Here is a 115343-nt window from a genome sequence, read left to right as displayed (position 1 = left end):
GCAGATAACCAGAACCCGCCAGCGCATCGTTGCTGTTATCTTCACGCATATCCGCGTGCAGCGCATCGGCGGAGCGCAATAGCGCGGTTACGTGACGTTCGATAACCCGGTCTGGCGCAGGCACCATCACCACATCATCAATCGGTTTTGGCCAGGTCAGTAGCAAACCCGGTTCTGCAATGCGTTGCTGGGCACCGAAATGCAGCACCACCGCCCGGCTGTCTGCGGGGATTTGGCGGACGTTAGAGAACAGCCATGTCGCAGCTGCCAGCAACGTCAGCCCATAGAGCGCATAAAACGCCAGGCCTATTGATTGCGTCCATGGGCCAGCAGACTTTTTTGTCCGATTATCACTCATGGTTTTTATCCAGCTTTGGCCCTTCCACTAACAGGCGGAAAGGGGCGGCGTCGGTGCGTAACACTAAGCGAGTGCTGGAGTTCACCACGCCACTGAGCGCATCAAGCTGGCGCAACAGGCTATAGAGTTGTGGCGAACTGGCGTACGCCTTGCCATAAATTTCTGCCGCCTGTGCTTGAGACTGCGCTTCAATATCAGCCGCCTGAACCTGCGCCTGCGCTTCAACAATACGAGCATCTCGTTGCGCTGCGGAGCGAATTTCTGCGGCAGCGCGTTTGCCTTCAGCGGTGCGTTCTGTGGCGATGGTTTCGCGCTCGGCACGCATTCTGTCAACGGTGGCATTGAGCGTTACAGCCGGTAGTGTCAGGCGTTCGGTTCCGACTTGCACTAGCCGGATACCATAGCTTTCCAGCAGTGGCTGGCTGATTTGCGCCTGTAAATGCGATTCAAACTGGTTGAGTTGCACCTGTTTGCTGTCGGTATTTACCAGTTGAGAGAGCGTGAAACCGCTGGCGGTGGTTTCCAGCGCCGAGCCCAGATACGCACGGATTTGCCGCGCCGCTTCATCAGGCTGGTTTTGCACTGCGCGCATAAAGCGTTGCACATGCTCCGGCGTGTTATCGACCTGCCAGACGGCAAACGACTGGACAATAATTCGCAGGCCATCGCGCGTGCCAACATCCTGCAAGCCGCTCGACGTAGTACGCAGGCGCAAATCAACGGCGGTCGACATTTCAAAAGGTGCGGGCAATCGCCAGGCAAGACCTGGATTAAGCAACACACGCACCGGATTACCAAAGCGGGTAATGATTAGCGATTCGCCCGAGCGCACCTGAACCAGACTTGCAGCCGCCGCCAGAATAATAACCAGCAATCCCGCGCCCGTAATGCGTTTCCAGACCTTCGTTTTCGCGGCCTTAGAGGCAGAATGATGGCTGTGATGGCAACCGCTGCTGCAACCATGATGATGGGAATGGCTCAACGGGAAGACTCCTGTGTAGATTTAGAAGGCGCATCGCGCCGTGCTGCTTCGTTCAATGAGGGAAACTCGCGCAGGTCGATAGTCGGCGGCGAATCCGCACCAATGCGATGGTCAATAATTAATAACGGGCTGTGGCCCAACGTTTGACGTAATTGGCTAAACCATAATTCATCGACAAACACCTGCCCCGACTGCGCGACTGCCTGTTTCTGCGCGGCAAAACGCACGGCGGTTGATTGCGCTATGCTGGTCACATCGGTGGCATTCATCTGGGCCTGATTCTGGCGAGTGGTAGCGGTAGTTTGTGCGCTGGCTGCCAGTTCTGCCGCATGGCCCCGCTCGCGGGAAATCAGGGCCTGCGCAGAAATTTGTGCCGCCTGCACACCATGGAATGCATCAGCCGCACCTGCTGGTGGATGGATAGCTTCGACGACGGTCGAAAGCAGTTCTACACCGCTGTGAAGATCGTCGAGTTTTTGCTGCACTGCCCGGTTAATCTGCAGCGCTAAATCGTTGCGCTGCTCACCCAGCAATTGCTCAAGTGTCAGTGAGGAAAACTGATGTACCAACACCTGATTCGCGGTGCTGCGAATCAGTTCCGGGAGGTTAATGCTGTGATACGTTGCCGCCAGTGCTGCGCCGTCGGTTAAGCCAATGCGCCACATAAATCGCACATCGCTGTTAATGATTTGCAGGCTTTGTTGGCTGCCGCTTTGGCTGGCAATAATCTGTGCTTTATCAAAACTATGGATGGCGTCCCATAGGCGGTCTGCACTTGCGGGTGCCTTACCTTCGGCACTGGTCAGCGGTTCAGGCGTGGTATCGGATTCTTCTCCGGCGGCTAACTCATGCACTTGGCCATTTTCCGTCAGCATGACTTGCCCGAAAGGCCACGGCAGCCCGTAATGCAGTCCGGAAGACAATACGGCTACCGGATTGCCAAAACGCTCATAAATGCCCCGTTGGGTAGCAGAAATTTGCTGCATTCCAGTCAGTAACCAACCACAAAGCATCATTACCGCCAGCACCGGCAAGAATGCGCGGCGCAGCACCGTGAAAGCCCAAAGCTGGCGCAAATCAATACCAAAGTGGTGATGCAGTTCATGCTGCAAGAAAAGCAGGGGGCGCGGAGGCCAAACAAGCTGTGCCGCCAACTGGCTTTGTGCGAGAAACGCGGGTTCATCACCTTCTTCACGAGGTGGTGTGAATAATGAAAACAGCCCGCGCAACAAGAATTCAATCGCCACCAGCACGACAAGAATGGCTGGGAGATTGACCAGCAGTGACATGTTCGCGCCAGGAAAAATCAGCGGCGGTAACGTGAGGAGTTGGACGGCGAGGGTCAGGCGCACTATGGGGGCAAGGTATTTCGCTTCCGGCCAGGCTTCGTTCACTGTTGCGGCTAAGTGGCGTTCGGCAACCAATGTGACAAACATCGCCGCTGCAATACAGCCCACGGCAAACCAGCGCAGATTTCCTTCATCCAGGGGAAGATAATGTTCACCCCAACTCACCAGTGTGACAAACAACACAAATACCGACATCGAGCCCAGCCATATGCCATCACTCTTGAGCAACGTATTGATGCGTTTAAAGTTGATGGGAATGAGTGCTGCCAGCCGCTGATATACCGTCGGCAATGGTTCGGCTTCATCAGCTGGAATTTCGATTTTTTGCGATGGTGAGTAAACCTCTGCCCGCCATTGGCAAATTCGCTGCGCATTATAGAAAGAGATAGCCAGCAAAATGAGCACTGCTGCATTACTGCTTAATAGAGTAGTCCAGCGCGATGATGACTCGAACATGCTGACAATCAATGCCACAACAATCATCAGAAAAATTGATGCGCTTAACCCGAAGACTAATCTTGCGGTCAGCATGGCCTGGGTTTTGGCCAAAGAGTAACGAGCATGAGAGGTTAGCGGTGAAGGTTGCGCAGGTTCAGAAATTTGGGAGGGCTGCATGGAGTCATTACTTTCAGGCGCACGACGTCTGCGTCATTGAGGTTTAATTGTTACCATATAACATATCATGAACGCGAATTGCCCGTAAACGCAGCGCGGGTAACTGTTTGTACAGTTTCTGAAAAGGGGGAGATTTTAAAACAAAAAAGCGGACGGAAAAAAGACCAATCCGCTTGTTAAATCAAAAGGTTAGTTTTGTGGTGGCAAACAAACGCCAATCCCACCGATGCCGCAATATCCATACGGATTTTTATGCAGATACTGCTGGTGGTCATCCTCGGCATAATAGAACGGGCCAGCATTGGCGATTTCGGTAGTGACTTTTCGGTCATCTCCGGCGAGCGTCATAGCATCCTGGAAGCGTTCAAAACTGGCGCGTGCGGAGGTGTCTTGCTCTGGTGTCAGCGGGTAAATGGCAGAGCGATATTGTGTACCGACATCTCCACCCTGGCGCATACCTTGGGCCGGATCGTGATTTTCCCAGAACACTTGCAGCAATTGTTCGTAACTCACTACTTGTGGGTCGTAAACCACGCGTACGGCTTCGGTGTGTCCTGTCATTCCACTACAGACTTCACGGTAGGTTGGGTTGGGCGTAAAACCACCCGCATAACCTGCGGCGGTGCTGTAAACCCCTGGTAATTGCCAAAATATTCGTTCAACGCCCCAGAAACAGCCCATCGCAAAATAAGCGATTTCCATGCCATCTGGTACATTTGTCATTGAATGCTCGTTAACTGCGTGCAAAGTGGCGACTGGCATCGGGGTGTTGCGGCCGGGCAACGCTTCAGACTGTGTCACGGGGTGGGTTTTCTCAAATAATTTCATCAGTCATGCTCTCCCGATGTAGGCAAAATTTAACAACAACCGTCACGCGGTTGTAACCAAGCGTGTAATTGCAGACAATAACCACGCTTTTATGAGACTACAGTACATATAAGAATTATTTGGGTTATTGTGCAGTTTTCAACCCCAGTTGTTGGGGTTTTGTTAAGCCGAAGGGCGGTTATAACGTTTCCTTCCAGGGGTGGGAACAAGGATATTCAGGAGAAAACGTGCCACGAATTCGTACTTTTTGCGCGGCTAGTCTGTGCCTGGTCAGTACGTGGGCTAACGCGGCCAACGTACGTTTACAAGTTGAAGGCTTAACGGGCGAATTGCAAAAAAATGTCCGCGCCCAGCTTTCAACTATCCAAAGTGATGAAGTAACACCTGACAGGCGTTTCCGCGCGCGCGTGGATGACGCTATCCGTAATGGCTTGAAAGCACTCGGCTATTACGAACCAACTATTGATTTCGACCTGCGGCCACCACCAGCCAAAGGACGCCAGGTCTTGATTGCCAAAGTCGATCCCGGCCCGCCTGTGTTAATCGGCGGAACCGAAGTGATTCTGCGTGGCGGCGCGCGTGACGATAAAGATTACATCACGTTATTGGGCGAACGCCCGAAGATTGGCACTGTTCTCAATCATCAGGATTACGAAAGTTTCAAGAAGGATCTTTCCAGCATTGCGCTACGTAAAGGGTATTTCGACAGTGAATTCCTTAAAAGCCAGTTGGGTGTTTCACTGGAGCGCCGCCAGGCATTCTGGGATATCGATTACAACAGCGGTGAGCGCTACCGTTTTGGTGCCGTCACGTTTGAAGGCTCACAAATTCGTGAAGAATATCTGCAAAATCTGGTGCCGTTTAAGCAGGGCGATTATTACCAGTCGAACGACCTGGCGGAATTAAACCGCCGCCTTTCAGCGACAGGCTGGTTTAATTCCGTGGTTGTCGCACCTGAGTTTGATAAATCTCGTAAAACCAAAGTGCTGCCGTTACACGGTGTGGTTTCGCCGCGTACTGAAAACACAATTGAAACCGGTGTGGGTTATTCCACCGATGTGGGACCGCGCGTAAAAGCGGCGTGGAATAAGCCATGGATGAACTCCTACGGCCACAGCTTGACCAGCAGCGTTAGCCTTTCTGCCCCCGAACAAATTCTTGATTTCAGCTACAAAGTGCCACTGCTGAAAAATCCGCTGGAACAATATTATCTGATGCAAGGCGGTTTTAAACGAACCGACCTTAACGATACCAAGTCAGATTCCAGCACGCTTGCTGTCTCACGTTACTGGGATTTATCCAGCGGTTGGCAGCATGCGATTAACTTGCGCTGGAGCCTCGATCACTTTACCCAGGCAGACGTTACTAACACCACGATGCTGCTTTATCCAGGTTTGAGCCTCAACCGCACCCGTTCACGCGGCGGTTTGATGCCTACGTGGGGCGATTCACAGCGCTATTCCATTGACTGGTCTGATACCACCTGGGGTTCTGATGTCGACTTTGGCGTGTTCCAGGCGCAACAAGTTTGGATCCGTACTTTGCAGGAAAAACACCGCTTTGTGGTTCGCGGTAATCTCGGCTGGATTGAAACCAATGACTTCGAAAAAGTGCCGCCAGATTTGCGCTTCTTTGCCGGTGGTGACCGTAGTATTCGCGGCTATTCCTATAAATCTATTTCGCCTGAAAATGATGACGGCAAGCTGACTGGTGCCTCAAAATTGGTTACCGGTTCGCTTGAGTATCAGTACAACGTCAGTGGGAAATGGTGGGGTGCGGTGTTCGTCGACTCCGGCGAAGCCGTCAATGATATCAAACAGAGCAACTTCAAGACTGGCGCAGGTTTCGGTGTGCGCTGGCAGTCACCGGTTGGGCCAATTAAGCTCGATCTTGCCGTTCCGGTGGGTGATAAAGATGAGCACGGTTTACAGTTTTACATCGGTTTGGGGCCTGAGCTATGAGTCTTTGGAAGAAAATAAGCCTCGCAGTGTTGATCTTTGTGGTGGTGCTGATTGGCGCAGTGGGCTTCCTGGTGGGGACAACGACCGGGCTGCACGTACTCTTTAACGCAGCTAACCGCTGGGTGCCAGGGCTTGATATCACAAGCGTAACCGGTGGTTGGCGCAATCTGACCATCAAAGGTTTGCGCTACCAACAGCCGGGCGTGGACGTCAATGCCGGTGAAATTAACCTTGCGGTAAAACTTGGCTGCCTACGCGACAGCAGCCTGTGCGTGAATAATCTCTCGCTCAAAGATATCGACGTGGTGATTGATAGTAAAAAAATGCCACCGTCAGCGCCTGTTCAGGAAGAAGACACCGGCCCGCTGAACCTCACCACGCCATACCCAATTACGCTTAGCCGGGTGGCGCTCAATAACGTCAATATCAAGATTGATAACACGACGGTTTCGGTGATGGAGTTTACCTCTGGCCTGAATTGGCAAGACCGTAACCTGACTGTCACGCCAACCAACCTTGAAGGTTTGCTGATTGCTTTGCCGAAAGTCGCCAAAGTTGCTCAGGAAGAGGTTGTCGAACCGAAGATTCAAAATCCAAAACCGGAAGAGTTACCGTTAGGCGAAACGCTCAAACAGCTGTTTGAAAAGCCTGTTTTGCCAGAAATGACCGACGTGCATTTGCCACTGAACCTGAATATTCAGGAATTTCGTGGTTCACAGCTGCGCTTGACGGGGGATACCGATCTACTGGTCAGCAGCCTGTTGCTGAAAGTCAGCAGTATCGACGGCTCTCTTAAGCTCGATGCGCTGGATGTCGATTCCTCACAGGGCCTGGTCAACGCCACCGGTAGTGCTGAGCTTCGCGACAAATGGCCGGTCGATTTAACTTTAAACACCCGGCTTAACATCGACCCTATTAAAGGCGAAAAGGTGAAGATGAAGATCGGTGGGGAACTGCGGGATGTGCTTAAAGTCGGCATAAATCTTTCAGGCCCGGTCGATATGGAACTCACCGCGCAGACTCAGCTTGCCGAGGCTGGTTTACCGCTCAATCTGGAAGTGGTCAGCAAGCAGCTTTATTGGCCGTTTACCGGGAAAAAAGAGTATCAGGCCGATAACCTCAAATTGAAATTTAGCGGCAAAATGACGGACTACAAACTGTCATTACGCGGCGACGTGAAAGGGGAACAAATCCCGCCAGCTACCATTACGCTTGATGCTAAAGGCAATGAGCAACAGCTCAATCTCGATAAGCTGCGCGTTGCTGCGTTGCAGGGCAATACCGATCTGAAAGCGGTGCTTGACTGGAGCAAAGCCATTAGTTGGCGCGCAGAGCTGAAGCTCGACGGCATCAATACGGCGAAGCAATTCCCTGATTGGCCTGCGAAACTCGACGGCCTGGTGAAAACTAGCGGCAGTTTATATGGCGGGAGCTGGCAGGTAGATGTGTCCGAGCTAAAACTTGCGGGCAACGTTAAAAATAACAAAGTGAATGTGGCCGGGAAGCTCAACGGCAACAGTTATATGCAGTGGAAAATCCCAGGCCTACACCTCGAGCTGGGGCGCAACAGCGCTGATGTAAAAGGTGAACTGGGCCAGAAAGATTTGGCGTTAGATGCCACCATCGACGCACCTGGACTCGACAATGCCTTGCCAGGTCTTGGCGGCACGGCGAAAGGCACGATTAAGGTGCGTGGCGATGTGAAAGCTCCGCAGTTGTTAGCAGATGTCACCGCGAATAATTTGCGCTGGCAGGAGCTGTCTATTGCGCGGGTGCTGCTGAAAGGGGATGTGAAATCCAGCGATCAGATTGCCGGAAATCTGGATCTGCGCGTCGAGCGTATTTCTCAACCAGGTGTGGATATCAACCTTGTTACACTGGCAGCAAAAGGTTCAGAAAAGCAGCACCAGTTACAACTGCGTATTCAGGGTAAGCCGGTATCCGGACAGCTCGATTTGAGCGGTAGTTTTGATCGTGCAGAAGAACGCTGGCGTGGAAGCCTCAGCAACACGCGCTTTGAAACGCCAGTTGGCCCATGGTCGCTAAATCGTAACCTGGCGCTGGATTACCGCAATAAAGAACAGAAAATCAATATTGGTGCGCATTGCTGGACGAACCCGAATGCCGAGCTTTGTGTGCCACAACCGATTGATGCCGGTAAGAAAGGGCGTGCGGTCGTTAACTTGAATCGCTTTGATTTGGCGATGCTAAAACCGTTTATGCCGGAAGACACACAAGCAGTAGGCACATTCAGTGGTCGTGCGGATGTTAGCTGGGATAGTGAATCTAAAGGCTTGCCGCAGGGTTCAGTCACACTGCAAGGGAGTGGCGTGAAAGTCACCCAGATAGTCAACGACGGCCCGTTGCCGGTGGCATTCGACACGCTAAATCTGAATGCGGAGCTTAAAAATAATCAGGCGCAGATTGGCTGGCTGATTCGTGTTGCTAAGAACGGCCAGCTCGACGGTCAGATTCAAATTACCGATCCTCAAGGCCGCCGGAATCTTGGCGGTAACGTGAATATGCGTAACTTTGATTTGGCTATCGCTAACTCCATTTTCTCGCGCGGGGAAAAAGCTGCCGGGAAACTCAACGCTAACTTACGTCTTGCGGGAAATGCGGAGCGGCCACAGTTGTTCGGCCAATTGCAGCTAAACGGCGTGGATATCGACGGCAACTTTATGCCGTTTGATATGCAGCCAAGTCAGGTGGCGATGAACTTCAACGGGATGAACTCGACGCTTGCCGGTACTGTGCGCACCAAACAGGGAGATATTGCTCTGAGTGGTGATGCGGATTGGACGCAAATCGACAACTGGCGTGCGCGTGTGGCGGCGAAAGGCAATAAGGTGCGCATTACGGTGCCGCCGATGGTGCGTCTGGACGTTTCGCCAGATGTCGAGTTTGTCGCAACACCGAGCCTATTTACGCTTGATGGTAGTGTTGATATTCCGTGGGCGCGTATCGTGGTGCATGACGTTCCGGAAAGCTCTGTGGGTGTTTCCAGCGACGAAGTGATGCTGGATCAAAATCTGAAGCCGATTAAACCGCAATCGGCGGGTATTCCGATCAACAGCAACCTTGTGATTCACGTCGGAAATAACGTGCGTCTGGATGCGTTTGGTTTGAAAGCGCGTTTGAACGGCGATCTGAAAATGGTGCAGGACCGCCAGGGTCTTGGTCTGAACGGGCAGATCAATATTCCGGAAGGACGCTTCCATGCATACGGACAGGATCTGATCGTGCGCAAAGGTGTGCTGCTATTTTCCGGTCCACCGGATCAACCTTTGCTAAATATCGAAGCGATTCGTAACCCGGAATCGACGGAAAACGACGTAATTGCCGGTGTTCGCGTCACAGGATCGGCCGATGAGCCAAAAGCTGAAATATTTTCTGATCCGGCTATGTCACAGCAAGAAGCCTTGTCCTACCTGCTTCGCGGGCAAGGTTTAGATAATTCTGGCGACGATGGTAACGCCATGACATCAATGCTTGTTGGCTTGGGGGTTGCACAAAGTGGTCAGGTTGTGGGTAAAATCGGCGAGACGTTTGGCGTAAGCAATCTGGCGCTTGATACCGCAGGGGTGGGGGATTCCTCACAAGTGGTGGTCAGTGGCTATGTTCTGCCTGGTCTCCAGGTGAAATATGGAGTGGGTATTTTTGACTCATTGGCGACACTAACACTGCGTTATCGCCTGATGCCCAAGCTGTATCTGGAAGCGGTGTCTGGTATCGATCAGGCACTTGATCTGCTTTATCAGTTTGAGTTTTAGCAATGCGAATATTTGTTTACGGCAGTTTAAGACGCAAGCAAGGTAACAGCCACTGGATGACTAACGCCCAGTGGCTTGGGGATCATGATGTTGAAAATTATGATCTCTACAGTCTCGGCCATTATCCGGGGGCAGTGCCGGGTGAAGGGAAAGTGGTGGGTGAAGTGTATCGTATTGATGCTTCTACACTCTCTGAGCTCGACGCTTTGCGCACCAAAGGTGGCGAATATAAGCGCCAGCTTATTCAGACCCCGTACGGCGGTGCATGGATGTATGTTTATCAAAGGCCGGTCGATGGGTTGACCCGTATCGACAGCGGAAACTGGCTGGATAAAGAAAAGTACTAGACCATTCCCAAAACGGCCACTCGAATGAGTGGCCGTTTCTCTTGCGAACATAAAAAAACACCGCCAATGGGCGGTGTTTTTACAAGCATCTTCCAAGGCGAGAATTACTTCTTAGCGCGCTCGAATGAAGCAATGATTTCAGCTTTAGCCGCAGCAGCATCTGCCCAGCCTTCAACTTTAACCCATTTGCCTTTTTCGAGAGCTTTGTACTGCTCGAAGAAGTGGGAGATCTGCGCTTTCAGCAGTTCTGGCAGGTCGTTCACATCTTTGATGTGATCGTATTCTTTGCTCAGTTTGGTGTGTGGAACTGCAACCAGCTTGGCATCTTCGCCCGCTTCGTCAGTCATTTTCAGCACGCCAACTGGACGGCAACGAATTACAGAACCTGGTTGCAGTGGGTACGGAGTTGGAACCAGAACGTCAACCGGGTCACCGTCTAAAGACAGGGTGTGGTTGATGTAACCGTAGTTGCAAGGGTAGAACATTGCAGTAGACATGAAACGGTCAACGAACAGCGCGCCGGTGTCTTTATCAATTTCATATTTGATAGGATCAGCGTTAGCTGGGATTTCGATAACAACATAGATGTCTTCTGGCAGATCTTTGCCCGCAGGGACGTTGAGTAAGCTCATGTCTTTTTCCTTTAAACTGGTGTCATTCAAGTGCCCGGTATTATAGCCAACTGGCTTTAAATGTCTTGACCTGTTTTTCTCCCCGCTCGGCACCTGGTTTCTTTTTCAGAGCCCTCCGATAACGCGAAAATCCATAAACATAGCCGTATTCTTTATAAAATTGTGTAAGCGGTTACAAGCATGCATACGACTTGTTTGAATTGTGATGTAACTCATTCTGTTACACCACACGTCGTCTATAGTTTTTTCGATACCCAGCTTTTAACCAACAATAACCCTACGAGGATGTACCTATGTGGAAGCGCTTACTTTTGGTCTCTGCTGTCTCCGCAGCCATGTCGTTTATGGCGATAGCTGCTCCGTTAACCGTCGGATTTTCGCAGGTGGGTTCTGAATCCGGCTGGCGTGCAGCAGAAACGTCGGTGGCGAAGAGCGAAGCTCAGAAGCGTGGAATCACGCTGAAGATCGCTGATGGCCAACAAAAACAAGAAAACCAGATTAAAGCCGTACGTTCATTTATCGCCCAGGGCGTTGACGCTATCTTCATCGCGCCAATCGTCGCCACTGGTTGGGAGCCTGTATTACAAGAAGCAAAAGAGGCAAAAATCCCGGTATTCCTGCTTGATCGTAATATCGATGTAAAAGACAAATCGCTATATATGACTGTAGTTACCGCCAACAACGTGCTGGAAGGCCAGTTAATTGGTGAGTGGCTGCTTAAAGAGTTGAATGGCAAGCAATGTAATGTGGTTGAGTTGCAAGGCACTGTGGGTGCGAGCGTGGCAATCGATCGTAAGAAAGGGTTTGCCGATGCCATTTCCAAAGCGTCTAACGTGAAAATTATTCGTTCTCAGTCTGGCGACTTTACCCGCAGCAAGGGTAAAGAAGTGATGGAGAGTTTTATCAAAGCTGAGAACAATGGCAAAAACATCTGCATGGTCTTCGCGCATAACGACGACATGGTGATTGGTGCGATTCAGGCAATCAAAGAAGCAGGCCTGAAACCTGGCAAAGACATTCTAACCGGTTCTATTGATGGCGTGCCTGACATCTACAAAGCGATGATGGAGGGCGAAGCGAATGCAAGCGTTGAGCTAACACCAAACATGGCGGGCCCAGCATTCGACGCGCTCGAGAAATTCAAAAAAGATGGCACCATGCCGGAAAAAGTCACTATTACCAAGTCCACTTTATACCTCCCGGATACGGCAAAAGAAGAGCTCGAGAAGAAGAAATCAATGGGTTATTGATTTTTTCCCTCACCCCGGTTTTATGTAGGGCGGATAAGCGTAGCGCCATCCGCCATTCAAAGCGCAGCCCACTGTGAATGGCGAAAGGTGGATGACGCTGTTGCTTATCCCCCTACAGATTTACGTTGGCAGGAGCTCGCAGATGAACACAAACAATCAGGAAATTCTGCGCACGGAAGGCTTATCGAAACATTTCCCAGGGGTCAAAGCGCTCGATAAAGTCGACTTCAGCCTGAATCGCGGCGAAATCATGGCGCTGCTTGGTGAAAACGGCGCGGGAAAATCAACGCTTATCAAAGCACTTACCGGCGTCTATCAACGCGACAGCGGGAATATTTACCTCGAAGGTGAGCTTATTTCACCGAAAAACACCGCGCATGCCCAACAGCTTGGCATCGGTACGGTGTATCAGGAAGTGAACCTACTGCCGAATATGTCGGTGGCCGATAACCTGTTTATTGGCCGTGAACCACGCCGCTTTGGTTTTTTACAACGCAAAGAAATGGAAAGGCGCGCCACCAGATTGATGGAATCCTATGGATTTTCGCTGGATGTTGCCGAACCGCTCAACCGCTATTCCGTGGCGATGCAGCAGATCGTGGCGATTTGCCGGGCCATTGATCTCTCAGCCAAAGTGTTGATCCTCGATGAACCTACCGCCAGCCTTGATACCAAAGAAGTCGAGATGCTTTTCACCCTGATGCGCCAGCTCAGCTCCCAGGGCGTTAGCCTGATCTTTGTCACTCACTTCCTCGATCAAGTTTATGAAGTCACAGACAGGATAACTGTGCTGCGTAACGGTGCATTTGTTGGCACGCGCAACACGAAAGATCTCCCGCAGATCGAACTGGTAAAAATGATGCTGGGACGCGAACTCGAAACAAACGCCCTGAACCGTGCGGGCCGAACATTATTGAGCGATAAACCCATCGCCGCATTTAAAGAGTTCGGCAAGAAAGGGGTGATCAACCCGTTCGATCTTGAAGTCCGCCCAGGTGAGATCGTCGGCCTGGCGGGTTTGCTTGGATCCGGACGTACCGAAACCGCCGAAGTTATTTTTGGGATCAAACCGTCAGATAGCGGTAATGCGTGGATCAAAGGCAAACAGCAGTCACTGCGCTCGCCGCATAAAGCCTCGTCGCTCGGTATTGGTTTCTGCCCGGAAGACAGGAAAACAGACGGGATCGTTGCTGCCGCCTCGGTGCGTGAAAATATTATCCTCGCTTTGCAGGCCCAGCGTGGTTGGCTAAGACCGATTCCGAAGCGCGAGCAATATCAGATAGCTGAACGGTTTATCCGCCAGTTAGGGATCCGCACGCCCAGCCCGGATCAGCCGATTGAATTTCTCTCTGGCGGCAATCAGCAAAAAGTTCTGCTTTCACGCTGGCTACTGACCAAACCACAATTCTTGATCCTCGATGAACCCACGCGTGGGATCGACGTTGGCGCGCACGCCGAAATTATCCGCTTGATCGAAACGCTCTGCGCCGATGGCCTGGCGCTGCTGGTTATCTCATCTGAACTTGAGGAGTTGGTGGGTTACGCAGATCGCGTGATCATCATGCGCGACAGGCAGCAGGTGGCGGAGATCCCGCTCGCTGAGCTTTCCGTATCGGCAATTATGAATGCCATAGCGGCATAAGGAGTTAAACGTGATGCCTCGTTCATTGCCACAGACGGACGCCGAAAAGCCAAAACACAGTTTTCGCTGGCCGCCGGGCATACCGCAGCTGGTCGCATTAGTGCTGGTGCTGCTGGTCGACAGCCTGGTCGCCAGCCACTTCTTTGACATCGTTGTGCAGAATGGGCGTTTTTTTGGCAGCCCGATAGACATTCTTAACCGTGCAGCGCCGGTCGCATTATTGGCGATTGGTATGACGCTGGTGATTGCCACTGGTGGTATCGATCTTTCTGTTGGCGCAGTGATGGCGATTGCCGGAGCCACGGCGGCAACCTTAACCGTTGACGGGCACAGCCTGGCGGTGGTGATCCTGGCTTCGCTTGGCGTGGGGATTCTGGCGGGTTTGTGGAACGGTGTGCTGGTAGCAATCCTGAAAATTCAGCCATTTGTTGCAACGCTTATTCTGATGGTTGCCGGGCGCGGGGTGGCTCAGCTGATTACCGCCGGGCAAATCGTGACATTTGATTCACCTAAGCTTTCTTATCTTGGTAGCGGCTCGCTGTTCTTCTTCCCGACGCCAGTGATTATTGTGCTGGCAACGCTGCTAATCTTCTGGCTGTTCACCCGCAAAACGGCGCTTGGTCTGTTTATCGAATCGGTGGGGATTAATATTCGAGCGGCGAAGAATGCTGGAGTGAATACCCGCACCGTCGTGATGCTCACTTATGTGCTGAGCGGCCTGTGTGCCTCCATCGCCGGGATTATCGTCACCGCCGATATCCGTGGTGCTGATGCCAATAACGCCGGATTGTGGCTAGAATTGGACGCCATTCTGGCGGTTGTTATTGGCGGTGGCTCGCTGATGGGCGGGCGTTTTAACATCGCGCTTTCGATCATTGGCGCGCTAATTATCCAGGGAATGAACACCGGTATCCTGCTTTCCGGCTTCCCACCAGAACTTAACCAGGTGGTGAAAGCGGTGGTGGTGATGTGCGTGCTGATTGTTCAGTCTCCGCGTTTTATTGCTTTGCTCAAAGGACTCCGTCGCCATGATCAAACGTAACTTACCGTTGATGATTACCCTGGCGGTGTTTGTGCTGGGTTATCTGTACTGCCTGACGCAATTCCCTGGTTTTGCGTCAACGCGAGTGATTTGCAATATTCTGACTGATAACGCTTTTCTTGGGATTATCGCCGTCGGCATGACCTTTGTGATCCTTTCCGGTGGTATTGATCTTTCAGTCGGCTCAGTGATCGCATTTACTGGCGTATTTCTCGCTAAAGCGATTGGCTTTTGGGGATTATCGCCGCTTGTCGCTTTCCCGCTAGTCCTGGTAATGGGCTGTGCATTCGGGGCGTTTATGGGATTGCTTATCGACGCGCTAAAAATCCCTGCTTTTATCATCACGCTTGCTGGGATGTTCTTCCTGCGTGGGGTTAGCTATCTGGTTTCAGAAGAGTCTATTCCTATTGATCACCCGATTTACGACACGCTTTCAAACCTGGCCTGGCGAATTCCTGGCGGTGGGCGTTTAAGCGCGATGGGCTTGCTGATGTTAGCCGTCGTCGTTATCGGTATATTTCTGGCGCATCGAACGCGTTTTGGCAACCAGGTTTACGCAATTGGTGGCAACGCCATCTCGGCAAACCTGATGGGGATTTCAACGCGCAGCACCACCATCCGCATTTATATGCTTTCTACTGGGCTTGCCACACTCGCTGGAATTGTCTTTTCACTTTATACCTCAGCGGGTTATGCGTTGGCCGGAATGGGTGTTGAGTTAGACGCCATTGCCTCAGTGGTGATTGGCGGTACTCTGTTAAGTGGCGGCGTAGGAACCGTATTAGGTACGCTGTTTGGCGTGGCAATTCAGGGGCTTATCCAGACGTATATCAACTTTGACGGCACGCTCAGTTCCTGGTGGACGAAAATCGCCATCGGCATTTTGCTGTTTATCTTTATTGCCCTACAACGCGGCCTGACGGTGCTGTGGGAAAACCGCCAAAGCTCACCTGTGAAGCGGATTAGCGTAAGCAGCCCGTATCCAAAATAATTCGAGTTGCATTGAGGCGGTAAGAGAACGAGTCCCAATGAGCTGACTAAAGTAAGTGATTTGGGCGAGTGAACGTAGCCAACAAAGATGCGGCTCGAAGTATGAAGGATATAAATTTTTTCCGGTGGTGGCCGATAACTGATCCATCGTTCTGCCACCGGGAAAAGAGCATGTTGAGAAATTTGTCTATTCGCACGGGGCTGCTGACGTTATTAGCAGTCATGACCTTTCTGTTGTTATTTGTCAGCGGCATGGGCATTTACGCTCTGCAACAAAGCTCTACTTCACTCCAGAAAATCAACCGATTACAGGGCGAGCAGATGGTGCGCTTGTCTGATGGTTATGTTTCATTATTGCGCGCGCGTAACGGAGCAGGGCAGGCAGTTCGGCAGATGGAAATCGGCATGTTGGAAGACGCGGCAAAATCCGCCGATTACGTAGCCAGTGACGTCACTTCAGCGCAGCAGCAGCTCAAAGATTTTATCGACAGCGGCGTAGGTGATGAAGAGGGCAACCGACTCATTCAGAACTTATCGCAAAGCTATGCGGAATACCTCGCAAAAGGTATTAACCCGATGCTGGTCGCACTCACCAAACAAAGCCCCGATGATTATTACGATTTGCTTGAGCATGTGCTGATCCCACAGGCGCAGAAGTTTGATACTGATGTAGATATTATCAAACAGTGGGGCGAACAGCGCGGCAACAACGAAGTTGAAGCGGTGCAAAGACACAAAACTATCGTCCTGACTCTTATCATTATTGCAGCCTTGCTCACCGCAGGGATTATCGTGTTGGTGTGGCTGGCGCTGCGTCATTTATTGCTCAAACCGCTTAATCAGTCGATTGAACAACTGGAGTTTGTCGCCAAAGGTGATTTAACCCAGCCATTGCCACCTGCGGGCAATAACGAGTTTGGTCGCCTGGCCGCGGCAATTACCGTGATGCGTGATTCCCTGATGGAATCTGTGAGCCGCGTGCGTGATGCCAGCTCGCAAATTGACACTGGCAGCCGTGAACTGGCGGCGGGTAACCAGAATCTGGCGCAACGTACCGAATCGACCGCGACGTCGCTCGAACAAACTGCAGCCAGCATGGAACAGATTACTGCGACGGTAAAACAGAATGCCGATAACGCCGAACAGGCGCACAAATTAGCGAAAGACGTTTCTGATACTGCCGACCGTGGCAGCGAAATGGTGTGCTATGTAATTGAAAAAATGCGTGATATTTCCAGCAGTTCTGACCGCATTGCAGACATTCTTAGCGTTATCGACGGTATTGCCTTCCAAACCAATATTCTGGCGCTCAACGCCTCGGTAGAAGCGGCTCGTGCCGGTGAGCAAGGACGTGGGTTTGCTGTCGTTGCGGGTGAAGTTCGCACATTGGCCAGTCGCAGTGCAGATGCGGCAAAAGAGATCCGCACGCTGATTTCAGATTCGCAAAATCACGTTGGTGAAGGCCGGGAACTCGCGCAGCAAGCCGGTGAGACGATGGATGAAATCGCAGAAGAAGTCATGCGTATGACGCGTCTGGTGCGTGAAATCGCCAGCGCTTCAAATGAACAGAGTCACGGTATTGAGCAGGTGAATATTGCTGTTAGTCAGATGGACGAAGCCGCTCAGCAAAATGCGGCGTTGGTTCAAGAATCTACAGCGGCGACCCGTTCGCTCGAAGATCAGTCGCAACAACTCGTGGCGGCAATGGCAACGTTTCGCTGCTAGCCGTATAGCCTCTCCTTTTAAGGAGAGGCTATTTTAAAGTCTTAGGCGTCCGGATACTCACGGATAAAGCGTTCTACATCCTCAACCATATGTTCGTTACCGACAAAGAACGGACGGCGCTGGTGCAGGGTTTCTGGGATGATATCCAGAATACGTTCTTTACCGTCGCTGGCTTTGCCGCCTGCTTGTTCAGCCAGGAACGCCATCGGGTTACCTTCATACAGCAAACGCAGTTTCCCTTGCGGGTGGCTGGCAGTGCTTGGATAGAGATAAATGCCGCCTTTCAGCAGGTTGCGGTGGAAATCTGCAACCAGAGAGCCAATGTAGCGCGAAGTGTAAGGGCGCTGAGTGTTGGCATCTTCTTCCTGACAGAACTTAATGTACTTTTTCACACCGGTCGGGAAGCGGATGTAATTCCCTTCGTTGATGGAATAGGTATTGCCTTTTTCCGGGAAGCGCATACGTTCCTGGCACAGGCAGAATACACCAAGAGAGGGATCGTAGGTGAATGCATGCACGCCACAACCGGTGGTATAAACCAGCATGGTCGAAGAGCCGTAAACCACATAACCTGCTGCGACCTGACGGTTGCCAGGCTGAAGGAAATCAGCTTCGGTTACTGGCGTGCCTACCGGCGTAATACGACGGTAGATAGAGAAAATCGTACCCACTGACACGTTAACGTCGATGTTTGATGAGCCATCAAGCGGGTCCATCAGCACCACATACTTGGCATGTTCCGCGCCGTCGAAAATAACAATGTCATCTTCTTCTTCGGAAGCCACACCCGCCACAATCCCTCGGGCTTTCAGTGCTGCTTTCAGTTTTTCGTTTGCGAACAGGTCGAGCTTTTGCTGCACTTCGCCCTGAATGTTTTCAGCTCCGCTGGCACCTAAAATATCAACCAGACCTGCTTTGTTGATATCGCGGTGGATGATTTTTGCGCCGAGCTTTATTGCCGACAGCAATGCAGTCAGTTCACCGGTTGCGTGCGAGAACTCGTGCTGCTTTTCGACAATAAATTCACCTAACGTTTTCATAACACTTTCCCTGCAGTCAGTCAGTTGAGTAAAACGATTGCAACAATCCTAACAAAGATTCAAATAGTAGCGTACAGGTGAATCGCGCCAGCAAAATGCAGAATTAACTTAAATGCGATTTGCCAGCCTCCAACATACGGTTAGAATGTGCGCCAAATAATGAAAGGATAGTTTTATGCGCATTCATATTCTGGGTATTTGCGGCACCTTTATGGGCGGCCTGGCAATGCTGGCACGTTCACTCGGCCATGAAGTGACAGGCTCGGATGCCAACGTGTATCCACCAATGAGTACTCTGTTAGAAGAGCAGGGTATTGAGTTAATTCAAGGTTACGACCCAAGCCAGCTCGATTCTCAACCGGATCTGGTAATCATCGGTAACGCGATGACGCGTGGGAACCCATGTGTTGAAGCGGTGCTGGAGAAAAGCATCCCTTATATGTCTGGGCCGCAATGGCTGCATGATTTCGTACTGCGTGACCGTTGGGTGATTGCTGTGGCGGGGACGCATGGCAAAACCACCACTGCGGGTATGGCAACCTGGATTCTGGAAGCTTGCGGTTACAAGCCTGGTTTTGTGATCGGCGGTGTACCGGGTAACTTCGACGTTTCTGCGCGTTTGGGTGATAGCCCATTCTTCGTGATTGAAGCCGATGAATACGATTGTGCGTTCTTCGATAAGCGTTCCAAATTCGTGCATTACTGCCCGCGCACGCTGGTCCTCAATAACCTTGAGTTCGACCACGCGGATATTTTTGACGATCTGAAAGCGATTCAGAAACAGTTCCACCATCTGGTGCGCATCGTACCAGGGCAGGGGAAAATTATCTGGCCTGAAAACGACGCCAACATTAAACAAACTCTGGCGATGGGTTGCTGGAGTGAGCAAGAGCTGGTGGGTGAACAAGGCCACTGGCAGGCGAAGAAACTTAATCCGGATGCGTCCAACTGGGAAGTGTATCTGGATGGCGAGCGCGTGGGTGTTGTGCACTGGCAACTGGTTGGCGAACACAACATGCATAATGGCTTGATGGCAATTGCCGCCGCACGCCATGTAGGTGTGACACCTGCTGATGCAGCAAAATCACTGGATAGCTTTGTTAATGCTCGCCGTCGCCTTGAGCTGCGTGGCGAAGCGAATGGCGTGACGGTGTATGACGATTTTGCTCACCATCCAACGGCGATTCTGGCAACGCTTGCCGCATTGCGTGGCAAAGTTGGCGGTACAGCACGCATTCTTGCGGTACTTGAGCCACGCTCAAACACCATGAAAATGGGTCTGAGCAAAGATGACCTCGCGCCATCTTTAGGCCGAGCAGATGAAGTCTTCCTGCTTCAGCCTCCGCACATTCCATGGCAAGTAGTAGAAGTGGCAGAAGCGTGTATCCAGCCTGCGCACTGGAGTGCGGATGTCGATACGCTGGTTGATATGGTGGTAAAAACCGCACAACCAGGCGACCACATTCTGGTGATGAGCAACGGTGGTTTCGGTGGTATTCATCAGAAATTGCTGGATGCGTTGGAAAAGAAAGCTGCAAATCAGTAATCGGCTTTAAATCATTTTCACGCGGTAGGCACCAATAAAAATGCCCGCAGATTTGCGGGCATTTTTTTAGACCTGGTTTTCAGCCAGTTCGCGCAGATACGAGAATATCAGGCGATAAGATTTTGGCGGCTTGTTAGTCGCTTTTTCTTTTTGTGCATTGCGGATCAACACGCGTAACTGCTGACGATCGGCCTCAGGGTAAAGTCTTAACACTTCACTCATCGCATCATCACCTTCTTCAACCAAACGATCGCGCAGCGCTTCCAGTTTATGGAACAGTGCAACCTGCTGGTTGTGACGGTTTTTCAGTTTGTCGAGCGCCTGGCGGATAGGGTCCATGTCGCGCGAACGCATCATTTTGCCAATCAACTGCACCTGACGGCGGCGACCTTCTTTCTTGATCTTCTGCGCCAGATCGATTGCTGCACGCAAATCTTCATCAAGCGGGATTTTGTCGAGCGCGTTCTTGCCCAACTCCATCAGCTCCATACCCAGGCGTTTTAATTCCTCGGCATCACGCTTAATTTCGCTTTTACTGACCCAGATAATCTCATCATCTTCGTCTTCATTTTCGTTATCTGGTACGTCGTCGAGCCAGTCATCGGGCTGCTTAGTCATATTAGGCTCCTTAAAAAAAGTGGCTAATTCTACCAGTAAAGCCTGTTCACTGCGAAATTGTTCTGATCCTGTTAGACTTAAATCACTCACCTTACATTATGGCAGTAGCGATGAAAGTAAACACGCAAGTAGCACAACAACGTCAGGTTCTGGAACAAGCGGTATCTCAGGCGCTGGAATTAGCTTCCGCTCAGTCAGACGGCGCAGAAGTTGCCGTCAGTAAAACCACTGGTATCAGCGTAAGCACGCGATACGGTGAGGTGGAAAACGTCGAATTTAACAGCGATGGTGCACTAGGCATCACCGTCTATCATCAAAACCGTAAAGGTAGTGCATCCACGACCGATCTCAGCCCGGACGCCGTTGCGCGTACCGTTCAGGCTGCGCTGGATATTGCCCGTTACACATCCCCAGACCCGTTTGCCGGTGTGGCAGATAAAGAGTTGCTGGCCTTCGAAGCACCAGATTTGGATCTTTTCCACCCGACTGAAATGGACGCCGATCGCGCTATTGAGCTGGCCGCTCGCGCTGAAAATGCGTCGTTGAATGTGGATAAGCGCATCAACAATACCGAAGGTGGCAGCTTTAACAGCCACTACGGTATTAAAGTTTTCGGTAACAGCAATGGCATGCTGCAAAGCTATTGTTCAACGCGCCACTCGCTTTCAAGCTGCGTGATTGCAGAAGTGAACGGTGAAATGGAGCGTGATTACGCGTACACCATTGGCCGCGCGATGGAAGACCTGGATAGCCCGGAGTCTGTGGGTATCGAGTGTGCACGCCGCACGCTTGCACGCCTGTCGCCACGTAAACTTTCTACTATGAAAGCGCCGGTTATCTTTGCAGCCGAAGCGGCAACTGGCCTGTTCGGGCACTTGGTTGGCGCGATTGCGGGTGGTTCTGTTTACCGTAAATCGACTTTCCTGCTCGATTCTCTGGGCACGCAAATTTTACCTGAATGGCTAACAATTGAAGAACATCCGCATTTACTCAAAGGGTTAGCTTCTACACCATTTGATAGCGAAGGTGTGCGTACAGAACGCCGTGACATTATTAAAGATGGCATCTTGCAACAATGGCTGCTGACTAACTATTCAGCACGCAAACTGGGCCTGAAAAGCACCGGTCATGCGGGCGGTATCCACAATTGGCGCATCGAAGGGCGCGGTCTGGACTTCGACGGCATGCTTAAAGAGATGGGCACCGGTCTGGTTGTGACAGAGCTGATGGGGCAAGGCGTGAGCGGCATTACGGGCGATTATTCACGCGGTGCATCTGGCTTCTGGGTTGAGAACGGTGAAATTCAGTATCCGGTGAGTGAAATCACCATCGCCGGTAACTTAAAAGATATGTGGCGTGAAATTGTCACAGTGGGCAGTGATATTGAGAAGCGTAGTAATATTCAGTGTGGTTCAGTGCTGTTACCGGAGATGAAGATCGCCGGTCAGTAGAACGGTAATGGGCGCGTCCTGCAGCGCCCTTCTTCGACATAATAAAAAGGTGATGTAATGCGTAAGCAACTAATTGCAATGTTGGCAGTATCATCTGTGTTATTCACAGGTGCTGTAATGGCAAAAGAAGTTGGCGATGATATGGATACCATCGCTGAGAATTACAAAACCGTGTTAAGTACTGACAACGCGGCTGAGTTAAAAACCTCGCTAAACAACATGCGCACCGCAGCACTGGACGCGCAAAAAGGCGCTCCAGCTAAGCTTGAAAACGAAGCAGCAGACAGCGCAAAAATGAAAGATTATCGCCACGGCCTTGAGTTGCTGGTAGGGCAAATTGACGGTGCGCTGAAACTTGCCAATGAAGGTAAAGTAAAAGAAGCACAGGCGGCGGCAGAAGAGTTTAAAACCACTCGCAATGCCTACCATAAAAAATACCGCTAAGCTGATACTAGCTCTGCCTTCAGGGCTTGTGTATTTTCATTTAATTTATAAGGACATCTGATTTATGAAACCAATTCATACGATTATCAAAAGTGCCGCTACCGTTTCGCTGCTTGCGTTCAGTGTTTTTGCCGCAAACGCCGCGCTGCTGCCAATTTCCGGTGATTTTCAGGCCGATCACTTTTCCGCAAAAGTGGTTTCAGTTGATCAAAAAAACCATGTTGTGGTGCTGGAAGGAACTGAAGGGAATAAAGTGTCACTCAACGTTCCTGAAGACGCTGGTACGCTGACCAATTTGAAAGCGGGTGATATTGTCGACACCACTGTTACGCGCTCCGTAGCCGTTGCTCTTGATACGAATATTGATAAATCCGCACCGACTGCATCGTCTACCAAAGGTATCGAGAAAGCCACTCCAGCAGACCGCGAGCATGAAGCTTTCCGCCAGGTAAACGTTCAGCTCAAAATCAAACACATTGATCTGAAAAATAACGAAATTACGTTTGAAGGCCCTAAAGGCCAGCAGAAGACAATCACTGTTGTTGACCCGGATGTTCAGGCTCGTTTGAAAGATCTGAAAGTAAACCAAAGTGTACGTGTGACTTATACCGATTCTATTCAAATCAAGGCTAACGCCGCTAAGTAATCCCTTCCAATGCTTTTCCCCCTTTCTGCTCTGCGGGAAAGGGGGAATTCGTTCCAAACCTGTCACTGGGCTTTGTATCCGCTTTTATATTTGCTGCAGTTTAAAATTAACACCGCATGCACGAGCGTAACGCATGAGAGTTTCATACTTCATTTCCTCCAGTCGGCGAAAGGCTAAATCTACCTCACCTCTGCACGATTGCCATAAAGCACTCTAAAATTGCAATGTCATCACGGCTTGTGAGTTTTCCTTTCTAATAAACCTGTCAGAAATTGTAAGTTTTCTATCCAGGATTTTCTGTAATTTGAGATCTCAATTACAAAGTGAATCAAAATTTCTTATTAATTAAAATAATGTTTCATTTTTAATTCATTCAGTGAGTAAATGCATCAAAACGTACTAGTGCCACACAGAGATTATGGATAAGGGAGTCATAAGGATGCTGCATTTGAAACAGGTTTTGCCAAAAATTTCGCTGGTTGCTAACGCTGTTGCGGCAACGATTTTACTGAGCGGATGTGGCGATGACGAAGCTCCAACAGGGGCTGTAACGCTGAAAACAGCGTTTAACCAATCTGAAAATAACCCACAATACAAAGCATTAGTCTCATTCAGCGATAAGCTGGAATCAGCGACAGATGGCCGCTACAAATTAGAAATCCATCCTAACGAGCTGTTGGGTGACCAGCGTGCATCGCTGGAACTGGTTCAGTCCGGTGCAATTCAAATGGCGGTTGTCGCAAACCCATTGGTTGAAAACTTTAATAAGAACTTCTCTGTGCTGGCAATGCCGTATGTGTACGACAACCCAGAGCACCAGCGCAAAGTGTTTACTTCCGGTGTGCTGGACAGTTTGTTTGCTTCTACTAAAGGCACCGGTTTTGAAGTCGTCACCGCGTATACAGCCGGTGCGCGCAGCATTTACACCAAAGGTGCCGCTGTCACCAGCCCAGAAAATATGAAGGGCAAGAAAATTCGTGTCATGCAGTCCGACACCATGATTAAAATGTTGGATTGCATGGGGGGAACCGGTGTCCCAATGGGGCAAGGTGAGGTCTATTCCGCAATTCAGCAGGGCGTTCTGGACGGCGCTGAAAACAACGAAATTACCTACGCTGACCTCAAGCAATACGAAGTTGCACCTTACTTCTCTACAACCCGCCACGTGATGGTAGCGGACCTGTTAGTGGCTAACGAAAGTTTCCTCGCCAAAATGACGGATAGCGACCGAGACCTGTTCCGTAAACTGGCCAAAGAGAGCACCCAAACCCAGTTTGAACTGTGGGATCAGGCGCTTGATGGTGCACGCAAGGTTGCAAAAGATAACGGTGCAGTCTTCACGGATGTGGATATCAAACCTTTCCAGGAACGTTGCAAGCCGCTGCAATCTGCCATGTTAACCACACCTGAACAAAAAACGTTGTACGAAAAAATTCGTGAGTTGGCCGAGTAATACGGCTTAGAAGTCAGGGGGCTTTCTGGCCCCCAGTGGAGATTTTATGAAAAGTTCTCAGTCTGTCCCCTCCGCCGCCGTGTCCAAATCTGATTTTTATTCGTACATCACACGAGTAAAACAGGCCGTCGATAAAGTTGCGTCTTTGCTATGTATTCTGCTTGTGGGTTTAATGACTTTGCTGGTCACCTGGCAGGTTGCTTCCCGTTATTTGTTTAATAGCCCAAGTGCGGTCAGTGAAGTGCTGGCGCGTTATTTATTTATCTGGCTGGTACTTATTGGCGGGGCTTATGTCTTCGGCCTACGCGAGCATATGGCTATTACGTTTATGCGCGATAAGTTGCCGCGAAAAATATGCCTGTCGCTTGAGATAGTCGGCGAACTTGCCACCTCAATATTTGCATTACTGGTACTGACCTTCGGGGGTTATATCGGTATGAGCCGCCAGATGGCGCAGCTTGATTCTGCATTACAAATTCCAATCGGCATTATCTACATTGCTATTCCATTGAGCGGTGCAATGACGCTGTTCTATTGCCTGTATAACCAATATGGGCTGTTCAGAAAATTTTCTTCGAAACAAGATTGATTAGGTGTCGACATGGATATTGCGATTATTGTTGCCTTAGTAATGTTTAGCGGAGTTCTGTTCCTGTTATTGGCCGGAGCGCCAATCAGTATCAGCATCGGGATTTCGTCTTTCGCTGCAATGTTACTTATTTTACCGTTTGATAGTGCGATATTAACTTCCGCACAGCGCGTTTTTGTCGGCCTTGATTCCTTTGCGTTACTCGCCATTCCTTTCTTTATTCTGGCGGGGAATTTAATGAATAATGGTGGAATAGCCATTCGTTTAATTAACTGCGCGAAGATGGTCAGTAATTTCCTGCCAGGTCCATTGGCCCAGACTAACGTGGTTGCCAATATGCTGTTTGGCTCCATCAGTGGTTCAGGCGTGGCTTCTGCTGCCGCTGTCGGCGGGATTATGTCGCCAATTCAGAAAAAAGAGCAGTACGACCCGGCGTTTAGCGCAGCGGTTAACATTGCTTCGGCACCTACGGGTATGCTGATTCCACCGAGCAACTCACTGATTGTTTACGCAACCGTAGCAGGCAGCGTTTCTATCTCTGCGCTGTTTATGGCGGGTTACGTTCCCGGTATTTTGTGGGGTCTGGGCGTTATGCTGGTGGCCGGTTTTATTGCTAAACGTCGCGGTTATGTTTCTGACCGCTCAGCCAATAAAGGCCAGACCTTACGTATTCTGTTTGATGCGATTCCAAGCTTGATGATGATTGTCGTGGTTATTGGCGGCATTCTGGGTGGGATATTCACAGCAACAGAAGCATCGGCAATCGCGGTGGTTTATTCCCTGGTGCTCGGCATTATTTATCGCAATATCAAAGCAGAAGATATTCCGAAAATCTTCCTGGCAACCGCCAAAATGACGGCCATTGTTATTTTCATGCTAGCCGCTTCGTCCATCATGTCCTGGGTAATGGCATTCACCAAAATACCTGCGCTGATTGCTTCTGGCTTACTTTCCGCGACAGATAACTTCATTGTTATTTTGCTGATTATGAACCTGGTGTTGTTGTTGGTCGGAACGTTTATGGACCCCACTCCAGCGGTATTAATATTCACCCCAATCTTCCTGCCAATTTGCATGCAGTTTGGTATGGACCCGGTGCATTTCGGTATCATGATGGTGTTTAACTTGTCGCTGGGGACGATTACGCCACCGGTTGGCCCTATCTTATTTACCGGCTGTAAAGTCGGCGATATTAAGATAGAACGGGTAATAAAACCGCTGTTGCCCTTCTTTGCGGTGATTGCGATTGTTTTGATGTTGGTGACTTACTTACCTGCAGTCTCTATGGCGCTGCCACAAAGCATGGGGCTGGTGAAATAAGACAGACTGATTTGAAGGTCACCTTTTTTCTGTATTGTGTCGGGTTGCGCGATGCTTACCCGACCTACAAAAGCCGAACTGATTTGTAGGGTGGATTAGCGCAAGCGACATCCACCATAGCCCTCACCTTGAAGACCGTTTTCGTAACCCCACCATAAGCCTTTCCAATATTTCCCCCAAAACATTCCTCAAATCACACTTTCGATCAAAAACTATCACTGTAGTTAATGATTTCGGCCTCCTTAATCCGTGACAGTAATCACATTAAACTAGCGAATTATCATGATTCAGCCCTTTTTTGTGGTGCATATCACTCTTGCCTCTGGGATTTCCGCTTCAAAGTGGAAAACAACTCGCTACAAACCTTCATCCCCTCCCGATACCTTAAAAGCCTGACAGCGAAGAGGTACGTAGTGTGAATAACGGAGCGGTAATGGTTAATGAAGCCGGGAGTACCGAGGCTGCACAGCTCACAGAACGAGTGCTGGCGTTTATCAATGCGCTGCTAAAGACCAGAAACATCACGCCGAATGCGGTGCAAGAACAGATGCTGACTTCCCACGTTCGCGCCATGGCTCATCGGTCACTGACCGGTGAACCGTTGCCAGAAGTTGAAGAGAGTCTGTTCGAGGAAATCTCTGATGATTCTCTGGAGATGGCAAAAGAAGTCGTGGAGCAGTTTGGCAATTTGCCGGTTGAAGAGGCGTGGTTGTTATCAGTGCATTTTGAAGTCGCGAAAGACAATCTTTAAATAATCAGGAGATTCAGATGGAACAAATTACCGTAGTTATTGGCGACCGTTTGGGTAAAGGCCAGAAAGTGGCCGCAGGGATTGAAAAAGCGGGTGGTCGCGCCGTGGTTATTGCAGGCGTTGCCGCTGATATGAAACTGGGCGATGTGATGAAAGCAGAAAATGCCACCTTTGGTATTTCTTTCTGCGGAAGCGGCGGTGCGGGTGCCATTACTGCACAAACCAAACACGGCTATAAAGCCAAGTACGGCATGCGTTCAGTGGAAGAAGGTGTTACTGCAATTAACGAAGGTAACAATGTTCTGGGCTTCGGCTTTATGGACAAAGAAGAGCTGGGCGAGCGTCTGGTGCAGGCCTGGGCCAAGAAGTACGGAAAGTGAGTATGAAAGAACACTTCTCAGAAACGGTGAGAGTGAAGGGGCGTGGCGATACCAAAGCCAAAGCATTTTCTGACGCCCTGAATCATGTTCAGGGCTCGGTTCTGAAATCTTCTCCCCACATTTTACTGCGTATCGAGCCACAGGATGTGCAGGTCATTCAGGCTCGAGTCCAGGTAAAGAAAGAGGCATTTTTGTTCTTCTTTCTGAAGCGCGAAAAGCGAATGTTCAGCGTAGAGCTGGATGTTAGCGTCAACGTTACAGCCATCAATATGGACAAAATAGACTTCATCGCATCTTAAAAATCACACAGAAAGGACAGACAGATGTTCTTAATTATACTAATAAAATCGCTAATAATCGGGGGGCTCGTCGGTGTAGGTGTTGGCGCCGGGGCTGCACGTATGTTTCACGCGCCAACCACTCAAGGGATGGGCGCTTTCCGTACACTGGGTGAGCTGAACTCCTGCGAAGGGGATCCTGCTTCACACTTCTCCTTTGGACTTGGTTTCTTCTTCAACGCCTGGGCCTCCTCGGTTGCAGCGGGTGCTTTTACCCAGGACGTTGACCACCGCATTATCCCAAACTGGGGTGCTGCCGCGTTGATGGTGAAAAACCGTAATGTGGCTGAAACCCTGCATGACCCAAGAAAGATGGCCATCGCTTGTGGTGTCATCGGCATGATTGTTGTTGCCTTCCTTAACTCCACTGCTTCCGCTGTTCCGGCAGCATTACAGGTTACCGCGGTAAAAGTTCTGGTTCCTGCCGCTAACTTGCTGGTTAACACAGTGATGCCGGTTATTTTCTGGCTGGCGGCGATTGATGCCGGTAAGAAATCAGGCTTCTGGGCCACGATTTTCGGTGGCTGCGCACAACTGATTATGGGTAACGCAGTACCTGGTTTGGTGCTCGGTATCCTGATTGGTAAAGGTGTGGAAGAAAGTGGCTGGAACCGTGTCACGAAAGTGATGATGGCCGCCATTATCGCGCTGTTTGTGCTGAGCGCCTTCTTCCGTGGCTTCGATATGAAAATGATCGAATCCTTCCATCTGACCGTGCCGAATTGGCTGGATCTGATTCATAACTCGCTGAGCGGAAAATAACGGAGCCTGTGATGGAAGAGAATAAAGGTTTTTGGTACGCCGACTGGTCATTCCCGATTTTTGTTGGCCTGCTTTCTTCCGGCGTATTCGCTGGGACACACATGTACTACCTGTACGGCATTGGTGCGTTTAACGAAGTGGCTTTTGTTTCCATGTTGCGTGCCGGGATGGATACCGGAGTTTACGGGGCAGTCGCGGCGTTTGGTGCCAGCTTCCTGTTTGCGCGCATCATTGAAGGCTCGCTGGTCGGGATTCTGGATATCGGTGGTGCGATTCAAACCGGCGTAGGGCTTGGTGTTCCGGCGCTGCTGCTGGGTGCTGGCTATGTCTTCCCGGTGGCGAACTTTGCAGCTTCCTTGGCTACCGGCCTGGTGATTGGCGTGGCGATTGGCTACCTGATAATCCTGGCGCGTAAATTCACCATCAACCAGAGCGACTCCACTTACGGTGCAGACGTAATGATGGGCGCGGGTAACGCATCGGGCCGGTTCCTTGGGCCGTTGATTATCCTGAGCGCCATGACCGCTTCCATTCCGATTGGTATCGGCTCGCTGATTGGTTCGCTGCTGTTTTACCTGTGGAACAAACCGATTACTGGTGGCGCAATTCTTGGCGCAATGATCTTTGGGGCATTCTTCCCGATTGCTCTGTAGCACGGATGGGTGGAAAGCTTCGCGCTTCTCCACCCTCTGTCCCTGAAGGAGAAAAACATGTTCGACTTAATCCTGCGCAACGCATGTCTGGTGGACGAAACGGTTATCGATATCGCGCTGAAAGACGGAAAAATTGCCGCGTTGGGTGAAGTAACCGGCGAGGCAAAAGAAGAACGCCAGCTTAATGGCGAATACTATGTAAGCGCAGGCTGGATTGATTCTCACGTTCACTGTTACCAAAAATCCCCGATTTATCATGATGAGCCTGACAGCATCGGCATCAATACGGGCGTGACAACCGTGGTGGATGCCGGAAGCACTGGCGCTGACGACATTGACGAGTTTTACGAGATAACTCGCAAAGCCAGAACAGATGTTTACGCGTTACTGAACATCTCTCGCGTTGGGCTGATTGCACAGAATGAACTGTCTGATATGGCAAATATCGACAAAGCCGCGGTGTCCGGCGCTATAAAGCGCCACCCAGGCTTTATCGTCGGCATTAAAGCGCGTATGAGCAGCAGCGTTGTAGGTGCCAACGGTATTAAACCGCTGGAAAGTGCCAAAGAAATCCAGCGTGAAAACGGTGAGTTACCGCTGATGGTTCACATCGGCAACAACCCGCCTGACCTTGACGAGATTGCCGATTTACTGACGAGCGGCGACATTATTACCCACTGCTATAACGGTAAACCGAACCGCATTCTTACGCCAGGCGGTGAATTACGAGCGTCGATTTCCAATGCTATTGCTCGTGGCGTGCGTCTTGATGTCGGCCACGGTAGCGCTAGTTTCAGTTTTGACGTGGCGAAAGTCGCTATCAGTCAGGGTATTTTACCTCACACCATCAGCTCCGATATTTATTGCCGTAACCGCATAAATGGCCCGGTTCACAGTCTTGGTGCGGTGATGTCCAAATTCCTGTCGATTGGCATGTCTATGCCACAAGTGATTGATTGCGTTACTGAGCAAGCAGCCGATGGCTTGCGTCTGGCAAATAAAGGACGTTTGTCCGTTGGCCTTGACGGTGACCTGACCATTTTTGCTTTGCGCCAACAGCCGACAGTATTTACCGATTCAGAACTTCAGACGCTCACGGGTGAGCAGTTGCTGGTCGCGCTCGCCGCGGTTCGTGCCGGGAAGTGGTTTACAACCGAACAAGGGAAAGAAGAACATGCCTTCGATTTATGAAAAATACAATTTAAAACAAGTGATTAACGCTTCTGGTCGCATGACGGCGCTTGGTGTTTCTACCCCCCGCCCGGAAGTGGTTGAAGCCGTGACGACCGGAATGAATCATTACTTTGAAATGAAAGACCTGGTGAACAAAACCGGGGAATACATTGCAAAACTGCTGGACGTTGAAGCGGCGACTGTAGTGTCTTGTGCATCTTCTGGCATCGCACAATCGGTGGCTGCGGTGCTGGTAAAAGATAACGCCTGGCTGATTGAAAACCTTCACGCCGCCCCGCTTGAGAACAACGAAATCGTGTTGCCGAAAGGCCATAACGTGAACTTTGGCGCGCCGGTTGGCACCATGGTGAATCTCGGTGGCGGTAAAGTCGTGGAAGCCGGTTACGCCAACGAATGTTCAGCAGACCAATTGGCTGCGGCGATTTCCCCACGTACCGCCGCCATTTTGTATATCAAATCGCACCACTCGGTACAGAAAAGCATGCTCAGTGTCGAGCAGGCTGTAGTGGTCGCGCGGAAACATAATTTACCGCTGATTGTGGATGCTGCGGCTGAAGAAGATTTGCAGTGCTACTACCGTGCAGGCGCGGAACTGGTGATTTACAGTGGCGCAAAAGCCATTGAAGGGCCAACCAGCGGGCTGGTAATAGGTAAAGAGCAGTACGTCGAGTGGGTGAAACTACAAACCGGCGGCATTGGCCGTGCGATGAAAGTGGGTAAAGAGGGCATTCTTGGGCTGACTTGTGCTATCGAACACTACCTTACTGCGGCGAAAGAAAGCGGTGCTCAGATGGCCGAAAAAATGGCACCGTTTATCACCAGCCTGAACACGCTTGATGGCGTGAGCGCCCGTGTAGTGTGGGATGCCGCAGGTCGTGACATCGCCCGTAGTGAAATCAAATTCGACGAAGCGATTATTGGTATCAGCACGGGCGAGTTGGTCAGCGCCCTAAAACAAGGCGAATACGCAATTTACTTCCGTGGCTATAAGGCCAACGAAGGGATTATCGAAGCCGATGTGCGCAGTGTAAGCCCAGAACAACTCGACATTATTTACCGCTGCATTAAAGCAAACACCTGCAAGGAGCAACAGGCATGAAACTGACCCCCAATTTTTACCGTGACCGTGTGTGCCTGAATGTGCTGGCGGGCTCCAAACAGAATGCCAAAGAGATTTATGAAGCAGCGGAAGGCCATGTGCTGGTTGGTGTGCTGTCAAAAAACTATCCCGATGTTGCCAGCGCGGTGGCGGATATGCGCGAGTATGCCGCGTTAATTGATAACGCGCTGTCTGTGGGTTTGGGGGCGGGCGATCCGAACCAGTCAGCGATGGTTAGCGAAATCTCGGCCCAGGTGCAGCCACAGCATGTAAATCAGGTATTTACGGGTGTTGGCACAAGCCGCGCGTTACTTGGGCAAAAAGATACAGTGGTGAATGGCCTCGTTTCCCCTACAGGGATGGTGGGGATGGTGAAAATCTCTACCGGGCCATTGAGTTCTGGCGCACCAGATGGCATCGTGCCGGTCGAAACTGCGGTCAAGTTGCTGAAAGATATGGGCGGTAGCTCAATCAAATACTTCCCGATGGGCGGCTTGAAATGCCAGGACGAATTCCGTGCGGTCGCACTTGCTTGCGCGAAACACGATTTCTGGCTTGAACCAACCGGCGGGATCGACCTGGAAAACTACGAAGACATTCTGAAGATCGCTCTGGACGCTGGAGTAAGCAAAGTCATTCCGCACATTTATAGCTCGATTATTGATCCAGCGAGCGGCAATACGCGTCCGGAAGATGTGCGTATTTTGCTGGATATGACGAAGAAGTTGGTTGGTTGAAATAACCCTCACCCCGATCTTCTCCTGGATAGAGGGGTTGGGTGAGGGCGACAAATCATATAAACGATGAGGATCTCCGATGCCTGCAACACGTAATCTTCTTATCGCTTCACTTGCTCTGCTTGCCGGTTCAGCTGCGGCACAAACGCAATTCGCTTGGGTTGGCACCTATAATCCCAACGGTGAAGGGGTGTACCGTTTTCAGGTTGATACAAAAACGGGCGCACTGAGCAATAAAACGTTAGTCAGTGCATTGCCAAATGCAGCTCAGTTGACGGCATCGAAAGATGGCAAAACGCTGTATGTGGCAAGTGAAGTAGAAAAAGGCGTTATTGCTGCCTTGCGTGTAGAGGATGATGGGAGCCTGAAAGAACTAAACCAGGTTTCATCGAGCGGTGCAGGGCCGGTTTATTTGTCGCTTACGCCAAACGAACGTCATTTGCTGGTGGCTAATTACATTAGCGGTTCCGTTGCGGTATTACCGGTGAAAGAGGACGGCAGCCTTGGTGAAGCTACCGATACTCGACAAGATTCTGGACCTGCGGGTGCAGCAAAACCTGAAGCTGCCGTGGAAGGCAGTTTTGCGGCAAGTGATCATAATGGCCCGCATGCGCATATGATCGCCGCCGATCCGAGTGGGAAGTTTGTTTTCACCACCGATCTTGGCCTGGACAGGATCTACCAATATCGTTTCGATGATGCCACTGGCAAACTCACGCCGAACGATCCTCCCTTTATTGATGCCTCATCGAAAGGTGCCGGTCCACGCCACTTTATTTTCACGCCAAAAGGCGATGGTTTATGGTTAATCAACGAAGAGGCTTCTACGCTTACCCACTATCAGCTTGATGTTAGTAAAGGGACGTTAACTGAAGGCGAGAGTATTTCTTCGCTCCCGAAAGGCTTCAGGGGAACCAACTTTGCTGCGGGTCTGGTGCAAAGCCTGGACGGGAAACAGCTGTATGTTGCTAACCGTTTGCATAACAGCATTGGGCACTTTAGCGTTACAGCGAACGGCAAACTGACTCATCAGGACGATATCTGGACGCGTGGTGATTACCCGCGCAGTGTAACTCTTGGAAATAATGGTAAGTACCTGTATGTCATGAATCAGCGCAGCGACAACATTACTCGTTTTAGTGTGGCACCTGAGAGTGGAAAACTGACTTTTGTTGAGGATTACAGTGCGGCAGGAAGCCCGTCACAGATGATCTTCACACCTGCTAAGTAGTTGTTGTGCCGGGCGCTTTCTGCGCCCGTTTAACGAAAGGAAATGTCAGTGAGATTACCCAACCTTCGGCTGGCCCAGTTGTTTGAGATGCTACAAAACGAGACGCTGCCCCAGGATGAACTGGCGCGGCGTTTATCCGTTTCTACCCGCACGGTGCGCACGGATATTACTGCTTTAAATGCGTTGATGGCTGGGCATGGTGCGCAATTTATTCTTAGTCGCGGCGCGGGTTATCAGCTCAATATTGAGGATCCCGCTCTTTACCAGGCTCTTGTGCAGCAACCTTCACGCCAGCTGCGCATCCCACGGAACTCCCCGGAACGTGTGCATTATCTGGTCGTGCGCTTTCTGACATCTGCTTTCTCTATAAAACTCGAAGATCTGGCGGAAGAGTGGTTTGTTAGCCGTGCGACATTGCAAAGTGATATGGCCGAAGTGCGCGACTGGCTTGCTCGATATAACCTGACAATTGAAACCCGTCCCCGTCACGGTATGAAGCTATTCGGCAGCGAAATGTCCGTTCGTGCCTGCCTGACTGAATTGCTTTGGCAATTGACACAAGAAGACAGCGAAAACCCGTTATTGACCGAAGAAGTGCTTAACGCAGGCGTGCCGGAACAACTGGCGGCTGAACTGCATAACTGTTTCACTCGTTGCCGAATCCGCCTGACTGACGAGGGGGAACAGTTCATCCGTTTGTACTGTGCCGTCGCGGTTCGCCGTATTAGCGAGGGCTATCCACTGCCGGAGTTTAGCGCCGACAATGTTGACGAGGCGGTGCGCGAAGCCGCACGGCAAATAGCGGTGTTATTGCAGATACTGGCCGGAAAACCGCTATCTGAAGCGGAAGAACAGTGGCTGCAAGTTCATATCGCGTCACGCCAGGTACAACAGGTAGCCGCAAGCGCTATTAGCGCCGACGATGACGAGGCGTTGGTGAACTACATTCTGAGTTTTATCAACAGCAACTATAACTATAACTTGCTGACAGATAAGCAGTTGCATGCGGATTTGCTTACGCATATCAAAACCATGATCACCCGCGTGCGTTATCAGATAAATATCCCCAATCCTTTGCTCAACAATATCAAACAGCACTATCCAATGGCTTATGACATGACGCTGGCAGCGGTGTCGAGCTGGGGGAAATACACGCCTTATGTCATCAGCGAAAACGAAATTGGTTTCCTGGTGCTGCATATTGGTGTCGGGTTGGAACGGCATTACAACATCGGCTACCAACGCCATCCGCGCGTGCTGCTGGTGTGCGATACCGGTAATTCAACTGTACGTATGATTCAGGCCATGCTGCTGCGCAAGTACCCACAAATTGAGGTCACGCGCATTATCTCGCTGCGTGACTATGAACAGTTAGACTGCGTGGATGAAGATTTTGTTATCTCCACGGCTCGCGTCAGCGATAAACAAAAACCGACAGTGGTGGTCGCACCCTTCCCAACGGAGTATCAACTCGAACAGCTAGGGAAGCTGGTATTGGTGGATAGAACACGCCCGTACATGCTGGAAAAATTCTTTGATGCCAGCCATTTCCGGGTAATTGATAAACCGATGACACAGCAGGAATTGTTCAGTGCGCTCTGCCAGCAGCTTGAGCAGGAAGGGTATGTTGGTGCGGATTTTTATCCATCAGTGGTTGAGCGTGAGGCAATTGTCGGCACCGTGTTGGGCGAGGGCATTGCGCTGCCTCACTCATTGGGGTTAATGGCGAATAAAACCGTGGTATACACCGTTCTTGCACCGCAGGGGATAAGTTGGGGTGATGAAACGGCGCATGTCATCTTCTTGCTGGCAATCAGCAAAAGCGAGTACGAAGAAGCGATGGCAATTTACGATTTGTTTGTCACTTTCCTGCGCGAAAGGGCGATGCCACGTTTACGCGACAGCCAGAGCTTCGAGGAGTTTAAAATGGTGGCAATGGATTGTTTGAGTCGGTTTTAAGGGGCGAGCCCTCTCCAGAAGAGAGGGATATTTCGAAATTACTTCAGAAGCGTAAACGCTGTGGTCACATGCTTCACGCCACTGACCCGGCTGGTAATATCTGCCGCTGCTTTGGCTTCTCTGTCTGTCACTAAACCTAACAAGAATACTTCGCTATTCTCGGTCGTGACTTTCACACTGGTCGATTTCACCTGATCGCTTGCCAGCAATTGCGAACGCACTTTGGTGGTTATCCAGGTGTCTGATGACGCCGTGCCCAGACCAATGGGTGCCATGATACGGATTTCGTTGTACACCTCGGTGGTGCCCTCAACGCCCAACGCGATTTGTTTGGCCCTGGATGCAAGCTCGGTGTTAGGCGCCTGGCCTACCAGCAGTACTTTACCCTGATATGCGCTGACGTTAATACGCGCTTCTTTCTTGATTTGTTCGTCTTTATTCAATGCGCTATTTACGCGTAATTCCAGAGTACCATCATCAACCTGAGTACCGACGGAACGTGGGTCTGTCGCGGTTTTGGTGGCGACAGCCGCGGTACCCACTACTGCGGCAGCAACACAACCTTGTAGCAGTAACGCAGTAATAAGGACTGCAAGTGGCTTATATGCCTTCATCTGTACTCCTTAATTGTCCTGGTGAGGGAATAACGTATTATCAATCAGATCGCATAAGCAGTTTACCGTCAGCATATGCATTTCCTGAATGCGCGCGCTGCGGTGAGAAGGAATGCGGATTTCAACATCCTGCGGCCCTAATAATCCAGCCAATTCCCCGCCATCATAGCCAGTCAGTGCAACGATAGTCATGTCACGTGTCACGGCAGCTTCTACCGCTTTGACAATATCACGACTGTTGCCACGGGTCGAAATGGCGAGCAACACATCACCGGCATGACCTAGCGCACGTACTTGTTTGGCATACACTTCTTCGTGTAAACGATCGTTTGCGATCGCGGTTAAGACGACATTGTCAGCATTAAGTGCAATGGCAGGTAAACTCGGGCGCTCAGTTTCAAAGCGGTTGATCATACTGGCGGCAAAATGCTGGGCGTTAGCGGCAGAGGTGCCATTACCACAGCAAAGAATTTTATTGCCGTTAAGCAGCGACTGAACCAGTGTCATTGCTGCACGGGAGATAGCATCTGGCAGGGCTTCAGCTGCAGCAATCTGGGTTTGAATACTTTCCGTGAAGCAGACTTTGATTCTTTCGAGCACGTTTATTTACCTGGTTACTTTAAACATCTGCGGTGAACGCGTTGGTTAACCACTCTATTTCATTGCCGGTGAAGGCTAACACATCGAAACGGCAATCCACAGTATCAAAACTTCCTGATGTGCGGGCTAACCAATACGAAGCCGCATGTAACAATTTTTGTTGCTTGCGGCGTGTGACGCTGGCGGCAGCATCACCGAAGTGATTGGTGCGTCGATATCGAACTTCTACAAAGACGATAACCTTCGCATGTTTCATGATGAGGTCGATTTCGCCACCGCGGGAATGGACGTTGGCAGCAATAAAGCGCAGTCCTTTGCGCTCAAGAAAGCGGCGCGCTTCTAACTCATAATGCGCGCCGGCTTGTTGACGGGTCAGGACACTGGAACGATTTGACCCTGACTGAATTGCAGCCAATTTAACTTCCTGTTAATGACGCAATCTTGGGTTGCAGAGAGCGTGCCGGTGTTGCCATTCACCTGATAACCAGGCACCTGGCGGATTTGGGAGAAGTGATTTGCCAGTGACCAGGCATCCACGCCCATTGCGTACAAACGTGCCAACGAGTAGTCGTTACGCACATTGCTTAACGCTTGCTGCATCAGCGACGGGTTGTTGCCTGCAAGCATCGGAATTTCGCTGAACTGCAAACCTTCCATTTCCAGACGGAAATCTGGGCCATTCACACCCTGAGAGCTGCGCGAGCTGGCGTACAGTTGTGCTGGGCTGCGGCTACCGGTACGCATCGCGATCATCGGTTTAATCAACGCAACTTCGTCCGGGGTTGCCACAATGTACGCTGCGTCAACGCCACCGGAAGTCCCTGCGGTAATTTGTGCATCAGTTGGCGGTGCTGGAATCGTTAGGCCACCAATGGTTACGCCTGCCGGTTGAGCTGATGCAGCGTTAACCGGGGTGCCGCTTAGCGCGATACCCGAACCGCTGTTAATCCCTTGTTTCAGTTCAGCTGTTGTTCCAAATTTCTGTTGCAGTACTGTTCCGCCACCTAATTTCACCCACTCATCGGCAAAGGCTTTGGTGACACGATCGCCCAGTGCGCTACGTGGAACCAATAACAGCGGCGCGCGGTGCCCTTGCTGCCAGATATGGCCTGCTGCATCACGGGCTTCATCTTCAGGAGAGAGCGCGAAATAACAGATATTTGCACGGTTCTGCACGTTTTCTGGCTGGTTGAGCGCCAGAATGTTCAGAGGAGAAGTGCTGCTCGCCAGCTCATCGACATTATTTTTAAGCAGTGGCCCCACGACTAACGTTGCACCATCTTGCTGTGCTTGTGCCAGTATTTGCGCCAGTGGCTGCGTGGTTGTGTCGTAGACTTTAATTTCTGCTGATGGATTAGCTGGAGCTGCTGCTTGCGGAGCTGCCGGCTGTGTTTGCGATGTTGGCGCCTGCTCCGCAGGCGCAGGTGCAGCAACTGGCTGCTGCGTTAAATCTTCAACGGATGCCGCTGCAGGGCTTGCCACCGCATTTGGATCTACTGGCTGTGGCAGTGCCGCTTGCGTGGTATCACCAGGTTGTGCGGTCGCATCAGGTGCTTGGGCAGATGCAGTGGTTTGCGCCACTGGTGCAGAACCCATATTCTTCGCGGCTTCAAAACCTTGTTGGATAGTACGGCCGAACACCGCAGCCTGGCCGCTTAATGGCAGCAGCAGCGCGATTTTCTCAGTCGAGGCAGGTTTATAATTCTGCATATTACTTAACTGAGTCGGCAGTGTTTTCGCACCAGGATTTTGCGGATAACGCGTTTGCCAGTCTTTGATCCCGGCTTTCAGCATTTCTGGATCGTTACGGTTATCGTTCCAGACACGTTGCAGATCCAGCCAGCCTTGCAGTGTATTTTCATCTGCATTAATGACTAACGAATTCATTTGCGCGGCTGTCATCTGAGATAAAGCCTGCCATGTACCGTCGATATTCTTCTGATGCGCAGGGCCTGTCAGCATTGGTTCTTGTGCGATATAGGCACGCAGCAATTCAAGCGATGGGCGGTTCTGGTTGGCGTCGATAACCGCCTGGTAATAGCGACTCTGCTGATTTTTGTTAAGCGCGGAAGGATCGATTTTGCCCAGACGCGTACTGGCATCGGCATAATCTTTCTGGGCGACTTTCACTTCGGCTGCCAGCAGGGCCTGTTCGCGACGCTGAGTATCGTCCATCTCTTTTGGCAGCTGATTGTAGAGATCAACAGCTTGCTGAGTTTTGCCTTCTTTTAACAGCGCATGAATGGCGAGTAATTGCCAGGTGGTCTTGCTATCATCACCGCTTTGCTGCATCTGTTGCAGGTAATACGCGGAATCGGCAGTGGCCTCGCCCTGCATATGCGCAGTCGACTGATCTGGTGCTTTAGTGGTACAGCCAGCGAAGAAAAGCGCGGCCAGCACAACAGGCAGACAGCGCCCGGCTTTAGAACGAATAATTTTAGACGGTACCATTCTGTATCCAGTGTAATTTTTATCTCAGTGTTCAATATTAAATCGGCAATACGGATGAAACAATGAAACAACTCGAAACGGCGGCTATTTCTGCCAGCACGCTCTACATCGTTCCGACCCCCATCGGTAACTTGGGCGATATCACACAGCGGGCGTTATCCGTGTTGCAAAGCGTTGACCTGATTGCCGCCGAAGATACTCGCCATACCGGTTTGCTGCTGCAACATTTTGCCATTAATGCGCGAATGTTCGCATTGCACGATCATAACGAGCAACAAAAATCAGAAACCTTGCTGGCTAAGCTTAAAGAAGGGCAAAGTATCGCGTTAGTTTCTGATGCAGGAACGCCATTAATTAACGATCCTGGTTACCATTTGGTGCGCACGTGTCGCGAAGCCGGTATTCGTGTCGTACCGCTGCCGGGCCCTTGCGCTGCTATTGCTGCATTAAGTGCCGCCGGTTTACCTTCCGATCGCTTCTGCTACGAAGGTTTTTTGCCTGCCAAATCTAAAGGCCGCCGCGACGCGCTCAAGGCAATCGAGCAAGAACCGCGTACGCTCATATTTTACGAGTCTACGCATCGCCTGCTCGATAGTTTAGACGATATATGCGCAGTGCTGGGTGAATCACGTTATGTGGTGCTGGCGCGTGAGCTGACTAAAACCTGGGAATCGATTCACGGCGCACCCATTGGTGAATTGGCAGCATGGGTGAAAGAAGACGAAAACCGTCGTAAAGGTGAGATGGTACTGATTGTCGAAGGCTTTAAAGCACCTGCCGATGACGCGCTTCCCGCCGATGCATTGCGCACTCTGGCGCTGCTGCAAACGGAACTGCCATTGAAAAAAGCGGCTGCACTGGCTGCCGAAATCCATGGTGTGAAGAAAAATGCGCTGTATAAATATGCTCTGGAAAACAGTGAGAAATAACGTTTTTCGAGCGATAGGACTCTGTCTGTGTTTATCTTACAAAAACCCGCTTTCGCGGGTTTTTGTTTATGTATCAATGAAAACGGGATTATTTTTTGCCAGTACCCGGCGTTGCTTCAATAACCAGTGTTTCCAACGGCTTCAAGGTAACAATCACAGGCTTGCTGTAGCCACCTGGCAGCGTCGTATTCGTGCCATAGATGGATTTCAGTGTAAAGCTTGTCGCTTCGCCATCCGGGATTTCAAAGCTCTTGGTTAAATCCAGATAGTAGCTTTGTTCTTTGTCTGACGGGTTACGTAAACCAAAGATGGCTTTATCTTTACTCCAGGAGGCCCAGCCATACACTTCCAGCGCTGTCGGATCACCGCCAATCCAGTGGGTATCGACCAGCACCGTACTATTTGCGCGTGACCATTTCGCAGCATCAGCCAGTGTGTCCCATTTGGCGCTATTCAACATGGATGGCGTGATGTACAACTCTTGTAGCTGAGTTCCAGTCGCAAAATAACTCCAGACCTGGTCGGCAAAATCGCTATCGGTTTGCACTTTCTCAAGTCCGAAATAGGCATGTTCAGCGCTAACAATTCCGTGATACATAAGCGAGTTTATCGGGAACAGCGGGCCTTTACGCACAATAGAACGATAGGTTTCGGCATCGCGGTAGGTCATCCATTGCTGAACTGGTGAGCCTTTGCCATACACATTAATATCATCGCCCTGGCGCCAAATAGAATCGGCGTAAAATAGCCAGGAAGGGCTGGCGTCAGTACCGGTGGTGAGGTTAATAAACAAGTCTTTATTTGCCTCACGCATGTTCTTGATAAGCTCAATCGATGCATCAAAGTCGGATGCAAACTGGCTACCTTTAATCCAGCTGTTGGCATTTCCCATGCCATCAAGTTTGAACGAGGTAATATGTTCATTCTTGATTAATTTAATTATCTGCTCGTTAAAGTTACGGAAGTAATTTGGACCGGAAAGAGCAAGTTTCCCATCAACGGTTTCAAAGCCATTTTCTTTCGCATGAGAAACACGAATATCGCGTGGTTTGTTATAGCCACCCCATGGTGACAACCACAAACCAACGGAAGTATGCAGGCTGTCAGCTTTCTCTTTCACGACACCAAAGCCATTACTGAACGCCGGGCCAAATAGCCATTTTCCTGTGCGGTCATCCCAGCCGTCATCCAGCAGGAAACCGTCGAGCTTGACGCCGCGCTTTTTAATTAGCTCATTGGCATAGCTATCCATCCGGTTCAGTACATCTTTTTCGGTATAGGTGGTGAAGAAGCCAATATCCATCCAGCTGTTGTAATGCAGATATGGCTGATAAGGACGTGGGCGCATTGCATTAATGAATTGGTTAAAGTTACGGCGCAGCTGATTAGTTGCTTCAAAGGTGCCGAAATAGGTCGTAAAGGTAACCGGTGCATCTGTTTTAATCGGGGTTTTTAGCTCGACATTTAGATTGGTTGTCGTTTCATATGCATAAGTATTAACGATAGGTTTTTCCGGCAGAATAAAGAAGCTGTCGGCAATAATCGGCGAGCTATTAATCGCGCCGTCAACGTAAGGCGCTTGCGATTGTCCCTTAGTGGGGAAGAAGGTTATTTTCGCAACTTCCCGCGCTTTATCTTTCGCTTTAATCGTGTAGTCGATGCTGGCGTATTTGCCTTTGAGGACATTCAATACCACGGTGACAGCGAAATCTTTATGGTCGTAATCGATATGAATAGCGTCATCTTTTTGGCTGACGTTTTTAATTTTAAAGTCAGCCGCGTGAATAACATCTTCATTCGGTAGCGTCAGAAAGAACAATTCTTTGGGGGCGAGTTTGCTCTGAGAAAGTTTATCCTTCACCACTACAGCAGAATTAGTATCGTCAAATGAAATAGAGATATTGTTGTTATTCAGTAGATATTCGGAAGCGAAAGCGCCATTGCTAACCAGAAGTAATAATACCGAGCTCTTTATGATTTTCTTCATCGTTTGTCCTTGTGATTCGAGATTTTCGGGTCAAGATTCAAACTGACAGCGTTACCCGGTTTTCCAGGTAACGCTGTAAAACATGAGATTTATAGCGAGGTTTCAGTTTCAGGAATTAATTTATTGGCAGAACCGCAAACGGTGACTTTACTGCGCACCACTTCTTTCATCGCATCCATCCCGACACGCATGTAATAGCGCGGGTCGTTGCCTTCCGGATTATCGGCAAACCATTTTTTAACTGCGTCGGCGAACGCGATTTTTAATTCGGTAGCGACATTCACCTTACACACTCCCAGCCCAATGGCACGTCTTACGTACTCATCCGGTACGTCGCTCGCACCATGCAGAACCAGTGGGATATCTACAACTTCGCGGATTTCACCCAAGCGTTGGAAATCAATTTTCGGGCGTTTAGTGTAGAGCCCGTGCGCGGTGCCAATCGCAACGGCAAGACTGTCGATACCGGTGAGTTCTACGAAACGGCGTGCTTCTTGCGGATCGGTAAGGAAAGCGCTTTCTTCGTCAACGTCCATATCGTCTTCCACGCCACCCAGTCGACCTAATTCGGCTTCCACGCTGCAATCATGACGGTGGCAAAAATCGACTACGGATTTCACCAGACGCGCGTTTTCGGCAAGCGGGAAGTGGCTGCCGTCGATCATCGCGCTGCGCACACCTGCATTCACTTTACGGTTGATGTCTGCCAGTGATTCATGGTGATCAAGATGTAGCGCAAGCGGCATGCCGTAGCTTTCAGAATAGGCTTCACACAGGGCGTAAATCTCTTCAAACGCGATGTGTTTAAAAGTGCCTGGCGTACCTGCAAGGATAACTGGCGACTGCATTTCTTTGCAGACTTCCAGAATCGCCTGGATGGTTTCTGCATTGTGAATATTAAATGCAGGGACGGCGTAGCCGCGGGTTTGCGCATCCTGAAGAAGATATTTGGTGGAAATAATACTCATATTGTAATCCTCTCAGCCTTTCCACGGATGAATAATCACACCTTTCACAACACGGTTCACCGTGCCGCTGGCAGAAGGCGTATCAGGGGTGATGCCTGCTTTGATTGATTCGGTTAGCGCGAAAATCTGTGCATACATCAGGAAGCAGAAAGCTTGCTCAACGTCGATAAATTCACGGGAAGGTGGCAACCAGATATGCGGCCCTGTTTCGACTTCCGGGCAGGGTGACGCACAGATAGCCACGACGCGCAGGGCCTGTTGGTCACGACGCAATTCAGCCAGTAAATCAAGGTCATACTGACGGGTGTATGGGTGGTTTGAAACCATGACCACGATTAACGTTTCGTTGTTGACCAACGATTTCGGGCCGTGGCGGAATCCGGTTGGCGAGTCATAAAACGCAGCCAGTTTTCCGGCGGTTAGCTCCAACACTTTCAGTGCAGATTCACGTGCAACTCCCTGCAACCCGCCGCTGCCAAGATAGACAACACGCCTGAATGGCAAATCGCCAAACACGCTTTCGTTGAACCCTCTCTGTGAGGCAATGATTTGTTCGCAGCGATTGGCTACGTCCTGGAAAGTGGTGCTGTTGATAACATCAGGGGCAAATACGGCAAGGCAGCTTGCCATCATGGTGGTGATGCTGCTGGTCATGGCAAAGCCGCGATCGTGCGTTTCTGGCGGCATGAGTAGCGCCAGAGAATTACTGCTTGTTGCCGCGTTCTGATACAGGCAACCGGCTTCGTTACACGTAATTATCAGATGGTAGCAGTGTTCCATAACCTGATTGACCAAATCGACTGCTGCAACGCTTTCAGGGCTATTGCCAGAGCGTGCAAAAGAAACCAGTAACGTTGGTTCCTGCGGGGATAAGTAATCCAGTGGGTTGGTGACCAGGTCGGTGGTTGGTACTGCAACAAAGTTTTTCCCGGTGTGGCGTGACAGCCACGGCGTAATAATATCGCCAATAAAAGCAGAGGTTCCTGCACCCGTCAGGATAATTTTTAGAGAGGTGTTTTGCAGCAAAGGCTCGAGAAACGCATCGATGCTGCTACGTTGGTTACTGATGTTTTTTAACGATCGGATCCAGCTTTCCGGCTGTTGGCGGATCTCTTTTTCGGTCCAGGTGGATGTGCCGGAAAGACAGGCAGATTGGGTTTCGCTCATTACTCAGTCCTTAGCAGTGCAAGATCATCGGAAGTAGCACAAAGCAGAACAGGACAATCTTTCGTTTTGTTTCATTTACTCAACTTCATGCTTAAATAAAATCTATAGAAAAGAAAACGAAAGGTCAATGTAAGAAAAGTAATAAAACGAAAAATGTGATCAAGTGAATAGTTACATTCATTCAACATATTGATTTAATTTAATTTTATTAATAAGTGGATTACTGGTACGAAGTTAATCGAAAGGAAAGGAAAGGTCTGCCGCAGGCGGGCGACAGACAAAAGTGAAGTGTAACGAAAGAACTACAACGGGGGGGGCTGGCCATTAACCCAGATGTTTTGAAGCAGTAACTGTGAGTTTAGCGCAATCAAGTTGGCACGTTTTCCCACGGCTAACGAGCCTAACTCTTTGTCTAACCCAAGCATTTTTGCCGGATGTAGTGATGCCATATGGATGGCATCTTCCGCGCAGACTCCAACGTGATTCACCATATTTCGCACTGCTGCATCAAGCGTTAGGGTACTTCCGGCAAGCCCACCGCTTTCCGTTCGTACGATCCCGTTGTGCATTGTTACCTGATATCCGCAAATCGAATAGTCGCCGTCAGGCATTCCCGCAGCACTCATGGCATCAGTTATCAGCAGAGTCCGGGACTTAGCGCAGCTACAACAAATATTCATGACAGCAGGATGAACGTGGTGCTCATCGGCAATCAGCTCAAGCCAGGCGCGTTTGTCGGTTAAACCCGCTCCGACCATACCCGGATTGCGGTGGTGTAGGCCCGTCATCCCGTTAAAGCAATGCACCAGACCGTCTGCTCCGGCATCAATTGCCTGAAGTGTTTGTTCGAAGCTTGCCGCGCTATGGCCGAGCATCACGCGTACATCGCGGTTTTTCAGATGCTTAATGGTTTCCAGCGCTGCAGGTTTTTCAGGCGCCAGGGCCACAACTCGTAAAGTGTTTTGCGATATCTCTATCAGCCTGTCTAGCTCGGCAATATTCAGCTCGCGGAACAACTCGGGCGGATGAGCACCTTTGTTTTGAGACGTGAAATACGGCCCTTCAAGGTAGCTTCCCAGCACGCGGGCACCCGACCCGCCGTGATAATAACGTTGGGCGATACGCCGCAATGCCTGCTCAATGTTGGCAAGTGGTGCGGTGACGGTTGTAGGCAACCAACCACCTACACCTTCACGAGCTTTGTGCAGAGCGAGTCTGTCGAGGACGCCGGGATCGTCGTCCATCACGTCAACCCCGTCGCCACCATGAACATGAATATCAATGTAAGCCGGGCTTAACAGCTCGGCATCTCGCGCCATTATTCCCACAGGAATAGGTTCGATGGCGACAATCGTTTCGTTATCAATGCGTAACTGATGGTCGTCTAACCAGCCGTGTTCGGTGAGCACACGCCTGGCTCGTAACAGAGTAGTCATATTCCTTCCTCGACTGCCTCAGTTTCACGATAGCGCCCCATTTCATCGACCAGGCTGGTTAACCCACGATGGCCACATTCCAGTGCCTGGAGGCGAAACTCTTGACTGCTTAACCCGTCGCGCTCCAGCACCATCTCCAGCAATAGTTGCAGGTTAATGCCGGTGATAACTTCGCGGCCAGGCTGCTGCAATGCCATGGTTGATGCCACGCGGAACGGTGTGCCACCGAGTAAATCGGTTAAAAACACTAGCCCTTCATTTTCATCTAATGCGCCGATTGCTTCTTCAAACTGTTGGGTGAGAAGTGCTGTTGAAGACGTTTCGGGGAAATCAATGGCGATAAGTTGCTCTTGCTCACCAAGAATCTGCTTCATCGCTTTTTCCAGCCCGGTGGCAAAGCCACCGTGACCGCTAAGAATAATACTTAACATATTGTTTTCTCTCGCTTACAGGAAGTGGGCAAACTTCCCGACAACACCCAGCACAACCGTGATACCGATAAGACGCAGAGGGCTCCAGCCACGGCGCACCAGTGCGTACATGCACAGGGTATAAACCAGGGGTAAAAATGCTGGCATCAGCTTGTCGATAACATCGGTTTGTAGTTTCACTACCGCATCACCCGCGGTGATTTCCAGCGTGGTAGAAAGGCGAACATAAGTCGCAACCAGCGCACCAATTACCGTCATCCCCACAATAGACGCGGCATGGCCCACTTTGCGAGTGTTGGCTTTAATAAGCGGGATAGCCGCCACACCCATGCGATAAGCGTAATGAGCAAGGCCGAAGCGCAAACCGAGATGCACTACGTTGAACAGTACAATAAAAATCACCGCACCGAGAATTGATCCCTGAAGTGCCAGACTTGCCCCGATACCGCCGCAAATAGGTAGCAAGGTCAGCCAGAACATGGCGTCACCAATCCCACCCAGCGGTGCACCCACAGCAATTTTAGTGCTCTGGATGCTGTTCACATCCTGCTTTGAACGCTCCATCGCCAGAATAATGCCGATGACAAAAGTCACGAGGAAAGGGTGAGTGTTGAAGAACCCCATGTGGCCTTTCATGGCTCGTGCCAAATCATTTTTGTTGGTGTGGATCTTTTTCAGTGCGGGCAGTAAGCCATAGAGCCAGCCAGATGCCTGCATACGCTCATAGTTGAATGACGCTTGTAACAACATGGAACGCCAGGCTACCCGGTTAATATCTTGTTTGGTCAGTTCCGCACCAATACTTTGATCTTCATAAATATTGTCATTCTTATCGGCTGTATCGGTGTCCGTTACATTGACGGATTGCAGAGTCTGTTCGTTAGATACCATCTTCAAATTCCTCTTGCTTCACGTGTGTAGGTTGTTGTGGTGCCGGGTCTTTGCGTAAGAAATCAATCAGCGCCATTGCTAACGCGGCAGCGGCAATCGCCAGCACCGGTAGTTTCAGCCAGGCGGCAGCCACAAAGCCGAGAATGAAATAAGGGATGTAGACATTCTTCATCATGATTTTCAGCAGCACGGCAAAACCAATTGCTGGCATGATTCCGCCTGCGACACCCAGACCGTCAATCAGACGAGCAGGTAGCATATCGATGGCGGTTTTCGCATGTTCTGCACCAAAATAGATGGGCAGGAATGCGCACAGGAAATAGAAGATGCCGAGCGCCAGTAATGCCAGATAATTCACACGCTCAATGCCATCGGTATCTGCGTTGGCCGCCATGCGGTCGCAGCGGGCCATCACACCTGACATAATGGAGAACAGGAAAGTAATCCCCATTTGCACGGCGACAGCAAACGGCACAGCAACGCCGACGGCAACTTCAGGTTTTACCCCGGTAGTGATAGCGAAAGTGGTGCCAACAATGGTGCCGATGATGACGTTAGGTGGCTGTGCACCAGCAAGAGGCGCAAGCCCCATCCAGACTAACTCCAGCGTACCGCCCGTCAGAATCCCAGTGTGAAGATCGCCAAGAATGAAACCAACCAGTGGCCCAAGCACGACCGGACGGTGCATATGCGTCAGGCCGTTGAACATATCCAGGCCCGCAATAAAGGCCAGAAGACCCAACGCTAATGCCTGTAATAAGCTAATTTCCATAGAAAATTCCTCAGAGGAGTTTATAGAGATCCTGAGCGGATTCCGTCGGCACACCCTGAACAAAACATTCCACTCCGGCCTTTTGTAGGCCATTAAAAGCGGCAATATCCTGGTCATTTACAGAGACGGTTTTCGCTATTTGTTGTTTGCCTTCTGCGTAGTGCATGTTGCCGACGTTAATTCGCGTTACAGGCACTTCCCCTTTCACCAGCGTCAGAAAATCATCCGGGTTTTTGCAAACCAGCAGGATTTTCTGGCGGTCGGCTGCGCGGTGAATATTGTCGATAACTTTTTGCAGCGACCAGAAACGGACGGCGATCCCTTCAGCCAGAACCATCTCCATCAGATTTTGCTGTACCGGATCTTCTGCAACTTCATCGTTGGCAACCAACACGAGATTTGCTCCGGCAAAACCGACCCATTGAACGCCAACCTGGCCGTGGATCAATCGCTCATCAATGCGGCTTAATACAATATTTGGCATTTTTTCCCCGATTATCATTATGTTAGTTATTTGAGTCATAGCTCTGACAGGCTGCGTGGTACTGACGCAACACATCCTGGATATGGTCGATGATCAGTTCATGCGGCATTGCCGCGATTTTTCCTTCACGGACCTTAGCGTATTGAAGTGGCAGATACTGGCTAATCAACGGCAAAGGAATAGATTCATCAGCCAGATTGCTAACAAGTTTGGAATACGCCTCGTCAATATCTTGATCCGGCCAGTAGTAACGAACTCGGTCTGAATAGCTGTATCCGCGAGCCAGACGACGGTCGCTGTCACTGCCGTGGTAGTGATGTTTCCAGTAGTCAGGATGTTCAAGCATCACGCTCTCCAGAACTTCCCGCAGTCCTGAGCATTTATGTGCCGGGCGTAATTCGCGTTCGATAGCAGCCAGTGAAAACAGCGTTTCGCGTAATGCAAAGGTGAGTGCTGGGCCAACTTTTAGAATTGCGAAGTGGTTTGCAACCAATTGCTGCAATGCTTGCGGGGTTTGGTAGTCAGTGGAGTGCGCCTCAAACACCATGGTGTCAAACGCTTCAATCATCTGGCTGAGGAATAGCGCTTTCTCAGGTTGGTAATCAATAACGTGAGTGTGGTCGAACTCAACACCGGGCTGGACAACCAGCCCGATAATACGTGGCCACAGCTCGCTTAAACCCTGTAATTCAAAGGCATGGCGATGGGCTTCAAGCGTTGCTTTTGCAGCCAGTGGCGTGGTGACCGCAAGTTCTGAGAGCGTTTCATGTGCGCCGCCTGGGACGGGCACTTCGGTACCAATAATGTAAACCAAATCGGATTCACCGAACTTCTCAATAGCAGTTTGCTCGGCAATTTTCGCAAGCCTTGCCGCACGCATGGCAACAATGGCATCGGTTAGAGGAACGGGGTCATCAGCACAAGACATGCTGCAATCAAGGTGGATTTTTTTAAAACCAGCGGCGACATAGCAACGAATCAGTTCTTCAGCATTGCACATGGCTTCTTCAGCGGGCAGCGCTTGCCAACGGTTTGGGCCAAGGTGGTCGCCACCCAAAATCAACTGGTTGCGCGGGAAGTGGTGTTTATCAGCCATCTGCTCGGCAAAACCGCGGAAATCTTCCGGTGTCATTCCGGTGTAGCCGCCGTGCTGGTCAACCTGGTTGGATGTCGCTTCTATTAATAAGAGTGATTTAGCATCCCGGGCATGGCGCATTGCCGCTTCGAGAACCAACGGGTGAGCAGAACAAACGGCAAAAATGCCACATCGTGAATCCTGTTTATGGTCTGCCACAAACGCGGTTAAGTGTTTCACTTTCCTCTCCGTATGGGTTGGTTATGTTTTTATCTTTCGATTTGTTTCATTTGATAGTGGTGTATAGTGTTATAAAAACAAAACGAAAGATAATAGAATTGAGATCTGTTTCGCAAAAGAAACATAATGAAAGGCTATTTGACACGGTTGCAGTGAATGCAGTACGCGATGCAAAGGCTTGCTTTTCGTGAAAGGAAAGGTGTTAATAGGCGAAGTGAAATGAAACGAAAGGCTTTGTGAAAGGATCATTTATGAATAATACCGACGCAGCAACGGATAAGCGTATAACGGGTACAAGTGAAAGGCGCGAGCAGATCATTCAGCGCCTTCGTCAACAAGGAAGCGTACAGGTTAATGATCTCTCATCATTTTTTGGTGTTTCGACGGTGACTATTCGTAACGATCTGGCTTTTCTGGAAAAGCAGGGTGTTGCGGTGCGTGCTTACGGCGGGGCATTAGTTTGTGATTCAGGTATGGCGGCGGTTGAACCGACGGTCGAGGATAAAAGCTCGCTTAATACGTCGTTGAAACGCAGCATTGCACGTGCGGCGGCCGACCTGATTAAGCCCGGTCACCGTGTGATTCTGGACTCCGGCACCACCACCTACGAAATTGCTCGCCATCTGCGCAACCATAAAGAAGTGATTGCGATGACCAACGGCTTGAACGTAGCGAATGCACTGCTCGAGGCGGAAGGTGTGGAGGTGCTGATGACCGGTGGGCATTTGCGACGTCAATCGCTTTCGTTCTATGGCGACCAGGCTGATCAATCGTTACAAAATTACCACTTTGACATGCTGTTTCTTGGCGTAGACGCCATCGATCTTGAACGTGGTGTTAGCACCCACAATGAAGATGAAGCACGCCTTAACCGCCGGATGTGTGAAGTCGCAGAACGTATTATTGTCGTGACTGATTCCAGCAAGTTTAACCGGTCCAGCCTGCATAAAATTATTGATACCCAACGGATTCATATGGTTATAACCGATGCAGGCATTCCAGCTGAAAGCCTCAATGGGTTGCGTAAAGGTGGGATTGAAGTGGTGCTGGTTGATGAGTAACTGATTTCTTAAAGGCCAACGCTAAACACATCGTTGGCCATTTTCTCACTTTATTTCTGGCAACTACACTTCTGACAATTTATACCCCCGCAAGCGACTAACGCTGAGGATAATCGCTAAAACCGTAGCGATAACCGCCATCCACAAGCTTAAATGCACTGCGCTGTTCTGCGCATAAATCGACATCATTACACCGACAAACGCGGCACCCAGGCATTGCCCAAAGGTGCGCATGATTGCCAACACACCTGAAGCATATCCGCTGTTTTCCCGCGAGGCATTCGACAACATCTCTCTATTATTCGGGCTTTGAAAGCAGCCAAAACCAATGCCGCACAGCAAGCTACGAAGGCAAATATCCCAGGCCTGCGCATGCTCTGGCAGCATCGCCAGCAATGCCAGACCAATGGCGAAGATGCACAATCCAATCGTAGAAATTATCGCCGCAGAATAGCGGTCAGCGAGGCGCCCGGCATGCGGTGCGGCCAAAATAATGCCTATCGGCCACGGAGTGAAAAGCAATGCTGAAACCAGTGCGCTGTAGCCGTATACGCTTTGAAACAGGAACGGTAAGGCGATGAAGGTGATGCCCTGGCTGACAAAAGAGGCCAGTGACGTGAGTGCTGCCAGTGAAAACCGCGAAGAAGCGAAGATGTCGAGAGGCAGTAAAGGTTTCGTCACACGTCGTTGAACCCAGACGAAAGCCATGCCCGTGATAATGGCGGTGCTGGCGTAAATTATCGCCGTGGCCAGGTCGCCGTTGCCAGGATGGGTAAAGGCATCAGCGGCCATGATCAGCGCACCTAAGGCGATGGCAGATAACAAGGCTCCTGCAAAATCGAATGGTTCACGTTTTAACGCTGGGTTATCAGGGATAACACGCAGCGTAAGGGTAACCGCAATAATGCCCAGCGGAATATTAATCGCAAACAGCCATTGCCAGCTCATCGTTGAGAGTATTGTTCCACCAAGAATGGGGGCGATAGCGGTGCTTGAGCCAATCAGCAATGCGTTCAGCCCGAGTATTCGCCCCAGCAGGCGGTTGGGGAAAACTGAGCGCAAGATTGCCGGGCCAATGCTCAATGTGGCGGCGCCGCCAATGCCTTGCAACACACGCATGATAATGAGCATATCCAGCGATGTTGAAAGCGCACAGCCTACGGAGGCCAGTGTGAAAACGCTGAGGCCAAAGGTGAAAATTGAACGGAATCCGATGCGGCTGGAAAGTGCGGCAAATATCGCAAGTGTCATCGCCGCAGAGAGCAGATAACCATTTGAAACCCAGACGGTGGCACCCACTGAGGCATCAAGCGAACGTGCGATTTGGGGTAATGCTATGTTTATCATCGAGCCATCGAACACGGCCATTGTTGTCATTGTCATGACTGCTGCCATCGCTAAACCGCGCTCGCGGCCCGGTAATCCTTCATCGCCTGGCTTATCGGAAAATAGTGCCATCTGTTCAAACTCTTTTTCGCTGGTGGGTGCCAGAAATATAGCTGGGCTGGAGATGTGGCGGAAGACGCAGCATTTGCATTAATAACATGCATGAAACGCCTTCTCTGATTTTAAAGAGCAAGCTACTATGCCGTATGACTGAACCCGATCTGAACTTACTCATTGCGCTTGATGTGCTTCTTGCCGAAGGAAGTGTGGTTGGTGCTGCCCATCGCCTGGGGCTAAGTGCTTCGGCGATGAGCCGGACACTAAGCCGCCTTCGCGCCACGGTTGGCGACCCGCTATTGGTGCGGGCAGGGCGTAATATGGTGCTGACACCGTATGCCGAGGAAATCCGTGAGCGGGCGCAAAATGCGGCCTTTGAAGCTCGGGCCATTCTTCGTCCTTCTTCACATGCACTGAATCTTGCGACACTTGAACGCAGTTTTACCCTGCGAACTAACGCCGGGTTTATCGAAATCTTCGGTGCAGCGCTGATTGCCGCCGTTGCTGTCGTCGCGCCTTTGGTACAACTGCGTTTTATGCCAAAACCGGAGAAAACCGCGAAGTATTTACGTGAAGGCTTGATTGATCTTGAGGTGGGTGTTCTTGGGGAAATGGGGCCAGAAATACGGTTAACGGCGCTTTACCGAGACAGGTTCGTCGGTGTGGTCAGAAAAGGCCATTCATTGGAGCAAGACGGGGAAATTACCCCTGAGAAATATGCCGCGTTAGGGCATGTGGTGGTATCCCGTCATGAACGAGGCACCGGCCCGGTTGATGTGTTGCTGTCAGAACTTAATCTAACCCGCAAGATTGCGGCGATGGTGCCCGGTTTTCCTGCTGCATTGGCAGTGGCTCAGGCGTCCGATTTGGTGGCGTTGGTGCCAGGAACTTTCCTGTTAAATCAGCCGGGTATGAATGGGAATTCTGGTGAGGCCAGGCTCCATGTTTTTGAGCTGCCGGTAAAAACCAATGAAATTACAGTGTCGTTGATGTGGCATCCTCGCTCGGAAGTTGACCCGGCACATCGCTGGTTACGGCAACTGGTGATGAAAGTTTGCCGCGAGCGTGTGCCGGGGTAAAACCCATAAGGTTTCTTCTCCTAAGAGAAAGAGATAACGAATCAGGTCACTGGTGCTGGATTAAATACTGCCAGGGCGTTGTGCAGGCCCCATTGATCCGAGAAGGTTTTCTTACGCCCGCTTGCGACATCAAGAATAAATTTAAACAATTCCCAACCGACATCTTCAATGGTCGCCTCGCCGGTGGCGATGGTGCCTGCGTTGATGTCCATTAAGTCATACCAACGGTTTGCCAGAGCGGTGCGGGTTGCCATTTTAATCACTGGAACCGCCAACAAGCCGTACGGTGTACCGCGGCCCGTGGTGAACACTTGCACCGTAATGCCGGATGCCACCTGTTGTGTGCCGCAGACGAAATCACTGGCGGGAGTTGCCGCGAAAATCAGGCCGCGTTTGGTTGGGCGCTGTCCTGGTGAAAGCACTTCGACAATCGCGCTTTGACCTGACTTGGCGATTGAACCGAGTGCTTTTTCCACCACGTTTGCCAGGCCGCCTTTCTTGTTGCCCGGAGACGGGTTAGCGCTGCGGTCAGTTTTGCCCATCTCAAGATAGTTGTCGTACCATTCCATCTCTTCAAGCAGGCGTTTACCGACTTCTTCGTTGATGGCGCGTGGCGTTAACAAATGGATGGCATCACGCACTTCTGTGACTTCAGAGAACATCACTGTTCCACCGCAACGCACAATCAGATCAGATGCGTAACCCACCGCAGGGTTTGCTGTCACGCCGGAGAATGCATCGCTACCGCCACACTGCATCCCCACAACTAACTCAGAAGCCGGGCAGGTTTCACGTAGGCGCTGGTTCAGCTTGACCAGATGGCGCTCTGCTACAGTCAGGATGTCATCGACCATCGATTTAAAGCCGACGTGGTGTTCGTCTTGCAGACGCATAATGCTTGCATCGCCCACGTTAATCGACTGAACGTCGTCGGTGCCTTCCAACAGGCGTTCTGGTTGTAGCTTTTCACAGCCCAGGCCCACCACCATAATTTCGCCGCCAAAGTTCGGGTTCAGAGAAATATTATGGATAGTGCGAATTGGAATAACCGCCGCAGGTGCGTTGATAGCCACACCGCAACCGTACAGGTGATTGAGGCCAACTACACCGTCTACATTCGGGTAGCGCGGCAGTAAATCACGTTCAATAATTTTGATGACATAATCCACCACGCCCGCAACGCAATGCACACTGGTGGTGATGCCAAGCAGGTTTTTGGTGCCTACACTGCCGTCCGCATTGCGATAACCTTCGAAGGTATAACCTTCCAGGGGCGGTAAGGGTTCTGGCACTTTAGTGGCCAATGGCAGGGTGTTGAGTGGAGGTGCTTTTGGCAACTCCACTAATGATTCGTCAATCCAGCTACCGCGAGGAATATCACGCACCGCATAACCGATAACTTCACCGTAACGGATAATTTCACTGTGGGCAGGAATATCCACCAGTGCGGCTTTGTGGCCTTGCGGAATATGTTCGATGAGCACCAGTCCATCCGGGAAGCGAGTGCCTGCTTTCAGACCATTGTCATTAACAATAATAGCGACGTTATCTGTCTCATGAACTTTTATATAAAACGACCCTGGCGGTTGCTGTTTAATTTCTATATTTGACATTGTCGCTACTCTCCAGATATTACCTGAATGTTAATAAAATAATTTTCTAATCGTGATTTTCTCACAAGCTAAATAAAGAATGTCAGGGCGAGGTAAATAAAAATGTGACCAAGATCACTTAATATTGTGAGACCTTATCCAGCAGCGGGGGCAATCGACGAATTTGTGCAATACACCCCACAAACATGTGCACAAGTTTAATTATTTGGCTTTTAAAGTGTTATCCATTGTGCAAATGCCTAATGTTCATTTGTTCTGTGCTGGCTATACTGTGTTGCGAATGACAAACACCAGGTTAATTTCAATTAGCGGTATTATCCCAAGCTTTTATATCGAAAAGATAATTGTGAAATACCGCTTTATATAAATAAAAATCCTTGCATTAAGTGCCCGCTACAGAGGATGTCGAAAATGATTTTGGATACAGTAGTCGAATCAAAAAAAGGTAAGAACACGCGATACTTAATATTATTAATTATCTTTATTGTGACGACAATTAACTATGCAGATCGCGCTACGCTTTCTATTGCGGGTACTGAAGTTGCTAAAGAATTGCAGCTCAGTGCAATTTCAATGGGCTATATTTTCTCGGCGTTTGGTTGGGCTTATCTGTTGATGCAAATTCCTGGCGGTTGGTTACTTGACCGCTACGGCTCGAAGAAAGTCTATACCTACAGCTTGTTCTTTTGGTCACTGTTTACGTTCATGCAAGGCTTTGTCGATATGGTGCCGCTGGCCTACGCCGGTATCTCCATGTTCATCATGCGCTTTATGCTCGGCTTCTCTGAAGCGCCTTCTTTCCCGGCTAACGCCCGTATTGTTGCCGCCTGGTTCCCGACAAAAGAACGCGGTACGGCTTCAGCAATTTTTAACTCTGCACAGTATTTTTCGCTGGCGCTGTTCTCTCCATTGCTCGGTTGGTTGACCTTCGCATGGGGCTGGGAACATGTATTTACCGTGATGGGCGGCATTGGTTTTGTTCTTACCTTCTTGTGGGTGAAGTTTATCCACAACCCGACTGACCATCCTCGTATGTCTAAAGAGGAACTGGAATACATCTCCAAAGGTGGCGCAGTGGTTGATATGGACCACAAAAAGCCCGGCGCAGTCGTCGAAGGGCCGAAACTGCATTACATCAAGCAGTTGCTGACTAACCGTATGATGCTGGGCGTGTTCTTTGGCCAGTACTTCATTAACACCATCACCTGGTTCTTCCTGACCTGGTTCCCGATTTACCTGGTTCAAGATAAAGGCATGTCGATTCTGAAAGTGGGTATGGTCGCATCAATACCGGCGCTGTGTGGTTTTGCTGGTGGTGTGTTGGGCGGCGTATTCTCGGATTCGTTAATCAAACGCGGTTACTCGCTGACCGTAGCTCGTAAGATACCGATTGTTCTCGGGATGTTGCTCGCTTCTACCATCATTCTTTGTAACTACACCGACAGCACTGCACTGGTTATCGCACTGATGGCATTCGCATTCTTCGGTAAAGGTTTTGGTGCCCTGGGTTGGCCGGTGATTGCTGATACCGCTCCAAAAGAGATGGTTGGCCTGTGCGGTGCGGTGTTCAACGTATTTGGCAATATCGCTTCTATCGTGACGCCACTGGTGATTGGTTACCTGGTTTCTGAACTTCACTCCTTCAATGCGGCGCTGATCTTTGTTGGCTGCTCGGCGCTGATGGCAATGGTTTGTTATCTGTTCGTAGTTGGCGACATTAAACGTATGGAATTGCAGAAGTAATTAACTCAACAGATAACTGGATAAATAAGGGCAACAGATGAATACCAACGTTTTCCCAAATAAATTCAAAGCAGCACTGGCAGCAAATCAGACTCAAATCGGTTGCTGGTCTGCGTTGGCAAATCCTATCAGCACTGAAGTGCTGGGCCTGGCTGGGTTCGACTGGATTGTGCTGGATGGCGAACATGCGCCAAACGACATCACGACTTTTATTCCGCAACTGATGGCGCTGACCGGCAGCCACAGCGCTCCTGTAGTGCGTGCTCCGACCAACGACCCTGTTGTGATTAAGCGTTTGCTGGATATTGGTTTCTATAACTTCCTGATTCCGTTTGTTGAGACTCAGGAAGATGCGGAGCTGGCGGTGTCCTCAACCCGCTATCCACCAGAAGGTATCCGTGGCGTGTCGGTTTCACACCGTAGTAACGGCTACGGCACCGTGGTGGATTACTTCAAACAAGTAAATCAGAACATCACCATCCTGGCGCAAATCGAAAGCCAGGAAGGTATTGACAACCTGGATGCGATTGCCGCGACCAGCGGTGTAGATGGCATTTTTGTCGGCCCTGGCGATTTGTCTGCGGCATTAGGGCATCTCGGCAACCCGTCACATCCGGAAGTACAGAGCGCAATTGAGCATATTTTTGCTCGTGCGAAAGCACACGGTAAGCCTTCAGGCATCCTGGCTCCAGCCGAAGCCGATGCACGCCGCTACCTGGAATGGGGCGCAACGTTTGTTGCCGTAGGCAGTGATTTGGGCGTATTCCGCTCTGCCACACAAAAGTTGTGCGACCAGTTTAAAAAATAACGTCCACCTGTATCTAAAGAGAGATTAACGCTATGACACTGAAAGTTGGTTTTATTGGTCTGGGCATCATGGGCAAACCAATGAGTAAAAACCTCATCAAAGCCGGTTATTCCCTGGTGGTTGCTGACCGTAATGCAGAGGTGATTGCTGAAGTTATCGCCGCTGGTGCAGAAACTGCTGCCACACCAAAACAGATTGCTGAGCAGTGTGATGTGATTATCACCATGTTGCCTAACTCCCCACATGTGAAAGAAGTCGCGTTGGGCGAAAACGGCATTATCGAAGGTGCGAAACCTGGCACCGTCGTTATCGACATGAGTTCCATCGCGCCGCTGGCGAGCCGTGAAATCAGCGAAGCGCTGAAAACAAAAGGCATCGACATGCTGGATGCACCAGTAAGCGGCGGCGAGCCAAAAGCGATTGAAGGCACACTGTCAGTTATGGTCGGTGGTGATAAAGCGATTTTCGACAAGTATTACGACCTGCTTAAAGCGATGGCGGGTTCCGTCGTGCATACCGGTGATATTGGTGCGGGTAACGTGACCAAGTTGGCAAACCAGGTGATTGTGGCGCTGAATATTGCGGCGATGTCTGAAGCCCTGGTGTTGGCTACCAAAGCGGGTGTGGACCCTGAATTAGTCTTCCAGGCTATTCGTGGCGGCCTTGCGGGCAGCACCGTTTTGGAAGCTAAAGCGCCAATGGTGCTGGAGCGTAACTTCAAGCCAGGTTTCCGTATCGACCTGCACATTAAAGACCTGGCGAACGCGCTGGATACATCCCACGGTGTTGGTGCACAACTGCCACTGACTGCTGCGGTAATGGAAATGATGCAAGCTTTGCGTGCAGACGGACACGGTAACGATGACCACAGTGCTATCGCGTGCTACTACGAAAAACTGGCGAAAGTAGAAGTCGGTAAATAAAAGAGATGGGCATCTCCAGATGCCCAGTTTTTCTCGGCCCTTTTGGCATGGACATACTATGAAAATCGTTATCGCACCCGACTCTTATAAAGAAAGCCTCTCAGCGGTTGAAGTGGCACAGGCGATTGAAAAAGGATTCCGCGAAATATTTCCTGATGCGGAATATATATCGGTCCCGGTTGCAGATGGCGGGGAAGGGACGGTCGATGCCATGATCAGTGCCACGCAGGGCAAAAAAATCACCACTACAGTGACAGGGCCGCTGGGTGAACCGGTTACGGCGTACTGGGGAATGTCCGGCGACGGCCAAACCGCGATTATCGAAATGGCCGAAGCCAGTGGACTTGCTCTGGTGCCAATCGAGGACCGCAACCCTCTTGTTACGACCTCGCACGGTACTGGCGAACTGATTTTGCATGCTCTGGATAACGGCGCGCGCAACATTATTATCGGCATCGGTGGTAGTGCTACGAACGACGGCGGCGCAGGCATGGTGCAGGCGCTTGGCGCAAAATTGTGCGACGCAACAGGCAAAGAAATCGGCTACGGCGGCGGCAGCCTGATGAGCCTGAACAGCATCGATATTTCAGGCCTGGATAGCCGTTTGGCTGACTGCATAATTAATGTTGCCTGCGATGTGACTAATCCATTAATCGGCGACAACGGCGCATCACGTATTTTCGGGCCCCAAAAAGGGGCCGATGAAGCAATGATTGTTGAGCTGGATGCCAATCTAGCCCACTTTGCTGATGTGATTAAAAAAGACTTACGTGTTGATGTGAAAAACGCACCAGGTGCGGGTGCAGCAGGCGGTATGGGTGCTGCGCTAATGGCGTTCCTCGGTGCCGAGTTACGTAGCGGTGTAGAGATTGTGACGGAAGCTCTGCATCTTGAAGAACATATCCATGATTGCTCACTGGTTGTGACTGGTGAAGGGCGCATGGACAGCCAGAGTATTCGCGGCAAAGTTCCTGTAGGTGTGGCGGCAGTGGCGAAAAAGTACCGCAAACCAGTGATTGGCATCGCAGGTTCGCTGACCTGCGATGTAGCCGTTGTCCATCAATATGGCATCGACGCGGTTTATAGCGTGCTCAATAGTATTGGTACGTTGGAAGAAGCACTGAAAAATGCATTTGATAATATTTATCGCGCATCGCGCAATATTGCAGCAACGGTTGCAATAGGCATGAATATCAATCACTAACACACCCTAAATAATTCGAGTTGCAGGTAGGCGGCAAGGGAGATGAACCCCAGGAGCTTGCTTTAGTAAGTGACTGGGGTCAGTGATTGCAGCCAACACCCCTGCAGCTTGAAGTATGACGGGTATAGGCGTGACAGCGGGGTGCAAACCCTTTATACTTCGCGCCGAAGCTGACCAGACAGTCGCCGCTTCGTCGTCGTCCTCTTTCGGGGGGAGACGGGCGGAGGGGAGGAAAGTCCGGGCTCCATAGGGCAGGGTGCCAGGTAACGCCTGGGGGGGTAACCCACGACCAGTGCAACAGAGAGCAAACCGCCGATGGCCCACGCAAGTGGGATCAGGTAAGGGTGAAAGGGTGCGGTAAGAGCGCACCGCGCGGCTGGTAACAGTCCGTGGCACGGTAAACTCCACCCGGAGCAAGGCCAAATAGGGGTTCACTAGGTACGGCCCGTACTGAACCCGGGTAGGCTGCTTGAGCCAGTGAGCGATTGCTGGCCTAGATGAATGACTGTCCACGACAGAACCCGGCTTATCGGTCAGCTTCAACTTTTTTAAAAACAATAAGTTGATGTATCTCAGGTGCTTAGAAGTATAAGTGAGATACAGAATGGGATACATCAACGATTGTTACCTACCTCATACGCTTCAGCGTAACGGCGTTTTTTACGCCTACTTCAGATTGTCTGATAATCAATTTTTCCGTTGCTCGCTTGGTACGGATAGCCCGCGCCGATGTCAGTTCCTCATCTCTCGACTAACTCCATTCTTCACTCTTTTACGATCTGGTACTATCCACCGCGATCAATTACAGAGAATCATACGAAGGATGAAATAACTCTCCCAGCATGACATTGATGCTTTTGTAGTCGCGCAACATGCGGAGGTTTTTGGCTATGTTGAGAATATCCCCGCCGACGCTCACCAGCGTGGCAACTGCTGGGATAATGCGGTGGCAGAATCGTTCTTCAGTTCACTGAAAAAAGAACGTATCAGAAAACGGATGTATAAAACCCGGGAACTGGCCCGGGCGGATATCTTCGATTACATTGAAGTGTTCTACAACCGAAGCCGACGCCATAGCCATCTCGGTGGTGTCAGTCCTGAGGCCTTCGAGAAGGCCTCGTCGTGAGGACAGAAACTGTCTATGGAATCGAGGACACTCCAACAAGGGGGCTTATCGGTTTTCAAAAAAATTATTTAGCCATCTCAATTTTCGGTGGCTGCCAGGTGCCATCGAGAATAGCCTTCTCACCCCAATATGCTCGGATGTAAAGTGAGAATGCCCCTTCTGGTGCCGGAAGCCAGTTATTCACTTTATCTTTTCCAGGATTGGTTTTGCTGACATACAGCGTCAATGAACCATCGCTATTGTATTGGAGATCTTTATTTTTCGTCCCCAGAGAGTAACGATTGAGTTCATTCGGGCTGAACAAATGCTTGCTGTTATAAAGGGTCAACGACCAGAATCCCTTCACCGGCGGAATGCCACCTTTCGGGAAGGTCACGGTATAGTCGTGATCCCCTGAAAGCGGTTTTCCTAGAGCATCATTATCGGTGTAGAAGTACTGAGTTTCATCAGGTTTGTTATCGAACATGTTCGATTTTGCCGTGCCTGTGCGGTTGTAGTAATCCACGCCAAACTGAGCATTATTCTTCGAACGGTTCCAGCCATTACCTGCCGGTACGCCGTTATTTTTCCATTTGAAAAATTCAGCAATAACGTTCTTATCTGTTTCTGCCGCGGCTTCATCCATCCATTTACGAATCTGCGGGTCTTTTTTACCAGCTTCAATCAGATGATGGTACTGAGCATACATGGCTTCTTCCCCCGGCAATGCGGGAACTTTATTCAGCACATTATCCAGCTGATCGAAGAATTTCTCAGGAATAACCCATTTTGTTTCACCAGCATCTGGATCAGGTTTACCACCAATAGACGGGATAGTTGAATATTCATATGACTTCATCTTGCCAGTGAACTCACTCAATGGATAGCTCATTACCTGTTTGATCGGGGCTTGAATTGCCGTACGATCTTCAGCCGTATCGTCCATCTGAATGCGTGGGATCATGTTCGCCATTTCGGTACTGGAACGGATTACACCATTAAAACCTTTCGGTTTTTCCCCTTTCCAATTTGGCCCGACCAACAAATAGAAACCGGGTTTAGTTCCGTACGGCTTACCTATATTGCCAATCTGGTTAGTTCGGGCATCATAAATGGCATAAACCCAGAAACGCTTCCCAAAGTCAGGAACTTGAATGACGACGGGTCCCTTATCCAGCTCAAAGAACCCCAGACCATAAGCCACATCCTGATTTGGACAGGTCACAAAGGTTTCCTGGGGCTTGATGTAGTCCGTCAACATACTCAACTGACCCATCGGTGCAACGGGCACCATTCCGCCATTAAGCGCAGGATATGGAGCTTTGGTAATTGTTTCGCGACGGTTAAATTGGTTTACCATCGGCCAACCCCAGATATAAGCCTGTTGCGCGATCGCCTTCACATAGGCTTCCGGCATAGTGACTTCTGCCGGTGTGGTTGCCATTTCTTCAAACTTAGTCGGATGAGGAATGGCCAGCGGCGCAGACTGTGCCATTGCACCAGCGCTGAATGCCAGTGCGGTTAAAAGTGCCAAATGCTTTAATTTCATAATAAAAACCTCTTACTTATTGGTTTGCACCAGATCATCTGGCACCCAAGTCTGATCGTAGAATCCATCACCCGTGCCATACAGACGCAATGCCACCAGGAAGTTACGATTAGACACCGTTTTGATAAAGGCGTTATCAGCTACACCGTCCGGTTTTTTCGGACCAAACCAGATATCAAGGGAACCATCGCTATTTTTCGGCAGGTTGTAGTAACCATTGGTGGATGGCAGCAGCTGATCGGTTTCAGGCATGGTGCCGTCGGTGATGTTATAAGCCGTCACCGCCCAGAACAGACCCGCAGGTGGATTCGGCGGAAGATGCAATTTATAGGTATTGCTTCCGTCAAGATGCTTACCGGTATTATCTTTGGTTGTGTACGGATATTTTGAACCTGCACCTGTCGTGTGCATCACCATCGCCGCAGCGCTGGAATAGGCAATCTGGAAGAAAGATGCACGCTGGTTTGCATCAAGCGTGCCGTACTGCATCCACTCGGCGGTTGCACCTGCCCATGAATTTTCGTACTGGCGATTTTTGTAATACAGCTGACGTTGATCATCACGACCCACCTGACGGCGAGCGAGGATCATGCGTGGCGCTGTTTCTACCGCTTTCTTCAGCAGTTCCTGCTGTTTAGCCGTTGGTTTAAACGGTTTGCCTTTCACAATACCAACGCTTAAAAGCGCGCTGCGGGTATCATCCGGAATCGCGGTCAGTGGTTCGTAGTCCACGAAGTCTTTCAGCTTTTTCCAGTAGCTGCTATCCGTTGGGTACATCATATTGACGCGTTTTCCGCTGGCGTCCGGGAACTGCATCGGCTTCACTTCTTTTTCCACGTCCCACAGCGGGTAAATGCGTGTTGTTTCGGCATTTTTCACCGCAGGGGTCGGATCTGGTTTGCCATCACCTTTCCCCATAATGGTACGGAAGAACAAGAACACGTTATAAGTAGAGGATTTGAACGCGTAGTATCCCTGAGGAATAGGTCCTTCATAATCAGGCGGTAACAGGAGATACAGACCTCCACGAGCACGATCCGGGCCAATGGCACCCACATCCGTAATCGTTTTCTGGAAGAAGTCGGTAAACATACCGATCACATTGGCTGGTGCTTTCACGACCAGAGGACCCGTTTCTTTCAGATCCAAGTAGCTCATCGAATAAATGACATCGCCATTAGGTGTTGGAACCACGGCGCGGCTATCCATACGCTCTTTCCAGATCGGCAGGACATTGTAGCCTTTACCAAACGCGGCCTCTGAACCATCGCGCAAACCGATAGTGTTCAGCAATGGAAGCGTTTGAATATAAGCATGAATAGCATCCTGATAATACAGTTCATCACTAAGGTTCGTCGCTTCTTGTTGTGGTAACCAGTTACCGTTATTCAGTTGCTTCATCAGTGGAGACATTGGCGCTGAGGTATCAGCCGCAATAGCGACAGAAGACGCCAGGCAAGCCGCTATGACTGCACTTTCTATCAATCGTTTAGCAAATTGTTGATTGAACATTGGAAACCCCATTATACAAAGAGTTAAGTTTTAGATTAGCGTAGTCTGCTTCTACTGGAAGGAAAGCCATTCTGAGGTTGCAGATAGCCGTAACACTCGTTTTTATGAGTATAAAACGTTCAGGATATTTGAAGGCCTACGGGTTAATCTTGATAGTTAGTCTACTCAGATTTTTTACATTCGATAGTCCATGCAGGGACTTATGGGGAAAATTGACGACCGCAGTTGCTGCGTGGAAAATATGATGGCATATTTGCGTCAATCATAGATGGGGGATTTTATGCGCTTTGTTTTTGAAAATATTCATGAACATTACAGGACTCTTGAGTTAAATAAACATCAAGGTGAAGTTATTTCCTGTGCTCAATCCTTCATGCTCAAGGTCAATGAGCCACTTATGCCTGAAGCAGGTTATATTTATTATGTTCCGGAGGGTGTACTGTCTATCGCCATGGATGAGGATCCCAGAATTATTGGTACAACCATCGAATATATGCCTGTTGGATTACTGGAGTATCTGTGTCCAATGGTTTCGTTTAACTACACCGCACTTACCTCCGCAAAGATATTAAAAATAAGTACCAGTGATTTTGAACGAATTTTTTTTAACACTTCAATGGACTACATGAAGGAATTGACTACCATTCTTTCATATATGCTCATTGTTGTTTTAGATGTCCATGTCGAAAGAAGAGCAGATTCTGGTTATCACACTATTAAAGCAATGTTACGTCGTTATCTCTATAGAAGAACAGTAAATACGCAAGAAAATGAAGGTATTGCTAACTTTATAATTCGAAGGACCAATATTTCCAGAAGTTATGTTTTTCGTGTTCTTGCAGAATTAAAGGAAGGGGGGTATATCACCGTTAAAAAAGGAAAGCTTATTTCAATCGATAGAACATTGCCATATGATTTTTAGCAGATCAAAATACATTCTGATAAATATTAAGAAGTAGTTCATAAAGATACTAAAAGCATTAAATCCACTTTTTCAAACATTTACCACAAATTGAAAAAATAATCACCTTCACCAAAAAATATTATATTCACTACCCGTACCATTCAAACTCGTCTTTTGATTAGACCTTCCGTCTTACAAAGATAATCAGCTTCACTTTTCTTCACTTTTGACATGACCCCATCGATGAACATATGTCAGTACGCATGACTTCCATTTCTGGGGGGATGTCCTTAAAACCAGGAGCAAAAATATTAAAATAGGAAACTGCAAATGTGATACACAATGGGATACATTGTGGGCTACAACCACGCTACCACCGCTTTTGATGCCTGCTTAGATGGGATACAAACCCGGCTTATCGGTCAGCTTCAACCATTCATAAAAACCCCACGCAATGTAAATTGTGTGGGGTTTTTCTTTTGGGGCGAGGACGAACTATTGCCATAATAGAACCTCTTCCCACCATTGGACTGCCCTGCATGATCAAATCCCTGCATATCGACAATTACCGTTCAGTGCGCAAACTCTCCATCGATCTGGGACAACTGAACGTGGTTGTCGGTCCGAATGGCTGTGGGAAGTCCAACATTTATAAAGCGATCCATTTGATGCATGGTGCCGCGGGCGGGATGCTGTCGCACTGGCTGTCAGATGAAGGTGGGATTCAGAAAGTCATGTGGGCGGGAGCTCGTGCAAAAGGGTATGCAAGTGCGCCACGTCGTATGACGCTCGCGGTGGATACCGACGATTTTGAGTATGAATTGCAGGTCGGCTTCCCCGACAAACTGCCGTATCCGACAATGTTCGATCTCGATCCTATCGTCAAAGAAGAGCAAATCTGGCTGAGCGGGTTTCGCCGCCGCCCTTCGTCTTCCATTATGCATCGCCGCAACCAGGCCGTTTTTCTCAACGATGTTAACGGTGAAAAAGTGACTCATGCCGCCACGCTTTACGAAAACGAATCTCTGTTTGGCCAATTGGGTGAACCGCATTTGTATCCGGAAGTATCCAGCGCGCGTGAAACGCTCCGTAACTGGCGCTTTTATCATGAGTTCGATATCTCTAAAGGGGCTGGTTTACGTTTGCCGCAGGTGGGTTATCGTTCGCCAGTGCTGGCGGGTGATGGCTTAAACCTGGCCGCCGCTTTCCAGACTATCGTCGAGATTGGTGATAGCGAATTGATGTATGCGGTATTGGATGAGGCGTTCCCGGAATGTACGTTCTTCTGTGATAACAGTAACGGACGCTTCCAGATGATGATGCACCGGCAGGGGATCAACCGCCCACTGGAGTCAGCTGAGTTTTCGGACGGAACTCTGCGTTTTCTGTGTCTGACCGTCGCGCTGCTTAGCCCACGCCCGCCTCTTTTTATTGCATTGAATGAACCTGAAAATAGCCTGCACCCACAAATGTTGCCTGCACTTGCGCACCTTATTGCGCAAGCGAGCCGCTATACACAAATTTGGCTAACCAGCCATTCGCCAGAGCTGGCCACGCTTATCGGAAAACATACGCCGTTTACGCTTTATCAACTGGCCATTGAAAACGGCGAGACGTCCGTGAACCGTCTTTCATAATAGTTAGCTGTAAGGAAATGGCATGATGGCAGTGAAAAGCACTAAACCTTAACTTTATATTTACAATATTTAGATGTTAATTCTGAATGGCTTGTAGAGTGTGAAGTGCTTCAAAAACTGGAGCCGGCGATGTTACATGGTATTAACCTCGGTTGGTGCGCTGGCTCACACCCCTTTATGTGAAAGCCGTTTCCCTTAAGAAATACGATTTAGATAAAAGCCTTTAAAAACAAATTGTTATACTGTAAAGAAATACCCCTCAATAATTATTTCCTACATAATCGCAAAAAATACAAAGTAAATATGTGGATTTTTCACTGAATGGAGAAATTTTTCCTCTTTTACCCATATTGTTTGTATGGAGTAGCAAATTTTTTCTCCAGTGCTCGCGCTATCCTTTTCGAATTCTAATAAGACCTGGGAAACATTGATTTCAGGAATTCTATCGTCTGGGAAATAACTCTGTAATTAATAATCACAATTAAAACCTACAAATATAAGCGAGCACTTTTATGGAAATAGGAAGCATTACTGCGATTGATATTCCAGCATCTGGCCGAGCAGGAATGACAGAGAGTGAGTGGCAAGCAGCAACCAAGTTTGATAGTACCGATGTTGGCTGGGTAATCATGAGTATCGGTATGGCAATTGGTGCAGGGATAGTTTTTTTACCCGTACAGGTTGGATTAATGGGGCTGTGGGTATTTCTGCTCTCCTCGATAGTCGGGTATCCGGCGATGTATCTTTTCCAGCGATTGTTTATTAATACGCTTGCTGAGTCACCGGAATGTAAGGACTACCCCAGTGTTATTAGTGGATATCTCGGTAAGAACTGGGGTGTGTTATTAGGTGCGCTCTATTTCATTATGCTGGTTATCTGGATGTTCGTTTATTCCACAGCTATTACGAATGACAGTGCCTCCTATTTACATACTTTCGGTGTGACCAAAGGGCTTTTGTCTGATAACCCTTTTTATGGTCTGGCGCTGATTTGTATTTTGGTCGCTATCTCCTCGCGTGGGGAAAAACTTTTATTTAAAGTTTCGAGCTTTATGGTTTTGACCAAACTCCTGGTCGTCGCAGCACTAGGTGTATCAATGATAGGCATGTGGCACCTGTATAACGCAGGGACATTGCCGCCAATGGGGCTACTTATCAAGAATGCTATCATTACATTGCCTTTTACTCTGACTTCCATTTTGTTTATTCAAACGCTTAGTCCAATGGTTATTTCTTATCGTTCAAAGGAAAAATCACGGGAGGTTGCGCGCTTTAAAGCGCTGCGCGCCATGAATATTGCGTTTGGCGTGCTTTTCGTCACTGTCTTCTTTTACGCGGTATCTTTTACTCTCGCAATGGGACATGACGAAGCAGTAAAAGCCTACGAGCAAAATATTTCTGCACTTGCTATTGCGGCTCAATTCATTAATGGAACCTCCGGTGCATGGGTTACGGTTGTGAGCGTGATATTAAATATCTTTGCAGTGGTGACGGCCTTCTTTGGTGTTTATCTTGGTTTCCGTGAGGCGACTCAAGGTATCGTTATTAATATTCTACGCCGCAAAATACCCGAGGAAAAAATTAACGAGAAATGGGTTCAGCGAGGAATTATGGTGTTTGCCATATTGTTGGCGTGGAGTGCAATTGTACTCAATGCTCCAGTATTAAGCTTCACTTCAATTTGCAGCCCAATATTTGGCATGGTGGGATGTTTAATTCCGGCATGGTTGGTTTATAAAGTCCCTGCATTGCATAAATACAAAGGCGCTTCACTGGTCATCATCATTATTACCGGGTTGTTGCTGTGCATTTCTCCGTTCCTCGCCTTCTCATGAGAAGCGAGTGTTTGTATTGTAGTTATAAGTATTAAGGCTAAAAAATGGCAAATCATGAAATGAGTCCTGAATGGGCCGAATTAATCCGTGCTGTAAAACAAAATGTGAAGCCAGCCGTTGGTTGTACAGAACCTGTCTCACTGGCGCTGGCAAGTGCATTGGCGGCCTCACATTTGGCAGGGCGAGTGATTCGAATTGAAGCCAAAGTTTCACCGAATCTGATGAAAAATGGTATGGGTGTGACGGTTCCTGGAACGGGTATGGTTGGCCTGCCTATTGCCGCTGCAGTAGGTGCGCTGGGCGGAGATCCTCACGCTGGTTTAGAAGTGCTAAAAGGTGCACCGGTAGAGGCTATTGCTGCCGGAAAACTTCTGCTGGCGAGCGGTAAAGTGATGGTGGCAATCCAGAAACCTTGCGACGAAATACTGTACGCCAGCGCCACTGTGTATACCGAAGATGAGTCGGCAACCGTGGTCATTTCTGGTGAGCACACAAAAGTAACGAGAATCGAAAAAGACGGCATAGTGCTATTTGATGCAAAAGGAGAACGTCAGCCAGTTGAGGACGGGCAGGAATGCCATATGGAACGATTTAACCTTCAGCAACTCGTTGAGTTTACGCAAGGTGTTCCCTTCGTTGAAATTGGCTTCATTCTGGATGCAGCCTTGCTCAATAGTGAGTTGTCTCGCGAAGGGCTTCGTGCCCAATATGGTTTGCATATTGGTTCGACATTACAGCGGCAGCGTTCACGAGGCTTAATGGCCAAAGATCTGTTAACCGACATAATGATCCGCACCGCGGCTGCGTCTGATGCGCGAATGGGAGGCGCTTGTCTTCCTGCGATGAGTAATTCAGGTTCCGGGAACCAGGGGATTACAGCGACCATGCCGGTTGTGGTGGTGGCTGAACACCTTGGATGTGATAGCGAGCAGTTGGCGCGGGCACTGATACTTTCACATCTCACGGCGATTTATATCCACCATCAGCTACCTTCGCTTTCTGCCTTGTGTGCCGCAACAACGGCTGCAATGGGAGCTGCGGCAGGGATAACCTGGCTAATCGAGGGCAGCTATCAGAGTATCTCAATGGCGATTAGCAATATGATCGGTGATGTCAGCGGCATGATTTGTGATGGCGCATCAAATAGCTGCGCAATGAAAGTCACTACCAGTGCTGCTTCGGCATGGAAGGCGGTTTTGATGGCGCTGGACAATACCGCTGTCAGTGGCAATGAAGGGATTGTCGCGAATGATGTGGAACAGTCGATTCGCAATCTGTGTGCGCTGGCAAGCAATGCTATGCAGCACACAGATCGTCAGATTATTGAGATAATGGCGAGCAAGGTTGCTTAATTAAATCAGGCAACTACAGGCTGGCTTCTTCTTCAGCCAGCCGCACACCGGCTTCGCTGACAATCGCTTCCAGCTCCGTCAACATTTCATCGTAACTCAGTTCGGAGGCGGCGGTTTCCATTACAATGGCAGCCGCTGCTGGCGACACTGTATTTTTCTCGCTTCGTTTTGCTGCTGATTTCTTACTCACAAATGACTCCTGTTGGTATGCCGGCCGGTACTGGTCAGACCGGTAAATCTATCAGCAATGCACGCAATGAGGTATCAGCGACCAGCGTTATGTTAGCTTCGTCACGGATAAAAGCCCCATCGCCACAGGTAAGCCCTTCTTTTTCCTCGGCCGAAGTCACCGCGTGAACGGTTCCGTGAATCGACTGCAAATACGCTCGCGGGCCATGTAGCTGGAAACTTAGCTGCTGGCCTTTCTCCAGTTCAATCTGGTGAATCCACACTTGTTGGCGCAATTGCAGGCTATCTTTGCTGCCATCAGGCGAAGCCAGTAATTGCTGCGGTTGATCTGCAAGCGTGATTTTTTGCACCAGAGGGTTTTCACGTTCCGGGCATGCGTCCAACCATAGCTGCATCCGTGTCAGCGAATTCTCTTTGCTGAGGTTATGCTCGCTGTAACTTAGCCCTGGCTGGGTAGAAAGCAGCAGGGCTTCACCGGCTTTAACCTGAGCGTGGTTACCTTCGCTATCGCGGTATTCTGCTTCACCTTCCAGTATCAAATTAAGAATGTCGACCTTTGGGTAGGTACGCGGTTGGAAAGATGCGCCTGGTGCTAATACTTCCTGATTGAGTACACGCAACGAAGCATAGCCCAGCAATTTAGGGTCGAAATAGTGACCGAAGGAAAACGTATAGCGTGCCTGTAGCCACCCGTAGTCCGCTTTCCCGCATTGTTTGGCAGTTCTTGGCGTAATCATAATGTCTTGGCCTCTTTTTACACTAAACCCATGGTAAAGCTCTGGACGATGCATTGTTAGCCAGTTAATCTGCTTGGTATGTTCAAATTTCCTGAATGAGAACGAGATGGCAAAAGAGAGAGCATTGACGCTGGAAGCATTGCGGGTCATGGACGCAATTGACAGGCGCGGGAGTTTTGCCGCTGCAGCTGATGAGCTGGGGCGCGTGCCGTCGGCACTGAGTTACACCATGCAAAAGCTGGAAGAAGAATTAGATGTCGTGCTGTTTGATCGCTCAGGCCATCGCACAAAATTCACTAACGTCGGGCGAATGTTGCTGGAACGTGGGCGAGTTTTGCTCGAAGCAGCTGAAAAACTTACCACCGATGCAGAAGCGCTGGCGCGAGGCTGGGAAACACATCTCACTATTGTGACTGAGGCTCTGGTGCCGACGGCCAAGCTCTATCCATTAGTGCGAAAATTGGCTGAAAAAGCGGATACGCAACTGTCGATTATTACCGAGGTATTGGCGGGGTCGTGGGAGAGTCTGGAGCAGGGGCGTGCCGATATTGTCATTGCGCCGGATATGCATTTCCGTTCTTCATCGGAAATTAACTCGCGCAAACTGTATAAAACCATGAGCGTGTATGTCGCTGCCCCAGATCACCCGATTCACAGCGAACCTGAGCCACTTTCAGAAATGACGCGTGTTAAATATCGCGGAATCGCAGTGGCGGATACCGCACGTGAACGGCCAGCTCTGACGGTACGATTACTGGATAAACAACCGCGTCTAACGGTGAGTAGCATGGAAGATAAGCGTCAGGCGTTGCTGGCGGGCTTGGGCGTGGCGACCATGCCTTATCCGATGGTTGAGCAGGATATTGCCGAAGGGCGCTTACGTGTGGTGAGCCCTGAATATACCAACGAACTGGACATAATAATGGCGTGGCGACGCGATAGTATGGGCGAGGCAAAAGCCTGGTGCCTGCGTGAAATACCGAAACTGTTGAAGTAAAAAGTGGGTGGTTCATCCACCCACAATATTTATTAATCAGTCACTATTCTGGCATCCAATATTTTTGGATCGCGACCAAACGTATTAACTCCTGGCGTACCGCTCTGGCAGTTAAATGCCAGAATAATCAGCCAGCCGACAATTGGAATTAGCAGCAGTAACAACCACCAGGCTGAACGATCGGTATCGTGCAGGCGTCGGAACTGTACGGCCCAGTAAGGTAAGAATATGAGCACACCATAAATTGTGGTGAGCAGACCTTCATCCTTTGCAATGCGCAGCCCTAACATTTTATCCAGAATGGCTAATACCCCGGTCAACACAAGGTTAACCAAGATAAACATCCAGAACTCTTTGCGGCGTGCGCGCCCACTAAAGCCAACATAATTTTTTAATACTTTGAAATACCAATCCATTTTTAGCCTGCCTTGATTTGTCATCAATCTATTTCAAGAGTAGCCGTGAATGGATTTCACGTAAATCATAGTCTTGATGAATTTAATCAACCTTTGTTAAACCGTTCGTCGCGTCCGTGTGGTTTGTTTAAATCTTGGGCGGGGCCAATGGAAATAATTCCGGTCGGGTTAATCGTCTTATGGCTACGGTAATAGTGATTGCGGATATGCGCGAAGTCGACGGTTTCAGCAATGCCTGGCATTTGGTAAATATCGCGCAAGAAACCGTACAGATTCAGGTAATCACTTATGCGGTGTTTGTCGCATTTAAAGTGAGTGACATAAACCGGGTCGAAACGCACCAGTGTTGTCCACAAACGAATATCCGCTTCAGTTAGTTGGTCACCGGTTAAATAACGGTGCTGGCCCAGGATTTGTTCTACGCGAGCCAGTGCTTCAAACACTTTCGTCACAGCTTCATCATAGGCTTCTTGCGATGTGGCAAAACCCGCTTTATACACACCATTATTAATGGTGTCGTAAATCCAGCTATTCAATTCATCAATCTGGCTGCGTAACTGAGTCGGGTAGTAATCCCCTGCGCGGGCACCTTTTGCATCAAACGCGGTATTCAGCATGCGAATGATTTCAGCCGATTCGTTACTGACAATCGTCTGTGTTTTCTTGTCCCATAAAACCGGCACGGTAACGCGGCCTGTGTACTCTGGGTCGGCTTGCAGGTAAAGCTGGTAGAGATATTCGTGTTGGTACAGGCCGTCGCCAGTCGCGTTCGGGAAGTCATCGTCAAACGTCCAGCCATCTTGCAACATGAGTGGGTTAACTACCGAAACGGAGATAAAAGACTCAAGGCCTTTTAGCGCGCGCATGATCAACGTGCGATGCGCCCAAGGGCAGGCGAGGGAAACATAGAGGTGATAGCGGTCTTTTTCGGCAGCAAAACCTCCTTTACCGGTCGGGCCTGCTTCGCCATCAGCAGTCAGCCAGTTACGAAATGCAGACTCCGAACGCTTGAAACTGCCACCCGTCGATTTGGTGTCATACCAGACGTCGTGCCAGACGCCATCAATAAGCTGTCCCATGTTTCACTCCTCTTTGTGTTGCCTTTAAAAACAAAAAAGCGAAGGGGTTAACCTTCGCTTTTATCAGTACTCAGTATAGAACTGTTACCACTTTTTATTCAGTACACGGTCGATGCTGTAAGCACCCGGCCCGAAGGTTGCCAGCAACAGATAACCACCTGCAATGGTGAAGTTCTTCATAAACATGGTGGAGTTCATTCCCTGGCTGAAATCGCCGTGGAACAAAAACGCAGTCAGAATCGTAAACACTGCAGTAATAATCGCTGTTGTACGAGTGAAGAAACCGAACAGAATCGCCAGGCCGCCACCGAACTCAAGCAAAATGGTCAACGGCAGTAAGAACCCTGGAACGCCCATCGCTTCCATATATTGTTGAGTGCCGGAATAACCGTTAATTTTGCCCCAGCCTGCAACGATGAACAGAATCGGCATCAAAACACGAGCTAACAGTACACCAGCATCATCTAATTTTTTCATTTTACTCTCCAGCGAATCTCTTGTGGGTGCTATCAACCCAGGGATGTTTGTTTTTGCAATTTCCGGTGGTTACCGTTAACTGCGGTTGATGGGGAGGATAATAGACGTGAGGTTAAAGGATTGTTAGCAAGGAAAACTGTCGATGTTCTTCAAATATATTGAGTGATGCTGGATATAAAAACGCCGCCTGAATCAGGCGGCGTTTAGAATTAACGCGATTGCTGTTGAATAGTGTTGCGGACCAGGCGCCAGGCGCTCCAGGCTCCAAAACCACGTCTGGCCCAGCGCATCATGAAGCTAGGGTGGCGCACCGTCCAGATAGCCATCACGCTGCTGGCGGCTAACGCATAGCGCCGTAAGCTCACTAGCGTGTTCCAGCCTCTATCATAAGTGCCTGTCACTTCAAGCCAATCGCGCCTGCCTGCACTTAAATCCAGCCGCTGTTGTTGAATTTGGCTGAGCAAAAATGCTTTGCGCTGTTCGCGCTCACGGTCACTCATGGCTTGTTGTCTTCAAGCAACGCACGATCGTTGTCGAGCTCGCGCCGGGTATGGCGTAACAATGTGGACTGCCGGGATTTATGGAGTGTCCATATACCACCGATTAATGCCAGTGCCAGCAGTACGACTGTCGTTGCAATCATGGCATTCAGGCGATACTGAGGATCGACTGCCCAGATAACCAGCACCATCAGACTCATTAATCCGAATGCTGCAAACAGCATGGTTAATCCAAGCATCAATAAGAGCTGAATGATGTGAGCTTTCTCTTCTTCCAACTCTACAACAGCAAGGCGTAAACGTGTCTCCACCATCCCAACGATGATGGTGACAATACGTTGACCTATACCGAGGACACTTTTACCCGGCCCCTGAGTTTGATGAGATTCAGGCATAATTAACGACGAGTGAGCAGGACACCGAGTACGACGCCAATCGCCGCCCCAATACCAACGCCAGTCCACGGATTTTCACGGACATAGTCGTCAGCTTTTGCTGCAGCTTCGCGCGTCTGTTTGGCAATAATGTCGCTAGTATCTCCCAGACGTATGCGGCTTTCTTTCAGTGCTTTTTCCGCTTTGCCACGCAGTCTTTCCAATTCGGATTTGGACTTGTCCGTCGATGCGCTCAGCACCTCTTCAAGGGTATCTGCCAGGGATTTCAACTCAGCGCGCAAATGTTCTGATGTAGTATCTTTTGACATGGTTCTCTCCAGGTGTTCGAGGTTGATCCTTAAACTTAATAATCACGGGCCTGCAAAGTTTTCAGCTCATGTTCAGCTTCAGACAGTTTCTGCTCCCGCTTCGAAATTTTGTCAGCGTCGCCTTTTTCGCGCGCTTCTTTAAGATCTGCTTTGCGTTCGGCGATTTCAGCTTTTTGTTCGTTAATTTTCTTCTGGTGATCCGCACGTAAACTGCTGTCGGTGCAATTGGCGCGAACTTCTTTCAACGCTTTGTTAAGCCCATCAACACGACTTTTGTTCTGGTGTTTCTCCGCATAGCCAATTTCTCGCTGAATATCCTGCTCTTTTTCGCTGCACAGCGAGCTCGCATGTGCTGCAGATGTCAGGGATAACAAGGCGATAGCCAATACGGTACGATAGTTCATGATAAAAACCTTCCATTGTGAATGTACGTTAAGCCGCAAGGTTAAACACACATAGAATCCAGAAACTTAACGAAAATACTGATTTATAGCGATTTAGGTCAGAACAAGCATAGTCAGAAATTGAGTAAAAACCCAATCCATTGTTAACAAATTAGGATTTCAGGAAAGGGTTAACCGATGCGGATATTTTCGTTGAGCACACGCGTAAGCCAGTTGCCGGCGCTGATATCTTCTTCTTGTTGAGCAATCACGTAACCATGCGGCAGCGTTTTATAAAGCACTTCTTTGGCCGCTTCACTTTGCGCAATAGAGTCAAACTTGATAAGCAACGTGTTGTTGTCCGGGGTAATGCTTTTAAAGCGAATGCCATTGGCGTCAAGATGGTGCCAGACAGAAAAACCATCTGGCATGCTAATGCCTTGCTGGCTGGTGCGTATTTCCAGCGTGGATTCTGTGCTTTGCATCCCTGACCATATCAGGATGGCGGCCAGCACAATGGCGCCTATCAGCATCGTAGCCCTCAGGCCACGGAAAAAATGTGGTTTCATCGTCATCCCTCTTAACTGCGATTTCCGTATTTTTTACGCCAAAGCACAATCAACGAACCGATCAGGCCAAATACCAGTAACACGACAGGTAATAGCATCAGGCAGGACATCAATGCATCTTCATATTTCAGGAACACCGGCGTTTTGCCGAGCAGGTATCCTAGCGAGGTGAGGATCAGTACCCATAACAGGCCGCTCATCCAGTTGAAGAACTGGAAGCGCGCATTGTTCAGACCAGACAAACCAGCAATAGTTGGTAACAAGGTTCGAACAAAAGCAATAAAGCGACCAATCAGTAATGCAGACAGGCCATGTTTATGGAACAGGTTGTGCGCGCGCTGGTGATAATGTGCGGGAAGATGCGATAGCCAGTTCTGCACGATTCGCGTGTTTCCAAGCCAGCGCCCTTGAATATAACTGAGCCAACAACCCAGGCTCGCAGCTGTTGTTAACAGAAGAAGTGTTTCCGGAAAACCCATTGCTCCTTTAGCAATCAGCACGCCGACTAAAACCAACAAACTATCGCCTGGCAGGAAAGCTGCTGGCAGTAGGCCGTTTTCAAGGAATAAAATCATGAATAACACGAAGTAAAGCATGCCAATCATTCCTGGATTGGCGAGTGTTTCAAAATCCTGGCTCCAGAGAGCGTTCAACAGTTGCGTGAAAAGTTCCATTCAGTGTTCCTGGCACATCGGTTAAGACCGCTGATCAAAGTCAGATTGGTAGAGCACGGCATTGTTATGTGTGTGTTGTTGCCGATTGTAATCCACCGCTTGTTACCTGGTCGTGTCACAACTCCATGTGAATGCGGGCCAGGTTGGTGGAAGCAAAGCTAACACCGACGGAGAAATTGCATCTAATTGTAACAAAGCTCTGCCGTATGCGTCACAGTATTTGTGCTTTGTTGAGGGCTGATTTTGCTGACTAGCAGAGGGGCTGGCGAGGGTATTTACAAACGCTGACACTATTGGTTGGTTTGCTTACCCTCGCGCGAGGAAATGGCTATTTTTGACCGTTTGCGGCTGTGTCGAGATGAATAACAGGATTATCAGCAAATAAGTAGCGATCGGCATTAAATTCGAAATCATCGCTGGTTGCATCAAACAGCATCTGTTTGGTGTTTTCCAGATGTTGCCACATCGCCAGTTTAGCAGCATGTGGGTCTTTACGAATCAGTGCTTTAAGAATCTGGTCATGATCATCACACCAGTTGTCAGCGGTGCGCTTATCAATATGTTCGTGGAGTTTTTTCCAGTACGGGTTGTGGATACGTTGGCTCCACATTTTTTCTACAATCGCGGCGAGGGCACTATTCTGAGAGGCCAGCGCAACCTGAGTGTGAAAATGAAGGTCCCATTCTGAATCCTGGAAATTATGCTCATTACGCGCCATTTCCTGAATTTCCATAAGCTTGACGATATCTTGTTTGGTGACCTGAGTTGCCGCAAATTCAGCAATATTACTTTCAATCAACTGGCGAGCTTGCAACAGTTCAAATGGCCCAAAGCTTGCGAACTCAAACCGCTCATCAGGAATATTGGTATATTTTGCCTGATTAGACATAACGTGGATGCCGGAACCCTTGCGGACTTCGACGTAGCCTTCCACTTCCAGCATGATAATCGCTTCACGAACCACAGTGCGGCTCACGTTCTTTTCTTCAGCAATAAAGCGCTCAGCCGGGAGTTTTTCCCCGACCAGATAAACACCGTTTTCGATGCGTTGTTTAAGTTCAGCGGCCAATTGCTGATAAAGACGACGTGGTTCCATAATTTCCATCTGTAGCTCCGGGAAAGACCCTGCGGGTAACCTTATTTGTTATACCACTTTTCAAAGTTAGGCTCCACATCCCAGATACACAAAAGCCGCCTGTACGGCGGCTTTGTATGCAAATTGAGACACCGATTAGGCTAATGCTTGTTTCGATTTTTGCGAGTCATTTAACTCACTGATAGGTTTGTTTTGCAGCACAGTCCAGATAACGATAGCACCGAGGATATCGAATACTGCCAGAGCGGCGAACAGCGGGCTGAAGCCAAGGGTATCGGCCAACGCACCAACAACCAGAGCAAACAGGGTACTTGCGGTCCAGGCGGCCATACCGGTCAGACCGTTTGCTGTTGCTACTTCGTTACGACCAAACACATCAGAAGACAGGGTGATCAGTGCGCCAGACAGCGACTGGTGAGCGAAACCACCAACACACAGCAGGGCGATTGCAACGTATGGGCTAGTGAACAGACCGATAGTCCCGGGAGCAATCATCAGAATCGCACCCATGGTCACAACCAGTTTACGAGAAACAATCAGGTTCACGCCGAATACGCGCTGGAAGAAAGGTGGCAGGTAGCCGCCAACGATACAACCCAGGTCAGCAAACAGCATTGGCATCCAGGCAAACATCGCAATGTGTTTCAGATCAAAGCCATATGCTTTAAACATGAACAGTGGAATCCAGGCGTTGAAAGTACCCCAGGCCGGTTCTGCAAGGAAACGTGGCAGAGCGATACCCCAGAATTGACGGTTTTGTAAGATTTTCCAGGCACTCATTTTTTTGCTGTTGTTGGTCTGGTGCTGCGCTTCCTGACCACCAATAATATATTCACGTTCTTCTTCTGACAGGTGTTTCTGGTCGCGTGGGTGTTTGTAGAAAATCAGCCATGCCATTGCCCAGGCAAAGCTCAGAACACCGGAGATGATGAACGCCATCTGCCAGCTGTGCATGACAATCGCCCAAACCACTAATGGTGGAGCAATCATGCCGCCGATAGATGAGCCAACGTTGAAGTAGCCAACAGCAATAGAACGCTCTTTAGCCGGGAACCATTCGCTACTGGCTTTCAAGCCGGCAGGGATCATGGCAGCTTCAGCAGCACCCACGGCACCACGAGCGATTGCCAGGCCACCCCAGCTTCCCGCCAGTGCAGTTGCACCGCAGAAAATTGCCCATGCGACAGCAAAGAATGCGTAGCCAACTTTCGTGCCCAGCACATCAAGTACATAACCGGCAACAGGTTGCATGATGGTGTAGCAAGCTGAATAGGCGGCGATGATGTAGGAATATTGCTGAGTGGAAATATGCAGCTCTTGCATCAATGTTGGTGCAGCCGCCGCAATAGTATTACGTGTCAGATAACCCAGTATGGTGCCCATGGTTACCAGGGCAATCATGTACCAGCGCAAGCCTTGAATCTTTCGCATTTTGAAGTTCATCCCGTCTTAATAATCAACCGCATGTCATGCGGTTGCACGTCCGACATTGCTGCCCGATCGTCTGTTCTATTTAGAGGGTTCATATCCGGGGGTTATCACCCGGTACGACCCGTACCTTGCCATATAAAAAAACTGCCTGCGGCAATTCCGGTTTCCGTACCGTGTTGCGCTGTTCGTGATATCAGCGTCTGAAGTATTTCCGTTACTTATGCATTGCGACGGCAGAAAGATAACTTGTCATACAGCTTTAAAAGTTGAGTGATATCACAAAAGTGTTGATCAGCTCACTCCAAGGGGGTAGGGGCTTGCAGACCAGAACTGGCGCGGGATACGGGTTCGTTTTAAACAGAGTATTAACAATAAAAGTGTGGTTTTTGTGATGAATACCTCAAAAATCCACTCGGTCTCAAGAAATTGGTGTGATAACTTTGTTTGCATTATGCGCAAGCATCGAACTGCTATGAACAGAGGAACCCTACAATGGCCCAGTTTATGACTGAAGATTTTCTCCTGGACACCGAATTTGCCCGCCGCTTGTATCATGAGTTTGCAGCCGATCAGCCTATTTTTGACTATCACTGCCATTTACCACCGCAGCAAGTTGCTGAAGACTATCGTTTTAAAAACCTGTATGACATCTGGTTAAAAGGTGATCACTACAAGTGGCGTGGTATGCGCGCAAACGGGGTGGAAGAGCGCTTGTGTACTGGCGATGCGACTGACCGTGAGAAATTCGATGCTTGGGCCGCGACGGTTCCGCACACCATCGGTAACCCTCTATATCACTGGACTCACCTCGAACTGCGTCGGCCGTTCGGCATCACTGGCAAACTGTTATCTCCTACAACTGCTGATGAAATCTGGGACGAATGTAATGAGTTGCTGACTCAGGATAGCTTCTCCGCACGTGGCATCATGAAGCAGATGAACGTGAAAATGGTCGGCACGACTGATGACCCTATCGACGATCTGCGTTTCCACCGCCAAATCGCACTCGACGGTTTTGAAACCAAAGTGCTGCCTAGCTGGCGCCCGGATAAAGCGTTTAACATTGAACAAGCTACCTTTGCTGAGTACATGGGCAAACTGGCAGAAGTTTCCGATACCGACATCCGTCGTTTCAGTGATCTGCAAACTGCACTGAGCAAGCGCCTGGACCACTTCGCAGAACACGGCTGTAAAGTTTCCGACCACGCATTAGACGTTGTTTTGTTTGCCGAAGCAGACGAAGCGACTCTGGACGGCATTCTGGCTCGTCGTCTTTCAGGTTCTACGCCAAGCGAGCACGAAGTTGCACAGTTCAAAACTGCTGTTCTGGTTTGGCTGGCTGCGGAATATACCCGTCGCGGTTGGGTTCAGCAGTACCACATTGGTGCGCTGCGTAATAACAACCTGCGCCAGTTCAAACTGCTGGGGCCTGATGTGGGCTTTGACTCCATCAACGACCGTCCAATGGCTGAAGAACTTTCTCGCCTGCTTAGCAAGCAAAACGAAAACAACGAACTGCCAAAAACTATCCTGTACTGTCTGAACCCGCGCGATAACGAAGTGTTGGGCACCATGATTGGCAACTTCCAGGGCGAAGGTATGCCAGGCAAGATGCAGTTTGGTTCCGGTTGGTGGTTCAACGATCAGAAAGATGGCATGGAGCGTCAAATGACGCAGCTCGCACAGCTTGGTCTACTGAGCCGTTTCGTCGGGATGCTGACTGACAGCCGTAGCTTCCTGTCATACACCCGCCACGAATATTTCCGCCGTATCCTGTGCCAGATGATTGGCCGTTGGGTTGAAGCGGGCGAAGCACCGGCAGATATCCAGTTGCTGGGCAAAATGGTGGAAAACATCTGCTTTAACAACGCCCGAGACTACTTTGGCATTGAACTGAACTAATCAGGCTCTGAGGTTGATATGCAATACATCAAGATCCATACGCAAGATAACGTCGCTGTTGCGTTAGTGGACCTGGCCGAAAGTGAAATCGTTACCGTTGACGGTGCAGAAATTGCTTTGCGCCAACCGGTGCTACGTGGCCATAAATTTGCGCTTACCACCATTGCGCAAGGTGAAAATGTCGTTAAATACGGTTTGCCAATTGGCCACGCTTTGGCAACGATTGAAGCCGGTGAGCACATTCATTCACACAACGCGCGTACCAATCTGAGCGATTTGGACGAGTATCGCTATCAACCTGATTTCCAGTCTTTGGCTAAGCAGGCTGCAGACCGCGAAGTAAGCGTTTATCGTCGTGATAACGGAACGGTGGGTGTGCGTAACGAGTTGTGGATCCTGCCAACTGTAGGCTGTGTAAACGGCATCGCGCGTCAGATTCAGAACCGTTTCCTGAAACAGAACAACGACGCCGAAGATATCGACGGCGTATTCCTTTTCAGCCACCCGTTCGGTTGTTCACAACTGGGTGAAGACCACGTTAACACCCGCACCATGCTGCAAAACATGGTGCATCACCCAAACGCGGGTGCAGTACTGGTGATTGGCCTGGGTTGTGAAAACAACCAGGTGAGCGCCTTCCGCGAAACGCTGGGTGAATACGATGCGTCTCGCGTGCAATTCATGGTTTGCCAGCAGCAAGACGATGAAGTAGAAGCCGGGCTTGAGCAACTGCAAGAGCTTTATGAAGTGATGCGCCACGACAAGCGTGAGCCGGGCAAACTCAGCGAGCTGAAATTCGGCCTTGAGTGCGGCGGCTCAGATGGTTTGTCCGGTATTACGGCTAACCCAATGCTGGGTCGTTTCTCAGACTATATGGTGGCAAATGGCGGTACGACTGTACTGACCGAAGTCCCAGAAATGTTTGGCGCTGAACGCATTCTGATGAGCCACTGCCGAGACGAAGCCACGTTTGAAAAAACGGTCACCATGGTGAACGACTTCAAACAGTACTTCATTGAACACAATCAGCCGATTTACGAAAACCCATCACCAGGGAACAAGGCTGGCGGTATCACCACGCTTGAAGAAAAATCCCTCGGCTGTACGCAAAAAGCCGGTGAGAGTGAGGTGGTCGATGTGCTGCGTTATGGCGAGCGCCTGAAAACGCCTGGCCTGAATCTGTTAAGCGCGCCAGGTAACGATGCTGTTGCCACCAGTGCGCTGGCTGGAGCAGGCTGCCATATGGTGCTGTTCAGCACTGGCCGCGGCACGCCATACGGCGGTTTTGTGCCGACAGTTAAAATCGCAACCAATAGTGAGCTGGCGACCAAAAAGCCACACTGGATTGATTTTGACGCAGGCAAACTGCTGCATGGTAGCGACATGAACACACTGCTGACAGAGTTTATCGACACCATTGTTGATTTCGCTAACGGCAAGAAAACCTGCAACGAACGTAATGATTTCCGCGAGTTAGCCATCTTTAAAAGCGGCGTCACGTTGTAAGTAGCATTATAGGTGCTACCATGAAACGGCATTTTGATATTCAGAATGCCGTTTTTTTTCGTCTTGAGTTTACAAACAAGGACATGTCATGACCGCGTATTGGGTTGCCCAGGGCGTCGGCGTTCTCGCCTTTGTGGTTGGCATCACCACCTTCATCAACCGCGATGAACGGCGTTTTAAGTTACAACTGGCAGGTTATAGCGCCATCATTGGTATTCACTTCTTTTTGATGGGAGCAAGCCCGGCGGGCATGAGTGCGGAACTTAACGCGATACGAACCGTGATTTCCCTACGCACCCGTAGCCTCTGGGTTATGGGGATTTTTATTGCCTTAACGCTGGGATTTGGCCTTGCGAAGTTTAACCATGCAATGGAATTACTGCCGATTGCCGGAACAGTTGCCAGTACCTGGGCATTATTCCGTTGCAAAGGGCTAACCACGCGCTGCGTAATGTGGTGTTCCACGGCTTGTTGGGTGACACATAACTTCTGGTTGGGGTCGATTGGCGGGACATTAATCGAAGGGAGTTTTCTGGTTATGAACGGCCTGACCATCATTCGCTTCTGGCGTATGCAAAGGCGAGGAATTGATCCGTTTAAAATTGAAAAAGAAGTGCAACAACAGGAATAAAAACTCCCCGCCTCGAAAGGCAGGGAGTGTTGAGCATTAACCGCGTAACGGGTTTTTATCAGCCAGGCGTGCATCTTCTGCCTGGCAAGCCGCCGCAGTAAACAGCACGTCGGTTGAGGAGTTCAGTGCAGTCTCGCAAGAATCCTGCAACACGCCGATGATGAAGCCGACTGCAACCACCTGCATGGCAATCTCATTTGGGATGCCAAACATGCCGCAAGCCAGTGGGATCAGTAGTAGAGAACCGCCCGCCACACCAGACGCCCCGCATGCACACAGAGAAGCCACCACGCTCAGCAGTATGGCTGTTGGCAGATCCACTGGCACACCCAGAGTATTTACCGCAGCCAATGTCAGAACGGTAATAGTGATTGCCGCACCAGCCATGTTAATGGTTGCGCCCAACGGGATGGACACGGAATAAGTATCGCGGTCCAGATTCAGCTTCTCACACAGCGCCATATTTACTGGAATGTTGGCCGCAGAACTACGGGTGAAGAAGGCTGTTACGCCACTTTCACGCAGGCAAGCGAACACCAGTGGATACGGATTGCGACGAATTTTCACGAACACCAGCAGCGGGTTGATGATAAGTGCCACGCCGAACATACAACCAACCAAAACCAGCAGCAGTTGTCCGTAACCCCACAGCGTTTCAAAGCCAGTTGTGGCAAGTGTTGACGCCACCAGACCAAAAATACCGATTGGGGCAAAGCGAATCACCACTTTCACGATAAAGGTGACTGCGTTGGAGACATCGTTAATCAAGTTTTTAGTGCTTTCGTTACCATGGCGCAGAGCAAAGCCCAGGCCCACAGCCCACACCAGAATGCCGATGTAGTTGGCGTTCAGCAGCGCATTAATTGGGTTAGATACCATGCTCAGTAGCAGGCCGCGCAGAACTTCCACAATGCCCGATGGCGGAGTGATATCTGTCGCGCCAGCCACCAGGTGCAGTGTGGAAGGGAACAGGAAGCTGACCACGACCGCGGTGAGTGCCGCAGTGAACGTGCCCAGAAGGTAAAGCACCAGAATAGGGCGAATACTGGTTTTCTGACCGTGTTGATGGTTGGCAATCGACGCCATCACCAGCATCAGAACCAATACTGGGGCGACAGCTTTCAGCGCACCAACGAATAATGTACCGAGCAAACCGACGGCAATTGCCGCTGGTTTTGAAATTGCCGCCAGTGCGATACCGAGCACCAGACCAACTAAAATCTGTTTTACCAGACTGCCCTGTGCCAGGCGTTGAAAAATACCCGGGGATTGTGTAGCCATGAATAACCTTCCTGTGTTGTATGTCGTCCCATCCAGCATTGGTACTCTGAGGTACTTAATTCACCGGATGTAAAGAATTGTGTTTGCCTGGTTGAGTATAAGGAAATGTCGCAGGGTAGTAAGTAGTAATCACTGATTATTTCGGCATCGGTTAGATTTTTTAACTGTTTATTAACAAATGTGTGATATTAGCGACAAATCGCAAAGCCTGAGCTGAACGGCTAATTGACTTGCCAGATTTACGTGCCTTAAAAAGAAAACCCCGCCAATTGAAGTGAATGGCGGGGTTTTTCAATCGTGAAGGGTTACTTCGCGAGTTTCTTCTGATCGTTACGGTAGTTCACAATGGCGTTGATGATAAGCGTCAGTGCCAGAATGCCACCCACCACGCCCAGCGAAATCGCGATTGGGATATGGTAGAAATCGACAATCATCATCTTCACGCCAATGAATACCAGAATGATCGATAGACCATACTTCAGCATTGAGAAACGCTCTGCTACGCCTGCCAGCAGGAAGTACATCGCACGCAAACCCAGGATTGCAAACAGATTCGACGTCAGCACGATGAACGGATCAGTTGTCACCGCGAAGATAGCCGGAATACTGTCGACCGCGAAAATCACGTCGCTCAGTTCAACCAGAATCAGTACCAGCAGTAACGGTGTTGCGAACAACACGCCGTTTTTACGAATAAAGAAGTGCTCGCCTTCAATTTTATCCGTCATGCGTAGGTGACTACGAATCCAGCGCACCAGCGGCTTATCGCCGATACCACCTTCATCTGCTTTTGCCAGCGCCATCTTGATACCCGTGAACAGCAAGAACGCGCCGAAGATATACAGCAGCCATTCAAACTGGGAAATCAACCAGCTACCCGCGAAGATCATAATGGTACGCAGCACAATCGCACCCAGCACACCGTAGACCAGCACGCGGCGCTGCAATGCAGCAGGAACAGCGAAATAGCTAAACAGCATCAGCCAGACGAAGACGTTATCTACTGCCAGCGCTTTTTCAATCAGATAACCAGTGAGGAAGGCGAGAGCTTGTGTGTCCGCCACTTCACGGCCAGATGTTCCGGTGAGATACCACCAGAATGCTGCGTTAAACAGCAGCGAAAGCGAAACCCAGACCAGGGACCAGGCTGCTGCCTGTTTCATGGACATGGTGTGCGAGCCTTTACGCCCCTGGAGCAGGAGGTCGATAGCCAGCATGATGACGACCACAACGGCAAAACCGCCCCACAGTAATGGAGTGCCGACACTATTCATAAAAATTATTCCTTCAAAAACAAAAACGGCCAACGTCGGAAGACGCCAGCCGCTAATGCTTGCAACAGGGATCTCGCCTTCCGGCAAGGTCTCACTTACAACGTATAAAACGTTGCCCGGCAACCGGGTGCTTTAGTAGCACCGTAATGACGATTAACCGGCAATGAAGTTACTCCCCTTTGCGGGCGGGAAATTATTACATTGCACACATTTCGTCAACATTTCACCTTTTGTTTTACACAGCTTTACGCCGTATATCACACAGGAGAATGTGCCGGCACATCATCCGCCGGGAATTTCACGCCAGTCTGGGCGCGGATTTCCGTACTCAGCGCCGCAGTGGAACGCGACGTGACTAAACCTGGATGATTCACTTCGTTGCCAGCGACTAAACGAGCAAAGACTTCGGCTTCATAAAGCATAGTATTGATATGCTGCGGCAGCGTCAGATCCTGCGGTTTGCCACCACGCGGAATAAATGTAATGCGCTGGCACTCAGATATTTTCTCGATAACCAGCGAACCCGCTTCACCCTGGATCTCACTTGGAATCACCGAATCACTCACTTTGGAGTGCAGCAGATTTACATCAAAATCACCGTAATTCATCTGCACTGAACCGTGCGCATCAACACCGCTTTCCAGAAGACTGGCGGTGGCATGAACCGAATACGGCTCACCCCACAGCGCAACCGCAGAGGCCAGGGTGTAAAAACCAATGTCCATAATCGAGCCGTTAGAGAGCGCCGGATTAAAGGTATTTGGATTCTCGCCATCCAGATAACGCTGATAGCGAGATGAATACTGGCAATAGTTGAGCAGTACTTTGCGGATCTTGCCCACTTTCGGCAACGCCTGCTGAAGCGCGATAAAATTCGGCAAGCTAGCAGTTTTAAACGCTTCGAACAGCACCACCTGGTTTTCACGCGCACAGGCAATTGCCGCTTCCACTTCGCGCAAATTAGACGCCAGCGGCTTCTCGCAAATCACATGTTTTTTATGGCTAAGGAACAACAGCGTTTGCGGGGAGTGCAGGGAATTCGGGCTGGCGATGTAAACCGCATCAAACGCATCGCTTTGCGCCATCGCATTCAGGTCGATAAACAGATGCTCCACCGGATAGTCGCTGGCGAAGGTTTGCGCTTGTTCAAGTGAGCGGGAGTAGACCGCGGTGAGTTTATATTTGCCACTTTCGTGAGCAGCATCGACGAACTGACGGGTGATCCAGTTAGTTCCAATAACAGCGAGGCGTATCATAAACGGGTGCTATCTCCGAAGGGGATTATCTTTGAAAGACTATCATGATGTGATGGGAAAACCAGTGCTGGGCGCCGCAGATTTGAGGTGCTCAGATGAGATAGATCACCGCTATATCAGCTCCATACGCATAATAAAGCGATAATGCGTTTGTTTTTTCAGCACTTAGCACGCAAAAGGTAGAATGGGGCTTGCAAGGCGGTCTGTGACAGGTATAATCCCCAACGTTTTCCGCATACCTCTTCGTGCCGAAGTGGCGAAATCGGTAGACGCAGTTGATTCAAAATCAACCGTAGAAATACGTGCCGGTTCGATTCCGGCCTTCGGCACCATTAGTATGTAAATAGACCTCAATTGAGGTCTTTTTTTATGCCTAAAATCCAGTCTCCGCAAGGCTCACCTCGCTTTTTCAGTCAACATAAGTCAACCTGATTCAATCTACATCAACTTACTGATGCGGGTACAAATGCGGGTATATCCCGGTTCGATAATGTTTGTACCCACACAGAACCCTTGAAAGGATACTCAACATGGCTCTGAGTGATGTGAAGGTTCGTACAGCCAAGCCCGAAGAAAAAGCTTATAAGCTGACGGATGGTGACGGCATGGTTTTGCTTGTTCACCCGAACGGTTCGAAATATTGGCGGCTGCGTTATCGCTTCGGCGGTAAAGAAAAGATGCTGGCTTTAGGGAAATACCCTGAAGTGTCGCTGGCTGATGCCAGGGCACGGCGTGATGAAGCTCGTAAGCTTTTAGCTAACGGCGTTGATCCCAGTGAGAACAAGAAAGCCGTTCAGGTAGAGCAGGAGCAAGAAGCGATAACTTTTGAAGTGGTAGCCAGAGACTGGCACGCCAGCAATCAGAAGTGGTCGGCATCGCATAGTGCTCGTGTATTGAAAAGCCTGGAAGACAATTTATTTGCTTCAGTTGGGAAGCGAAATATCAAAGATATTGGTACTCGTGACTTACTGGTTCCAATTAAAGCAGTGGAAAAGTCAGGACGCCTTGAAGTGGCTGCGCGTCTTCAACAGCGAACAACGGCAATAATGCGCTTTGCGGTACAGAACGGCTTAATTGATTACAATCCTGCACAAGAGATCGCTGGTGCGATCGCAACAGCTAAACGAAAGCATCGCGCTGCGCTAGATCTCAACCGCATTCCTGAGTTACTCCATCGTATTGATAACTACACCGGCAGACCATTAACGCGGTTAGCTGTGGATTTGACGTTACTGGTTTTCATCCGTTCGAGCGAGTTACGTTTTGCTCGCTGGACAGAAGTGGATTTTGAAACGGCTATGTGGAAGATTCCCGGAGAGCGTGAACCGCTGGAAGGCGTTAAACACTCTCAGCGTGGATCCAAGATGAAGACTCCACATCTTGTTCCTTTATCGCGTCAAGCTCTTGCCATTCTGGAAAAGATCAAAAGTATGAGCGGAAACCGTGAGCTGATCTTCGTTGGTGATCACGATCCACGTAAGCCGATGAGTGAAAACACTGTCAATAAGGCTTTGCGGGTTATGGGCTATGATACGAAAGTTGAAGTCTGCGGGCATGGTTTTAGGACGATGGCATGTAGTTCGTTGATTGAGTCGGGGCTATGGTCGAAGGATGCGGTAGAGCGACAGATGAGTCACCAGGAACGTAACTCTGTGCGGGCTGCTTATATTCATAAGGCCGAGCATCTGGGGGAGCGCAGGCTAATGCTGCAGTGGTGGGCGGATTATCTGGATACGAATCGGGATAAGGGGATTAGTCCGTTTGATTTTGGAAAAACTAATGCCCATAAACATGTGGGTTAAGCGCGGACTACTGGGGAATCCCATGATTTGATTTTCTCTGTAGCCTCGCTTGCCATCAGAAAAATCATTTTTATTCAACAACGTAGTATGCAGTAGCTTCGGAAGTTACAACAAATATGTCTCAGAAAAATTTTCTCTAACGAAATTGCAATATCCATAATTGCTTACATATGCAATACTGTTAATTAATACAGTATCAAGTTGATGAAGTGGTTGATATAAGCGAGACAACTATTAATATCCTTCGCTGTTATCGCCAACGCTGAAAAGGTTAAAAAATGTCTGTGTCTAACTACCTACCTTTAGATTTAAAAGTTGATCCCAAAGATGTTACCCATGTTGGTGGTAAAGGGGAGTTCCTTCATGATTGGTATGCATACCTTGAAGGTTATTCATCTGAATTTGTTCGTTCTGTTTTAGATACATATATGCCTAGAGCTAAAAGTATCCTAGAACCGTTTGCTGGAGTAGGAACTACTCCTTTGACGCTTGGTTTTCAAAATATTCAGACATTTTATTGTGAAATAAACCCAGCAATGCGCAAAGTTATTAATGCAAAGTTAACAATTGCAGCTTTGCCAAAAGATAAAAAAATTAATCTTTACAATGAAATTAGGCAGCTATCTAAAGAATTGCCAAATATGTATGGTAGTTTTTGTGAAAAAAAAGAGTTGAGAGAACATTATACAATAGCATTCAAAGATAGCGTATATTTTGATGATGACATGTTTTTAAAGCTTCTGAAAATTAGAACTTTGAACGATGAGTTATTATCTAAAAAGCCAGTAGTAGGGTTAGCACTTGAAGTGGCTGTTATCTCGAAACTTATCATTTGCTCTCGCTTAAAACGTGCTGGCGATGTTCGGTTCAAAACAACTAAAGAACTTGCGAAAGGCCTACCTGAATTTATTAAATCAGTTCAAGAGCAATTAATGCTTTTAGCAGAAGATTGCTTACGTTGTCCAACATCTTTAGTCGAGGCAAAGCTAGTCGCGCACAACGCAAAACAACTTCATGAATTGCAGCCACTTAATGTTGATGGTGTAATTACAAGCCCACCGTACTTGAATGGGACGAACTACTTTAGGAATACTAAGTTAGAGTTGTGGTACATGGGGTTTATTACTACGGCTAATTGTTTACGCAGTTTTCGAGATGATGTTGTGACTTCGGGAATTAATGATGTAACAAAAAATAAAGGTAATATTGTCCACCCAGCTGCCCAAACTGTTGTTTCTGAACTTGCAGCCAATGCATATGATGAACGCATTCCTAAAATGGCTGCAGGATATTTTGAGGAAATGGGGCTTGTATTTAAGGGGCTTTCCAAGCATATGAAAGCAGGCAGTATTGCTGCTATTGATATTGGAGATTCACTTTATGGCGGTATACACGTCCCTACGCATGACATCCTCAGTGCAATAGCAGAGGATTTTGGTTTTGGAACTCTTGATATTGTAAGGTTGAGGGGGAGGAAATCTAAATCAGGGGCCCCTTTAACTCAGTCATTAATTGTCTTGGAAAAGACTAATGTCGATAAAATATCTGTTGCTGGAGTTGATATACAAGGTTGTGATATTTCTCATAAGTGGGATATGTTCAAAGAGTCTTTGCCACACCTTCAGCATCCTTATTCGAAGCGTAACTGGGGCAATGCTCTGCACTCAGTTTGTTCATACCAGGGGAAGATGAAACCTGCATTAGCATTTAAACTTGTAGAAGCATTCTCTAAAGTAGGTGACAGAATCCTCGACCCTTTTAGTGGGTCAGGAACCATTCCTTTTGAAGCTGCACTAAATGGGCGCAAGTCATTTGGTATGGATATTGGTTTGTTGGCAACAAGTCTTAGTAACGCCAAAATGAAGCGGCCAAGTCGTGCTAAGGTCACTGAAATAATTGACTCTTTGGAGGAGTATATTGCTAGCTCTCAACCTAGTAAGAAATCGATTAAAGATGCAACTGAAGTAAAATTCAATAAGACTATTCCTGAGTATTTTCATGAGAATACATTCAAAGAAATAATCTGCGCCCGAGATTTCTTTATCAAAAATCATGATGCTCAATCAGCCGATTGGGCTTTGGTTATGTCATGTATGTTGCATATTTTACATGGTAATAGACCTTATGCTTTGAGCCGTATAAGTCATCCAATTACACCATATGCTCCTTCTGGCGATTTCGTATACAAAAAATTAATTGAAAAACTGTGGGTTAAGGTAAATAAGTCTTTGGACACTGAGGTTGGCGACAGCTTTGTTCCGGGAAATTGCTATCAAGCTGACATACTTGTTCAATGGCCAGAAGAAATACAGGATTTAGATGCGATCATTACTTCACCTCCATTCTTTGACAGTACAAAATTTTATATGACTAACTGGATGAGATACTGGTTTTGTGGTTGGACTAGGAACGATTTTGATACTCAACCAAAGAGCTTTGTTGAAGTGATTCAGAAAAAGTCGTTTGATGCTTATGACTTTATATTTAGTCAGTGTCATGAAAGGCTAAAGTTTGGTGGTTATGCTGTATTCCATTTGGGGCATTCGGATAAATGTAATATGGCGGATTCGTTAAAACCCTATGCAGAAAAATACTTTAGTGTGGTGGATATCTTTACTGAGTCTGTAGAGCACTGTGAAAAACACGGTATCGCTGACAAAGGAGGGGTTACTGGTCACCAATATTTAGTATTGCGAAAATAATCGACTGGCTTTTGACAGAGTAAGGGCAGAAATAGCATCTGCCCTTTTTTTATGTGCTAAACAATAATGTCAGTATTTTCATTGATATCGAAAGTGATATGTCTGTCTCGTCGACGGTTATATTCATCAACGAATGAAAAGTTGTATTTAACTATTTTTGAGCGTATCAATACTTTATCCAAAGCCTTAACAACAAGTTCAGCTGCAATTTTACCGTCACGCTCCATGAGTAACGAAGGCTTTGTTAGAAACTCCTCGTACAACCAATCTAAACGATTGAGTATTTCGGTGATAACTTCATGGTTAGGCTCTGGAGCCATGAGTTCATCTACAGAGAGACCGGTCAATTGCGAGAGCTGACTGATCTGATCTGGATTATAGAATTGTGATGGTGGCCTGTCACGTTTTCTAGTATTGCAAGTTGCACATAGAGCCGTGGCAGTTCCGTCAAGTGGCCATAAAAGAGCTAATGGGCGTGTATGATCAAGGTGCATTTTTCGTTTGTTTTCTAAGGGATCATTACAATTAAAACAATGACCATTGAATCTATTCCATATGTCATCTAGTAATTCACGACCTGTTTTTGCACGATAGCTTAACTGTGGTGATAGTTGATAAATTTCAGCAATTAGTAATTCAAAATTTCTGCGCCGCTGACCATCCTCCTTCATTTGCGCTGCCGTCCTTTGCCAATTCAATGGCATATTTACGTAATATTTCTTACAGAAACGACATTCAAGTTGATATCCAAAATGTAGTAATTTTGTCTCGCCAGTATCAACATCAGTAACTATACCAAACCCTTTATGTCTGCAAGGTGCCTTGGCGACACAATGGTTCGAGAAACATAAGTGCTCTCGTTCATCGTTTACATTAATGGGCAGAAACCTAGCACAGCGGTTGCATGATTTAAGGTGGAAAATAATATTGTGATTGTGCAGTTTTAAATGGCCATCGTACGATAATATCACCTCCCCCTCATTTGTGTAAAAACCTGCTTCAGGCATAATTGAATACATGTTATCGAGGTATCCAAGTTGATCATTTTCGATTGCTGTATCGAAAGCATCATGCCAGATTAAACCGCATTCCAACCCATATAAAGCAACGTATGTGTCTACTTTCGAATAAAAACTAATAGTTACATTTTCTGAGATGCCATTACGTTTCCACATTGAGCCAAATTTTGACGTATCAGTTGAGGTTCGCCTTGAAAACTCATTCTTTACTGAGTTGGAGTTATGAAAAACTATTTCAACAAAATTTTCACATTGGAAGAAGCCACCAAAGCCAACATATGTCTGTCCGTCGCTAACGGGGAACCGAAAGCACACTGTCAATGTTTTGCCTGCTTCTAGTAGAAACGGAGTTACCTCCTCACGTTTATATTCACCCCCAGTGCTGTCCGGATGGCTTTTGAATCCTGATTTTCTGGTAGTAGTTCTTCTGATACCTGAGTATGTTGTTTTACCGGGTAATTTAGCCATATAGTCACTGTTAAGATTAATAAAATTTTATTATCTTACTTTGAATAGGGTTTTGTCTATGTATACCAGCCGGGAGTACATCAAGGGGACAAACTCATTCTACGTAATGGCAGGGTGCTTGTGGGAGTACTCTATGGTGTGTATCAGGAACGTAGTGAGCCTCATAAATGCAAGGCTCTTTCGCTGATGTAGAATGGGTTTGTTATTTTGCTAAATGGATTTTCCCACCTATTCCCAGGCATACTCCAGCCAGCTGTCACGACTGGCTACATCCAAAAGACCGCTCCTCCCTGCTGTAATCTTTGGTGCGTTCTTTCGCAAAATAACTTAACCGAAACGTCAGTTGATCATAAACCTCTCTGTAACCGGGTGAGTTAATATCCAGGTAATAAAGTGGATTATCGGGAAAGCGGGCTAGCGTCCAGTGCTCTGGGCGGTGACTAAACTGTAAAGCACTCAACCAGGCCTCTCGTATCAAAGACGCCAGGCCCGTCCCGTCTTCTTTGTAACTTCCCAGTCCGTTGAACGTATCGTTATTCACGAACAACACCATGTGGTAATGCGATTTCTGATTAATCTCACCCACCTCCCGAACCCAGAGATCACGAAGATGGCTCGGGTATGTTCGTTTACCTTGCCTCTGCTTACTTCTGTAGCGTGCTGCAATCTTCGCATCAAGGGATTCAATGAAACGAGATATCAGGCCTTGTCGTGTAATGAGAATATCGTCAGGAAGACGCAGGTCCACCCGTACCGCCATCGTGCGTATGTGCTCTGCTGTCGCGTTATCTATAACGCGCAGAATACGCGGCAGGTATGTGGTGTTGAATGGTGTATGCCGTCTATCGAGACAGATATTGTCAAACATATAATTTTACTTGGGTAATAAATTACGGGTAGGGCAAAGCCTGACCCGTAGTGGGTCGTTAAAGGGTTTAAAGGATTTAAAGGGTGGTAATACCAGCCATTAAGGCTTTCGTGTATGCGTAATCGTATATGGGCGTGGTATTGAGATAATATTGTTTATATATCAGTTGGTTAATTAATATTACCAACCCGTCATGGGCTACTAATGACCAATCCACCAGCACTAAGGGGCGAATGACGAAAAGAGGTTGATTTTTACTCCAAAGTTATATTCCCCATATAATAAAGTTCTGCTGCACCGGCAAATCTCATGAGTGACTGATACGTATCAATAAATTCATGCCTCCAGACTATATATCCCTTTTCCACATTGAGGGCAGCGTTTCTCACCACCATACGACAGGCCACACATGGTGCATCGCCACCGGGTGGTCGTAATGACCGGAGGCAGCTGTGTCACGAGTTGCTGGAGTTTCTGTATGGCAGAAGACTTCCCACTTGCTGGTGCCAGCCAGGGGCATTGCAACAGGGCTATCGGTTGTCCCCGTGGGATATCGTGTTCAAACCAGGGCGGTGACGTTCTGGTGGGGAGGTGGAATATCAATGGGCACTGACAATGATGGCAGCGCCACTCTTCACCTTCGGTCATATTCACCTGGCGGGCTGGCACAATTTCGCCGGTGCTGCGTTGCGCGATATAACACTTTTGTATTCGCATTTACCAGCCCTCACATTGGCCTGGTGGTACGAATATAATTTTCAGTCAGTGTCTTCAGACCCCGATAAGATTTCTGTTTTTCTGACATCCATTGCTTCAGCGTGTCAGGAAGCGGTAAGTGCAGCGAATACCATTCATCCAAATCCCGGCCTGCAACCAGTTCACACCAGCAGAGTAGTGTCAGCGTTTGTCGAAAGCCCGGTTGCGTATGCAGCCGGAATAACATCTGTAATTGTTCCGCCAGTCTGCTTTTCCCAAGGCGGTAACATTCACTGAGCAACACTCCCGGTAACAGAGAATAGTCAGTACGTTTGTTCAGTCGGGGGATAACAGCACACTCTTCCTCCTGGGATGTTTGAGTGACCTTTAACAGATACTGTGGGACTACAATTACCGATGCCATGCCACCCGACGACCGGCACGATGTAATTGCCAGCTTGTGCCAGTGCTCTATTTCCTGCTGACACAAACCATGGAACAAATTGATGCGGGTAAAATCATTGAGCCAAGCCTGGTAATGGTTAAGCAATGGGATGTTTTTCATAGGTGATTTTCCTTGACTATTAAATTTCAGGCAGCCGTAAGCCTCCGCAGAGAGCGGATAGTGCAAGCACGGCCAGGATGAATGTTATTTGGTGAAGTAAGGCTTACTATTGTTTGCGGGATTCTTCAATACGGGCCTGAAGCCAGGCTTCCACTTCACTTTGCAACCAGCGAGAGCTGCGTCCCAGCTTTATCTGTTTAGGAAAAAGCCCCTCCTTGATGAGTCGGTATATCCATTTATCACTAACCCCAAGTAGGCGTGTGATAAACACCATATCGATGAACTGGTCTTCAAGTAGGGAAGGTTTGATGGTCATTATTTGATTCTCCGGTAGCTAAAGGGGAACCGGAGCAGGGATGATTGTTGTTACTGTCCGCTCCGGCATAGGTACCGGTGGTGCTGTAAAAAAAGCGTCGTTAGATTATTTGGATCTTCTGGGTCTGCCCTGTCGTGCAGGTGCAGGGACCTCATTAGATCCCCAAATCAGATAACCGTCCTTCTGAGATTCTTTCGTCAAATAGCTGACAATACGTCTCAGGCTATTAACGTCTTCGTCGTTGTCATAATCAACGACGTTATTGATATTGTCCCGGCAGTACTCCTTCGGTTTGCAACGCTCGTATTTCCCTTCGTTGTTAGTTATCTTCAACCACAATTCACCCGTTTGCTGAATAAACGGAAATGACTTCTGGTGCTTCTGCCCATTGAGATAAAAAATGGCATGAGCATGGATGGTATTTGTCTTTGTCCATTCCAGCACCCAGAAACAACCACAGAGTTGAGGTATTTGCATTACAGCCTGAGTTAACTCCCGGAGGTCATCCTGTATCTCAAATGATGAATTACGAATGAATCGGTTAGTACCTCGCTGGTAATCAAAATCCATTCGGAACGCCAGTATTTTGGAGTGACAGTTTAGAATCTGATTAAGATGGTGATTGATCATATTCAGGAGAAAATCATTGGGTGTGATTTTTTTGAAGTGTGGGTAATGTCTTTGCATTGTTCTGTTCCTTTGGATGAGTTCAAAGGAACGGCAAGAACTGTTTTTTTCTGACACTGAGGGGCTTTAGGTTGAAATCGTTTCAGGCAAATATGTGCCATCCCCTGGTGGGGGATAGTTGGTTTCCGTTGAGATCTACTTCCCTATAATACCAATTAACCTTAATTATCAATTTTAAGACAAACAGTCTCTCTTTGATCGCCGACATGCCTTGCGACTGGACCCGATGAAGTACTTTTTATCGAGTTCCTGAATGCGTTGGCCTGATACTTTTCAGTAAGCACCGCTAAGTTTTTATCATGGCCCTTGTTTCTCTATAGCAACCGGTGATGACGTAAAAATAATGCACTGGCTACTCCTTCTATCAGATCTGCGTTGACGACGAATAGGGGAGTGCTATCCGTATCTTGCAGATAAAATGTGACTCACATCACCATAAAGTGAGAGGCTTATGTTATTGTTATGCATAAAATTAAAAATGCATAACGGACCATCACCATGAGAATAACATTTAATTCAGATAGCGAACTGACAATTAATACAATTGACAGATATGCAAAAAGCTATGGAATATCAAGATCGAAAGTTATTTCTGATTTGCTTGATTCAATATCACCCGCTCTCGATTATTTGGTTTTCCAAAATGATTTAAAACGCGAAATGGAGACTAAGTTATTAAACTTGTTTGCGTATGAACTTAAGGAGGTAGAGGCAAAAATATCTAAAGATGAAATTTTCTTTAGGCATTTTTATCAAAATATAAAAAACATTTCTTATTCCGTTATAAGCAAAGATTCAATTCAGTTTACATTGCCGGATAGAGACCGATGGCCTGATATGAGAGAGCAATTTCAAAGTAAAGTAAACAAAATGCTCGATATATACAGGCCATGTGACAATGGTTATTATGCTTGTGTTCTGTACCCTGATTACCTGAGGAAGGAAACGTACACATCAATTATAATTAATTTCAGGTCGTTAATTGTCGATGACTATTGCTTCGATATTAATTCGCTGTGTTTTGTCAGAGAGGAAGATTTTTTTTATTGCGGCATTAACGATTACATGAAGAGAAATCTTAAAAACAAAAACCGGTTGCACCTCTCATGGGCTCCGCTAACAAAAGTTGCTGACGGGTATCTGTTTATGGCTGCAATACGCAAAGAAAACTCAAACTATGTGGTCAGACAAGAAGGAGATTTTACAGTGAACTTCCCTTACGATATATGGAAGCAATAATCCAAATATTTTCAGACAGATATTATCTCTACGAACCGTCCCCACTCCTTCACTGGAATGGGGATTTTCTTTTTCTGTCTGAGAAAGTGCTATGAATAAAAGTGAAGGACAACAGTCCCTGCAGAACTCGCTTTCTGGCCTGCCCCAGTGGGTATCTGAACGCATTCTGCAGCAGATAAACCAGCTTACTCACTATGAACCAATGATCGGCATTATGGGTAAAACCGGGGCTGGTAAATCCAGTCTGTGCAATGCCCTGTTTGCCGGAGAGGTATCGCCGGTCAGCGATGTGGTGGCCTGTACCCGTGCCCCCCTGCGCTTTCGTTTGCAGGTTGGCGAGCGCTTTATGACTATTGTGGACTTACCAGGTGTCGGTGAAAGCGAAAGTCGTGATGCGGAATATGCCACGCTGTACCGGCAACAGCTTCCCCGGCTTGACCTGGTGCTGTGGCTGATTAAGGCCGATGACCGAGCGTTGGCGGTGGATGAACATTTTTACCGTCAGGTAATTGGAGAAGCTTACTGGCATAAGGTGCTGTTTGTTATTAGTCAGTCAGATAAAGTCGAACCAGGAAGCAGTGGCAATAAATTATCCACTGAACAGAAACAAAATATCAGCCGCAAAATCGGCCTGCTGCATGAGCTTTTCCAGCCAGTGAACCCCGTCTGTGCTGTGTCCGTCAGAATGACGTGGGGACTCAGGGTGATGGTTGAACGCATGATCTACAGCCTTCCTCGTGAGGCCAGTAGCCCTGTAGTGGCGCAACTCCAGCATCCCTTTCGTACCGATGAGGTGAATAAAAAAGCCCGTGACGATTTTGGTGAAACCGCAGGTACAGTACTGGATGCCTTGCTCAGCCTGCCGTTTGTACCAACCCCGGTTCGTACCGTTATTCAGGCTGTGCGCGACACGGTGGTATCGGTTGCCCGTACGGTCTGGAATTTCTTCTTCTGAGCTTTATTCTACTTTCTGCCGTTCCCTGAGCCCTGTCGCCTGTGCGACGGGGTTTTTCTATATTTAATTTCCGTAAGGAGTTTGTTTATGGCCCGTCTGGCTTCGCGCTTTGGCGCAGCAAATGTTATCCGTCGTGACCGCCCGCTAACCCGTGAAGAACTGTTCCGCACAGTTCCCAGTGTCTTCAGCGAGGATAAACACGTCTCACGCAGCGAGCGGTATACGTACATCCCCACAATTTCCCTACTGGACAGCCTGCAGCACGAAGGCTTTCAACCATTTTTTGCCTGCCAGACCCGGGTGCGTGACCCGGAGCGTCGGGAACACACTAAACATATGTTGCGCCTGCGACGTGAGGGGCAAATCACCGGAAAGCAGGTGCCGGAAATTATTCTGCTCAACTCCCATGATGGCTCCAGTTCGTACCAGATGCTGCCGGGGCTGTTTCGTCAGGTTTGCCAGAACGGACTGATTTGCGGTGAGACTTTTGGCGAGGTACGTGTTCCGCATAAAGGAGACGTAGTGAGTCAGGTGATTGAGGGGGCGTATGAGGTACTGGGTATTTTTGAGCGGGTGGAGGAAAAACGCGATGCCATGCAGTCGCTGATGCTATCCCCTACGGCCCGACAGGCGCTGGCTAAAGCGGCGATTACTTACCGGTTTGGTGAAGACCACCAGCCGGTGACTCCGGCACAGGTCCTGACGCCACGGCGCTATGAGGATTACAGCGATGACCTGTGGACCACGTATCAGCGCATTCAAGAGAACCTGGTTAAAGGCGGTTTACGGGGTGAATCGGCAAAAGGGAAGCGCATGCATACCCGGGCAGTACGTGGCATAGATGGTGATGTGAAACTTAATCGTGCCCTGTGGGTGATGGCAGAAACCATGCTGGAGCAGTTCTAACGGGGCGAGTTGTACTCTTTGCAACACAGGCATTGTTACCACTTCGTTAACGATGGACACCACCTGTCCGTTTTCCCTTGTAGTGATTGTTGATAAAATAGCCAGGAACCGCTGTAGGTCGCGCCTGCTCTAACATTATGCAGATGCAAAAAATAGTTCCCGCAGTGTCCATTCCCTGTCCGCCCCCCTCTGTAAAGTAATCACATTAATTTCAGTCAGTTAATCCTTCACGGAGAATATTCCATGACACAGGCAGAACGTCGCCATGACCGGCTGGCGGTCAGACTGTCACTCATCATCGGTCGCCTGGTGGCGGGCGAAACCCTGAATGTGACGAAGCTTGCCGTCGAGTTCGGGGTGTCAGTCCGCACCCTGCGGCGGGATTTTCGAGAGCGGCTGATGTATCTGGACCTGGAGTACCGTCAGGGTCTCTGCCGTCTGCGTACCGGAGGTAACGGTGCGCAGGGTGAACTGGATGTGCTGACTTTTGCTCACCGCACCGGGCTCGCTGATATCTTTCCGGGCTTTGATCGCAGGCTGGTCAGTGCCCTGCTGGCCTCGGATGATGCACCCTGTCTGGTGTGGCAACTGCCACACGGGGTGAGTCCTTCCGGCTCACTAGTGTTTTACCGACTGGTAACCGCCATTACCTCCCGCCAGCGGGTGACGCTGCTGGCTGAGGGGCAACGCTGTGAGAGTCTGGCTCCGTATCGGCTGATTTCGCAGTCAGGTTGCTGGTATCTGGCCGGTGAGTTTCGGGGACATATCACGGTCCATCCGCTGACGGACATTCACGCCGTCACGGTGCTGAACACCACCTTTACGCCCAGAAAAACCATCAGCCAGTTGACCAGTCAGCCTGCTTTCATCCACGCACTTCCTCACTTTAGTTTTATTCGCGAAGCCCTGTTACTGACCTCTACTAACAGAAGCTCAGCGGGTAGTGCTAATTAATCAGCCTCCGGCCTGTGCCGGTCTTTCAGAGATAAGGAGAATCATGAACTGGCATTACGAGAAAAATGGCGTCCGTCACGACGGTGTGACTGAAGAAGAAATGACAGAGCGCATCAAATGCGGCGAACTTACCGCCTCCACACTGGTGTGGCAGCTGGGCATGACCGACTGGCAGCCCTTATCCGCCACCCCGCTGATGGCCGCTCTGGCACAGCGCATCACACCACCTGCACTTCCGGGGCACCGTATTCCGGGTGGTGTCGTCTGGACATTGGCCTTTGCCCCGATCATTGGCTACGCGCTTGAGCTGTGGACGGCAGGACTGAGCGGGATGGCGTTTGAGGAAGCATATGACGCCGTATCGGGTGGGCAGTACTGGTTTATTACACTGCTGCTCAATATTGCCTTGGGTTATCTGGATGAAAGACGCCTGCGTAAGGCAGGGGTGGATACAGCAGCCTTCGGCAAGCTGGCGTGGCTGGTACCGTTCTATCTCTGGCGACGGGCGAAATCACTGGGGCAGAAACCAGCTTATTTCTGGGTCTGGCTGGTCATGCTGTTCCTGACGCTGGTGGCCTGACGTATTCCCACCGGCCTTAAACCAGTGGATTCTCTTTTAAGGAAATCAACATGAAAAATCTGTTCAGAGCGCTGCTCATAGCAGGCAGTCTGCTGACCTGCGTCACTGTGCAGGCTGCACCCTATAACCGGGTACTACCTGCTGCAGTCAATGACAACAACGGCAATATATTCTGGTGTGATGCACACCGTCAGGTTACAGGGAAGTGTGAGGCTATGTCCGTCGACCGGATGGGCGTAATGGTAACGATACGCTCAGCGCCGCTTAAAGACTGCGAAGGCGGCCTGTGGGGCTGGATAAGCATCAGGCGTGATGAAGCGTCAAAAGGCTTCACCATCACACCTGACCAGAAATTCGGTGTCACCGTGAAAGACCTGTGTCGTCCGGGAACGACTGTCACCTTTTTGCCTAACCACAAAAAGCCAGATTACGACGACTTGGTGGTGCTGTACCAGGGAAAAGAACTGTTCCGCTATAAACGCTTTTAATCATGCCATGACTGGCACAGAACAAATCAGTGCAGCCATGCGCCACTGAGGGTTCAGGGAGTAAACCATGTTCAGAATGATAACTGCAGTATCCGCCATTGTGCTGTCTCTGGCCGCCTTTCCCACCAGTGCCGCACAGTTACCCGAACAACTGATGGATAAAGATAACCCGGGCGAGTCGTACTGGTGTCAGGGAGACGATATCAACAGCTCCGTTTGCTCGCTGACCGGTGTCAGTGACGACCATAAATTTGCTTTGATTCAGGACTGGCCGGGTACTGCCTGTGCTGATAATAATTTTGGTGTTATCGACCTGGTACATGGGACCGGCATTAATGTGCCCTACGATGGCGGTGACTGTCAGGGTGATGTGAAGGCCGGTTTCGTGCGGACCGTGAAGGATAATGCCCTGTTCGTGAAAGTCACCCGGGGCAGTAAAACACTGCTGATGTATAAAGTGAAAACCGGATACTGATACCGCTATCGACATAAAATAAACACAGCCCCTGCTGCTCACGCAACAGGGGCTTTTTGCATTTAAGGAGGGTGTGATGTCTGAGCCGGTTTCGTTGCCTTCCTGTCCCGCGCTTTTAATCCATAACTCACTTGATGCCAGTCCTGACAGGCAGGCATTTTTTATTACGGAGTAAAACCATGACCACACAAACTGAGAACACCCACACATCTATTATTGCTGATGTACAAATCGCTACCAGCCTCGTACCTGATGAGCAGCGTACTGGCTTCTGGCCACAGCACTTTGGGCGTATCCCACAGTGGATAGTTCTCGAGCCCCGAATCTTTGGCTGGATGGACCGCTTCTGCGGAGACTACAGCGGCGGTATCTGGAACTTCCGCACACTCAGTAACGGTGGCGCATTTTTGGCACCTGAAGCTGAAGATGACGAGAAATGGAAGTTGTTCAATAACATGAATGGCAATAGCGCGGAAATGAGCGCTGAGGCGGCGGGCATTGCGGTGTGCCTGATCGAGTACAGTCATCATGCCTGTCGCACCGAATGCGATGCCATGACGGAGCACTATTACCGCCTGCGGGATTACGCCCTGCAGCACCCTGAATTCAGCGCCATTTTACGCATTATTGATTAAGGATACTCACTATGGAACAGTCACTTACCCCACTGGCTCCGGTACTCTCACTGACCGCACAACGCACGGTAAAACGTGCTTTAACGCTACTTGGCCGACACCTGCGAGAAACAGGTGTAGCATTCACGTCCACCCAGGCTGCCCGTGACTGGCTGAAACTGAAAATGGCGGGACTGGAGCGCGAAGAATTTATGGTGCTGTACCTGAACCAGCAGAACCAGTTGATTGCCCACGAAACCCTGTTTGCCGGTTCCATCAGCAGTACCGAGGTACATCCCCGTGAGGTGGTCAAACGCGCCCTGTATTTCAATGCGGCAGCAGTGATACTGGCGCATAACCATCCCTCCGGCGACATCGCACCCAGTCAGGCCGATAAGACCATCACGCAGCGTTTGGTGCAGGCGCTCCAGCTCGTTGATATCCGTGTGCCTGACCATCTTATCGTCGGTGGCACGCAGATATTGTCGTTTGCTGAACATGGTCTGCTGTGAGGGGTTACATGAAAATTATCAGTAAACGCCGGGCACCGTCGACATCCGGCCTCCCGCATTTTTCGATACTGCACAGGCAGATACCATTGGCATGGCAGTGTCTGTCATTACACTGGTCAGGTAGTTCCTGATATTCCCGGCGTGCTGGCGGTATACGCCGAACGCCGCCAGGACCGCAACGGGCCCTATGCCTGTCTGATGAGTATCACCCTAAAGGAGAAGCCCGATGAGAAGTAATGTCACATGGGGACTGCAGCGGGATATCACGCCGCACCTGGGAGCACGTCTGGTGCAGGAGGGCAACCGGCTGCACTATCTGGTTGACCGGGCCAGTATGACCGGCAAATTCAGTAATGCCGAATGTCTGAAGCTGGATGCGGCATTTCCGCATTTTATTAGCCAGATGGAGTTGATGCTGACCACTGGTGAAATGAATCCTCACCATGCCAACTGTGTCACCCTGTACCACAACGGTTTTACCTGTGAAGCCGATACCCTTGGCAGTTGCGGCTACATATACATCGCCGTTTATCCCACTCAACGCTAACTAATTTCACGAGAGCAAACATGAAAACTCTACCTGCAACGACTCCGCAGGCGGCGAAGCTATGTCTTTCGCCCGTGTCTGTCTGGCAAATGTTACTGACACGCCTGCTGGAACAGCACTATGGCCTGACACTGAACGACACACCATTCAGTGATGAGACTGTTATTCAGGAACATATCACTGCTGGTATTACGCTGGCTGATGCCGTTAACTTTCTGGTGGATAAGTACGAACTGGTTCGTATTGATCGCAGGGGATTCAACTGGCAAGAACAGTCCCCATACCTGCGGGCTGTCGATATTCTGCGGGCGCGACAGGCAACTGGTTTATTGAAAATCGTATTAACGCAACACGTTGAATATTGGGAATAGCCTCCCTGATTCATATTCCAGACATATTTATTTACTTATTACAAAAGCACCAGCTGATGCGGGCCGGTGCTTTTGCTTATATGGACGAAATATCATGCAACTTGAGGCTGTAATTTTAACTGGGCACATCATCGCAAACACAATCCGGGAATGCTGGTCCGTCGTTGTTGATGGTTTTGACGCATGCGGCGAACAAGATTATGATCCAGCTTAATTTCTTTTCCTCATGAAGGGACGGGTATGGGCAACAGAATGTGGATGATTCGCGGTGACGGCGGCAAACTCTATGACGATTTCCGCGATAAACAAATTGTGGGAATCGGTTGGCCTCAGCTGGCTCCTTTGGTCAAACCCGGTCTGTCCCGATCCCAGTTGCTCGCTTTATACCAGGAAGCAGACCCCTTAACGAAGCTAGGAACAGCCCGTTCTGGAGCATCGCAGGTCTGGCGTTTTGTGAACGAAATCCAAAAGAGTGATTGGGTTATTACCTATTCTCCAGCCAACCGTACTTATCTGCTAGGCAAAGTTACATCAGACTTCCAATATCATCCTGAATGGGTGGAAGAGGGAATGGGGATCGCTCGGCAGGTTAAATGGAATACTCAAGAAATCGACCGTGACCGATTGTCTGTTGCTACAAAAAATACTCTGGGCTCCACACTGACGGTTTTCCAACTCCCGGAATATGCGCTAGAAGAGCTTTTGCAGGATAAGAAACCTACCATAGATGTTATTGTTCAGAATCCAAATGCAATGGATGAAGATGAAGTCGTTTCTGATCCGCTTCGTGACATGGAAATGCTAGCGTTTGAGGGTATCAAAGATCGAATCAACTCTCTCGATTGGGACGAAATGCAGAACCTTGTTGCTGGAGTCTTGCGCAGCATGGGATATAAAACGCAGGTTTCTCCAGCGGGGGCCGACCGGGGTAAAGATATTATTGCTTCGCCCGATGGATTTGGTTTTGAAAATCCGCGTATTATAGTTGAGGTGAAACATCGTAGAGAGCAGATGGGAAGCCAACAGATTCGTAGCTTTATTGGTGGTCGCCATAAAGATGATCGCGGACTTTATGTCAGTACCGGCGGCTTTAGTAAGGATGCTCGCTATGAGGCCGATCGCTCGACGATTCCTCTGACTCTTTGGACGCTTGATGATCTCGTTCGGGCGCTCATTGAAAACTACGAGCAAGTTGATATTGAGACCAAACTTTTGGTGCCTCTGAAGAAAACATTCTTACCTGCTTAACCCTTGTCTTGGCCGCCATATTGGTGTTGTACTGGTATGGCTTTGTGCCCGTTAGCAGTGTCTGATTTTTGTACGGATTTCTGTTTGTGGGTACAAGTGCGGGTATAAAGCAGTAGCGTTGAAAATAAAACGTATTGAAAACAGTTTATTGATTGGTTTATGCGAGTCCGGCCTTCGCACCAACAGTATGTAAATAGACCTCAACTGAGGTCTTTTTTTATGCCTAAAATCCAGTCCCCGTAAGGCTCCTCTCGCTTTTTCAGTCAACATAAGTCAACCTGATTCAATCTACATCAACTTACTGATGCGGGTATATCTTGGTTCGATAATGTTTGTACCCACACAGAACCCGGCTTTGTTGAATAAATCAGATTTAGATAAAAGGCCCCATGTCAGTCAGTTCCTCAGGTAATCCGGACACTTTCTTGTATATCTGCACGTGTCATTTTGTTTAAGGCACAGATCATCGCCATAGCCTCTCCAACCTGGGCATCGTAACCCCACAGGGTCAAATGACCACCGAATAGTTGCTTTACACGATACATCGCCGTTTCCGCCACCGAGCGCCTTGTTGTAGGTGTTCCAGTTGGTGATTTTGAACTTTTGTTTTGTCACGGGATACCGCTACAGAGTCAGGAATTTGGTGATCTGATCCTGGTGGCGACCAAGAGTTCGATTTATTCAACAAAGCCTCATCGAGGATGAAATTCGCCTGAATGAGTCACATGTCACAGAAATGTTGCTAATGTAAATGTAGTGTTTCAAAAATCGTTCCGAGCTGTGCGGTATTGGTACGACTGATACACCTAAAGTGATCGTTCTCGTCAGCCATCTAAAGTTAATCGAAAAAAATCAAAACACGACTACTCCACAGGAGTTCGTGTTTTGTTCTAAGTTAAATCGTATACGATATACTTTGTTGTGGGCGGATAAAAAAGAACGGTAAAGCACGATCAAACCTGATGAAGTAGGGGTGTTTATGTCTGGAAAATTTAAGAAGCAGCTCACACTCACTGACCTGACGTTTATTGGTCTGGGAGCAATTTTTGGATCGGGTTGGCTGTTTGCCGCCAGCCATGTTTCCGCGATTGCAGGACCGGCAGGGATCTTTTCATGGATGATCGGGGGTTTTGCTGTCTTCCTGTTGGGGCTTGTTTTTTGCGAGTTGGGTGCTGCTTTGCCTAGAGCTGGTGGCGTCATTTCCTACCCGGTTATTTCGCACGGCCCGCTGTTGGGTTATTTGATGGGGTCTATCACCGTCATCGCGTTTACTAGCCTGGTTGCCATTGAGGTTGTCGCTGCAAGGCAGTATGCCGGGGCCTGGTTCCCCGAATTAACCCTTGCTGGGACAGGTAATCCTACTCTTCTTGGCTGGCTTGTTCAGTTTCTGCTCCTCTGTGGTTTTTTCTACATCAACTACAACAGCGTGAAAACTTTTGCCAGAACTAACAATATCATCAGTATTTTCAAGTTTGTCGTTCCTCTATTGGTTATTCTGACGCTGTATTATTTCTTTAAACCCGCTAACTTAACAGTTGCCGGATTTGCCCCTTTTGGAATGAGCGGTATTGAAATGGCGGTCTCCGCAGGTGGGGTGATTTTTGCCTATCTGGGTTTGACGCCGATTATTTCTGTGGCCAGTGAAGTTAAGAATCCGCAGAAAACAATTCCTATTGCGATGATCCTATCGGTATTGCTGTCAGCGGTAATTTATATTTTATTACAGCTCGCGTTTATCGGTAGTATCCCGACCGAAATGTTAGCGCAAGGTTGGCATAATATCGGTAAGGAGTTTTCATTGCCTTACCGTGATATTGCTTTGACTCTGGGTGTAGTCTGGTTGAGCTACCTGGTGGTTTCCGATGCGATTATTTCTCCGGCTGGATGTGGCAACATTTATATGAATGCCACACCACGTATTGTGTATGCCTGGGCAAAGTCAGGAACGCTATTTCGTATATTTACCAATATTGATGAAAAATCAGGGATACCACGGCCTGCATTGTGGCTGACCTTTGGGTTGTCAATTTTCTGGACGCTGCCATTCCCTTCATGGGAGGCCCTGATTAACGTCGTCTCGGCAGCGCTGGTACTCAGCTATGCTCTGGCACCAATTTCTGCTGCTGCATTAAGGAAGAGTCATCCTGAACTTGCTCGTCCATTCAGGGTTTCAGGCTTTACAGTTATCGGCCCATTATCCTTTATTATTGCTTCGTTCATTGTTTACTGGTCAGGATGGAATACTCTCTCCTGGTTGCTGGGCGTGCAGTTGGTCATCTTTGTTGGTTATATTATTTTCTCAAGATTTGCGCCAACGAAAAAAATATCTTTGAAGCAACAGATTATTTCTTCTTCATGGTTGGTCGGTTTTTATATTGTCATGATGGTTTTATCCTGGGCGGGAACCTTTGGCGGCCATAGTTATATTACTCACCCGTTTGATACGCTCGTCGTGGCAGTTTCCGCACTGGCTATTTATTACTGGGGTGCTGCGGTAGGCCTGCCTAAACCCCTTGTTGATTTAGAAAGTGAAGATGAAGAAAGTTTCCAAAATGAAGGATCTGTAGAAACAGGTTCGCTATTGCATGATGCAAAAATTATTTAATTAATTAACTATTAAGGAAATGATAATGACGCACAATGTTAACTGGACTGGCGTTTTCCCTGCGGTTACCACTCAGTTCAATGAGGACTTTTCGGTCAACCTGGACGCGACGCATAAAGTTATTAGTAATCTGGTAAAAGATGGCGTTTCAGGATTGGTTGTCTGTGGCAGCGTGGGTGAAAACACATCTCTGACCATTGACGAGAAAATGGCTGTCACGGAAGTCGCTAAAGATGCGGCCAACGGAAAAATCCCTGTTATTTGTGGTATTGCTGAATTTACAAGCGTGGGTGCGGCAAAAGTAGCCAAAGCCGTTGAAGCTGTGGGGGTTGATGGCATCATGGTCATGCCAGCATTGGTTTACAGTTCCAAGCCCCACGAAACAGCTCAGCATTTCAGATATGTGGCTAACAACACGAATCTGCCGGTGATGGTATATAACAACCCACCAATTTATAAGAATGATGTGACCCCTGATATTCTGATTTCGCTGTCTGATTGCGAGAATATTGTTTGCTTCAAAGACAGCTCAGGCGACACCCGTCGTTTTATTGATGTCCGCAACCGTGTGGGTAATCGCTTTATTCTGTTTGCAGGCCTCGATGATGTAGTACTGGAAAGTCTCGCTGTCGGTGCCGAGGGTTGGATATCCGGCATGTCTAACGTCTTCCCTAAAGAAGGTGAAACCATTTTCCGCCTGTGCAAAGAGGGCCGCTTTGCTGAGGCCATGCCTATCTACGAATGGCTGATGCCTATCCTGCATCTCGATGCCCGCCCTGATTTAGTGCAATGTATCAAGCTGTGTGAAGAAATCGCAGGTCGAGGGAGCGCGTTAACCCGTCCGCCACGTCTGGCATTACAAGGTGCAGATCGTGAGCATGTCTATGAAATTATGCGGATAGCTCTGGAAAATCGTCCAGTGCTTCCTGATGTTGGTCTGTCACGACTTTGATTGAATTGATGACTTCAATTGAGGAAGAAGGCCAACGGTTAAAAGTGAAAGGTGAATATGAAGCCATTTGACACACCTGATTTGACAAAAGTGCCTTCGACCTCAGAGGTCATTGCTCAATATTTAAGGCGAGCCATTCTCAGTGAATATTTCGATGAAAATGAACCTATTCGCCAGGATGAGGTAGCCAAAAAGTTTAATGTCAGCAAGATTCCAGTCCGTGAAGCTTTAAAAAAACTCGAGGCGGAAGGGCTGGTTATTTTTGTCAGGAATCGCGGCGCCATTGTGACAAGGATGAGTGACGATGAGCTGGCTCAGTTATTCGAAATAAGGATCTTACTGGAGGTTCGCCTTCTGGAGTTATCGGTGCCTGCGATGAAGGATCGTGACTTTGCCCTTATTGACGAAGCTTATGAGCGCTATGTTTCTGATACCAATATCCAGAACTGGTCGAATCTGAACTGGGAGTTTCATGCCGCGCTCTATCATGCGGCTAATCGCCCACTGATTGTGGAAACAGTGAGGATGATCAACCAGAAACTGGAACGATATCTGCGCATGCAGATCAGTCTCTCTGACGGCAAAGCCAGAGCCGATCGCGAACATGCCGAAATTATTGCCTTATGCCGCAAAGGAGAGGTGGAAAAGGTCGTCGCCATACTGAAACAACATATATACGGTGTTTGCCAGTCGCTACTGGACAACCTAAATCAAAAATAACACGCATCCTTGAGGAAATAATTATGCAAAGAATTTCCATTATCGACTCTCATACCGGCGGAGAACCGACTCGTCTGGTGATAGACGGTTTTCCTGACCTGGGTAATGGCTCAATGAAAGAGAGACGGGAAATTTTGGCTCGCGAATATGACCATTATCGTCGCGCCTGCATTCTTGAACCTCGTGGTAATGATGTGTTAGTTGGCGCTTTACTTTGCACACCGGTCGATCCTTCGGCCAGTGCTGGAGTCATTTTTTTCAATAATGCCGGCTATCTCGGCATGTGTGGACACGGCACTATCGGATTGGTGCGCTCGCTGGCCTATATGAGGAAAATCTCCCCCGGAACGCACAAGCTGGAAACACCAGTTGGCGACGTCACGGCTATATTGCATGAAGACTATTCGGTCAGCGTGCGTAATGTTCCTTCCTGGCGATATAAAAAAGCGGTGGTTCTGGAAAGCCCAAACTTGGGCAGGATAACCGGTGATATTGTCTGGGGAGGAAACTGGTTCTTTTTGGTTAATGACCATGGCTTGACGATTTCCCGAGAGAATATTTCCAGGCTTTCCGAGTTCACTGTGGAGATCCAAAGAGAGTTACAGCGGCAAGCCATTTTCGCTGAAAATGACGAGCTGATTGATCATATTGAGTTGTTTTCCAGTGATGACTCTGCCGACAGCCGCAGTTTTGTTATGTGCCCCGGTGGAGCTTATGACCGCTCGCCTTGCGGAACAGGAACCAGCGCTAAGCTTGCCTGTCTGGCTGCCGACGGGAAATTGCCTGCGCACAAGATCTGGCGACAAGCCAGCGTGATTGGCAGCGTCTTTGAAGCTCACTATGAACCCCTGGAAAAAGGCATTCAGCCTGTTATTCGCGGCAGTGCCTCGGTCTGTGCAGAAACAACGTTATTGATTGATAAAGAGGATCCTTTTGCCTGGGGCGTTACATGATTGCCCTCGCAGGGTAAGCACTGAAACCTTTACTTATCATCACATGGACACAGGATCATCACGATGAGCATTGTTGGAAAAAATTACATCAAAGGTAAGAGAAGCGGCCAAAGTAACCAAACGCTGACCAGTTATGATGCGCACAGTGGGGAAGCCTTGCCTTTCTCTTTTTACCAGGCAACCGAAAGTGAGGCTAACCAGGCCTGTGACGGCGCTCAATCGGCTTTTGCCGAGTACCGGCTGACGTCTCCTGAGCAACGAGCGGAATTTCTTGAAACTATCGCTGATGAACTTGATGCGTTTGGTGACGACTTTATCCAGTTGGTGATGCGCGAGACTGCATTACCGCAGGGACGTATTGTGGGAGAGCGGGCGCGTACGAGCGGGCAGATGCGTTTGTTTGCTACCGTGTTGCGCCGTGGCGATTACCTGGGCGCACGCATTGACTGCGCACTACCGAAAAGAAAGCCCTTACCGCGTCCTGATCTCCGCCAGGTGCGTATGGGAGTAGGGCCAGTTGCCGTATTTGGTGCCAGCAACTTCCCGTTGGCTTTTTCTACCGCAGGTGGCGATACCGCATCGGCGCTGGCGGCTGGCTGTACGGTTGTGATGAAAGCTCATTCAGGCCATATGGCCACCGCAGAATATGTAGCTGATGCCATTCTTCGTGCCGCCGATAAATGCGGTATGCCTGCTGGTGTATTTAATATGATCTATGGCCAGGATATTGGCGCGGTCGTGGTTAAACATCCGGCTATACAGGCCGTAGGCTTTACCGGCTCTTTAAAAGGCGGTCGTGCTATCTGCGACATGGCCGCTGCACGCCCACATCCCATTCCGGTATTTGCCGAAATGAGCAGCATCAATCCGGTAATTTTATTGCCACAGGCGTTAATCCAGCGTGGGGAGCAAATTGCTGGTGAGCTAACTGATTCTGTGACCGCAGGTTGTGGGCAGTTTTGCACTAATCCCGGCATGATTATCGGCATTCGCTCTGTGGCATTCAGTGCATTTATGCAGACGTTGAAAGACAGAATCGATGCCAGCCCGCCGCAAACCATGTTAAATCGGGGCACGCTGGCCAGTTATGAAAAAGGTCTGTCAGCGCTACGCCAGCATGATGGAGTTATCCAACTGGCGGGCAAAGAGCAAAACGGCAAACAGGCTAGCCCGCAGCTGTTTCAGGCTGAAGCTCAATTGCTGATTGAGGGTGATGCGCTATTACAAGAAGAAGTCTTTGGTCCAGTTACTGTGGTGATAGAAGTGCAGGATGCTGAACAATTACTGCAAACTCTACGAGGGCTGCGCGGGCAACTCACCGCTACGCTGATTGCCGAGCCGGAGGACTTACAGCAATTCTCTACTTTGGTGCCGGTACTGGAGCAAAAAGCCGGACGTCTGTTGCTAAATGGCTATCCTACCGGGGTGGAAGTTTGTGATGCCATGGTACATGGCGGACCTTATCCTGCGACATCTGACTCTCGTGGTAGTTCGGTAGGCACGCTGGCAATCGATCGCTACCTGCGCCCAGTTTGTTACCAAAACTATCCTCAGCACTTGCTGCCAGAGGCGTTGCAGGATGGAAACCCTCTGGGGATCATGCGTCTGGTGAACGGCGTTTACACCTGCGATCAGCTCCAGGAGATCCAGCATGAAACTCAGTATTGATCAGGCCAAAGAGTTGGTTCTGGATATTCTACTCAATGCCGGGCTCGACCAACCCAATGCTAATGCTGTGATGGAAACCATTGTTTCGGGCGAGATTGATGGCTGTGCATCACACGGATTATGGCGAACCCTGGGCTGTGTGAGCACCTTGAAAAACGGCAAAGTGATCCCCGATGCACAACCAAAAATCAAAGATCTCGCCCCAGGGTTGCTGGCAGTTGATGCTCAGGGGGGCTTCTCTCCGTTAGCTTTTGAGGCAGGTTTGCCTTTGTTGCAGAAGAAAGCGCGCGCTCAGGGGATCGCGGCGATGGCGATTAATCATTGCGTGCACTTTTCCGCCCTGTGGGCAGAAATTGAAAAGCTGACTGATGCCGATCTGGTGGCGATGGCCTTTACGCCCAGCCATGCATGGGTTGCACCGGCTGGGGGACAATCCCCGGTATTTGGTACCAACCCAATGGCGTTTGGCTGGCCACGTAAAAACTTCCCTCCTTTTATCTTCGACTTTGCCACCAGTGAGGTGGCTCGGGGGGAGATTCAACTCCATCGGCGTGAGGGTAAAACGATCCCGGAAGGATGGGGTATTGATCGTGCTGGCAACGCCTGCACCGATGCTGCCGAGGTTATTGACCATGGCGCGATGTTGACCTTCGGCGGCCATAAAGGGTCTGCTCTGGCGGCGATGATTGAGCTGATTGCTGGTCCACTGATTGGTGACCTGACCAGTGCTGAATCACTGGAATACGATCGGGGTACGAACTCATCGCCTTACCATGGTGAATTGCTGATAGCTTTCAACCCGCAGGGTTTCCTGGGGGCTTCTACAGAAGATAATCTGCAGCGAGCAGAAGTGCTGTTTGATTCCATCGTGGGACAAGGGGCGCGTCTTCCTTCACAACGGCGTTACGCTGCGCGTGAACAAAGCCTCGCTCAGGGGCTGAATATTAGTGACTCCTTGTATCAGGACTTGATTAATCTGCGTTAAGGCTGTGAAAGATGACTCCTCATTGTGTGAAAAACAGCAGCCTGCATAACCGCAAGGCTAAGGTAAAGACATGAAAAAAGTGACAGTCGTTGGCGCAGGGATTATCGGACTTTCAGTCGCTTATTATCTTTATAAAGAAGGGGCACAAGTTACCATTATTGACCGAGATCCCGCGGGGGATAAAACGTCATTTGGTAATGCTGGCTCGATAGCCGTTATGGAAGTGAATCCAGCAGCTGTCCCCGGCGTATTCTGGAAAGTGCCTGGTTGGATGCTGGACCCTCTGGGACCACTCTCCGTCAGACCTTCCTATGCGTTAAAACTGCTTCCCTGGCTTTATCGGTTTTATAAGGCGGGCAAGCAAAAAGAGTCGCTGCGTATTCATCGGGCTTTATCAGCCTTGAATCTTCGGGTGTACGACGATCTGCTGCCGATGCTCGAAGAGGCTCGCTTAACCGACAAACTACATCGCAACGGTGCGTTGATTGTCTATGAGAGTGACGCCGGTTTTGAGGCGGATAAACCGACCTGGGAGATGCGGAAAAAGGCGGGGGTGGAGATGCAGTATCTCTCCGCTAACGAGGCCAGGACGCTTGAGCCTGCCCTGGGTGAGCGGGTTCGACATGCGGTTTTTGCCTCTCAGGCGGCTTATGTCAGCGACCCGAAGGTCATTGTTGATGAGTTGCGCCAGTGGCTGACTCAACAGGGTGTCAAAGTTATTCAGGGTGAAGTTCAAAACCTCCATGTCGCAGATCACGGTGTTCAGCAGATAAAACTGACTGATGGACGAGTTTTTTCCACGGATGACGTGGTGATTGCCGCAGGTGTCTGGTCGAAATCGCTGGCCCATTTGTTGGGCGAGAAGAGTTGTGTGGAGAGCGAGCGGGGTTATAACACCACCATTCAGCAGTCGGGAATAACTCTGTCTCGTGAAGTGATCTTTGCCGAACGAAAATTTGTCGTCACCCCTCTCAGCTGTGGTTTGCGCATTGGCGGAGCAGCAGAGTTCGGAGGGATTGAGAATAAACCAAACTATAAGCGTTCAGCAGTGTTGACCAAACTGGCAAAAATGTATTTGCCAACACTGAAAAATACAGAAGGTATTGCCTGGGCTGGGCACCGTCCAAGTACTCCAGACAGCCTGCCAGTCATCAGCCGATCTGGTTTACACCAGCACGTTTTTTATGCCTTTGGTCATGGGCATCTCGGGCTGACGCAGTCGGCAACGACCGGCAGATTAATTGCCGATCTGGTGTTTGAAAAGAACGCAAACTTCGATCTTTCACCCTATTCAATATCTCGTTTTAGCTAAGAATATTTTTTTTCCACGGTTTGAACCGTTCTGAAAATAAAAATCCACGCCATTGCGCGGATTTTCTTAAGGGTGATACGAAGAAGGAGATGTAGACGTTGAACAAGAAGTTCATCACATCGCCATCTTTAACGATGTAGTCTTTGCCTTTAGCACGCATCTTTCCGGCTTCTTTCGCGCCTTGCTCACCCTTGTAGGTGATGAAGTCTTTGTACGCGATAGTTTGTGCGCGGATGAAGCCTTTTTCGAAGTCGGTGTGGATTTACCCGCTGCCTGATTCAACCGCAGCACTGACGGTAACCACAACGGAACCTTCAGCTGCGGTGATTTCACGCTCGATATCGAGGTATGGGTTATTTTCATAACCATCTTCGTTAACGTTGGCGATGTACATGGTTGGTTTCAGCACCAGGAAGTTCAGATATTTGATAGTGTCCTTGTCTTCTTCGGCCAGCTCCAACGAACGCAGCATGCTAGCGTTCTCAAGCTGTGGCAGGCATTTTTCCAGCGCAATCAGTTCAGCTTTTGCGTCTTTATCGCCGTCTTTAGCTTTCTTCCGTCCGCGGTGAATCGCACGTTCGCAGGTATCGAGGTCGGACAACGCCAGCTCGGTATTGATAACGTCGATGTCATCAGCCGGGTCCACTTTATTATTCACGTGGATGATGTTGTCGTTCTCGAAACAGCGCACCACGTGGCCGATAGCTTCGGTTTCACGAATGTTGGTCAGGAACTGGTTGCCCAGGCCTTCGTCTTTCGACGCGCCTTTTACCAGAACTGCAATATCAACGAATTCCATGGTGGTTGGCATAATGCGCTGAGGTTTTACGATTCCAGCCAGCTTGTCCAGACGTGGGTCGCCTTTGCACCATATGTATGTAAATAGACCTCATTTCTGAGGGGGTCTTATTACTTAATACCGTTGTGACCGGCCAGGAATGTTTCTTTCAGTGTCTGTCCCCACAATTGGGATGCCCGCTCAAACGGCATCAATTCGATTTTCCTTTTGGCAGCCCTGTATTTCGTAAACGCTTTTCGTTGGATAGGGTTGCCAGTATACGAAGACGGTTACTCCTGATTATGATTGGAACAGATTCGGGGTCAGGGTCACCCCTGTAGATCTGAATGCATATATATAGAAGAGATAAAGCCGACGGGAGAACACAAAGAAGAAAAGAAGGGTGGTAAAGGCCGGTAAACTCGATGTTGCCTCCCGACTACAACGACGTAAAACCCCGTGATGCGGTACAGACTCACATTATCTATCCTTTATATATAGACGATATTCCTTTTTGGCCGGGATCTCATAAAGGGCAGGGAACTAAAACGGGTCTATCTACAGGCCAGGTAATGTGTGTAGGGCTACCTTAAGGGTGATGTTAACTAAACTTAGTGCATCATTTAGGGCTCTCGGTTGAAAATACCGATGTGATTGTGGATAACTTTGTGCACAACTGCGTATAAGGCGGGGTTTTGCTGTGGAATGCAGCAGTCAGTAAAATTAACGCGAATTTAGG

Annotated in this window: 107 protein-coding genes, 1 tRNA gene, 1 other RNA gene and 4 pseudogenes (1 of these 113 running past the window's edge); 65 read left to right on the top strand and 48 right to left on the bottom strand. The window is 49.2% G+C overall.

Annotation, left to right across the window (positions count from 1 at the left end; translation table 11 throughout):
• The 4 genes from hflK (FH968_RS13955) to msrA form a co-directional block, all read right to left on the bottom strand.
• Positions 1 to 358: the start of a protease modulator HflK gene (hflK, locus tag FH968_RS13955; protein ID WP_139880431.1), read on the bottom strand. 695 nt of this gene lie to the left of the window's left edge; only the first 358 of its 1053 coding nucleotides appear in the window; the start codon lies at positions 356 to 358; its stop codon lies beyond the left edge, outside the window.
• Positions 351 to 1340: a protease modulator HflC gene (gene hflC, locus FH968_RS13950; RefSeq protein ID WP_189389134.1), complete on the bottom strand. Its 990-nt coding sequence runs from the start codon at positions 1338 to 1340 to the stop codon at positions 351 to 353. Before hflC ends, hflK (FH968_RS13955) begins: the two co-directional genes overlap by 8 nt.
• Positions 1337 to 3304 carry a protease modulator HflK gene (gene hflK, locus FH968_RS13945; protein ID WP_139880429.1) on the bottom strand — a complete coding sequence of 656 codons (1968 nt, stop codon included), beginning with the start codon at positions 3302 to 3304 and terminating at the stop codon, positions 1337 to 1339. The genes hflC and hflK (FH968_RS13945) overlap by 4 nt, the downstream gene beginning before the upstream one ends.
• A 189-nt stretch (positions 3305 to 3493) precedes the next feature.
• Positions 3494 to 4132 (bottom strand): peptide-methionine (S)-S-oxide reductase MsrA, encoded by a 639-nt coding sequence (gene msrA / locus FH968_RS13940; RefSeq protein ID WP_139880428.1) that lies wholly within the window; start codon positions 4130 to 4132, stop codon positions 3494 to 3496.
• Between the two features lie 227 nt (positions 4133 to 4359).
• Between msrA and tamA the strand changes: the two genes are divergently transcribed.
• From tamA to FH968_RS13925, 3 genes are read left to right on the top strand one after another with little or no spacing between them, the layout of a single operon-like run.
• Entirely contained in the window at positions 4360 to 6093 is a 1734-nt protein-coding gene (gene tamA, locus FH968_RS13935; protein WP_139880427.1) for an autotransporter assembly complex protein TamA, read from the top strand.
• Positions 6090 to 9866, top strand: coding sequence for a translocation/assembly module TamB domain-containing protein (locus FH968_RS13930; RefSeq protein WP_139880426.1), 3777 nt, complete (start codon positions 6090 to 6092; stop codon positions 9864 to 9866). The genes tamA and FH968_RS13930 overlap by 4 nt, the downstream gene beginning before the upstream one ends.
• 2 nt (positions 9867 to 9868) lie before the next feature.
• The gene (locus FH968_RS13925; protein ID WP_139880425.1) at positions 9869 to 10213 is read left to right on the top strand and encodes a gamma-glutamylcyclotransferase; all 345 of its coding nucleotides are present in this window, start codon (positions 9869 to 9871) and stop codon (positions 10211 to 10213) included.
• A 104-nt stretch (positions 10214 to 10317) separates the two neighbouring features.
• On the opposite strand, the gene ppa is transcribed toward FH968_RS13925, so the two are convergent.
• Positions 10318 to 10845, bottom strand: a complete 528-nt coding sequence (gene ppa / locus FH968_RS13920; protein ID WP_139880424.1) for an inorganic diphosphatase — start codon at positions 10843 to 10845, stop codon at positions 10318 to 10320.
• A 293-nt stretch (positions 10846 to 11138) separates the two neighbouring features.
• Between ppa and ytfQ the strand changes: the two genes are divergently transcribed.
• The 5 genes from ytfQ (at position 11139) to FH968_RS13895 (ending at position 17494) form a co-directional block, all read left to right on the top strand.
• Positions 11139 to 12095 carry a galactofuranose ABC transporter, galactofuranose-binding protein YtfQ gene (ytfQ, locus tag FH968_RS13915; protein WP_139880423.1) on the top strand — a complete coding sequence of 319 codons (957 nt, stop codon included), beginning with the start codon at positions 11139 to 11141 and terminating at the stop codon, positions 12093 to 12095.
• Positions 12096 to 12237: 142 nt separating this feature from the next.
• On the top strand, positions 12238 to 13737 hold the full coding sequence (ytfR, locus tag FH968_RS13910; RefSeq protein ID WP_139880422.1) for a galactofuranose ABC transporter, ATP-binding protein YtfR: 1500 nt from the start codon (positions 12238 to 12240) through the stop codon (positions 13735 to 13737).
• 10 nt (positions 13738 to 13747) lie between these two features.
• Positions 13748 to 14779, top strand: a complete 1032-nt coding sequence (gene ytfT / locus FH968_RS13905; RefSeq protein ID WP_189389128.1) for a galactofuranose ABC transporter, ATP-binding protein YtfT — start codon at positions 13748 to 13750, stop codon at positions 14777 to 14779.
• Positions 14766 to 15770 (top strand): galactofuranose ABC transporter, permease protein YjfF, encoded by a 1005-nt coding sequence (gene yjfF / locus FH968_RS13900; RefSeq protein ID WP_139880421.1) that lies wholly within the window; start codon positions 14766 to 14768, stop codon positions 15768 to 15770. Before ytfT ends, yjfF begins: the two co-directional genes overlap by 14 nt.
• A 170-nt stretch (positions 15771 to 15940) precedes the next feature.
• On the top strand, positions 15941 to 17494 hold the full coding sequence (locus tag FH968_RS13895) for a methyl-accepting chemotaxis protein (RefSeq protein ID WP_139880420.1): 1554 nt from the start codon (positions 15941 to 15943) through the stop codon (positions 17492 to 17494).
• Between the two features lie 41 nt (positions 17495 to 17535).
• On the opposite strand, the gene fbp is transcribed toward FH968_RS13895, so the two are convergent.
• A complete protein-coding gene (gene fbp / locus FH968_RS13890; protein WP_139880419.1) occupies positions 17536 to 18534 on the bottom strand; it encodes a class 1 fructose-bisphosphatase in 999 nt (332 codons plus the stop codon).
• Between the two features lie 175 nt (positions 18535 to 18709).
• Between fbp and mpl the strand changes: the two genes are divergently transcribed.
• On the top strand, positions 18710 to 20080 hold the full coding sequence (mpl, locus tag FH968_RS13885) for a UDP-N-acetylmuramate:L-alanyl-gamma-D-glutamyl-meso-diaminopimelate ligase (RefSeq protein WP_139880418.1): 1371 nt from the start codon (positions 18710 to 18712) through the stop codon (positions 20078 to 20080).
• Positions 20081 to 20146: 66 nt separating this feature from the next.
• Here mpl and yjgA read toward each other — a convergent pair whose 3' ends face one another.
• Complete coding sequence (yjgA, locus tag FH968_RS13880) at positions 20147 to 20698, bottom strand: ribosome biogenesis factor YjgA (protein ID WP_139880417.1); 552 nt, start codon at positions 20696 to 20698, stop codon at positions 20147 to 20149.
• A 98-nt stretch (positions 20699 to 20796) separates the two neighbouring features.
• Here yjgA and pmbA point away from each other — a divergent pair, with 98 nt between their 5' ends.
• From pmbA to FH968_RS13800, 16 genes are all read left to right on the top strand, one after another.
• Positions 20797 to 22149, top strand: a complete 1353-nt coding sequence (gene pmbA, locus FH968_RS13875) for a metalloprotease PmbA (RefSeq protein WP_139880416.1) — start codon at positions 20797 to 20799, stop codon at positions 22147 to 22149.
• 57 nt (positions 22150 to 22206) lie between these two features.
• Positions 22207 to 22593 carry a cytochrome b562 gene (gene cybC, locus FH968_RS13870; RefSeq protein WP_139880415.1) on the top strand — a complete coding sequence of 129 codons (387 nt, stop codon included), beginning with the start codon at positions 22207 to 22209 and terminating at the stop codon, positions 22591 to 22593.
• 64 nt (positions 22594 to 22657) lie between these two features.
• The gene (locus FH968_RS13865; RefSeq protein ID WP_139880414.1) at positions 22658 to 23239 is read left to right on the top strand and encodes a hypothetical protein; all 582 of its coding nucleotides are present in this window, start codon (positions 22658 to 22660) and stop codon (positions 23237 to 23239) included.
• 439 nt (positions 23240 to 23678) lie between these two features.
• A complete protein-coding gene (locus tag FH968_RS13860) occupies positions 23679 to 24692 on the top strand; it encodes a TRAP transporter substrate-binding protein (RefSeq protein ID WP_139880413.1) in 1014 nt (337 codons plus the stop codon).
• Positions 24693 to 24738: 46 nt separating this feature from the next.
• Positions 24739 to 25281, top strand: a complete 543-nt coding sequence (locus FH968_RS13855; RefSeq protein ID WP_139880412.1) for a TRAP transporter small permease — start codon at positions 24739 to 24741, stop codon at positions 25279 to 25281.
• 12 nt (positions 25282 to 25293) lie between these two features.
• Positions 25294 to 26601, top strand: coding sequence for a TRAP transporter large permease (locus FH968_RS13850; RefSeq protein WP_139880411.1), 1308 nt, complete (start codon positions 25294 to 25296; stop codon positions 26599 to 26601).
• Positions 26602 to 27034: 433 nt separating this feature from the next.
• The gene (locus FH968_RS13845) at positions 27035 to 27352 is read left to right on the top strand and encodes a glycine dehydrogenase (protein WP_139880410.1); all 318 of its coding nucleotides are present in this window, start codon (positions 27035 to 27037) and stop codon (positions 27350 to 27352) included.
• Between the two features lie 17 nt (positions 27353 to 27369).
• Positions 27370 to 27732: an SFCGS family glycine-rich protein gene (locus tag FH968_RS13840; protein ID WP_064540533.1), complete on the top strand. Its 363-nt coding sequence runs from the start codon at positions 27370 to 27372 to the stop codon at positions 27730 to 27732.
• A 2-nt stretch (positions 27733 to 27734) separates the two neighbouring features.
• Entirely contained in the window at positions 27735 to 28031 is a 297-nt protein-coding gene (locus FH968_RS13835; RefSeq protein WP_139880409.1) for a DUF4312 family protein, read from the top strand.
• A gap of 24 nt (positions 28032 to 28055) precedes the next feature.
• The gene (locus FH968_RS13830; RefSeq protein ID WP_139880408.1) at positions 28056 to 28832 is read left to right on the top strand and encodes a DUF4311 domain-containing protein; all 777 of its coding nucleotides are present in this window, start codon (positions 28056 to 28058) and stop codon (positions 28830 to 28832) included.
• Between the two features lie 11 nt (positions 28833 to 28843).
• Positions 28844 to 29485 (top strand): DUF4310 family protein, encoded by a 642-nt coding sequence (locus FH968_RS13825; RefSeq protein ID WP_139880407.1) that lies wholly within the window; start codon positions 28844 to 28846, stop codon positions 29483 to 29485.
• A 57-nt stretch (positions 29486 to 29542) separates the two neighbouring features.
• Complete coding sequence (locus tag FH968_RS13820; protein WP_139880406.1) at positions 29543 to 30676, top strand: amidohydrolase/deacetylase family metallohydrolase; 1134 nt, start codon at positions 29543 to 29545, stop codon at positions 30674 to 30676.
• The gene (locus FH968_RS13815; RefSeq protein WP_139880405.1) at positions 30660 to 31778 is read left to right on the top strand and encodes a DgaE family pyridoxal phosphate-dependent ammonia lyase; all 1119 of its coding nucleotides are present in this window, start codon (positions 30660 to 30662) and stop codon (positions 31776 to 31778) included. Before FH968_RS13820 ends, FH968_RS13815 begins: the two co-directional genes overlap by 17 nt.
• Positions 31775 to 32515, top strand: coding sequence for a KDGP aldolase family protein (locus tag FH968_RS13810; RefSeq protein WP_139880404.1), 741 nt, complete (start codon positions 31775 to 31777; stop codon positions 32513 to 32515). The genes FH968_RS13815 and FH968_RS13810 overlap by 4 nt, the downstream gene beginning before the upstream one ends.
• Before the next feature lie 79 nt (positions 32516 to 32594).
• Entirely contained in the window at positions 32595 to 33746 is a 1152-nt protein-coding gene (locus tag FH968_RS13805; RefSeq protein WP_139880403.1) for a lactonase family protein, read from the top strand.
• A 48-nt stretch (positions 33747 to 33794) separates the two neighbouring features.
• Entirely contained in the window at positions 33795 to 35705 is a 1911-nt protein-coding gene (locus FH968_RS13800) for a transcription antiterminator (RefSeq protein WP_139880402.1), read from the top strand.
• A gap of 38 nt (positions 35706 to 35743) precedes the next feature.
• On the opposite strand, the gene dolP is transcribed toward FH968_RS13800, so the two are convergent.
• Genes dolP through FH968_RS13780 form a run of 4 tightly spaced genes read right to left on the bottom strand, consistent with a single transcriptional unit; the run spans position 35744 to position 39370 of the window.
• Positions 35744 to 36319 (bottom strand): division/outer membrane stress-associated lipid-binding lipoprotein, encoded by a 576-nt coding sequence (dolP, locus tag FH968_RS13795; RefSeq protein ID WP_139880401.1) that lies wholly within the window; start codon positions 36317 to 36319, stop codon positions 35744 to 35746.
• 9 nt (positions 36320 to 36328) lie between these two features.
• Positions 36329 to 36919, bottom strand: a complete 591-nt coding sequence (diaA, locus tag FH968_RS13790; RefSeq protein WP_139880400.1) for a DnaA initiator-associating protein DiaA — start codon at positions 36917 to 36919, stop codon at positions 36329 to 36331.
• Between the two features lie 19 nt (positions 36920 to 36938).
• Complete coding sequence (locus FH968_RS13785) at positions 36939 to 37334, bottom strand: YraN family protein (protein WP_139880399.1); 396 nt, start codon at positions 37332 to 37334, stop codon at positions 36939 to 36941.
• Positions 37292 to 39370, bottom strand: a complete 2079-nt coding sequence (locus FH968_RS13780; protein ID WP_139880398.1) for a penicillin-binding protein activator — start codon at positions 39368 to 39370, stop codon at positions 37292 to 37294. Before FH968_RS13780 ends, FH968_RS13785 begins: the two co-directional genes overlap by 43 nt.
• A 62-nt stretch (positions 39371 to 39432) precedes the next feature.
• Between FH968_RS13780 and rsmI the strand changes: the two genes are divergently transcribed.
• A complete protein-coding gene (gene rsmI / locus FH968_RS13775; protein WP_139880397.1) occupies positions 39433 to 40299 on the top strand; it encodes a 16S rRNA (cytidine(1402)-2'-O)-methyltransferase in 867 nt (288 codons plus the stop codon).
• A gap of 88 nt (positions 40300 to 40387) precedes the next feature.
• On the opposite strand, the gene FH968_RS13770 is transcribed toward rsmI, so the two are convergent.
• From FH968_RS13770 to kbaZ, 9 genes are all read right to left on the bottom strand, one after another.
• Positions 40388 to 42286 carry an enterotoxin gene (locus tag FH968_RS13770; RefSeq protein ID WP_139880396.1) on the bottom strand — a complete coding sequence of 633 codons (1899 nt, stop codon included), beginning with the start codon at positions 42284 to 42286 and terminating at the stop codon, positions 40388 to 40390.
• Between the two features lie 89 nt (positions 42287 to 42375).
• Positions 42376 to 43254 carry a tagatose-bisphosphate aldolase subunit KbaY gene (gene kbaY, locus FH968_RS13765; RefSeq protein WP_139880395.1) on the bottom strand — a complete coding sequence of 293 codons (879 nt, stop codon included), beginning with the start codon at positions 43252 to 43254 and terminating at the stop codon, positions 42376 to 42378.
• A 12-nt stretch (positions 43255 to 43266) separates the two neighbouring features.
• On the bottom strand, positions 43267 to 44421 hold the full coding sequence (locus FH968_RS13760) for an SIS domain-containing protein (protein WP_139880394.1): 1155 nt from the start codon (positions 44419 to 44421) through the stop codon (positions 43267 to 43269).
• 302 nt (positions 44422 to 44723) lie between these two features.
• On the bottom strand, positions 44724 to 45857 hold the full coding sequence (gene nagA, locus FH968_RS13755) for an N-acetylglucosamine-6-phosphate deacetylase (RefSeq protein ID WP_139880393.1): 1134 nt from the start codon (positions 45855 to 45857) through the stop codon (positions 44724 to 44726).
• Positions 45854 to 46288 carry a PTS galactosamine/N-acetylgalactosamine transporter subunit IIA gene (agaF, locus tag FH968_RS13750; RefSeq protein ID WP_139880392.1) on the bottom strand — a complete coding sequence of 145 codons (435 nt, stop codon included), beginning with the start codon at positions 46286 to 46288 and terminating at the stop codon, positions 45854 to 45856. Before agaF ends, nagA begins: the two co-directional genes overlap by 4 nt.
• Before the next feature lie 15 nt (positions 46289 to 46303).
• A complete protein-coding gene (agaE, locus tag FH968_RS13745; protein ID WP_139880391.1) occupies positions 46304 to 47179 on the bottom strand; it encodes a PTS N-acetylgalactosamine transporter subunit IID in 876 nt (291 codons plus the stop codon).
• Complete coding sequence (gene agaW / locus FH968_RS13740) at positions 47169 to 47951, bottom strand: PTS N-acetylgalactosamine transporter subunit IIC (protein ID WP_139880390.1); 783 nt, start codon at positions 47949 to 47951, stop codon at positions 47169 to 47171. Before agaW ends, agaE begins: the two co-directional genes overlap by 11 nt.
• A 10-nt stretch (positions 47952 to 47961) precedes the next feature.
• Positions 47962 to 48435, bottom strand: coding sequence for a PTS N-acetylgalactosamine transporter subunit IIB (gene agaV, locus FH968_RS13735; RefSeq protein ID WP_139880389.1), 474 nt, complete (start codon positions 48433 to 48435; stop codon positions 47962 to 47964).
• Positions 48436 to 48457: 22 nt separating this feature from the next.
• A complete protein-coding gene (gene kbaZ, locus FH968_RS13730; protein WP_139880388.1) occupies positions 48458 to 49750 on the bottom strand; it encodes a tagatose-bisphosphate aldolase subunit KbaZ in 1293 nt (430 codons plus the stop codon).
• A gap of 251 nt (positions 49751 to 50001) precedes the next feature.
• On the opposite strand from kbaZ, the gene FH968_RS13725 reads away from it, so the two are divergent.
• Entirely contained in the window at positions 50002 to 50811 is an 810-nt protein-coding gene (locus tag FH968_RS13725; protein WP_139880387.1) for a DeoR family transcriptional regulator, read from the top strand.
• Between the two features lie 63 nt (positions 50812 to 50874).
• Here the strand turns inward: FH968_RS13725 and FH968_RS13720 are convergent, their stop codons facing one another.
• A complete protein-coding gene (locus tag FH968_RS13720) occupies positions 50875 to 52269 on the bottom strand; it encodes an MFS transporter (RefSeq protein ID WP_139880386.1) in 1395 nt (464 codons plus the stop codon).
• 134 nt (positions 52270 to 52403) lie between these two features.
• On the opposite strand from FH968_RS13720, the gene FH968_RS13715 reads away from it, so the two are divergent.
• Complete coding sequence (locus FH968_RS13715; RefSeq protein WP_139880385.1) at positions 52404 to 53333, top strand: LysR family transcriptional regulator; 930 nt, start codon at positions 52404 to 52406, stop codon at positions 53331 to 53333.
• Positions 53334 to 53374: 41 nt separating this feature from the next.
• Here the strand turns inward: FH968_RS13715 and garD are convergent, their stop codons facing one another.
• Entirely contained in the window at positions 53375 to 54946 is a 1572-nt protein-coding gene (garD, locus tag FH968_RS13710; protein WP_139880384.1) for a galactarate dehydratase, read from the bottom strand.
• 411 nt (positions 54947 to 55357) lie between these two features.
• On the opposite strand from garD, the gene FH968_RS13705 reads away from it, so the two are divergent.
• The 6 genes and pseudogenes from FH968_RS13705 to FH968_RS13680 form a co-directional block, all read left to right on the top strand.
• On the top strand, positions 55358 to 56689 hold the full coding sequence (locus FH968_RS13705; RefSeq protein ID WP_139880383.1) for an MFS transporter: 1332 nt from the start codon (positions 55358 to 55360) through the stop codon (positions 56687 to 56689).
• Positions 56690 to 56726: 37 nt separating this feature from the next.
• On the top strand, positions 56727 to 57497 hold the full coding sequence (gene garL, locus FH968_RS13700; RefSeq protein ID WP_139880382.1) for a 2-dehydro-3-deoxyglucarate aldolase: 771 nt from the start codon (positions 56727 to 56729) through the stop codon (positions 57495 to 57497).
• 32 nt (positions 57498 to 57529) lie between these two features.
• The gene (garR, locus tag FH968_RS13695) at positions 57530 to 58420 is read left to right on the top strand and encodes a 2-hydroxy-3-oxopropionate reductase (protein ID WP_139880381.1); all 891 of its coding nucleotides are present in this window, start codon (positions 57530 to 57532) and stop codon (positions 58418 to 58420) included.
• 58 nt (positions 58421 to 58478) lie between these two features.
• The gene (garK, locus tag FH968_RS13690; RefSeq protein WP_139880380.1) at positions 58479 to 59624 is read left to right on the top strand and encodes a glycerate 2-kinase; all 1146 of its coding nucleotides are present in this window, start codon (positions 58479 to 58481) and stop codon (positions 59622 to 59624) included.
• Between the two features lie 166 nt (positions 59625 to 59790).
• Positions 59791 to 60169: RNase P RNA component class A (gene rnpB / locus FH968_RS13685), an RNA gene on the top strand.
• Between the two features lie 374 nt (positions 60170 to 60543).
• Positions 60544 to 60750: pseudogene (locus FH968_RS13680) on the top strand (IS3 family transposase); the annotation flags it as partial.
• A 64-nt stretch (positions 60751 to 60814) separates the two neighbouring features.
• Here the strand turns inward: FH968_RS13680 and FH968_RS13675 are convergent.
• Together FH968_RS13675 and FH968_RS13670 are read right to left on the bottom strand one after the other, a co-directional pair.
• Entirely contained in the window at positions 60815 to 62278 is a 1464-nt protein-coding gene (locus FH968_RS13675) for a DUF1254 domain-containing protein (RefSeq protein WP_139880379.1), read from the bottom strand.
• Positions 62279 to 62290: 12 nt separating this feature from the next.
• The gene (locus FH968_RS13670; RefSeq protein WP_139880378.1) at positions 62291 to 63790 is read right to left on the bottom strand and encodes a DUF1254 domain-containing protein; all 1500 of its coding nucleotides are present in this window, start codon (positions 63788 to 63790) and stop codon (positions 62291 to 62293) included.
• A 280-nt stretch (positions 63791 to 64070) separates the two neighbouring features.
• Between FH968_RS13670 and FH968_RS13665 the strand changes: the two genes are divergently transcribed.
• From FH968_RS13665 to FH968_RS13650, 4 genes are all read left to right on the top strand, one after another.
• Positions 64071 to 64712 (top strand): helix-turn-helix domain-containing protein, encoded by a 642-nt coding sequence (locus tag FH968_RS13665; RefSeq protein WP_139880377.1) that lies wholly within the window; start codon positions 64071 to 64073, stop codon positions 64710 to 64712.
• Positions 64713 to 65233: 521 nt separating this feature from the next.
• Positions 65234 to 66331 (top strand): AAA family ATPase, encoded by a 1098-nt coding sequence (locus FH968_RS13660; RefSeq protein ID WP_139880376.1) that lies wholly within the window; start codon positions 65234 to 65236, stop codon positions 66329 to 66331.
• Positions 66332 to 66843: 512 nt separating this feature from the next.
• Complete coding sequence (locus FH968_RS13655) at positions 66844 to 68166, top strand: amino acid permease (protein ID WP_139880375.1); 1323 nt, start codon at positions 66844 to 66846, stop codon at positions 68164 to 68166.
• 44 nt (positions 68167 to 68210) lie between these two features.
• Positions 68211 to 69518 (top strand): serine dehydratase subunit alpha family protein, encoded by a 1308-nt coding sequence (locus FH968_RS13650; protein ID WP_139880374.1) that lies wholly within the window; start codon positions 68211 to 68213, stop codon positions 69516 to 69518.
• 13 nt (positions 69519 to 69531) lie between these two features.
• On the opposite strand, the gene FH968_RS23665 is transcribed toward FH968_RS13650, so the two are convergent.
• Positions 69532 to 69708: a hypothetical protein gene (locus FH968_RS23665; RefSeq protein WP_189389125.1), complete on the bottom strand. Its 177-nt coding sequence runs from the start codon at positions 69706 to 69708 to the stop codon at positions 69532 to 69534.
• 34 nt (positions 69709 to 69742) lie between these two features.
• Positions 69743 to 70444, bottom strand: coding sequence for a pirin family protein (locus FH968_RS13645; protein WP_139880373.1), 702 nt, complete (start codon positions 70442 to 70444; stop codon positions 69743 to 69745).
• Positions 70445 to 70550: 106 nt separating this feature from the next.
• Between FH968_RS13645 and FH968_RS13640 the strand changes: the two genes are divergently transcribed.
• Complete coding sequence (locus tag FH968_RS13640) at positions 70551 to 71441, top strand: LysR family transcriptional regulator (RefSeq protein WP_139880372.1); 891 nt, start codon at positions 70551 to 70553, stop codon at positions 71439 to 71441.
• A 32-nt stretch (positions 71442 to 71473) separates the two neighbouring features.
• On the opposite strand, the gene FH968_RS13635 is transcribed toward FH968_RS13640, so the two are convergent.
• The 11 genes from FH968_RS13635 to FH968_RS13585 form a co-directional block, all read right to left on the bottom strand.
• Positions 71474 to 71857 carry a DUF805 domain-containing protein gene (locus FH968_RS13635; protein WP_139880371.1) on the bottom strand — a complete coding sequence of 128 codons (384 nt, stop codon included), beginning with the start codon at positions 71855 to 71857 and terminating at the stop codon, positions 71474 to 71476.
• Positions 71858 to 71943: 86 nt separating this feature from the next.
• A complete protein-coding gene (locus FH968_RS13630; protein WP_139880370.1) occupies positions 71944 to 72936 on the bottom strand; it encodes a glutathione S-transferase family protein in 993 nt (330 codons plus the stop codon).
• 84 nt (positions 72937 to 73020) lie between these two features.
• Positions 73021 to 73413: a DoxX family protein gene (locus tag FH968_RS13625; protein WP_139880369.1), complete on the bottom strand. Its 393-nt coding sequence runs from the start codon at positions 73411 to 73413 to the stop codon at positions 73021 to 73023.
• A gap of 209 nt (positions 73414 to 73622) precedes the next feature.
• Positions 73623 to 73913 carry a YqjK-like family protein gene (locus FH968_RS13620; protein WP_139880368.1) on the bottom strand — a complete coding sequence of 97 codons (291 nt, stop codon included), beginning with the start codon at positions 73911 to 73913 and terminating at the stop codon, positions 73623 to 73625.
• Positions 73910 to 74308: a phage holin family protein gene (locus FH968_RS13615; protein WP_139880367.1), complete on the bottom strand. Its 399-nt coding sequence runs from the start codon at positions 74306 to 74308 to the stop codon at positions 73910 to 73912. The genes FH968_RS13620 and FH968_RS13615 overlap by 4 nt, the downstream gene beginning before the upstream one ends.
• Before the next feature lie 2 nt (positions 74309 to 74310).
• Positions 74311 to 74616, bottom strand: coding sequence for a YqjD family protein (locus tag FH968_RS13610; protein ID WP_139880366.1), 306 nt, complete (start codon positions 74614 to 74616; stop codon positions 74311 to 74313).
• A 35-nt stretch (positions 74617 to 74651) separates the two neighbouring features.
• A complete protein-coding gene (locus tag FH968_RS13605) occupies positions 74652 to 75020 on the bottom strand; it encodes a DUF1090 domain-containing protein (RefSeq protein WP_139880365.1) in 369 nt (122 codons plus the stop codon).
• Between the two features lie 170 nt (positions 75021 to 75190).
• Positions 75191 to 75574 (bottom strand): EnvZ/OmpR regulon moderator MzrA, encoded by a 384-nt coding sequence (mzrA, locus tag FH968_RS13600; protein ID WP_370451505.1) that lies wholly within the window; start codon positions 75572 to 75574, stop codon positions 75191 to 75193.
• A gap of 5 nt (positions 75575 to 75579) precedes the next feature.
• The gene (yqjA, locus tag FH968_RS13595) at positions 75580 to 76242 is read right to left on the bottom strand and encodes a DedA family general envelope maintenance protein YqjA (protein WP_139880363.1); all 663 of its coding nucleotides are present in this window, start codon (positions 76240 to 76242) and stop codon (positions 75580 to 75582) included.
• 328 nt (positions 76243 to 76570) lie between these two features.
• Positions 76571 to 77347 carry a transcriptional regulator ExuR gene (exuR, locus tag FH968_RS13590; RefSeq protein WP_139880362.1) on the bottom strand — a complete coding sequence of 259 codons (777 nt, stop codon included), beginning with the start codon at positions 77345 to 77347 and terminating at the stop codon, positions 76571 to 76573.
• Positions 77348 to 77473: 126 nt separating this feature from the next.
• Entirely contained in the window at positions 77474 to 78769 is a 1296-nt protein-coding gene (locus FH968_RS13585) for an MFS transporter (RefSeq protein WP_139880361.1), read from the bottom strand.
• Between the two features lie 492 nt (positions 78770 to 79261).
• Between FH968_RS13585 and uxaC the strand changes: the two genes are divergently transcribed.
• The 3 genes from uxaC (at position 79262) to FH968_RS13570 (ending at position 82808) form a co-directional block, all read left to right on the top strand.
• Positions 79262 to 80671, top strand: coding sequence for a glucuronate isomerase (gene uxaC / locus FH968_RS13580; RefSeq protein WP_139880360.1), 1410 nt, complete (start codon positions 79262 to 79264; stop codon positions 80669 to 80671).
• A gap of 18 nt (positions 80672 to 80689) precedes the next feature.
• Entirely contained in the window at positions 80690 to 82177 is a 1488-nt protein-coding gene (locus FH968_RS13575; RefSeq protein WP_139880359.1) for a UxaA family hydrolase, read from the top strand.
• 88 nt (positions 82178 to 82265) lie between these two features.
• Positions 82266 to 82808: a YgjV family protein gene (locus tag FH968_RS13570; RefSeq protein ID WP_139880358.1), complete on the top strand. Its 543-nt coding sequence runs from the start codon at positions 82266 to 82268 to the stop codon at positions 82806 to 82808.
• Positions 82809 to 82844: 36 nt separating this feature from the next.
• On the opposite strand, the gene sstT is transcribed toward FH968_RS13570, so the two are convergent.
• The 3 genes from sstT to FH968_RS13555 all read right to left on the bottom strand — a co-directional run bounded on the left by sstT (position 82845) and on the right by FH968_RS13555 (position 86619).
• Complete coding sequence (gene sstT, locus FH968_RS13565) at positions 82845 to 84089, bottom strand: serine/threonine transporter SstT (protein WP_139880357.1); 1245 nt, start codon at positions 84087 to 84089, stop codon at positions 82845 to 82847.
• A gap of 305 nt (positions 84090 to 84394) precedes the next feature.
• Positions 84395 to 85363, bottom strand: a complete 969-nt coding sequence (locus FH968_RS13560; RefSeq protein ID WP_139880356.1) for a TerC family protein — start codon at positions 85361 to 85363, stop codon at positions 84395 to 84397.
• A gap of 257 nt (positions 85364 to 85620) precedes the next feature.
• Complete coding sequence (locus tag FH968_RS13555; protein ID WP_139880355.1) at positions 85621 to 86619, bottom strand: Gfo/Idh/MocA family protein; 999 nt, start codon at positions 86617 to 86619, stop codon at positions 85621 to 85623.
• A 247-nt stretch (positions 86620 to 86866) separates the two neighbouring features.
• Between FH968_RS13555 and FH968_RS13550 the strand changes: the two genes are divergently transcribed.
• The 3 genes from FH968_RS13550 (at position 86867) to FH968_RS23890 (ending at position 91123) form a co-directional block, all read left to right on the top strand.
• Positions 86867 to 86951 (top strand) — tRNA-Leu (locus FH968_RS13550).
• 198 nt (positions 86952 to 87149) lie between these two features.
• Positions 87150 to 88421 (top strand): integrase arm-type DNA-binding domain-containing protein, encoded by a 1272-nt coding sequence (locus tag FH968_RS13545; protein WP_139880354.1) that lies wholly within the window; start codon positions 87150 to 87152, stop codon positions 88419 to 88421.
• A gap of 278 nt (positions 88422 to 88699) precedes the next feature.
• Complete coding sequence (locus FH968_RS23890; RefSeq protein WP_223271322.1) at positions 88700 to 91123, top strand: DNA methyltransferase; 2424 nt, start codon at positions 88700 to 88702, stop codon at positions 91121 to 91123.
• 56 nt (positions 91124 to 91179) lie between these two features.
• On the opposite strand, the gene FH968_RS13535 is transcribed toward FH968_RS23890, so the two are convergent.
• The 6 genes from FH968_RS13535 to FH968_RS13510 all read right to left on the bottom strand — a co-directional run bounded on the left by FH968_RS13535 (position 91180) and on the right by FH968_RS13510 (position 95625).
• On the bottom strand, positions 91180 to 92610 hold the full coding sequence (locus FH968_RS13535; RefSeq protein WP_139880353.1) for a hypothetical protein: 1431 nt from the start codon (positions 92608 to 92610) through the stop codon (positions 91180 to 91182).
• Positions 92611 to 92866: 256 nt separating this feature from the next.
• Entirely contained in the window at positions 92867 to 93478 is a 612-nt protein-coding gene (locus FH968_RS13530; protein ID WP_139880352.1) for an inovirus Gp2 family protein, read from the bottom strand.
• A gap of 336 nt (positions 93479 to 93814) precedes the next feature.
• Positions 93815 to 94195, bottom strand: a complete 381-nt coding sequence (locus FH968_RS13525; RefSeq protein WP_139880351.1) for a putative zinc ribbon protein — start codon at positions 94193 to 94195, stop codon at positions 93815 to 93817.
• A 10-nt stretch (positions 94196 to 94205) separates the two neighbouring features.
• A complete protein-coding gene (locus FH968_RS13520) occupies positions 94206 to 94739 on the bottom strand; it encodes a secretoglobin family protein (protein ID WP_139880350.1) in 534 nt (177 codons plus the stop codon).
• Between the two features lie 106 nt (positions 94740 to 94845).
• Positions 94846 to 95055 (bottom strand): AlpA family transcriptional regulator, encoded by a 210-nt coding sequence (locus FH968_RS13515; protein WP_139880349.1) that lies wholly within the window; start codon positions 95053 to 95055, stop codon positions 94846 to 94848.
• A 105-nt stretch (positions 95056 to 95160) separates the two neighbouring features.
• Positions 95161 to 95625, bottom strand: a complete 465-nt coding sequence (locus FH968_RS13510) for a hypothetical protein (RefSeq protein ID WP_370451504.1) — start codon at positions 95623 to 95625, stop codon at positions 95161 to 95163.
• A 615-nt stretch (positions 95626 to 96240) separates the two neighbouring features.
• On the opposite strand from FH968_RS13510, the gene FH968_RS13505 reads away from it, so the two are divergent.
• From FH968_RS13505 to FH968_RS13445, 13 genes and pseudogenes are all read left to right on the top strand, one after another.
• Complete coding sequence (locus FH968_RS13505) at positions 96241 to 96981, top strand: hypothetical protein (protein ID WP_139880347.1); 741 nt, start codon at positions 96241 to 96243, stop codon at positions 96979 to 96981.
• 91 nt (positions 96982 to 97072) lie between these two features.
• On the top strand, positions 97073 to 97936 hold the full coding sequence (locus tag FH968_RS13500) for a GTPase family protein (protein WP_139880346.1): 864 nt from the start codon (positions 97073 to 97075) through the stop codon (positions 97934 to 97936).
• Between the two features lie 87 nt (positions 97937 to 98023).
• The gene (locus FH968_RS13495) at positions 98024 to 98842 is read left to right on the top strand and encodes a DUF932 domain-containing protein (RefSeq protein ID WP_139880345.1); all 819 of its coding nucleotides are present in this window, start codon (positions 98024 to 98026) and stop codon (positions 98840 to 98842) included.
• Between the two features lie 243 nt (positions 98843 to 99085).
• Positions 99086 to 99796, top strand: coding sequence for a DeoR family transcriptional regulator (locus tag FH968_RS13490; RefSeq protein WP_139880344.1), 711 nt, complete (start codon positions 99086 to 99088; stop codon positions 99794 to 99796).
• Between the two features lie 43 nt (positions 99797 to 99839).
• Entirely contained in the window at positions 99840 to 100376 is a 537-nt protein-coding gene (locus FH968_RS13485) for a DUF4339 domain-containing protein (protein ID WP_139880343.1), read from the top strand.
• 50 nt (positions 100377 to 100426) lie between these two features.
• Positions 100427 to 100864: a hypothetical protein gene (locus FH968_RS13480; RefSeq protein WP_139880342.1), complete on the top strand. Its 438-nt coding sequence runs from the start codon at positions 100427 to 100429 to the stop codon at positions 100862 to 100864.
• A gap of 76 nt (positions 100865 to 100940) precedes the next feature.
• The gene (locus FH968_RS13475) at positions 100941 to 101339 is read left to right on the top strand and encodes a hypothetical protein (protein ID WP_370451507.1); all 399 of its coding nucleotides are present in this window, start codon (positions 100941 to 100943) and stop codon (positions 101337 to 101339) included.
• 179 nt (positions 101340 to 101518) lie between these two features.
• The gene (locus FH968_RS13470) at positions 101519 to 101974 is read left to right on the top strand and encodes an antirestriction protein (protein WP_139880340.1); all 456 of its coding nucleotides are present in this window, start codon (positions 101519 to 101521) and stop codon (positions 101972 to 101974) included.
• 11 nt (positions 101975 to 101985) lie between these two features.
• Entirely contained in the window at positions 101986 to 102465 is a 480-nt protein-coding gene (locus FH968_RS13465; protein ID WP_139880339.1) for a RadC family protein, read from the top strand.
• A gap of 8 nt (positions 102466 to 102473) precedes the next feature.
• Positions 102474 to 102702: pseudogene (locus FH968_RS13460) on the top strand (DUF987 family protein).
• Positions 102692 to 103012, top strand: a complete 321-nt coding sequence (locus FH968_RS13455) for a type IV toxin-antitoxin system YeeU family antitoxin (protein WP_139880338.1) — start codon at positions 102692 to 102694, stop codon at positions 103010 to 103012. The pseudogene FH968_RS13460 and the gene FH968_RS13455 overlap by 11 nt, the downstream one beginning before the upstream one ends.
• A 20-nt stretch (positions 103013 to 103032) precedes the next feature.
• Positions 103033 to 103383: a TA system toxin CbtA family protein gene (locus FH968_RS13450; RefSeq protein WP_139880337.1), complete on the top strand. Its 351-nt coding sequence runs from the start codon at positions 103033 to 103035 to the stop codon at positions 103381 to 103383.
• Positions 103384 to 103623: 240 nt separating this feature from the next.
• Positions 103624 to 104631, top strand: a complete 1008-nt coding sequence (locus FH968_RS13445) for a restriction endonuclease (RefSeq protein WP_139880336.1) — start codon at positions 103624 to 103626, stop codon at positions 104629 to 104631.
• A 404-nt stretch (positions 104632 to 105035) separates the two neighbouring features.
• Here FH968_RS13445 and FH968_RS13430 read toward each other — a convergent pair.
• Positions 105036 to 105200 (bottom strand): annotated as a pseudogene (locus FH968_RS13430) (IS5/IS1182 family transposase); the annotation flags it as partial.
• A gap of 410 nt (positions 105201 to 105610) precedes the next feature.
• On the opposite strand from FH968_RS13430, the gene FH968_RS13425 reads away from it, so the two are divergent.
• From FH968_RS13425 to FH968_RS13395, 7 genes are all read left to right on the top strand, one after another.
• Positions 105611 to 107236: an APC family permease gene (locus FH968_RS13425; protein WP_139880335.1), complete on the top strand. Its 1626-nt coding sequence runs from the start codon at positions 105611 to 105613 to the stop codon at positions 107234 to 107236.
• A 25-nt stretch (positions 107237 to 107261) separates the two neighbouring features.
• Positions 107262 to 108188 (top strand): dihydrodipicolinate synthase family protein, encoded by a 927-nt coding sequence (locus tag FH968_RS13420; RefSeq protein ID WP_139880334.1) that lies wholly within the window; start codon positions 107262 to 107264, stop codon positions 108186 to 108188.
• 57 nt (positions 108189 to 108245) lie between these two features.
• Positions 108246 to 108908, top strand: a complete 663-nt coding sequence (locus FH968_RS13415; RefSeq protein ID WP_139880333.1) for a GntR family transcriptional regulator — start codon at positions 108246 to 108248, stop codon at positions 108906 to 108908.
• Positions 108909 to 108931: 23 nt separating this feature from the next.
• Positions 108932 to 109861 carry a 4-hydroxyproline epimerase gene (locus tag FH968_RS13410; RefSeq protein ID WP_139880332.1) on the top strand — a complete coding sequence of 310 codons (930 nt, stop codon included), beginning with the start codon at positions 108932 to 108934 and terminating at the stop codon, positions 109859 to 109861.
• 63 nt (positions 109862 to 109924) lie between these two features.
• Positions 109925 to 111529, top strand: coding sequence for an aldehyde dehydrogenase (NADP(+)) (locus FH968_RS13405; protein WP_139880331.1), 1605 nt, complete (start codon positions 109925 to 109927; stop codon positions 111527 to 111529).
• Positions 111513 to 112514, top strand: a complete 1002-nt coding sequence (locus FH968_RS13400; RefSeq protein WP_139880330.1) for an Ldh family oxidoreductase — start codon at positions 111513 to 111515, stop codon at positions 112512 to 112514. The genes FH968_RS13405 and FH968_RS13400 overlap by 17 nt, the downstream gene beginning before the upstream one ends.
• A 70-nt stretch (positions 112515 to 112584) precedes the next feature.
• The gene (locus FH968_RS13395) at positions 112585 to 113826 is read left to right on the top strand and encodes an FAD-binding oxidoreductase (protein ID WP_139880329.1); all 1242 of its coding nucleotides are present in this window, start codon (positions 112585 to 112587) and stop codon (positions 113824 to 113826) included.
• Here the strand turns inward: FH968_RS13395 and FH968_RS13390 are convergent.
• A pseudogene (locus FH968_RS13390) lies at positions 113819 to 114685 on the bottom strand (redox-regulated ATPase YchF); the annotation flags it as partial. The gene FH968_RS13395 and the pseudogene FH968_RS13390 overlap by 8 nt on opposite strands.
• Positions 114686 to 115343: the final 658 nt, after the last annotated feature.

Origin of the sequence: Buttiauxella sp. B2 (genome assembly GCF_006376615.1) — a bacterium.
In the GTDB taxonomy this organism is placed as follows: Bacteria; Pseudomonadota; Gammaproteobacteria; order Enterobacterales; family Enterobacteriaceae; genus Buttiauxella.
Note: the sequence above shows the minus strand (reverse complement) of the source record. Positions and strands in the feature narration are given on the sequence as shown.

Bases quoted from the DNA above. Each gene is read 5' to 3' on its own strand.
- hflK (WP_139880429.1), bottom strand. From the start codon at position 3,304: ATGCAGCCCTCCCAAATTTCTGAACCTGCGCAACCTTCACCGCTAACC.
- msrA (WP_139880428.1), bottom strand. From the start codon at position 4,132: ATGAAATTATTTGAGAAAACCCACCCCGTGACACAGTCTGAAGCGTTG.
- FH968_RS13930 (WP_139880426.1), top strand. From the start codon at position 6,090: ATGAGTCTTTGGAAGAAAATAAGCCTCGCAGTGTTGATCTTTGTGGTG.
- FH968_RS13925 (WP_139880425.1), top strand. From the start codon at position 9,869: ATGCGAATATTTGTTTACGGCAGTTTAAGACGCAAGCAAGGTAACAGC.
- ppa (WP_139880424.1), bottom strand. From the start codon at position 10,845: ATGAGCTTACTCAACGTCCCTGCGGGCAAAGATCTGCCAGAAGACATC.
- ytfQ (WP_139880423.1), top strand. From the start codon at position 11,139: ATGTGGAAGCGCTTACTTTTGGTCTCTGCTGTCTCCGCAGCCATGTCG.
- ytfR (WP_139880422.1), top strand. From the start codon at position 12,238: ATGAACACAAACAATCAGGAAATTCTGCGCACGGAAGGCTTATCGAAA.
- yjfF (WP_139880421.1), top strand. From the start codon at position 14,766: ATGATCAAACGTAACTTACCGTTGATGATTACCCTGGCGGTGTTTGTG.
- FH968_RS13895 (WP_139880420.1), top strand. From the start codon at position 15,941: ATGTTGAGAAATTTGTCTATTCGCACGGGGCTGCTGACGTTATTAGCA.
- fbp (WP_139880419.1), bottom strand. From the start codon at position 18,534: ATGAAAACGTTAGGTGAATTTATTGTCGAAAAGCAGCACGAGTTCTCG.
- mpl (WP_139880418.1), top strand. From the start codon at position 18,710: ATGCGCATTCATATTCTGGGTATTTGCGGCACCTTTATGGGCGGCCTG.
- yjgA (WP_139880417.1), bottom strand. From the start codon at position 20,698: ATGACTAAGCAGCCCGATGACTGGCTCGACGACGTACCAGATAACGAA.
- pmbA (WP_139880416.1), top strand. From the start codon at position 20,797: ATGGCAGTAGCGATGAAAGTAAACACGCAAGTAGCACAACAACGTCAG.
- cybC (WP_139880415.1), top strand. From the start codon at position 22,207: ATGCGTAAGCAACTAATTGCAATGTTGGCAGTATCATCTGTGTTATTC.
- FH968_RS13865 (WP_139880414.1), top strand. From the start codon at position 22,658: ATGAAACCAATTCATACGATTATCAAAAGTGCCGCTACCGTTTCGCTG.
- FH968_RS13860 (WP_139880413.1), top strand. From the start codon at position 23,679: ATGCTGCATTTGAAACAGGTTTTGCCAAAAATTTCGCTGGTTGCTAAC.
- FH968_RS13855 (WP_139880412.1), top strand. From the start codon at position 24,739: ATGAAAAGTTCTCAGTCTGTCCCCTCCGCCGCCGTGTCCAAATCTGAT.
- FH968_RS13850 (WP_139880411.1), top strand. From the start codon at position 25,294: ATGGATATTGCGATTATTGTTGCCTTAGTAATGTTTAGCGGAGTTCTG.
- FH968_RS13845 (WP_139880410.1), top strand. From the start codon at position 27,035: ATGGTTAATGAAGCCGGGAGTACCGAGGCTGCACAGCTCACAGAACGA.
- FH968_RS13840 (WP_064540533.1), top strand. From the start codon at position 27,370: ATGGAACAAATTACCGTAGTTATTGGCGACCGTTTGGGTAAAGGCCAG.
- FH968_RS13835 (WP_139880409.1), top strand. From the start codon at position 27,735: ATGAAAGAACACTTCTCAGAAACGGTGAGAGTGAAGGGGCGTGGCGAT.
- FH968_RS13830 (WP_139880408.1), top strand. From the start codon at position 28,056: ATGTTCTTAATTATACTAATAAAATCGCTAATAATCGGGGGGCTCGTC.
- FH968_RS13825 (WP_139880407.1), top strand. From the start codon at position 28,844: ATGGAAGAGAATAAAGGTTTTTGGTACGCCGACTGGTCATTCCCGATT.
- FH968_RS13820 (WP_139880406.1), top strand. From the start codon at position 29,543: ATGTTCGACTTAATCCTGCGCAACGCATGTCTGGTGGACGAAACGGTT.
- FH968_RS13815 (WP_139880405.1), top strand. From the start codon at position 30,660: ATGCCTTCGATTTATGAAAAATACAATTTAAAACAAGTGATTAACGCT.
- FH968_RS13810 (WP_139880404.1), top strand. From the start codon at position 31,775: ATGAAACTGACCCCCAATTTTTACCGTGACCGTGTGTGCCTGAATGTG.
- FH968_RS13805 (WP_139880403.1), top strand. From the start codon at position 32,595: ATGCCTGCAACACGTAATCTTCTTATCGCTTCACTTGCTCTGCTTGCC.
- dolP (WP_139880401.1), bottom strand. From the start codon at position 36,319: ATGAAGGCATATAAGCCACTTGCAGTCCTTATTACTGCGTTACTGCTA.
- FH968_RS13780 (WP_139880398.1), bottom strand. From the start codon at position 39,370: ATGGTACCGTCTAAAATTATTCGTTCTAAAGCCGGGCGCTGTCTGCCT.
- rsmI (WP_139880397.1), top strand. From the start codon at position 39,433: ATGAAACAACTCGAAACGGCGGCTATTTCTGCCAGCACGCTCTACATC.
- FH968_RS13770 (WP_139880396.1), bottom strand. From the start codon at position 42,286: ATGAAGAAAATCATAAAGAGCTCGGTATTATTACTTCTGGTTAGCAAT.
- kbaY (WP_139880395.1), bottom strand. From the start codon at position 43,254: ATGAGTATTATTTCCACCAAATATCTTCTTCAGGATGCGCAAACCCGC.
- FH968_RS13760 (WP_139880394.1), bottom strand. From the start codon at position 44,421: ATGAGCGAAACCCAATCTGCCTGTCTTTCCGGCACATCCACCTGGACC.
- nagA (WP_139880393.1), bottom strand. From the start codon at position 45,857: ATGACTACTCTGTTACGAGCCAGGCGTGTGCTCACCGAACACGGCTGG.
- agaF (WP_139880392.1), bottom strand. From the start codon at position 46,288: ATGTTAAGTATTATTCTTAGCGGTCACGGTGGCTTTGCCACCGGGCTG.
- agaE (WP_139880391.1), bottom strand. From the start codon at position 47,179: ATGGTATCTAACGAACAGACTCTGCAATCCGTCAATGTAACGGACACC.
- agaW (WP_139880390.1), bottom strand. From the start codon at position 47,951: ATGGAAATTAGCTTATTACAGGCATTAGCGTTGGGTCTTCTGGCCTTT.
- agaV (WP_139880389.1), bottom strand. From the start codon at position 48,435: ATGCCAAATATTGTATTAAGCCGCATTGATGAGCGATTGATCCACGGC.
- FH968_RS13725 (WP_139880387.1), top strand. From the start codon at position 50,002: ATGAATAATACCGACGCAGCAACGGATAAGCGTATAACGGGTACAAGT.
- FH968_RS13720 (WP_139880386.1), bottom strand. From the start codon at position 52,269: ATGGCACTATTTTCCGATAAGCCAGGCGATGAAGGATTACCGGGCCGC.
- FH968_RS13715 (WP_139880385.1), top strand. From the start codon at position 52,404: ATGACTGAACCCGATCTGAACTTACTCATTGCGCTTGATGTGCTTCTT.
- garD (WP_139880384.1), bottom strand. From the start codon at position 54,946: ATGTCAAATATAGAAATTAAACAGCAACCGCCAGGGTCGTTTTATATA.
- FH968_RS13705 (WP_139880383.1), top strand. From the start codon at position 55,358: ATGATTTTGGATACAGTAGTCGAATCAAAAAAAGGTAAGAACACGCGA.
- garL (WP_139880382.1), top strand. From the start codon at position 56,727: ATGAATACCAACGTTTTCCCAAATAAATTCAAAGCAGCACTGGCAGCA.
- garR (WP_139880381.1), top strand. From the start codon at position 57,530: ATGACACTGAAAGTTGGTTTTATTGGTCTGGGCATCATGGGCAAACCA.
- garK (WP_139880380.1), top strand. From the start codon at position 58,479: ATGAAAATCGTTATCGCACCCGACTCTTATAAAGAAAGCCTCTCAGCG.
- FH968_RS13675 (WP_139880379.1), bottom strand. From the start codon at position 62,278: ATGAAATTAAAGCATTTGGCACTTTTAACCGCACTGGCATTCAGCGCT.
- FH968_RS13670 (WP_139880378.1), bottom strand. From the start codon at position 63,790: ATGTTCAATCAACAATTTGCTAAACGATTGATAGAAAGTGCAGTCATA.
- FH968_RS13665 (WP_139880377.1), top strand. From the start codon at position 64,071: ATGCGCTTTGTTTTTGAAAATATTCATGAACATTACAGGACTCTTGAG.
- FH968_RS13660 (WP_139880376.1), top strand. From the start codon at position 65,234: ATGATCAAATCCCTGCATATCGACAATTACCGTTCAGTGCGCAAACTC.
- FH968_RS13655 (WP_139880375.1), top strand. From the start codon at position 66,844: ATGGAAATAGGAAGCATTACTGCGATTGATATTCCAGCATCTGGCCGA.
- FH968_RS13650 (WP_139880374.1), top strand. From the start codon at position 68,211: ATGGCAAATCATGAAATGAGTCCTGAATGGGCCGAATTAATCCGTGCT.
- FH968_RS13645 (WP_139880373.1), bottom strand. From the start codon at position 70,444: ATGATTACGCCAAGAACTGCCAAACAATGCGGGAAAGCGGACTACGGG.
- FH968_RS13640 (WP_139880372.1), top strand. From the start codon at position 70,551: ATGGCAAAAGAGAGAGCATTGACGCTGGAAGCATTGCGGGTCATGGAC.
- FH968_RS13635 (WP_139880371.1), bottom strand. From the start codon at position 71,857: ATGGATTGGTATTTCAAAGTATTAAAAAATTATGTTGGCTTTAGTGGG.
- FH968_RS13630 (WP_139880370.1), bottom strand. From the start codon at position 72,936: ATGGGACAGCTTATTGATGGCGTCTGGCACGACGTCTGGTATGACACC.
- FH968_RS13625 (WP_139880369.1), bottom strand. From the start codon at position 73,413: ATGAAAAAATTAGATGATGCTGGTGTACTGTTAGCTCGTGTTTTGATG.
- FH968_RS13620 (WP_139880368.1), bottom strand. From the start codon at position 73,913: ATGAGTGACCGTGAGCGCGAACAGCGCAAAGCATTTTTGCTCAGCCAA.
- FH968_RS13615 (WP_139880367.1), bottom strand. From the start codon at position 74,308: ATGCCTGAATCTCATCAAACTCAGGGGCCGGGTAAAAGTGTCCTCGGT.
- FH968_RS13610 (WP_139880366.1), bottom strand. From the start codon at position 74,616: ATGTCAAAAGATACTACATCAGAACATTTGCGCGCTGAGTTGAAATCC.
- FH968_RS13605 (WP_139880365.1), bottom strand. From the start codon at position 75,020: ATGAACTATCGTACCGTATTGGCTATCGCCTTGTTATCCCTGACATCT.
- mzrA (WP_370451505.1), bottom strand. From the start codon at position 75,574: ATGACGATGAAACCACATTTTTTCCGTGGCCTGAGGGCTACGATGCTG.
- yqjA (WP_139880363.1), bottom strand. From the start codon at position 76,242: ATGGAACTTTTCACGCAACTGTTGAACGCTCTCTGGAGCCAGGATTTT.
- exuR (WP_139880362.1), bottom strand. From the start codon at position 77,347: ATGGAAATTATGGAACCACGTCGTCTTTATCAGCAATTGGCCGCTGAA.
- FH968_RS13585 (WP_139880361.1), bottom strand. From the start codon at position 78,769: ATGCGAAAGATTCAAGGCTTGCGCTGGTACATGATTGCCCTGGTAACC.
- uxaC (WP_139880360.1), top strand. From the start codon at position 79,262: ATGGCCCAGTTTATGACTGAAGATTTTCTCCTGGACACCGAATTTGCC.
- FH968_RS13575 (WP_139880359.1), top strand. From the start codon at position 80,690: ATGCAATACATCAAGATCCATACGCAAGATAACGTCGCTGTTGCGTTA.
- FH968_RS13570 (WP_139880358.1), top strand. From the start codon at position 82,266: ATGACCGCGTATTGGGTTGCCCAGGGCGTCGGCGTTCTCGCCTTTGTG.
- sstT (WP_139880357.1), bottom strand. From the start codon at position 84,089: ATGGCTACACAATCCCCGGGTATTTTTCAACGCCTGGCACAGGGCAGT.
- FH968_RS13560 (WP_139880356.1), bottom strand. From the start codon at position 85,363: ATGAATAGTGTCGGCACTCCATTACTGTGGGGCGGTTTTGCCGTTGTG.
- FH968_RS13555 (WP_139880355.1), bottom strand. From the start codon at position 86,619: ATGATACGCCTCGCTGTTATTGGAACTAACTGGATCACCCGTCAGTTC.
- FH968_RS13545 (WP_139880354.1), top strand. From the start codon at position 87,150: ATGGCTCTGAGTGATGTGAAGGTTCGTACAGCCAAGCCCGAAGAAAAA.
- FH968_RS23890 (WP_223271322.1), top strand. From the start codon at position 88,700: ATGTCTGTGTCTAACTACCTACCTTTAGATTTAAAAGTTGATCCCAAA.
- FH968_RS13535 (WP_139880353.1), bottom strand. From the start codon at position 92,610: ATGGCTAAATTACCCGGTAAAACAACATACTCAGGTATCAGAAGAACT.
- FH968_RS13530 (WP_139880352.1), bottom strand. From the start codon at position 93,478: ATGTTTGACAATATCTGTCTCGATAGACGGCATACACCATTCAACACC.
- FH968_RS13525 (WP_139880351.1), bottom strand. From the start codon at position 94,195: ATGCGAATACAAAAGTGTTATATCGCGCAACGCAGCACCGGCGAAATT.
- FH968_RS13520 (WP_139880350.1), bottom strand. From the start codon at position 94,739: ATGAAAAACATCCCATTGCTTAACCATTACCAGGCTTGGCTCAATGAT.
- FH968_RS13515 (WP_139880349.1), bottom strand. From the start codon at position 95,055: ATGACCATCAAACCTTCCCTACTTGAAGACCAGTTCATCGATATGGTG.
- FH968_RS13510 (WP_370451504.1), bottom strand. From the start codon at position 95,625: ATGGATTTTGATTACCAGCGAGGTACTAACCGATTCATTCGTAATTCA.
- FH968_RS13505 (WP_139880347.1), top strand. From the start codon at position 96,241: ATGAGAATAACATTTAATTCAGATAGCGAACTGACAATTAATACAATT.
- FH968_RS13500 (WP_139880346.1), top strand. From the start codon at position 97,073: ATGAATAAAAGTGAAGGACAACAGTCCCTGCAGAACTCGCTTTCTGGC.
- FH968_RS13495 (WP_139880345.1), top strand. From the start codon at position 98,024: ATGGCCCGTCTGGCTTCGCGCTTTGGCGCAGCAAATGTTATCCGTCGT.
- FH968_RS13490 (WP_139880344.1), top strand. From the start codon at position 99,086: ATGACACAGGCAGAACGTCGCCATGACCGGCTGGCGGTCAGACTGTCA.
- FH968_RS13485 (WP_139880343.1), top strand. From the start codon at position 99,840: ATGAACTGGCATTACGAGAAAAATGGCGTCCGTCACGACGGTGTGACT.
- FH968_RS13480 (WP_139880342.1), top strand. From the start codon at position 100,427: ATGAAAAATCTGTTCAGAGCGCTGCTCATAGCAGGCAGTCTGCTGACC.
- FH968_RS13475 (WP_370451507.1), top strand. From the start codon at position 100,941: ATGATAACTGCAGTATCCGCCATTGTGCTGTCTCTGGCCGCCTTTCCC.
- FH968_RS13470 (WP_139880340.1), top strand. From the start codon at position 101,519: ATGACCACACAAACTGAGAACACCCACACATCTATTATTGCTGATGTA.
- FH968_RS13465 (WP_139880339.1), top strand. From the start codon at position 101,986: ATGGAACAGTCACTTACCCCACTGGCTCCGGTACTCTCACTGACCGCA.
- FH968_RS13455 (WP_139880338.1), top strand. From the start codon at position 102,692: ATGAGAAGTAATGTCACATGGGGACTGCAGCGGGATATCACGCCGCAC.
- FH968_RS13450 (WP_139880337.1), top strand. From the start codon at position 103,033: ATGAAAACTCTACCTGCAACGACTCCGCAGGCGGCGAAGCTATGTCTT.
- FH968_RS13445 (WP_139880336.1), top strand. From the start codon at position 103,624: ATGGGCAACAGAATGTGGATGATTCGCGGTGACGGCGGCAAACTCTAT.
- FH968_RS13425 (WP_139880335.1), top strand. From the start codon at position 105,611: ATGTCTGGAAAATTTAAGAAGCAGCTCACACTCACTGACCTGACGTTT.
- FH968_RS13420 (WP_139880334.1), top strand. From the start codon at position 107,262: ATGACGCACAATGTTAACTGGACTGGCGTTTTCCCTGCGGTTACCACT.
- FH968_RS13415 (WP_139880333.1), top strand. From the start codon at position 108,246: ATGAAGCCATTTGACACACCTGATTTGACAAAAGTGCCTTCGACCTCA.
- FH968_RS13410 (WP_139880332.1), top strand. From the start codon at position 108,932: ATGCAAAGAATTTCCATTATCGACTCTCATACCGGCGGAGAACCGACT.
- FH968_RS13405 (WP_139880331.1), top strand. From the start codon at position 109,925: ATGAGCATTGTTGGAAAAAATTACATCAAAGGTAAGAGAAGCGGCCAA.
- FH968_RS13400 (WP_139880330.1), top strand. From the start codon at position 111,513: ATGAAACTCAGTATTGATCAGGCCAAAGAGTTGGTTCTGGATATTCTA.
- FH968_RS13395 (WP_139880329.1), top strand. From the start codon at position 112,585: ATGAAAAAAGTGACAGTCGTTGGCGCAGGGATTATCGGACTTTCAGTC.